Origin of the sequence: Litchfieldia alkalitelluris (assembly GCF_002153425.1) — a bacterium.
GTDB lineage: Bacteria > Bacillota > Bacilli > Bacillales > Salisediminibacteriaceae > Evansella > Evansella alkalicola.
In genome coordinates, this window is the sequence record NZ_KZ119600.1 from 1,021,057 (window position 1) to 1,136,399 (window position 115,343).

107 protein-coding genes and 1 riboswitch (2 of these 108 only partly in view) are annotated in these 115,343 nt (G+C 37.7%); of the genes, 74 read left to right on the top strand and 33 right to left on the bottom strand.

All coding sequences use genetic code 11. From position 1 onward, the window contains the following. Positions 1-593, top strand: the 3' portion of a protein-coding gene (locus tag BW724_RS04740) for an OmpA family protein (protein ID WP_088074042.1). 100 nt of this gene lie to the left of the window's left edge; only the last 593 of its 693 coding nucleotides appear in the window; the start codon falls outside the window, past its left edge; the stop codon is at positions 591-593. A 74-nt stretch (positions 594-667) separates the two neighbouring features. Here BW724_RS04740 and BW724_RS04745 read toward each other — a convergent pair whose 3' ends face one another. After that, complete coding sequence (locus BW724_RS04745; RefSeq protein ID WP_088074044.1) at positions 668-1,654, bottom strand: glycoside hydrolase family 43 protein; 987 nt, start codon at positions 1,652-1,654, stop codon at positions 668-670. Positions 1,655-2,291: 637 nt separating this feature from the next. Between BW724_RS04745 and BW724_RS04750 the strand changes: the two genes are divergently transcribed. From BW724_RS04750 to BW724_RS04810, 13 genes are all read left to right on the top strand, one after another. After that, positions 2,292-2,984 carry a response regulator transcription factor gene (locus BW724_RS04750; protein WP_088074046.1) on the top strand — a complete coding sequence of 231 codons (693 nt, stop codon included), beginning with the start codon at positions 2,292-2,294 and terminating at the stop codon, positions 2,982-2,984. After that, positions 2,981-4,342: a sensor histidine kinase gene (locus BW724_RS04755; RefSeq protein ID WP_088074048.1), complete on the top strand. Its 1,362-nt coding sequence runs from the start codon at positions 2,981-2,983 to the stop codon at positions 4,340-4,342. The genes BW724_RS04750 and BW724_RS04755 overlap by 4 nt, the downstream gene beginning before the upstream one ends. 105 nt (positions 4,343-4,447) lie before the next feature. Further along, positions 4,448-5,389: a PepSY domain-containing protein gene (locus BW724_RS04760; protein WP_088074050.1), complete on the top strand. Its 942-nt coding sequence runs from the start codon at positions 4,448-4,450 to the stop codon at positions 5,387-5,389. Between the two features lie 302 nt (positions 5,390-5,691). Continuing rightward, positions 5,692-5,892, top strand: coding sequence for a cold-shock protein (locus tag BW724_RS04765; protein ID WP_088074052.1), 201 nt, complete (start codon positions 5,692-5,694; stop codon positions 5,890-5,892). A 330-nt stretch (positions 5,893-6,222) separates the two neighbouring features. Continuing rightward, positions 6,223-6,267: riboswitch (PreQ1 riboswitch) on the top strand. 63 nt (positions 6,268-6,330) lie between these two features. Further along, complete coding sequence (queC, locus tag BW724_RS04770) at positions 6,331-6,984, top strand: 7-cyano-7-deazaguanine synthase QueC (RefSeq protein WP_088074054.1); 654 nt, start codon at positions 6,331-6,333, stop codon at positions 6,982-6,984. Between the two features lie 4 nt (positions 6,985-6,988). Further along, positions 6,989-7,471, top strand: coding sequence for a 6-carboxytetrahydropterin synthase QueD (queD, locus tag BW724_RS04775; protein WP_088074056.1), 483 nt, complete (start codon positions 6,989-6,991; stop codon positions 7,469-7,471). Continuing rightward, positions 7,464-8,189, top strand: coding sequence for a 7-carboxy-7-deazaguanine synthase QueE (queE, locus tag BW724_RS04780; RefSeq protein ID WP_088074057.1), 726 nt, complete (start codon positions 7,464-7,466; stop codon positions 8,187-8,189). The genes queD and queE overlap by 8 nt, the downstream gene beginning before the upstream one ends. Positions 8,190-8,397: 208 nt before the next feature. Next, positions 8,398-8,595, top strand: a complete 198-nt coding sequence (locus BW724_RS04785; protein WP_088074058.1) for a zinc ribbon domain-containing protein — start codon at positions 8,398-8,400, stop codon at positions 8,593-8,595. A 116-nt stretch (positions 8,596-8,711) separates the two neighbouring features. Beyond that, a complete protein-coding gene (locus tag BW724_RS04790; RefSeq protein ID WP_088074059.1) occupies positions 8,712-8,933 on the top strand; it encodes a hypothetical protein in 222 nt (73 codons plus the stop codon). A gap of 201 nt (positions 8,934-9,134) precedes the next feature. Next, a complete protein-coding gene (locus tag BW724_RS04795; RefSeq protein ID WP_088074060.1) occupies positions 9,135-9,758 on the top strand; it encodes a guanylate kinase in 624 nt (207 codons plus the stop codon). A gap of 128 nt (positions 9,759-9,886) precedes the next feature. Continuing rightward, the gene (locus BW724_RS04800) at positions 9,887-10,462 is read left to right on the top strand and encodes a sigma-70 family RNA polymerase sigma factor (protein WP_235848897.1); all 576 of its coding nucleotides are present in this window, start codon (positions 9,887-9,889) and stop codon (positions 10,460-10,462) included. Next, positions 10,455-10,775 carry a hypothetical protein gene (locus BW724_RS04805; RefSeq protein WP_088074061.1) on the top strand — a complete coding sequence of 107 codons (321 nt, stop codon included), beginning with the start codon at positions 10,455-10,457 and terminating at the stop codon, positions 10,773-10,775. Before BW724_RS04800 ends, BW724_RS04805 begins: the two co-directional genes overlap by 8 nt. Next, a complete protein-coding gene (locus tag BW724_RS04810) occupies positions 10,772-13,012 on the top strand; it encodes a carboxypeptidase-like regulatory domain-containing protein (protein WP_088074062.1) in 2,241 nt (746 codons plus the stop codon). The genes BW724_RS04805 and BW724_RS04810 overlap by 4 nt, the downstream gene beginning before the upstream one ends. Positions 13,013-13,176: 164 nt before the next feature. On the opposite strand, the gene pepV is transcribed toward BW724_RS04810, so the two are convergent. Next, the gene (gene pepV / locus BW724_RS04815) at positions 13,177-14,598 is read right to left on the bottom strand and encodes a dipeptidase PepV (RefSeq protein ID WP_088074063.1); all 1,422 of its coding nucleotides are present in this window, start codon (positions 14,596-14,598) and stop codon (positions 13,177-13,179) included. Positions 14,599-14,907: 309 nt separating this feature from the next. Here pepV and BW724_RS04820 point away from each other — a divergent pair, with 309 nt between their 5' ends. The 5 genes from BW724_RS04820 (at position 14,908) to BW724_RS04840 (ending at position 22,588) form a co-directional block, all read left to right on the top strand. After that, positions 14,908-15,933 (top strand): DctP family TRAP transporter solute-binding subunit, encoded by a 1,026-nt coding sequence (locus BW724_RS04820; RefSeq protein ID WP_088074064.1) that lies wholly within the window; start codon positions 14,908-14,910, stop codon positions 15,931-15,933. A 38-nt stretch (positions 15,934-15,971) separates the two neighbouring features. Beyond that, complete coding sequence (locus BW724_RS04825; RefSeq protein WP_235848898.1) at positions 15,972-16,457, top strand: TRAP transporter small permease; 486 nt, start codon at positions 15,972-15,974, stop codon at positions 16,455-16,457. Further along, complete coding sequence (locus tag BW724_RS04830; protein WP_088074065.1) at positions 16,457-17,728, top strand: TRAP transporter large permease; 1,272 nt, start codon at positions 16,457-16,459, stop codon at positions 17,726-17,728. The genes BW724_RS04825 and BW724_RS04830 overlap by 1 nt, the downstream gene beginning before the upstream one ends. A gap of 303 nt (positions 17,729-18,031) precedes the next feature. After that, positions 18,032-19,396: an efflux RND transporter periplasmic adaptor subunit gene (locus tag BW724_RS04835; protein ID WP_176371298.1), complete on the top strand. Its 1,365-nt coding sequence runs from the start codon at positions 18,032-18,034 to the stop codon at positions 19,394-19,396. Between the two features lie 48 nt (positions 19,397-19,444). Next, the gene (locus BW724_RS04840; RefSeq protein WP_088074067.1) at positions 19,445-22,588 is read left to right on the top strand and encodes an efflux RND transporter permease subunit; all 3,144 of its coding nucleotides are present in this window, start codon (positions 19,445-19,447) and stop codon (positions 22,586-22,588) included. Between the two features lie 1,079 nt (positions 22,589-23,667). Here the strand turns inward: BW724_RS04840 and BW724_RS04845 are convergent. Continuing rightward, entirely contained in the window at positions 23,668-23,961 is a 294-nt protein-coding gene (locus BW724_RS04845) for a hypothetical protein (RefSeq protein ID WP_088074068.1), read from the bottom strand. Positions 23,962-24,175: 214 nt separating this feature from the next. Here BW724_RS04845 and BW724_RS04850 point away from each other — a divergent pair, with 214 nt between their 5' ends. From BW724_RS04850 to BW724_RS04870, 5 genes are all read left to right on the top strand, one after another. After that, complete coding sequence (locus tag BW724_RS04850) at positions 24,176-24,499, top strand: PadR family transcriptional regulator (protein WP_088074070.1); 324 nt, start codon at positions 24,176-24,178, stop codon at positions 24,497-24,499. Beyond that, a complete protein-coding gene (locus BW724_RS04855) occupies positions 24,492-25,052 on the top strand; it encodes an HAAS signaling domain-containing protein (protein WP_088074072.1) in 561 nt (186 codons plus the stop codon). The genes BW724_RS04850 and BW724_RS04855 overlap by 8 nt, the downstream gene beginning before the upstream one ends. Continuing rightward, positions 25,045-25,890 (top strand): DUF4097 family beta strand repeat-containing protein, encoded by an 846-nt coding sequence (locus tag BW724_RS04860; RefSeq protein ID WP_088074074.1) that lies wholly within the window; start codon positions 25,045-25,047, stop codon positions 25,888-25,890. The genes BW724_RS04855 and BW724_RS04860 overlap by 8 nt, the downstream gene beginning before the upstream one ends. 158 nt (positions 25,891-26,048) lie before the next feature. Then, positions 26,049-26,795 (top strand): MerR family transcriptional regulator, encoded by a 747-nt coding sequence (locus BW724_RS04865; RefSeq protein ID WP_235848899.1) that lies wholly within the window; start codon positions 26,049-26,051, stop codon positions 26,793-26,795. Positions 26,796-26,974: 179 nt separating this feature from the next. Continuing rightward, entirely contained in the window at positions 26,975-27,988 is a 1,014-nt protein-coding gene (locus tag BW724_RS04870) for a DUF6612 family protein (RefSeq protein WP_088074078.1), read from the top strand. A 156-nt stretch (positions 27,989-28,144) separates the two neighbouring features. Here the strand turns inward: BW724_RS04870 and BW724_RS04875 are convergent, their stop codons facing one another. Further along, entirely contained in the window at positions 28,145-28,744 is a 600-nt protein-coding gene (locus BW724_RS04875; protein ID WP_088074080.1) for a TetR/AcrR family transcriptional regulator, read from the bottom strand. 158 nt (positions 28,745-28,902) lie between these two features. On the opposite strand from BW724_RS04875, the gene BW724_RS04880 reads away from it, so the two are divergent. Next, a complete protein-coding gene (locus BW724_RS04880; RefSeq protein ID WP_088074081.1) occupies positions 28,903-29,820 on the top strand; it encodes an ABC transporter ATP-binding protein in 918 nt (305 codons plus the stop codon). Beyond that, the gene (locus BW724_RS04885; protein ID WP_088074082.1) at positions 29,820-31,421 is read left to right on the top strand and encodes an ABC transporter permease; all 1,602 of its coding nucleotides are present in this window, start codon (positions 29,820-29,822) and stop codon (positions 31,419-31,421) included. The genes BW724_RS04880 and BW724_RS04885 overlap by 1 nt, the downstream gene beginning before the upstream one ends. A 127-nt stretch (positions 31,422-31,548) precedes the next feature. On the opposite strand, the gene BW724_RS04890 is transcribed toward BW724_RS04885, so the two are convergent. Next, a complete protein-coding gene (locus BW724_RS04890; RefSeq protein ID WP_088074083.1) occupies positions 31,549-32,442 on the bottom strand; it encodes an AraC family transcriptional regulator in 894 nt (297 codons plus the stop codon). A 223-nt stretch (positions 32,443-32,665) separates the two neighbouring features. Here BW724_RS04890 and BW724_RS04895 point away from each other — a divergent pair, with 223 nt between their 5' ends. Next, positions 32,666-33,907, top strand: a complete 1,242-nt coding sequence (locus tag BW724_RS04895) for a M48 family metalloprotease (RefSeq protein WP_088074084.1) — start codon at positions 32,666-32,668, stop codon at positions 33,905-33,907. A gap of 189 nt (positions 33,908-34,096) precedes the next feature. On the opposite strand, the gene BW724_RS04900 is transcribed toward BW724_RS04895, so the two are convergent. From BW724_RS04900 to BW724_RS04910, 3 genes are all read right to left on the bottom strand, one after another. Next, the gene (locus BW724_RS04900; RefSeq protein WP_088074085.1) at positions 34,097-34,909 is read right to left on the bottom strand and encodes a hypothetical protein; all 813 of its coding nucleotides are present in this window, start codon (positions 34,907-34,909) and stop codon (positions 34,097-34,099) included. A gap of 135 nt (positions 34,910-35,044) precedes the next feature. Further along, positions 35,045-35,812, bottom strand: a complete 768-nt coding sequence (locus BW724_RS04905; RefSeq protein ID WP_235848900.1) for a potassium channel family protein — start codon at positions 35,810-35,812, stop codon at positions 35,045-35,047. A 161-nt stretch (positions 35,813-35,973) separates the two neighbouring features. Beyond that, positions 35,974-37,506, bottom strand: coding sequence for a potassium/proton antiporter (locus tag BW724_RS04910; RefSeq protein WP_088074088.1), 1,533 nt, complete (start codon positions 37,504-37,506; stop codon positions 35,974-35,976). 316 nt (positions 37,507-37,822) lie between these two features. Between BW724_RS04910 and BW724_RS04915 the strand changes: the two genes are divergently transcribed. After that, complete coding sequence (locus BW724_RS04915; RefSeq protein WP_088074090.1) at positions 37,823-38,380, top strand: tyrosine-type recombinase/integrase; 558 nt, start codon at positions 37,823-37,825, stop codon at positions 38,378-38,380. A gap of 50 nt (positions 38,381-38,430) precedes the next feature. Here the strand turns inward: BW724_RS04915 and BW724_RS04920 are convergent, their stop codons facing one another. Both BW724_RS04920 and BW724_RS04925 read right to left on the bottom strand, forming a co-directional pair. Further along, the gene (locus tag BW724_RS04920; RefSeq protein WP_088074091.1) at positions 38,431-39,603 is read right to left on the bottom strand and encodes an MFS transporter; all 1,173 of its coding nucleotides are present in this window, start codon (positions 39,601-39,603) and stop codon (positions 38,431-38,433) included. A 149-nt stretch (positions 39,604-39,752) separates the two neighbouring features. After that, positions 39,753-39,863, bottom strand: a complete 111-nt coding sequence (locus tag BW724_RS04925) for a YjcZ family sporulation protein (protein ID WP_088074092.1) — start codon at positions 39,861-39,863, stop codon at positions 39,753-39,755. 302 nt (positions 39,864-40,165) lie between these two features. Here BW724_RS04925 and BW724_RS04930 point away from each other — a divergent pair, with 302 nt between their 5' ends. After that, positions 40,166-42,583, top strand: a complete 2,418-nt coding sequence (locus tag BW724_RS04930) for an amidohydrolase family protein (protein WP_088074093.1) — start codon at positions 40,166-40,168, stop codon at positions 42,581-42,583. Positions 42,584-42,673: 90 nt separating this feature from the next. Here BW724_RS04930 and BW724_RS04935 read toward each other — a convergent pair whose 3' ends face one another. The 3 genes from BW724_RS04935 to BW724_RS04945 all read right to left on the bottom strand — a co-directional run bounded on the left by BW724_RS04935 (position 42,674) and on the right by BW724_RS04945 (position 45,277). Then, positions 42,674-44,149: a DUF4153 domain-containing protein gene (locus tag BW724_RS04935; protein WP_088074094.1), complete on the bottom strand. Its 1,476-nt coding sequence runs from the start codon at positions 44,147-44,149 to the stop codon at positions 42,674-42,676. Between the two features lie 149 nt (positions 44,150-44,298). Beyond that, positions 44,299-44,949, bottom strand: coding sequence for an HAAS signaling domain-containing protein (locus BW724_RS04940; protein ID WP_235848901.1), 651 nt, complete (start codon positions 44,947-44,949; stop codon positions 44,299-44,301). After that, positions 44,930-45,277 (bottom strand): PadR family transcriptional regulator, encoded by a 348-nt coding sequence (locus tag BW724_RS04945; protein ID WP_088074095.1) that lies wholly within the window; start codon positions 45,275-45,277, stop codon positions 44,930-44,932. Before BW724_RS04945 ends, BW724_RS04940 begins: the two co-directional genes overlap by 20 nt. 512 nt (positions 45,278-45,789) lie before the next feature. Here BW724_RS04945 and BW724_RS04950 point away from each other — a divergent pair. Further along, positions 45,790-46,590 carry a DUF3889 domain-containing protein gene (locus tag BW724_RS04950; protein ID WP_088074096.1) on the top strand — a complete coding sequence of 267 codons (801 nt, stop codon included), beginning with the start codon at positions 45,790-45,792 and terminating at the stop codon, positions 46,588-46,590. A 49-nt stretch (positions 46,591-46,639) separates the two neighbouring features. Here BW724_RS04950 and BW724_RS04955 read toward each other — a convergent pair whose 3' ends face one another. Together BW724_RS04955 and BW724_RS04960 are read right to left on the bottom strand one after the other, a co-directional pair. Next, positions 46,640-47,893: an ABC transporter permease gene (locus tag BW724_RS04955; RefSeq protein ID WP_088074097.1), complete on the bottom strand. Its 1,254-nt coding sequence runs from the start codon at positions 47,891-47,893 to the stop codon at positions 46,640-46,642. Further along, a complete protein-coding gene (locus BW724_RS04960; RefSeq protein WP_088074098.1) occupies positions 47,886-48,788 on the bottom strand; it encodes an ABC transporter ATP-binding protein in 903 nt (300 codons plus the stop codon). Before BW724_RS04960 ends, BW724_RS04955 begins: the two co-directional genes overlap by 8 nt. Positions 48,789-49,310: 522 nt before the next feature. Between BW724_RS04960 and BW724_RS04965 the strand changes: the two genes are divergently transcribed. From BW724_RS04965 to plsY, 7 genes are all read left to right on the top strand, one after another. Next, positions 49,311-49,820, top strand: a complete 510-nt coding sequence (locus BW724_RS04965) for a shikimate kinase (RefSeq protein ID WP_176371546.1) — start codon at positions 49,311-49,313, stop codon at positions 49,818-49,820. Positions 49,821-49,856: 36 nt separating this feature from the next. Further along, positions 49,857-50,621 carry a type I 3-dehydroquinate dehydratase gene (aroD, locus tag BW724_RS04970; RefSeq protein WP_088074101.1) on the top strand — a complete coding sequence of 255 codons (765 nt, stop codon included), beginning with the start codon at positions 49,857-49,859 and terminating at the stop codon, positions 50,619-50,621. 165 nt (positions 50,622-50,786) lie between these two features. Beyond that, positions 50,787-51,065 (top strand): hypothetical protein, encoded by a 279-nt coding sequence (locus tag BW724_RS04975; protein ID WP_088074103.1) that lies wholly within the window; start codon positions 50,787-50,789, stop codon positions 51,063-51,065. A gap of 160 nt (positions 51,066-51,225) precedes the next feature. Continuing rightward, positions 51,226-52,179: an MBL fold metallo-hydrolase gene (locus BW724_RS04980; protein ID WP_088074105.1), complete on the top strand. Its 954-nt coding sequence runs from the start codon at positions 51,226-51,228 to the stop codon at positions 52,177-52,179. A 156-nt stretch (positions 52,180-52,335) separates the two neighbouring features. Further along, positions 52,336-52,905, top strand: coding sequence for a DUF2179 domain-containing protein (locus tag BW724_RS04985; RefSeq protein WP_235848902.1), 570 nt, complete (start codon positions 52,336-52,338; stop codon positions 52,903-52,905). 284 nt (positions 52,906-53,189) lie between these two features. Continuing rightward, positions 53,190-54,860 (top strand): glycerol-3-phosphate dehydrogenase/oxidase, encoded by a 1,671-nt coding sequence (locus BW724_RS04990; protein ID WP_088074108.1) that lies wholly within the window; start codon positions 53,190-53,192, stop codon positions 54,858-54,860. 175 nt (positions 54,861-55,035) lie between these two features. Next, positions 55,036-55,698, top strand: a complete 663-nt coding sequence (gene plsY, locus BW724_RS04995; protein ID WP_088074109.1) for a glycerol-3-phosphate 1-O-acyltransferase PlsY — start codon at positions 55,036-55,038, stop codon at positions 55,696-55,698. Between the two features lie 138 nt (positions 55,699-55,836). On the opposite strand, the gene BW724_RS05000 is transcribed toward plsY, so the two are convergent. The 3 genes from BW724_RS05000 to BW724_RS05010 are packed head-to-tail and all read right to left on the bottom strand — an operon-like array spanning position 55,837 to position 59,569. After that, the gene (locus BW724_RS05000) at positions 55,837-56,955 is read right to left on the bottom strand and encodes a Ger(x)C family spore germination protein (protein WP_088074111.1); all 1,119 of its coding nucleotides are present in this window, start codon (positions 56,953-56,955) and stop codon (positions 55,837-55,839) included. Beyond that, on the bottom strand, positions 56,952-58,064 hold the full coding sequence (locus BW724_RS05005; RefSeq protein ID WP_088074113.1) for a GerAB/ArcD/ProY family transporter: 1,113 nt from the start codon (positions 58,062-58,064) through the stop codon (positions 56,952-56,954). The genes BW724_RS05000 and BW724_RS05005 overlap by 4 nt, the downstream gene beginning before the upstream one ends. Positions 58,065-58,069: 5 nt before the next feature. Further along, positions 58,070-59,569: a spore germination protein gene (locus BW724_RS05010; protein ID WP_235848903.1), complete on the bottom strand. Its 1,500-nt coding sequence runs from the start codon at positions 59,567-59,569 to the stop codon at positions 58,070-58,072. Positions 59,570-59,801: 232 nt separating this feature from the next. Here BW724_RS05010 and BW724_RS05015 point away from each other — a divergent pair, with 232 nt between their 5' ends. From BW724_RS05015 to BW724_RS05025, 3 genes are all read left to right on the top strand, one after another. After that, positions 59,802-60,320, top strand: a complete 519-nt coding sequence (locus tag BW724_RS05015) for a hypothetical protein (RefSeq protein ID WP_088074116.1) — start codon at positions 59,802-59,804, stop codon at positions 60,318-60,320. 172 nt (positions 60,321-60,492) lie between these two features. After that, entirely contained in the window at positions 60,493-62,022 is a 1,530-nt protein-coding gene (locus tag BW724_RS05020; protein ID WP_088074118.1) for an AbgT family transporter, read from the top strand. A 215-nt stretch (positions 62,023-62,237) separates the two neighbouring features. Continuing rightward, the gene (locus tag BW724_RS05025) at positions 62,238-63,077 is read left to right on the top strand and encodes an STAS domain-containing protein (protein WP_088074119.1); all 840 of its coding nucleotides are present in this window, start codon (positions 62,238-62,240) and stop codon (positions 63,075-63,077) included. A 67-nt stretch (positions 63,078-63,144) separates the two neighbouring features. Here BW724_RS05025 and BW724_RS05030 read toward each other — a convergent pair whose 3' ends face one another. The 3 genes from BW724_RS05030 to BW724_RS05040 are packed head-to-tail and all read right to left on the bottom strand — an operon-like array spanning position 63,145 to position 64,960. Continuing rightward, positions 63,145-63,588 carry a DUF5392 family protein gene (locus tag BW724_RS05030; RefSeq protein ID WP_088074121.1) on the bottom strand — a complete coding sequence of 148 codons (444 nt, stop codon included), beginning with the start codon at positions 63,586-63,588 and terminating at the stop codon, positions 63,145-63,147. Between the two features lie 25 nt (positions 63,589-63,613). Then, a complete protein-coding gene (locus BW724_RS05035) occupies positions 63,614-64,174 on the bottom strand; it encodes a class I SAM-dependent methyltransferase (RefSeq protein WP_088074123.1) in 561 nt (186 codons plus the stop codon). A 36-nt stretch (positions 64,175-64,210) separates the two neighbouring features. After that, complete coding sequence (locus tag BW724_RS05040) at positions 64,211-64,960, bottom strand: GTP pyrophosphokinase (RefSeq protein ID WP_088074125.1); 750 nt, start codon at positions 64,958-64,960, stop codon at positions 64,211-64,213. A 342-nt stretch (positions 64,961-65,302) separates the two neighbouring features. Between BW724_RS05040 and BW724_RS05045 the strand changes: the two genes are divergently transcribed. The 4 genes from BW724_RS05045 to BW724_RS05055 all read left to right on the top strand — a co-directional run bounded on the left by BW724_RS05045 (position 65,303) and on the right by BW724_RS05055 (position 68,516). Then, a complete protein-coding gene (locus BW724_RS05045; protein WP_088074126.1) occupies positions 65,303-66,166 on the top strand; it encodes a TetR/AcrR family transcriptional regulator in 864 nt (287 codons plus the stop codon). Positions 66,167-66,275: 109 nt separating this feature from the next. After that, entirely contained in the window at positions 66,276-66,416 is a 141-nt protein-coding gene (locus BW724_RS23490) for a hypothetical protein (RefSeq protein ID WP_176371299.1), read from the top strand. After that, complete coding sequence (locus BW724_RS05050; protein WP_176371300.1) at positions 66,413-67,108, top strand: response regulator transcription factor; 696 nt, start codon at positions 66,413-66,415, stop codon at positions 67,106-67,108. Before BW724_RS23490 ends, BW724_RS05050 begins: the two co-directional genes overlap by 4 nt. Continuing rightward, on the top strand, positions 67,098-68,516 hold the full coding sequence (locus BW724_RS05055) for a sensor histidine kinase (protein ID WP_176371301.1): 1,419 nt from the start codon (positions 67,098-67,100) through the stop codon (positions 68,514-68,516). Before BW724_RS05050 ends, BW724_RS05055 begins: the two co-directional genes overlap by 11 nt. Positions 68,517-68,604: 88 nt before the next feature. Here the strand turns inward: BW724_RS05055 and BW724_RS05060 are convergent, their stop codons facing one another. Both BW724_RS05060 and BW724_RS05065 read right to left on the bottom strand, forming a co-directional pair. Continuing rightward, entirely contained in the window at positions 68,605-69,111 is a 507-nt protein-coding gene (locus BW724_RS05060; RefSeq protein ID WP_088074129.1) for a GNAT family N-acetyltransferase, read from the bottom strand. 40 nt (positions 69,112-69,151) lie between these two features. After that, entirely contained in the window at positions 69,152-70,975 is a 1,824-nt protein-coding gene (locus BW724_RS05065; protein WP_205160362.1) for a S9 family peptidase, read from the bottom strand. A gap of 163 nt (positions 70,976-71,138) precedes the next feature. Between BW724_RS05065 and BW724_RS23495 the strand changes: the two genes are divergently transcribed. After that, entirely contained in the window at positions 71,139-71,321 is a 183-nt protein-coding gene (locus BW724_RS23495; RefSeq protein ID WP_176371302.1) for a hypothetical protein, read from the top strand. Between the two features lie 1,533 nt (positions 71,322-72,854). On the opposite strand, the gene BW724_RS05075 is transcribed toward BW724_RS23495, so the two are convergent. Then, complete coding sequence (locus tag BW724_RS05075) at positions 72,855-74,402, bottom strand: glycine betaine uptake BCCT transporter (protein WP_088074134.1); 1,548 nt, start codon at positions 74,400-74,402, stop codon at positions 72,855-72,857. A gap of 147 nt (positions 74,403-74,549) precedes the next feature. Here BW724_RS05075 and BW724_RS05080 point away from each other — a divergent pair, with 147 nt between their 5' ends. Then, positions 74,550-75,494: a D-2-hydroxyacid dehydrogenase gene (locus tag BW724_RS05080; RefSeq protein WP_235848904.1), complete on the top strand. Its 945-nt coding sequence runs from the start codon at positions 74,550-74,552 to the stop codon at positions 75,492-75,494. 28 nt (positions 75,495-75,522) lie between these two features. On the opposite strand, the gene BW724_RS05085 is transcribed toward BW724_RS05080, so the two are convergent. The 5 genes from BW724_RS05085 to BW724_RS05100 all read right to left on the bottom strand — a co-directional run bounded on the left by BW724_RS05085 (position 75,523) and on the right by BW724_RS05100 (position 79,013). Next, on the bottom strand, positions 75,523-76,542 hold the full coding sequence (locus tag BW724_RS05085) for a cytochrome d ubiquinol oxidase subunit II (RefSeq protein WP_088074138.1): 1,020 nt from the start codon (positions 76,540-76,542) through the stop codon (positions 75,523-75,525). Between the two features lie 20 nt (positions 76,543-76,562). Then, on the bottom strand, positions 76,563-77,897 hold the full coding sequence (locus BW724_RS05090; RefSeq protein WP_088074140.1) for a cytochrome ubiquinol oxidase subunit I: 1,335 nt from the start codon (positions 77,895-77,897) through the stop codon (positions 76,563-76,565). Beyond that, a complete protein-coding gene (gene cydS, locus BW724_RS23500; protein WP_176371303.1) occupies positions 77,890-78,030 on the bottom strand; it encodes a cytochrome bd oxidase small subunit CydS family protein in 141 nt (46 codons plus the stop codon). The genes BW724_RS05090 and cydS overlap by 8 nt, the downstream gene beginning before the upstream one ends. Before the next feature lie 181 nt (positions 78,031-78,211). After that, the gene (locus BW724_RS05095; protein WP_088074141.1) at positions 78,212-78,751 is read right to left on the bottom strand and encodes a YkoP family protein; all 540 of its coding nucleotides are present in this window, start codon (positions 78,749-78,751) and stop codon (positions 78,212-78,214) included. 130 nt (positions 78,752-78,881) lie between these two features. Then, on the bottom strand, positions 78,882-79,013 hold the full coding sequence (locus BW724_RS05100) for a DUF4023 domain-containing protein (protein WP_088074143.1): 132 nt from the start codon (positions 79,011-79,013) through the stop codon (positions 78,882-78,884). A gap of 366 nt (positions 79,014-79,379) precedes the next feature. Between BW724_RS05100 and BW724_RS05105 the strand changes: the two genes are divergently transcribed. The 3 genes from BW724_RS05105 (at position 79,380) to BW724_RS23505 (ending at position 83,128) form a co-directional block, all read left to right on the top strand. Beyond that, entirely contained in the window at positions 79,380-80,441 is a 1,062-nt protein-coding gene (locus tag BW724_RS05105) for a hypothetical protein (RefSeq protein ID WP_088074146.1), read from the top strand. A gap of 361 nt (positions 80,442-80,802) precedes the next feature. After that, the gene (locus BW724_RS05110) at positions 80,803-82,770 is read left to right on the top strand and encodes a GTP-binding protein (protein ID WP_088074148.1); all 1,968 of its coding nucleotides are present in this window, start codon (positions 80,803-80,805) and stop codon (positions 82,768-82,770) included. Positions 82,771-82,957: 187 nt separating this feature from the next. Next, positions 82,958-83,128: a hypothetical protein gene (locus BW724_RS23505; protein WP_176371304.1), complete on the top strand. Its 171-nt coding sequence runs from the start codon at positions 82,958-82,960 to the stop codon at positions 83,126-83,128. Positions 83,129-83,224: 96 nt separating this feature from the next. Here the strand turns inward: BW724_RS23505 and BW724_RS05115 are convergent, their stop codons facing one another. Continuing rightward, positions 83,225-84,901, bottom strand: a complete 1,677-nt coding sequence (locus BW724_RS05115; RefSeq protein ID WP_176371305.1) for an LTA synthase family protein — start codon at positions 84,899-84,901, stop codon at positions 83,225-83,227. A gap of 130 nt (positions 84,902-85,031) precedes the next feature. On the opposite strand from BW724_RS05115, the gene BW724_RS23510 reads away from it, so the two are divergent. Beyond that, complete coding sequence (locus BW724_RS23510) at positions 85,032-85,202, top strand: hypothetical protein (RefSeq protein ID WP_176371306.1); 171 nt, start codon at positions 85,032-85,034, stop codon at positions 85,200-85,202. Positions 85,203-85,767: 565 nt separating this feature from the next. Here BW724_RS23510 and BW724_RS05120 read toward each other — a convergent pair. After that, positions 85,768-87,429, bottom strand: coding sequence for a CoA-disulfide reductase (locus tag BW724_RS05120; RefSeq protein WP_088074151.1), 1,662 nt, complete (start codon positions 87,427-87,429; stop codon positions 85,768-85,770). Positions 87,430-87,683: 254 nt separating this feature from the next. Here BW724_RS05120 and BW724_RS05125 point away from each other — a divergent pair, with 254 nt between their 5' ends. From BW724_RS05125 to BW724_RS05220, 19 genes are all read left to right on the top strand, one after another. Beyond that, entirely contained in the window at positions 87,684-88,397 is a 714-nt protein-coding gene (locus tag BW724_RS05125; protein WP_088074152.1) for a hypothetical protein, read from the top strand. Continuing rightward, positions 88,391-89,134: a cytochrome c biogenesis CcdA family protein gene (locus BW724_RS05130; RefSeq protein ID WP_088074153.1), complete on the top strand. Its 744-nt coding sequence runs from the start codon at positions 88,391-88,393 to the stop codon at positions 89,132-89,134. Before BW724_RS05125 ends, BW724_RS05130 begins: the two co-directional genes overlap by 7 nt. Before the next feature lie 17 nt (positions 89,135-89,151). Continuing rightward, entirely contained in the window at positions 89,152-89,754 is a 603-nt protein-coding gene (locus BW724_RS05135) for a redoxin domain-containing protein (RefSeq protein ID WP_328588697.1), read from the top strand. 43 nt (positions 89,755-89,797) lie between these two features. Further along, positions 89,798-90,478: a response regulator transcription factor gene (locus tag BW724_RS05140; RefSeq protein WP_088074154.1), complete on the top strand. Its 681-nt coding sequence runs from the start codon at positions 89,798-89,800 to the stop codon at positions 90,476-90,478. Continuing rightward, positions 90,471-91,553, top strand: coding sequence for a HAMP domain-containing sensor histidine kinase (locus BW724_RS05145; protein WP_088074155.1), 1,083 nt, complete (start codon positions 90,471-90,473; stop codon positions 91,551-91,553). Before BW724_RS05140 ends, BW724_RS05145 begins: the two co-directional genes overlap by 8 nt. Before the next feature lie 535 nt (positions 91,554-92,088). Further along, entirely contained in the window at positions 92,089-93,222 is a 1,134-nt protein-coding gene (locus BW724_RS05155; RefSeq protein WP_088074158.1) for an MBL fold metallo-hydrolase, read from the top strand. A 214-nt stretch (positions 93,223-93,436) separates the two neighbouring features. Next, positions 93,437-95,140, top strand: a complete 1,704-nt coding sequence (locus BW724_RS05160) for a SulP family inorganic anion transporter (protein WP_088074159.1) — start codon at positions 93,437-93,439, stop codon at positions 95,138-95,140. Further along, on the top strand, positions 95,109-95,660 hold the full coding sequence (locus BW724_RS05165; protein WP_088074161.1) for a carbonic anhydrase: 552 nt from the start codon (positions 95,109-95,111) through the stop codon (positions 95,658-95,660). Before BW724_RS05160 ends, BW724_RS05165 begins: the two co-directional genes overlap by 32 nt. Before the next feature lie 27 nt (positions 95,661-95,687). Then, positions 95,688-96,077 (top strand): DUF302 domain-containing protein, encoded by a 390-nt coding sequence (locus tag BW724_RS05170; RefSeq protein WP_088074163.1) that lies wholly within the window; start codon positions 95,688-95,690, stop codon positions 96,075-96,077. A gap of 91 nt (positions 96,078-96,168) precedes the next feature. Next, complete coding sequence (locus BW724_RS05175) at positions 96,169-96,555, top strand: rhodanese-like domain-containing protein (RefSeq protein ID WP_235848905.1); 387 nt, start codon at positions 96,169-96,171, stop codon at positions 96,553-96,555. A gap of 22 nt (positions 96,556-96,577) precedes the next feature. After that, positions 96,578-96,979 carry a sulfurtransferase gene (locus BW724_RS05180; protein ID WP_088074164.1) on the top strand — a complete coding sequence of 134 codons (402 nt, stop codon included), beginning with the start codon at positions 96,578-96,580 and terminating at the stop codon, positions 96,977-96,979. After that, a complete protein-coding gene (locus BW724_RS05185; RefSeq protein ID WP_088074166.1) occupies positions 96,969-97,229 on the top strand; it encodes a metal-sensitive transcriptional regulator in 261 nt (86 codons plus the stop codon). The genes BW724_RS05180 and BW724_RS05185 overlap by 11 nt, the downstream gene beginning before the upstream one ends. 280 nt (positions 97,230-97,509) lie before the next feature. Then, on the top strand, positions 97,510-97,989 hold the full coding sequence (locus BW724_RS05190) for a DsrE/DsrF/DrsH-like family protein (protein WP_088074167.1): 480 nt from the start codon (positions 97,510-97,512) through the stop codon (positions 97,987-97,989). A 54-nt stretch (positions 97,990-98,043) separates the two neighbouring features. Beyond that, positions 98,044-98,409 carry a rhodanese-like domain-containing protein gene (locus BW724_RS05195; RefSeq protein ID WP_088074168.1) on the top strand — a complete coding sequence of 122 codons (366 nt, stop codon included), beginning with the start codon at positions 98,044-98,046 and terminating at the stop codon, positions 98,407-98,409. A 22-nt stretch (positions 98,410-98,431) separates the two neighbouring features. Continuing rightward, the gene (locus BW724_RS05200; protein WP_176371307.1) at positions 98,432-98,761 is read left to right on the top strand and encodes a rhodanese-like domain-containing protein; all 330 of its coding nucleotides are present in this window, start codon (positions 98,432-98,434) and stop codon (positions 98,759-98,761) included. Beyond that, entirely contained in the window at positions 98,758-99,330 is a 573-nt protein-coding gene (locus BW724_RS05205) for a sulfurtransferase TusA family protein (RefSeq protein WP_088074169.1), read from the top strand. Before BW724_RS05200 ends, BW724_RS05205 begins: the two co-directional genes overlap by 4 nt. 66 nt (positions 99,331-99,396) lie before the next feature. Then, positions 99,397-100,524 (top strand): MBL fold metallo-hydrolase, encoded by a 1,128-nt coding sequence (locus tag BW724_RS05210; RefSeq protein WP_088074170.1) that lies wholly within the window; start codon positions 99,397-99,399, stop codon positions 100,522-100,524. A gap of 93 nt (positions 100,525-100,617) precedes the next feature. Continuing rightward, positions 100,618-100,851 carry a sulfurtransferase TusA family protein gene (locus BW724_RS05215; protein WP_088074171.1) on the top strand — a complete coding sequence of 78 codons (234 nt, stop codon included), beginning with the start codon at positions 100,618-100,620 and terminating at the stop codon, positions 100,849-100,851. Positions 100,852-101,116: 265 nt separating this feature from the next. Further along, the gene (locus tag BW724_RS05220; RefSeq protein WP_088074172.1) at positions 101,117-102,181 is read left to right on the top strand and encodes a glucuronyl esterase domain-containing protein; all 1,065 of its coding nucleotides are present in this window, start codon (positions 101,117-101,119) and stop codon (positions 102,179-102,181) included. Between the two features lie 110 nt (positions 102,182-102,291). Here the strand turns inward: BW724_RS05220 and BW724_RS05225 are convergent, their stop codons facing one another. Further along, positions 102,292-102,528 (bottom strand): hypothetical protein, encoded by a 237-nt coding sequence (locus BW724_RS05225; protein WP_088074173.1) that lies wholly within the window; start codon positions 102,526-102,528, stop codon positions 102,292-102,294. Between the two features lie 612 nt (positions 102,529-103,140). Here BW724_RS05225 and treP point away from each other — a divergent pair. Both treP and treC read left to right on the top strand, forming a co-directional pair. Further along, the gene (gene treP, locus BW724_RS05230) at positions 103,141-104,556 is read left to right on the top strand and encodes a PTS system trehalose-specific EIIBC component (protein ID WP_088074174.1); all 1,416 of its coding nucleotides are present in this window, start codon (positions 103,141-103,143) and stop codon (positions 104,554-104,556) included. Between the two features lie 166 nt (positions 104,557-104,722). Next, the gene (gene treC / locus BW724_RS05235; RefSeq protein ID WP_088074175.1) at positions 104,723-106,435 is read left to right on the top strand and encodes an alpha,alpha-phosphotrehalase; all 1,713 of its coding nucleotides are present in this window, start codon (positions 104,723-104,725) and stop codon (positions 106,433-106,435) included. Positions 106,436-106,957: 522 nt separating this feature from the next. On the opposite strand, the gene BW724_RS05240 is transcribed toward treC, so the two are convergent. Next, positions 106,958-109,165 (bottom strand): malate synthase G, encoded by a 2,208-nt coding sequence (locus BW724_RS05240; protein WP_088074176.1) that lies wholly within the window; start codon positions 109,163-109,165, stop codon positions 106,958-106,960. A gap of 125 nt (positions 109,166-109,290) precedes the next feature. Between BW724_RS05240 and BW724_RS05245 the strand changes: the two genes are divergently transcribed. The 3 genes from BW724_RS05245 to BW724_RS05255 all read left to right on the top strand — a co-directional run. After that, the gene (locus tag BW724_RS05245) at positions 109,291-110,193 is read left to right on the top strand and encodes a LysR family transcriptional regulator (protein WP_088074177.1); all 903 of its coding nucleotides are present in this window, start codon (positions 109,291-109,293) and stop codon (positions 110,191-110,193) included. 228 nt (positions 110,194-110,421) lie between these two features. Further along, positions 110,422-113,502 carry an efflux RND transporter permease subunit gene (locus BW724_RS05250; RefSeq protein ID WP_088074179.1) on the top strand — a complete coding sequence of 1,027 codons (3,081 nt, stop codon included), beginning with the start codon at positions 110,422-110,424 and terminating at the stop codon, positions 113,500-113,502. 594 nt (positions 113,503-114,096) lie between these two features. Continuing rightward, positions 114,097-115,343 carry the 5' portion of a glycoside hydrolase family 3 C-terminal domain-containing protein gene (locus tag BW724_RS05255; RefSeq protein ID WP_088074180.1) on the top strand. It continues 1,219 nt past the right edge of the window, so only the first 1,247 of its 2,466 coding nucleotides appear in the window; the start codon lies at positions 114,097-114,099; the stop codon falls past the right edge of the window.

The following is a 115,343-nucleotide window of genomic DNA, read 5'->3' on the forward strand; positions in this document are numbered from 1 at the left end:
TCTTAATCTTCATTATTATGATGGTTATTAAGTCATTTCAAATAGAAGAGATGAAACGAACGATTGATCAGATTATGGGGGTACGCGTAGATCTAGTTAATGATTTAAATGAAGAGTTTGAGGACTCTAACGGTATTATGGTAGATGAGCAGACAGGGGCCCTCATTTTTAATACGGATATTTTATTTGAATTTGATGAAGCTGAATTAATTCCTCAGGCTTACGAATTTTTAGATGAATTTGTTCCAGCATATTTGGATGTGTTGCTGGAGAGGGGCTATGAAGATTATATTTCAGAAATCATTATTGAAGGTCATGCAGATCGGACTGGGAGTTATATCTATAATATGGAACTATCACAGGAACGTGCTTTTAGTGTAGCGGAGTATGTTTTAAGTGAAGACTTCCCTTATAAGAATATCCAGGAAGCTTTAGAAGATAAGTTAACGGTGAACGGACGATCTTATACAGTTGGTAGAACTGATGAGGACGGGAATTACAGCTATGAGGATTCTCGTAGAGTTGAGTTTAAGTTTAGGTTGAAGGATGAAGAGATATTAGAGGCAACTCGTGAGCTCCTTGAAGGGAATTAATTATCTATATAGCAGTTTTTTAAAGAAAAAAGACGCACGGGAAGCTGTATAACAGCTTCTCCGTGCGCTACAAATTATTTTAACTTATCGTAATCTAACGTTTGGATTGTACCGTCTTCGTTATACTTAATTTCTGTGAACTTCACACTACGCTTGTGATCTACACCGCCTGAAAGGGAAGCATCGTGGTAGAATAAGTACCATTTACCTTCGAACTCAACGATAGAATGGTGAGTTGTCCAACCTTCTACTGGTGTAAGGATAGTTCCTTTATGAGTGAATGGTCCCATAGGATCTTTACTTACTGCGTACGCAATTAAGTGAGTAGTACCTGTTGAATATGACAGGTAGTACAAACCATTATATTTGTGTACCCAAGGTCCTTCGAAGAATCTTCTTTCTTCATCTCCTGCAAGAATTGGGTTTCCATCTTCATCTACAATTTTAATTTCTTGTGGGTCTTCTTTAAATGTAAGCATATCGTCGCTCATTTCAGCAACAATTGGACCTAAAGCAGGTTGATCTGGTGCAGGACCTTCAGCGTCCTCTTTGAAAGTACCAGTTTGCCATTTTTCCAATTGACCGCCCCATAGGCCGCCGATGTACATATACGCTCTATTGTCCTCATCCACTAATACAGCAGGATCGATCGTATAGCTTCCTGGAATATAATTTTCTTCGGCCTTGAAAGGACCAGCAGGACTTTTACTTGTTGCTACCCCAATACGGAAAATCCCATCTTTATCCTTTGCAGGGAAATACAAATAGTATGTATCGTTTTTAAATGCTGCGTCTGGCGCCCACATTTGTTTTGTTGCCCAAGGAACATCCTTAACATGTAGTACTTGTCCATGGTCAACAACAGGTGAATCTACGTCGTCCATTGATAAAACATGATAATCTTCCATTGAATAATGGTTACCATCATCATTAACTGGCTCATCATGGTCTAAGTCATGGGAAGGATAGATGTAAAGTTTTCCTTCGAATACGTGAGCAGATGGATCGGCAGTATAAATATGATTGACTAAAACTTCATTTTGTTTTGCTTTTTTTGTCATTTCTTCTACTCCTTCTTAAATCAAATTAACTTAAAGATAGCGCATTTTTCACATACATGTCAAGGAAGTATGGGAACTGTCAGTGATATGTAATATTTTTAACACCCTTTTTTTAAAAGGCTCTGTTAAACTTATATGTTGATTTTTTGTTACAGGTACTCGCTTTCACGCAAGGTACAAGTGCGACATCTGCTCATTCTTCGCAGTGTCTTCTTTGCCGCGGGCGGCTGGTAAGCCTCCTCCAAATTCCGCCTAAGAACTTGCCCACGTCCTGTGGACAACGGCGTAATGTCGGCGTCCTGCCTCCTGCATCTGCGGGGTCTTACCCCTGCCTTTAATCCCGCAGGAACGAGCATAAACATCACGAGTATGCTGCGAGTTGTCTCGACGGATACACTACGAAGCATTTGCTCGTAGAGGAAGAGACAGGTGTACCTTCCACAAAAAATCAAAAGTGTTAAATATCAACATTATTCTTTAACAGAGCTTTTTAAAAAGAAGTAGAATTTATTCCGTTTGTCCCGTTTATGTTTGATCTTTGGACTTTTTCCATCATTACTTCTGTAGTGATTTTTCCCGTTTTGTTTTATGATGAAAGATGATTATTATGTTGAATGATAAAAGGGGATGGGGCGCTATGTCTAAAGAGAAAATCCTTATTATTGAAGATGATGAAAAAATAGCGAGAGTAGTTCGCTTAGAATTAGAGTACGAAGGGTATTCAGTCGAAATGTCACATGATGGACTGAATGGGTTAAAGCTTGCGAAAGAAAAGGACTGGGATCTCATACTACTTGATATCATGATTCCAGAGCTAAATGGCATGGAGGTACTACGTCGCATACGTTCTTCAGATGAATTAACTCCAATCATACTTTTATCAGCAAGAGATTCTATCGTTGATAAGGTAGCGGGCCTTGATCTAGGAGCAAATGACTATATTACGAAGCCGTATCAAATTGAAGAACTATTGGCGCGAATTCGTTCTTGCATAAGAATTAAAAGGTCTCAAGTTCCTGTAGTTACTGCACTCCAGGTGTCCGATCTGATAGTTGATGAGGCTTTACGTACTGTAATGAGAGGAACGAAGGAAATTGAGTTAACAAAGAGGGAATATGATCTTCTCGTCTACTTGTTAAAAAATAAAAATCAAGTTTTACAAAGGGAACAAATTCTTGAATCAGTTTGGGGTTATGATTACATGGGAGAAACGAATGTGGTAGATGTATATATTCGTTATCTTCGTAAGAAAATTGACGACGGTTTTCGAGATCCATTAATACTCACCATTAGGGGAGTGGGGTATATTCTGAAGGAGCCTTCTCAATGAAAATTAGAACAAAGATACAGTTATTTTCAATAGTATGGCTGCTAGTTATTATAATTATCATTAACACTTCTATCTACTTCGCCTTTTCTAATTTGCTAATAGAAAATGAATTAGAAGAGGTTGAGTCACAAGTGGCTAATATTGCAGCCTTTATGAGTACATCAGGGGAGTCGGATACTGCACCATCACGAATGCTCCGTCCATATGTTCCTTCCAGTGGAATGATCAGGATTATTTCAGAAAATAATGAGGCGACCACGGTTGTGACACAGCGCCCGGAATTATTTGAAGTAGCTGTCACTCACTATTCAGGTCAAGAAAGAGAAATGCTAGAGCTTCCAAATGGTGAATGGATGGCGGTTGCATACTTTCCGTTAATATGGGAGGACGGATCGGTTGTTTCTTTGGAAGTGATGCGGAGCCTCCAACCTATTCAGGATACTCTTCATCTCTTGAGACTTGTCCTAGTCATTGCCTCTGTTTTGATTTTATTACCTGCTTTATTTGGTGGCGCTCTTTTAAGTAGATTAATCCTTCGTCCTATTCAGGCGATGGTAAAAACAATGATGGAAATCCAGCAAAAGGGGACACTCAAGAAAATTGATATCGATGGACAAACGAAGGACGAACTTTATCATGTAGCAGGCACGTTTAACACAATGGTTGATCTGCTACGTGAAAACATGGAGAAAAAACAGCAATTTGTTCATGATGCTTCCCACGAGTTGAAAACACCACTGACGGTTATTGAAAGCAATGCAAATATGCTGAAGCGTTGGGGTGCTAAAAATCCTGAAATTCTTGAAGAGTCCATTGATGCAATTCATTCTGAAGCTAAACGAATGAAAGAATTGACAGGGCAAATGCTTGCCCTTGCAGACGACTATTCAACGAAATCACTAGCTTTTGAAAAAGTAGATTTGATTAAGCTCATTGAGGAAACCTCTACCATGATGGAAAAAACGTATCACCGACAAATCCAAGTGAACTTAGATGTACCTTCTACTAAGCTATTTGTGTTAGGTGAGGAAAAAAAACTGCAGCAGGTGTTAGTTATTTTATTAGATAATGCAATTAAATATAGTAAAGATAACATCTTGCTACACCTTGGTATAGATGGAGAGAATGTATTTTTTACAATAAAAGATCATGGCATTGGAATTCCCGCGGAACAGCTGGATAAAGTGTTTGATCGATTCTATAGGGTGGACAGTGTAAGGAGTAGAAAGACGGGTGGAACAGGGCTAGGCTTGGCCATTGCGAAAACAATAGTCGATTCTCATCTTGGTGAGATTGATGTGGAGAGTGAAGAAGATGTTGGGACAACATTTATAGTGAGCCTTCCGAAGCATCATTAATGAAAATTCATTGTTTTCTCATCAAATTTTAATCTTCCTCTCAAAAACCTTTAATTAATGTGTTCTACACTGTTTATGAACACAATAGAAGGGAGTTAATTAAAAATGAAAAAAACTTGGCTTGCAGTACTCGTAGGTTCCATTCTCATTGCTGTTTTCGGGTTTGGATTTAATCAAATATTTGCAGATCCGGAAAATGATCCACTTTCCACTCAGGAGGTCATGGAAATAATCAGTGATAGCTACAATGGTGAGGTGGAGAATCTTGAGCTTGAGTATGTGGATGGTCGAATGGTTTATATAGGTTTTATGAAAACATCTCAAGGTGAATATGAAGTGATGGTAGATGCGAAGAGCGGTGCGATACTAGATGTGAAAGCTCTTCAAACGGAGGTAGCATCAGATAAAGAAGATGTAAATACTAATAGCGATCGAGTGGACGATGATAATGGGGGAGAGACGGCGGATCTTCGTGATATCAATGATGATTCTAACGATGATATGACCTCTGATAAGTCTACTAACAAGGTTTCTGATAAAGATGATAAAACGAATACGAGTGATGATAATACGAGATCAGCAACTGTAAACTCTTCTACTAGCAAAGATGACAAGGGATCAAATAGTAAATACATTGGAATAGCAAGAGCGAAGGAGATTGCCCTTGAACAAATTGATGGTGTAATCAAGGAAATTGAACTTGATTCAGATGATGGCATTGTCTATTACGAAATAGAGATGAAAACAGCACAAGGGGAGGCTGAATTGGAAATTCACGCAATTTCTGGTGAAGTATTATCGTTTTCAGTAGATAGTAAAAAGCGCTCAAGCAAGAGTAATGTGTTGGATCTTTCTTCCCTTATAGGCATCGTGGAAGCAAAACGAATTGCCCTAGACAAGGTTGAAGGAACTGTGAAAGAGATTGAATTGGAAAAAGATGATGGTAGAATTTACTATGATATTGAAATAAAAACTTCCAAAGGAGAAGTGGAAATTGAGATAGATGCTAGAACTGGTGAGATTATATCAATTGAATATGATGACTAAAAAATGAGGGAGTGGGTTGCTTTGCGTGATGGGAGCACCCACTTTTTTTCGATACTGTGTGACTAATCCACCTTGGAAAGAGAATGGACTGTGACGATCACCAACCCTAGATTAGTATTTTCACGGGAGACTTCGAAATAAAAGTTTGCTTTTAATTTAGATAAATGGTAAGGTTAATAAGAATTATTTTTGTTCGAGTTTGCAAGGAAGAAAATAAGTTTTAATTTTTCGCCTTTGATATCTCAGTGAGCAATTATAGTATTAAAACGTGGAAAATGATTCCACACCAGGAGGAAAAAGATATGCAACAAGGTACAGTAAAATGGTTTAACTCAGAAAAAGGTTTCGGTTTCATCGAAGTTGAAGGTGGAGATGACGTATTCGTACATTTCTCAGCTATCCAAGGCGAAGGATTCAAAACTTTAGATGAAGGTCAAGCTGTAACATTTGAAGTAGAGCAAGGTCAACGTGGACCTCAAGCTGTTAATGTTAACAAAGCATAATTGACTTTATAAAAAGGGTGTCCCAAAGGTCATTACGATGACTTTAAGGGTACACCCTTTTTTATTTTGTATTATATGATAGAAAAAAGCTGGCAATTTAAGTATGGTCAAGGAGACCAGCCCGAAATTGCCAGCACAAAATGGTACAAGTGTTAAATGGTTATTGCAAGCATACCACACTAACCATTGATTACCTAATAAAATTTTAAATTAGTTTTTTTATGTACATAATATAAGTTCAATTATTTGATCGTTATGACACTGCTTTGCTGTAGGAGTCGCCATTCCATGTTATAATAAATCATTGTGAGGAATATATATAATAAAACTAAATAAGAGGTTCTAGCTTAACCCTCTATAAAAAACTAAGGAACTATATTTTAGTGCCATATCCTTAGGGGGATGGCATTTTTTCATATAAAAAGGAGTAGATAATCTATGAAATCTGAAAAAGCAATTGTTGTTTTTAGTGGTGGCCAAGACAGTACGACATGTCTCTTCTGGGCACTCGAAAACTTTAAGGAAGTAGAAACAGTAACGTTCAATTATAACCAACGGCATAAGTTAGAAATTGATGTTGCAGAAAGCATTGCAAAGGAATTAAATGTGAAGCACACAGTACTTGATATGTCCCTCATTAATCAACTAGCACCAAGTGCATTAACTAGGGATGATATTGAAATTGAAGAGAAGGACGGAGAATTACCTTCTACGTTTGTGGAGGGACGTAACTTGCTATTTCTATCCTTCGCTGCAGTTTTAGCAAAACAAGCAGGTGCGAGGCACATTATCACTGGGGTTTGTGAAACGGACTTTAGTGGTTATCCAGATTGCAGAGATGTTTTTATTAAATCCCTAAATGTTACCCTCAATTTAGCGATGGATCATCAATTTGTGATACATACGCCATTGATGTGGCTTGATAAAGGGGAAACATGGGAAATGGCAGATGAGCTTGGTGCCCTTACATTTATACGGGAGAAAACGCTGACTTGCTACAACGGCGTAATTGCTAATGGGTGTGGAGAATGTCCTGCTTGTGTTTTAAGAAAAAAAGGGTTGGAAACATACCTACAAAGAAAGGGAGACTGACAACATGTTTGGCTTTAGGGTTGTAGAAAAGCTCCAGAAGTTAGGTACTGACATAAAAAAGGAACAATTGAAATATCACTCAAAAAGGGTGTTAGTCAGCAAGGAATTTACGTTTGACGCTGCACATCATCTCCATAGTTACGAGGGAAAATGTAAGAACTTGCATGGCCATACCTATAAGGTGGTATTCGGTATCAGTGGCTTTGTAGATGAAATAGGATTAATGATAGATTTTGGTGAGATAAAAGACATATGGAAGAATGACATTGAGGTTTTCCTCGATCACCGCTATATCAATGAAATGCTCCCGCCAATGAATACGACTGCAGAAAATATGGTTGTTTGGATCTATGAAAAAATGGAAGAGTCCCTGAACAATCGCAAGCAGCTTTCTATTGAACAAGGGGCAAGGGTGGAGTTTGTGAGATTATATGAGACCCCGACAAGCTTTGCAGAAGTGAGACGGGAGTGGATGAACGGTGAGTAAACCAATACCAGTGTTAGAAATTTTCGGACCGACCATTCAAGGAGAAGGAATGGTGATCGGCCGGAAAACAATGTTTGTACGGACAGCAGGGTGCGATTATTCCTGTGATTGGTGTGATTCTGCCTTTACTTGGGACGGGACGGGAAAACCTGATTTAATGTCTGCGGAAAAAATATGGTCCGTTCTCAGTGACATTGGAGAAGATCACTTCTCTCATGTGACAATTTCAGGGGGGAATCCAGCCCTTTTACCACAGCTCTCAAATCTCATTCAAATTTTAAAAGATAATAGAATCAGAATCGGAGTGGAAACACAAGGGAGCAGGTGGCAGGATTGGCTTCTTCATGTAGATGATTTAACTATTTCCCCAAAACCTCCTAGTTCTAAAATGAATACGGATTTAGACGTTCTCGATCAGATCATAGGAAATTTAGTTGATGGGGGACGTTTGAAAAACATAAGTTTAAAGATTGTAATATTTGATGAAGAAGATTTGGAATATGCGAAACAAGTTCATCAAAGATACTCAAAGGTGAATTTATATTTGCAAGTGGGTAATGATGATGTGACGACTGTGGAAGATGATGTTTTAACTCGTCATCTACTCCAACGATATGAGTGGTTGATCAATCAAGTAACAGCAAACTGTGATTGGAATGATGTGAGGGTATTACCACAACTACATACTTTAGTTTGGGGTAACAAGAGGGGAGTATAGGATAGGAGTGAATTCTAAGCTTCTCATCCTCAAATGGTTTGAAATAGTCGAATAAGGGTCAATCATCGCCTACCATTATTATCTCAAATAATATGATTCACAGTTAGCCCATTTAACGTTTATAATAAAACTAGTTATATAAAGTAAAATCTAAATAACATCATAGATTATTTGCATTTATAGAAGTAGAAGAAATGGGGGGATTTTCATGGCATTGAGGCCGTGTCCAGAATGTGGACATAGCGTTTCGAACAAAGCAGAAAGCTGTCCCAATTGTGGTTATCCATTCATTGTAAAGCAAGATTTCTCTGAACCAATATCAGAATATGAAGAAGGGTCAGGGCTTACATTTTGGGGAGTCGTGGGCGCAGTGATTGTCGCAGTGATCATACTATCTATCTTTTAAATTTGATACTTATTGGCGTTTCGGTATTTTTTTATGGGTTTAACAATATAATACTTAAAGACTTGTTCTCACACTTTTTCTTTCATTGGTATTTTAATGATATCTTTGGAGGTGTGATGATAGTCGCGATCACGAATATATGTATATTAATGGGAAAACAATATAAGTTATATTTATATAATTTGAAGCGAATTTTATTATTCACTTTAATCGTTGGGGTATTTTGGGAATATATCACCCCTCTATATTATTCCAGCAGTGTCTCTGATCCATGGGATGTTGTGGCCTATATGTTTGGTGGCGTTTTATATTGGATCGCATCGACAGTGAAAAAATAATACGATTGGATTTTGAGCAAAGAAATCTTTTTTAGGGATAACAATATAAGTTATCCCTATTGTTATCGTTACAATAAGCTGAATATTGAGAATTTTCTTATTTAATATATCTTTTTTGCAGGAATGTGACCTCGATATAGAGAAATAAATAAAAAGGGGTATGAAATAAGCGATCTTTTATTTTATGAGGGAGGGGTATATATGTATAACTTGAAGGAAAAGGAATTAATTTTTGTTTTCACAGGTCCAGACGGTTCAGGTAGGAAAACGGTTTCTAAGTTGGTTGGTAAAAGCACATTGCATATGAAGGGAGTCATTTCTTATACCACTCGTAAACAGCGCCCATATGAAAAAGAAGGGGAAGACTATCATTATGTGAGCCGCGAAGAATTTCAGGAGGCTAAAGCAAGGGGAGAGTTTTTAGAGGACGTTGAAATTCACGGGAACTTATATGGTATTAAGGAGCAGGACGTAAAGGATACTTTTGAGGAAAGTGGCTGTATATACCTTGTTTTAAATCCAGAAGGTGCTGAAATATTAAAGAGATTATATGGCGATAAAGTGATTCGTTTCTTTGTTTATGCTGATCGTGATACTGTCATTGCAAGACAAGAGGAACGTGGTGATGCTTCTGAAGTGATAGATATGCATTTAGCTCACTATGATGAGGATATGGCGTATAGAGATGAATGTGAGCATGTATTTGAAAACTACAAGCTTGACCACATTGCTTTTGAGGTGACGAATACGATTGAGCATTATTTCAGATTAAAGCTTGCAGAAAAAGCAGAAGCTGCAGAAGCTGCTGAAAAGGAAAAACTTTAAAAATTTGCTAGGATAGCCCCGTACAGTTAAACTGTGCGGGGCTTTTTACTGTTACAATAATAAACATTAGGGATAAATGAAACTTATTTTGTGTTGCGAACATCTCCATTATAGGAAGGGGGGAGCCTGTGGGTGCAATAAATAAAGAAAATAGTATTAGCATTGTAGAGCGCCTTAGAAGTAATGAAGAGGACGCGTTGAGAGAATTGATGGACTTATACGGGAATGAACTGGTCCGCACGGCTTTCCTTTTAGTGAAGGACCGGTTTTTAGCAGAAGAGGTTGTTCAAGATACGTTTATCAAAGCATTCCATAAAATTCATCAACTAGAGGAATCTGAAAAACTAAGAAACTGGTTATATATTATGACAGTAAACGGTTGTCGGGAAAAAATGCGTAGTTGGAATTGGAAAAATATATTTTTATCAAAAAGGGAAGATGAATTCCAAAAAATAGAAGGCCAAGAACAATTGCCAGAGGAGGTTCTCCTACAGGCGATGAGGGATGAGGTTTTATATGAAAAAATTCAGGCATTACCTTATAACTACAGAGAAGTGATCGTATTGTATTATTTTCAGGAGCTATCTATAAAGGATATTGCCAATTGGTTAAGCACGAAAGAAAATACAGTCAAAACTCGGTTGGCCCGTGGGCGAAGGCTATTAAAACAGTTTTTCCAGGAAGGAGTGGAGGATCGTGAATAGTAAAGATAGACAAAAAGAGTTGAAAGGGAAACTCGATAAGGAATTAGTGCCAGTTGTATTTAGTGAAAAAAGTAAAGTTGAAGTTCTTTCACTGACACATCCGCAGACACTCCAGGAAAAGTTAAAGGGGTGGTGGAATAAAGACGTAACTATACCATTAATACCAATCGGTGCAGTACTTGTGCTTTTTATTACCGTTGGATCTGTGATGGCCGTGATGGAAAACGATGTAGAAGTTCAACGTTATCTCATAGAAAAAGGTGGTAATTTATATTGGAGTGACATGCTTGAGAGTGGGGGGGACGATCAATGAAAGTAACGATTAAAATGAAGCATCTCGTTCTGGGCATCGGTTTGTTTGCGATCCTGACCCTTGTGTTCTTCGTATATATAACTCCAAAGTTAGATAGTTGGCAGATTGGAAGACAGTTGGCAGCAGGAGAAGTGGAAGAGGGAAAACAAAAAATTGTGGATAGAATCGAAGGCGATGCTCGCAACAAATTAGAGTTAATTGAAGAATATATGATTGCATCTCATTCAGAAGGCTTTGATGTCTATGTTTCTGCGGCGTTTATGAGTAGTTCAGGTGATGCATCTAGACACTTCTTTACACGTGACGAAATGGAACCATATTTATTAATGTATCTGGAAGAAAGTAGACCCACCTTGGAAGGGCATTATATGCGAGCTGCCAGGACACTAATTAACCATTACCGAGGGAAAAGGGATTTAGAGCAAATAATTACTGTCATTGATTTGGCAACACAAAAGTTTGATCAACATGATTGGGATTATCATGAGCTCAAGCTCGAGGAAATAGAAGCTGCAATTGATTTTAGGGAATTCGAAAAAGCTGAGCAACTGATTAGTAAGTATGAAGGGGAAATGGTTGACATATTCTCAGATACTGACCTGCAATTGGCACATTTAAAGGGAGAGCAACTTTTTCGAAAAGGGGATAGGGAAGAAGCGATTGCTTATTTAGAAAAGGTAATTGAGGAACACCAAGATTGGCATGATGACCTATTGGAGGAGATGGAGAGTCACCACGCTGGTGAGGGGGAATACGTCGAGCCAGGCTTAACAGGAAGCCCATATTTTAATGACCTTGTTGATTTGTTAGATCAATTATTAACGTCGAGCCCTGATGACGATTACAGTCAGTCTACAGTGACAGGCAAGGTGAAAAAATCAAATGGGGAACCATTATCTAATGTGCGAGTGGTTCTTCGAGATGCAAGAAAGACGGCAGTTAGTACTATGATAGATGAGCGTTATGATACGGTTACTGATATGGATGGAAGCTTTACGTTTGAAGGAGTGAGTCCTGGCGATTATCACCTGATGCTAGGTCTCTTGTTTGAGCAAGTGGACGGTTGGGCTTGGCCAGTGGAACCGATGGATACGATTATAGTAGAGAATGGTGAGAAAAAGGAAGTTCATGCAGAGCTTACGCCATTAATTGAAACGTATCACCCACGAGATTATGATGTAATAAAAGACGAAGAAATCACATTTTCTTGGGAGGATTACCCAGGTGCTGAGAGCTACACACTTTTTTTAACAAGGGAGCTAAGTGAAGGCGGTAGCGCGTCTAATGTTGTTAAGGGAAATATAGAAGATAGTGAGGTTACCATTCAAGTAGATGATATATATTCACTTGGGGGTGCTTTATTTAGTGAAGAGGAATGGAAGAATAATCTTTACCCAGCTAATTTACTTGGTTTTGCAAACCCAGAAGGATCTTATTCATGGTATGTTCAGGCATATGATGGTGATGGAAAAATAATTGGGCAAAGTAACGGATATCGGCTTCGAGAAGAAACGATGGGCTCCTTACCATTTTTCTACTTGAAGGAGCGGGAATTAACGGAAGCTGATCGTTTATTAATAGATGGAGAGATCGAGAAGGCGTATGACAAATATAAAGAGGCTGCTTTTGGTGGTGATGAGGATATTCACAGCTTGCGGATGCTGACACGTCTGAAGCATATTGAAGGTGAGTGGGGACAGGAAGCAGTTGACAACTTTTTTGCACTCGCTGAAGCCGATCCCAATCCTGAAAACTATCGAACGATTCTTAGATACTATTATGGACTTGGAAATTGGATAGAGGTAATGAATTGGTACGACAAAATACGAGAATTGGAGCCAATCAGAGTGGGCGATTCGAATTATGAAAAAGGAATGTATAGTGTCGCTTTAATAAAGAAAGGGCAATACGATGAGGCTTTGACCTTACTGTACGAAGTAATGGAAAATGATTCATATAACAATTTTGTTGGATATATGTTAGCTTTAGAGCTTTATAATGGAAAAGGCATTGATGAGGTGAAGGAGTTGGCGAAAACTTATCCTGAGCCGCATTATTATGATAATACTGATTGGCGTCCCTATCTTGAAAGATTAGAAAACAGTGATGTAGATCTAGAAACGATTAAGGAAGCTTTGGGCTATTACTTTACTGGTGAGGAAGAGCGTCTTGGAAAAATCGTAGAAGGTAAATCTTCCTTGAGTGAATTTATTAGTAGGTTGGAAGAGATAAGGTAATAGAGGGGGAGAGCTGAAGTCTACCTACGCTATGTTACTTCCTCTTTCATGACGGAAAGAAGACTGAAACCCTTACGAACCAGGATTTCAGTCTTCACTTCCCCAAATACTAGCCAAATCACTTAGCTCATTTAAGTCTCAATGATACGTACATTAGGAAACCGTTAGGAAGCCAAGTAATAAAGGGCTCTGGCATAGATAGCCGTCGCTTTCAAGAGGTCGTCTATCTCCATGTACTCATCCTTTTGATGCGCAGTCATCACTTTACCAGGGAATACAGCTCCGTAAGCGACGCAGTTAGGAAGAAGGCTAGCATAGGTGTTACCTCCACTAGATAGTAACGTGGCTTCTTGCCCAGTTTCCTCCTCATATGCTTGTTGAAGGGCTTTAATCATCGGAGCGTCCCCATCTACGTGGTGGGGGTTCTTGTTTCGAACTTCACCAATGACATATTCATATTCATTAAGGAACTTTCCAATACCATTCTCAATATTTTCAGCCTTGGCACTGACTGGATAACGCAAATTCAATTGGACAAAACCTTTGCCACCTTTTTCATAATGGAAGATAGCAGGATTTACAGTGAGTGGACCCGTAATATCATCTTCATGGTCTATTCCTATATTTTTCCCAAAATGATCTTCATGAAAGCCTTGGTCGATTAAGGCTAAATATTTCTCTGCCCGCTTGTCCAACGATAAGCCCAGGAGAAAATTCGCTAGCTTACAACCTGCGTTGACCCCCTTGAACGGCTCCATACTATGGGAGGAGATTCCGTTTAATGTCAATGTGTGAGAGTCATTACTTGATGTGATATCGCCAGTTAAGCCGTTCTCTTTAACATAGCCTTCGAATTTTTCCCCAACATCACCTAAATCTCCAAGAATAATTGCTTTAGCAGTTTCAGGAACCATATTTGGTCTTGTCCCACCATGGAACGAAAGTAATGTAAATTCTGCAGGAGCTTGTCCAGCTTCAATATGATCTGTTGTCAATTCACATTTCACATGCATTTGTCCTTTTTCAGCATGAATGATTGGGAACATGGCATCTGGTGCAAATCCACCGACTGGCCCACGTTCTATTTCGCGGTATGTCTTCAAGCAACTCATGCCACTTTCTTCATCTGTTCCAAATATGATACGGACATTCCTCTTTAGTGGTAGGTTCAATTCCTTCAACAATTTTACTGCATAAAAGGCCGCCATCGTTGGTCCTTTATCATCAATTGCGCCTCTTGCGTATAATTTTCCGTCCCGAATTTCTGGTTCGAAGGGTGGGGAAGTCCATTTGCCAGTGGCAGGTACTACATCGATGTGAGTGAGTACTGCAATGTGTTCGTCTTCGTTAGAAGGTGTCGCACCTTCTAGCTCTGCGTATCCATAATAACCTTTATAATTCTTGGTGGAAAAACCTTGTTGTGTAGAAAGGTCAAGCATATGCGCAAGTGCCTTTGCAACATTTACCCCCATTGGATTTTCCTCGGACTTCGTATCAGGGTCCTTCGTACTCTCTATTTTTAATAGATCGGTGAGATCAGACAGTAAGTCATCCTTTCGTTTTAGAACTTCTTGATAAAAGTTCATCGGTGCCAACTCCTCACATTAATTATTTTTTCATTATTCATAGTCATTCCCATATTATAACAAAGTGATGATGAATTTAAATCATGATAACAACCTGAAATGTTTAATTGACCCAGGAATATGTGAAAACTTTATTAAAGTTATTGAAAAAAAAAGGTGATGCCAACAAAATAGAAGAAAATATATTCAGAGGCATTTTGTCACGGGAAAACATGTGAAAATATTCACAATTCTAACACCTTTTCTGATTAATTCAATCATATTATGTATTGATGAACACAAACCCTTAAAAGAAAAGAGGTTGTGACAATGAATAAAAAAGTGAAGTTTCTAATGTTTGCAGGTTTACTTGTTTTGTTAATGGCTTGTAGTAGCCAAGGCTCGGCATTAGGTGGTGGAACATCAGCAGATGAACAAATTACGATACGCTTTTCATTTGTGAACGCACCTATGAGTATTAAAGCGTTAGCTGCTAATAAATTCGCAGAATTGGCCTACGAGAAAACGGAAGGACGTGTCAAGGTCGAAGTGTATCCAGGTGCCCAACTTTATGACGATGATGAATCCATCGATGCTATCGTTGGTGGAAATCTTGAAATGATCGCCCCATCTGTCACAAAAATGGTAAGGTTTGATCCACGTTGGCAATATGTTGACATGCCTTTTCTATTTGAAGATGAAGAGCATGTACTAAAATTTTTTGAAAGTGATATCGCGAGAGATCTTTTTCAATCAGAAATTCTAGAAAACAATCATTTAATGGGAATGGTCTTCTGGCAAAATGGTTTTAAGCAATTTACAAGCACGAACAAGCCATTGAGAGCACCTGATGATTTCAAAGGGATGAATTTCAGGGTGCAAGCAGGAAGTGTGCTAGAAGCGACTTATCAGGCGATAGGTGCAGGTACAGCAACACTCTCCTTAGGTGAAACCTATGCCGCTCTCCAGCAAGGTACTGTGGATGGGACAGAAAATACATTTAATAATATTGATACGCAAAATTATGAAGAAGTGCAAGATTACCTCACCGTTAGTAACCATGGAAGAATTGATTGGGCCGTATTCGTCAATAAGCCTTTCTGGGAGTCTATGCCGTCGGAAGTGCGTGAACAAGTAGAGGAGGCCCTATTTGAAGCTACCGATTATATGAACGCAATTGCGCAAGAAGAGAACGATAAAAGTTTTCAAAAAATCAAGGAAGGGGGAAATATTGAAATATTCCAATTAACAGAAAGTCAACGACAAGAATTCCACCAAGCGTTCGATGCTGTTTATGATGAATTTGAATCGATAATAACACGTGAATTGATAGAAGGTATACGTGGCTTAAAATAGACTCTTAGACTTCAGTGGTTAGTAGGGGGGCGGTGGGCATGAAATGGAGCTGGATGAAGAAATGCTGGGCCTTCATTGAAGAAGTGTTGGCAGGTACTTTTATTACAGCAGGAAGCTTCGTCATTTTGTACGGTGTTGTTATGCGATATTTCTTTAATGACCCGAAGGCGTGGGTTGTTGAGGTGTCAACGTATATGATTGTGTGGGGAGTGTTGCTAGGAGCTCCTATTGCATTAAGGAACAACCAACATATCCGAATTGATATTTTGTATGATCGGTTATCTAAATCATCAAAGTATGTAATGGATATTTTTGCAAATGCAGTAGGAGTAATTTTCTGCCTATTTTTCACATACTATGGCCTTTTAATTGTATTAGAAAGATACCCATCAGGCATGGTTTCCATGGATGTAGGTATACCCATGTGGATCGTTTACCTTGTCCTTCCATTTTCAGGACTCTTGTTTCTCCTTCGATATATTGAGAAGCTTGCACTTGCCGTGAATGGAAAGGGGGAGAACTAATGGAGCTTGTTTTGTTATTTTTCCTTTTCTTCTTCCTTGTATTTATGCGAGTACCAGTGGCCATTAGCCTTGCTATAGCGACCAGTCTGTTTTTGTTCCACGACGGATTTAATATGACGATGGTTCCTGTACGAATTTTTTCCTCTTTAACGAGTTTTCCTTTAATGGCCATTCCTGGTTTTATATTAACAGGTGTTATTATGGCTAGGGGTGGTATGTCTAAACAACTTATTGATGCTCTAAAAACATGGGTAGGACATCTTCCAGGTGGCCTTGCTGTTGTTACCATTTTAGCCTGCATGCTATTCAGTGCCATTTCAGGGTCAAGTCCTGCTACAGCTGCTGCCATTGGCTCCATTATGATACCGGCTATGGTTTACGCAGGGTATGAAAAGAAGTACGCCATGGGACTCATTGCGACGGCAGGTACTTTGGGAATTCTCCTACCTCCGAGCATACCTTTAATTATATACGGAATAACGGTTGAAGAATCCATTGGTGAGCTATTTATGGCTGGAATTATTCCTGGGATTCTGCTTGGAGGGGTTTTAATAGTTTCAGCCATTTTTTATGCGAAAAAAAATGGTTTTGGAACCTCTAAAAAGGCTTCGTGGCAAGAAAGAAAGACTGCAACTTACAGAGCAATCTGGGCAGGGTTTTTACCTGTTATTATATTGGGAAGTATATACTCAGGTATGGTTACTCCTACTGAGTCTTCTGTCATTGCAGTAGCCTATGCTGCCCTAGTATCCACGCTAATTAATAGGGGAGCAAGCTTGCATGACATTCGCTACATTCTGATGGAAACAGTCAATATTACATCCATGATTTTTCTTATTATTGGGGCAGCAAAGCTCTTTGGTTTATATCTTGTCCAAGGTCAAATTCCACATATGATTGGAGCTTGGATTGCCCAAAGCGATATGAACAAATGGCTGTTTATTATTATTATCAATATTCTATTTTTCATCATGGGGACCTTTCTTGAATCCTTGTCAATCATTTTAATAACACTACCAATCATATTCCCTATCCTGCTCCATTTTGGGATAGATCCTATTCATTTTGCTATCATTATGATCATTAACATGGAGTTGGCCATGATCACGCCACCTGTTGGTTTGAATTTGTTTGTGGTGAGTGGGATCGCAAAGGATAAGTTAGAAAACGTAATAAGGGGAGTATTACCATTTTTTATACTATTTTTTATTGTGCTAGTAATCATTATTCTTTTTCCACAATTATCACTATGGTTGCCGAGCAAAATGTAATAGGAGGAGAGAGGTCTAGTGTTACTGGGCCCTCCTTTTTTTTGCAAATGTAAACCTCTACCAAAGATTAACTTGAAATATTTTTACAATCCTAGGTTAAAACGAACAGTTCTCCCCACAAGATGTGATAAAATAAATAGTTGGTAAACGGTGATACTGTAAGAAATGATTATTTTAGATACATATTTGTTCATATTTTGTTCATTTATAAATGCTAAGATAAACAACGTTAAATTTTTCAAATGCTTGGTGATAATAATTTCAAATAAAAAATATATTCAAGTAGTAAGTGGGGGGAAAAGAATGAAGATTAACGGAAAGAAATCAATGTTGGGTTTAGTGATGCTACTATTAACCGTTCTTATAATTGGTTGTAATAATGAAACGGACGCATCAGGCGAAGAAAGTAACGCAAATGAGAACGAAGATCCTACTTTTCCAGTAGAGGTGAATGAAGTTCATACAGGTGTATTAACAAGTGAACTTAACGTATCAGGGAATATTATGGCAGCAAAGCATATGCCCGTTATAGCATTTATGAACGCGGAAGTAGTTGCTGTACATGTGGAAAACGGTGATACGGTAGAAAAAGGCGATGTATTAATTGAATTGGATGCAACAGATATGGAATTAAACCTTGCCCAAGCCCAAGCGGGGTTAGACGCAGCTAAAGCGAATTTACAAAGTGCAGAATCTATGAGAGACCAGGGCATTAAGCAGGCAGAAATGCAGTTGAATCAAGCTAGAGATATGTACGATATGGTCAAAGAAGCAAGGGAAAAGGCAGAAAGTATTTCCACCAATAACAGTCAATCATCAGCGGATAGGGAAAAGGGAGAGGAGGGTCTTGATTTTGATATAAGTGCTATAACAGAAGAGATGGAGGCCCTCATGGAAAATCTTCTTGTTAGTAGTACCGCTCCTTCTGAGGCAGATGAAAGACAAGCAAGGACAGCGGTTCGACAAGCTGAAATGGGACTAGAACAGGCCAAAGGTAGTGACCAAATTAAAGCAGCTGAGGCATCTGTTAGACAGGCTGAGATCTCCGTTGAGATGGCCAAGAACCAGCAGTCGAATGCAGTAGTTACGGCACCAATGTCAGGACAGATTACTAATTTTAATGTGGTTGAAGGGGAATTAGTATCTCCTCAAGCACCTATCATGCAGTTAGTACAAATGGATGAGCCAGTTGTGAACATTAGCGTAAATGAATCCTTATTACCTAATATTGAAGTGGGTCAAGAGGTTACGGTTGAAGTACCAACATTCAATCAAAGGTATGAAGGAGTGATCAAGCATATTGGCATTATGCCTGGAGAGCAATCTCGTGCTTATCCAGTAGAGGTTAGTATTTCAGAACCAGAAGATAATTTAAGAGTTGGTATGCATGCTAAAGTAATGATTCATACAGGGAAATCAGCGGAAGAAGTACTTGTACCGATTCGGGCTGTTCTAGAAGAGAATGGTGAACGAGTTGTTTATGTGACAACAGATGGGGAGAGTGCAGAACGCCGAGTTATTTCTATTGGGAATGAATCCTCGGAATGGTATGCAGTGGAACGTGGCTTGGAAGAAGGAGAACTCATTATTGTTAACGGTAATCATCAACTATTTGACGGAGCACTGATCAATGTTAGAAACGGAGATCAATTTAACTTGGGCGAGTAAAAATTGAAGTAGTTCAAGCAACTGAAGCATTAATACGGAGGTACAAAAATGAAACTCATTAAAGAATCAGTGATGCGGCCAGTTGGCGTGATCATTATTGCTCTCGTCATGATAATTTTAGGTGGCGTATCTTTATCTGGATTAAAGGTGGACTTAATGCCTGATTTAGAATTACCTATAGCCGCTGTATCAACACCATATCCTGGAGCTGCACCACAGGAGGTTGAGAATCTCGTTACAAGGCCTTTAGAAGGTGTTTTAACTGCTACAGAAGGACTTTCTACTATTCAGTCCATTTCAACTCAAAATCAATCAGTAATTATATTGATGTATGATTTTAATACGGATTTGGACTCAGTGATGCTGGATTTGCGCGATAGGATTGATATGGTACGACCTACTCTTCCAGACGGGGCGGATGCGCCAAGTGTGATGAGATTTGATCCTAACCAAATGCCAATTATGCAGGTTGGTATTTCAGCAGAAATGGACTTATCTAGGTTAACATACATTGCTGAAGAAAACATCGTTCCACAGATTGAACGGATACCAGGTGTTGCTTCAGTAGGATTAACAGGTGGACAAGAACGTGAAATTTTAGTTGAACCTAACTTATCTGAGTTACAGAGATATGGACTTTCTATTTCCCAGCTAGCTCAAATGATTGGTGGAGAAAATAGAAGTATACCTGCTGGTGAAATCAAACGTGCTGGCCAGGAGATGTCCCTTCGTATTTTGGGTGAATTTCAGTCTGTTGCGGAAATTGAAAATATAAATATTCCACTACAAACAGGGGAAATATTAAAGCTTTCTGATGTAGCAGAAGTGAAGGACACGTTTGTAGAGATGAATTCCTTTGCCTATGTGAACGGGGAGCCTACATTAAGTATGGACATCTCTAAACAGGCAGATGCAAATACGGTAGAGGTATCTGCAGCGGTCTCAGATGAATTAGATAAGATTCAAAGTGAAATATCTCAAAATGTTACACTCACTAAAATTATGGATTCAGCTGAGTTTATTAATGATTCCATCAAAAGTGTTGCATTGAACATGCTTCTTGGGGGAGCGATGGCGATATTTGTTCTCCTACTTTTCTTACGTAGTTTTAGAAGTACATTAATTATTGGATTAGCAATACCTATTGCTGTTATATCAGCATTTACACTCCTTTATTTTGCAGGAGAGACTGTGAATATTATTACACTTGGAGGACTAGCGTTAGGAATTGGTCTCTTGGTGGATAGCTCCATCGTTATTTTAGAAAACATCTATAAATTCCGAGAACAGGGCTATAGTCGAATAGATTCAGCGATTAAAGGGGCATCGGAAGTATCGTCTGCCGTTATTGCGGCTACTCTAACTAGTTTAGTTGTATTCGTTCCGATTGTATTTACTTCTGGTATTGCTGCAGAGTTATTTATTCCTCTTGCATTAACGGTAGGTTTTACGCTTGTTGCTGCCCTAGTTGTGGCATTAACTTTAGTACCTATGCTAGCAAGACTTTTACTACCTGAGCTGAAAGATAAGGAAGAATCTAGAGGCTTACGAAAAATCGGCGACAAAATTGGAAATGGTCTTGATAGCTTAAATCGTGGCTATCGACGAGTTCTAAAATGGTCCATTAATCATAAGAAGACCATTGTTTTCGGAACGCTGCTTTTATTAGTTGCCAGCCTTGGAACGGTGCGCTTTGTTGGAGTAGAATTCATCCCTTCCTTTGATCAGGGAGAAATTGCAGCCAGCTTTGAAGCGCCTTCAGGAACAAGTTTTGAAGAAACAAGGGAATCATTAAGCAAAGTGGAAGAGTTTCTCCTTGAAACAGGAGCTACGGAAGTGGTAAATACTTCTATTGGTGGCGGCGGTATGATGGGTATGGGTGGTCCTGCTGATACGAATTCAGGGGATATTTATGTACGCATGCTCCCATCAAATGAAAGGGACATTACATCAAATCAGCTTATAAATGACTTAACAGAATTCGGGGAAACATTACCAGATTTTGATATAGATGTATGGGCATTTGAAAGTGACGGAATGGGTGGTAATCCCATCGATATTGAGGTAAGAGGGGACGATTTTGAAACCTTAAACCTTATTGCTGATGATATTAGAGATATTATTAGTGAAGTACCTGGTACGGCAAATGTAACCCATTCTATGGGCGAAACAAGACCCGAAATGCAGCTTCATATAGACCGTGACTTAGCATTGCAGTATGGATTAACTTATGCAGGAATCATGGACACGGTAAGAAGTAGTGTGAGTGGGCAAGTTGCCTCACTTATGCGTACAGAAGGACAGGAAGTGAGCATTACTGTTATTTTGCCTAGGGAATATCGGGAAAATTATAACCAATTACAGAATCTCCCACTAATGACCCAAACTGGTGATACTGTACTATTATCTTCAGTAGCGGAGTTTGTTCAAGCGGAAGGACCGAATACGATTAACCGCCAGGATCAAAGCCGAGGGGTTTCTATAACTGGGGATATTATGGAACGAGATTTAGGTAGTGTGATAGCTGATATTGAAGCTGAACTTGATCAATATGTCTTCCCAGAAGGATATGATTTCAACACTGGTGGAGAATATGAGCAGATGATGGATACCTTTAGTGATCTAGCTCTTGCCTTAGGTTTAGCTATTTTCCTTGTATATGCAGTCATGGCCTTCCAGTTTGAAAAAGTCCTTTATCCATTTATCGTGATGTTTAGTTTACCAGCTACATTTATTGGTATTATGGCAGGATTCCTCATTACAGGGAGACCATTAAGCGCACCAGCTTTCATTGGTATAATCATGCTTGCTGGTATAGTTGTTAACAACGCCATCGTATTGGTGGACTATATTAATAAATTGCGAGATCGTGGCTTATCCCGTGACGAGGCGATTTTAGAAGCAGGACCAGTGAGGTTACGTCCTATTTTAATGACGATGCTTACGACCGTATTGGCTATGACACCTCTTGCGATTGGTATAGGAGAGGGAGCAGAGCTACAAGCACCAATGGCTACAGTTGTGGTATTTGGTCTAGCCTTCTCAACTGTCATAACACTTGTACTGGTTCCAGTTGTTTATATTTACACGGATCAATTTACAGAGTGGTGGAAAGGTTTATTCAATCGCGATGGTCGTGGAAAAAATAAAGAAGATGATAATAAATTGATCGAGGATCCAGAAGAAAGTTAATGAAGTGAATACTGAATAAATGATGAAAAGGAAGAGGCTGTCCCTAAAGGTCATAGATAATGACTTTAGAGGGAAAGCCTCTTTTTTTTGATTTTTCGCAATGGTTTCGGGTAATTGAACACGATTTATTTTACCTTTACCGTGGTCCGTCATCGACTTCGAGTAATTAAAACTTAGTTTATCTTACCTTTACGGTGTTCCGTTATCGGCTTCGGGGAAATAAATGCGATTTATTTTACCTTTACAAGGATCGCTCAATCGCTTCGGGGTTCTAATTCTTATTAATACTTCCCGAAGCCACTCGCACTTGAGCGTCTTGGGTTCTATATAAATCAAAGTATCTTCAAAGAAAAAAGAGTGCCTTAATTTTTATTTAAGTAGTTCCGTTCGTGAGGAGAAAAATACAAATATAACCTTAATTCCTAGTCCAAATAGATAGCTAATTATACTAGGAGTTTTTATTGATATAACAAGGTATTCCCTTAATTTAGTCTCTAATTGAACTCCAAATATCGCACTAAAAAACAACAGACTATTACTCATTATTCAATAATTATTTTGTATGTTAAAGTAACTACTATTTGCCTATCTAAAATAGAGTTGAATTAGGTTGAACTTGAGTAACCAGAAATGAGTTGCGTAAATAAGTGGAGAAATTCCGCTTATTTATAAATTAGCAACAAAAATCACTGGAATAGAAGGAGAAATTCCGGCTATTTATTAAAAAGTGGTGAAAATAAGCCATTTTACTTTGCTTAAAGGGAAAAACTCCGTTTATTTAACAAGAACCAAACGCAATCCTGGAGCATAAGCGGAAATACTCCGCTTATTTCAAAATTTCACTACCACCCCTCAATAAATCATCCTCCCACCACCGCAATATTAAAATGAGGGAGTTTAAGAACATTTTTCATAGTATTAATCTATAATAAAAACCGAGACAATTTCACATAGTGAAAAGGTCTCGGTTTTGCTGTACCATTTTTAGTTTTCTCCATCTAAACGGAACTACTTAAATTTTTTATTAGGGCACTCTCTTTCTCCTCGAATATGAGCGTTTATCTCTTGGTCCTTCATACTTAAATGGAAAGGCTGATTTCTCCATCCTCACTTATTTCAACTGTACTGTAGCTTTCAAATGTTTCTGGATTTGTAATTTCATGCTCCCCTAGCCTACCAAAGCTGTCCATATACTGTTGATACGCCTCAACGTCCTTAATAATGTGATAATAATACACTTTTTTCCCACCAGTTTCATCGGTACTTTTTAAGGAAAAACAATCATGGAATTGCTCTTTAAACCACTCTCTTGCCTGATCGTGATTTTCAAAATCAGGCATATCAGTACTGATTTCTGTAAGGTTAAACTTCATTGTAACCACTCCTCAGTCAATACTATTTTCTAAACCTATGATGTCCTGAAATATGTCTGTCAATCCATAAAATGTAACAAATATGTAAATTATAAAACAGTACCTTGTAATGAACAATAGTATATGGTAAACTTTTACTGTAGAAATAAACATAACTAGGTACTGTTCATTATATAGTAGTGGGTGTTAGGGTATTTTGGGAGGTGTTAACAAGGTGAATATTCAATTTAAAAAAGGAGTTTTAGAGCTTTGTGTACTCGTATTATTAAATAAAAAGGACCACTATGGCTACGAGTTAGTACAAAAAATATCAGAAAAATTTGCTATTTCAGAAGGGTCTGTCTATCCATTGTTACGCAGATTAACAAAGGAGGGTTACTTTACAACTTATTTAAAGGAGTCGATTGAAGGACCGTCACGTAAATATTATCACTTAACACCTGAGGGGAAAGTCTATCTTGAAAAGTTGTATCAGGAGTGGAAAGATTTTTCTATTGGGGTAAATCAATTGATTAAAGAAGGTGTTGAAAATGACTAGACAACAGTTTTTAGAAGAATTAAGGGAAGTTTTGTCTATGCTTCCCAACAAAGAACGTGAAGAAATCATGGCTGACTTTGAGGAGCATTTTGAAAATGGACTAGAAGCTGGGAAAAGGGAAGATGAAATATGTGAAGCACTTGGAAAGCCTCAGCAGATTGGGAAGGAACTTGCTGCGAGTTATCATCTTGAAAGGGCGGAAACAACCGTTTCGCCAGGAAACATTTTCCGAGCTGTTTGGGCAATTATAGGACTTGGATTTTTCAATTTAGTCATAGTTCTTGGACCTTTTATTGCTGTATTAGGAATCATTTTTGCTGGTTGGGTGACAGGATTAGCCTTCACAGTATCGCCAGTGTTACTAATTTTTAACTATATTATATCACCTGATGCATTTCTTCTATTTGAGTTTTTCTTTTCGTTGATTCTGAGCGGAGTTGGTATTTTCCTTTCTATTGCGATGTATTTCGTAACACGTTTTATAATTAATGGATTTATCAAATATTTATCTTACAATATGCGTCTAGTAAAAGGAGGTTTCAAGAATGCATAGATTCAGAATGTTGTTTATTGTAGGTGGAGTTTTGCTGGCTATTGGCCTTGTTGGTAGCTTAATGACATCTGGTTCGATGGCGACTTCTCATTCTGTTATAGAAGAGATTGTTGAACAGGAGGTAGATGACATTTATGTTTATTCCAATAATACACGGATAAACATATATCCTACTGACGAATCTACTATTAAAGTAGAATTTCAAGGAGACGTATCCAGACATCAATTAACTACGGAAGTTGAGGGAGCTTCTTTAAGTGTTCGATTAGAAGGTAAGAACCGATTGAAGTTTATTGACCTTAATTTGTTCTCTAAGCCTCAAGAATTATCGGTATTTGTTCCTGAAAGAATCTATAAGTCAGTGGAACTAGATACAAGGAATGGTAGAATTCAAGTATCAAATGTAGAAGCAGAGAACTTTCAAGTGAAGACAAATAACGGTCGCATTGAAATGAATGATATTACTAGTACGAGCATAAAGGGTTCCTCAGATAATGGAAGAATTGACCTTAGGAATGTTTCAGCTTCTAGCTTGGAAGTTCATACTCATAATGGAAGAATTGAATTGGATGGCGTACTTGGAGATATAAAGGCATCTTCAAATAATGGTAGATTAACTTTATATACGGAGAAACTGGATAGAAACATAGAATTAGAAACACATAATGGACGAATCACAATTGAAACGGAAGAGGAACCAACCAATGTTATATATGATGTGAAAACGAATAATGGATCAATTAGTATTATGGGAAGTAGTAATTGGGACACGTTGGTTGGGGACGGAGACCATATCGTTAAATTAACTTCAAGAAATGGAAGTATAACTGTAGAGTAATATGGCGAAGTATATTTCAGAAGTAAAAAATTTGAGTTACTAAGATGTTAAAAACACTTTGTGTCCAACCTCCTTTCTTTTTTTGGGAAAATCTATTTATTCTATTGACTCTCACGTTACGTGATACTTTAAAGTAATGAATGAGGAGGGGAAACAAGGTGTTAAAGGTAAAAGAGGTATCAGAACTAATTGGAATTAGTGTGCGCACACTACATCATTATGATGAGATAGGACTCCTCAGTCCCGAAAAGATGTCGGGTTCTGGGTATCGACTATATACAGATACTGACCTGGAAATGCTGCAGCAAATATTATTTTTCAAAGAGCTAGGTTTCCCTCTTAAAAGAATCAAGGATATTATCAATCAGCCAAGTTTTAATCGAAAAGAAGCTTTGGAAACACAACGGAAAATGCTATTAGAAAAGAAAAAAAGACTAAATCAAATGCTAACTCTGATTGATAAAACCTTGAAACATGAGAAAGGAGAATTAGAATTGTCTAATAAAGAACGCTTTGAGGGCTTTGACTTTAGTAAAAACCCATATGAAGAAGAGGCGCGAGAACGGTGGGGGAATGAGGCAGTTGATAAATCTAAGAAGAAGGTTTCCAGTATGTCTACTAGTGAACAAAAGGAAATGGAAGGAAAAATGAACGCGATTTATCGTAGGCTCGCTGAACTGCGTGATTCTTCCCCAACCTCCGAAGAATCACAGGAAGCGATTAAGGAATGGTATGATTTCTTGAATAGTAATTTCGGACATCAATATTCCTACGAGGCTTTTAAAGGCTTAGGGCAAATGTATGTAGCAGACGAGAGATTCACTAAAAATATTGACCAATTTGGTGAAGGACTTGCAAAATTTATGTCAGAAGCTATGACCGCTTTTGCTGATAAAAATAAATAATGAGTGCTAAGCATCCCTTACATTGAGGGGTGCTTTTTTGTTTCAATAATCAGCTTTGAGAACGAAAAGATGCAAAAAAAATTATACTTTTGGATACCTTACATCGATGCTGTTGTGTGGTATGTTTTATGTTGACTTCGAAGAATAATTTCCTGGATAACGAAAAGGATGGTGGCAGCATGAGTAAGATAATGACATTTTTGGCCAGTATATTGTTGTTAATGACGGTAGCATGTAGTAATGAGAATAATGTGCAAGAAGATTTGTCGCAAGAAGATTCAAACCAAGGTGAGGAAATAAATGATGAAGCAGATGAGTCTGTGGAGGACGAGGGTGAAAAGGAAGAGGAATTGGAGGAAACGGCGTCCACAGATAATATGGAAGAAGATACAGAGAGTGAAGAAGAAGTAGGGGAGTCCGAAGATGGATCTCGAGATGTAAATGAAGATACATCTGTCTTCAGTGATGATCTTGATGCAGAAAATCTACTACGCCAGTCAGCATTTGCAATGGAAGAGATTGATAGTTTGCTCACTGAAGGGGAATTTACAGTAACCACGACAATTGATGGGATAGAGGAAAGGGAAGAAATAGCTATTAAGATGATTTTAATACTGTCTAGTGAATTGCCAATGCTACATGTGGAGACGAGTCAAATAGCCAATGGTGATGACCTCGGAAATATAGATATGTATGCATTAGAAGATGTTGTTTATATAGTGGATCATTATACGGACGAGTGGTATAAAATGCCTTTTGATAATGATATGGCAGAGATCCACAATATGTTTAATACGATAGAAACGGACGAACTTGATCATTACGCGAATATTGGGGAGACATTTCAAGTGCTCGATCAAGGAGACCACTACGCTTTAATATTTGAAGAAGAAGGGAATGCTTTTCAATCATTTCTAACTGGCTCAACAGCTGTGGATATAGAGAGCGATTGGATATTTGATGTTTACGGTGAGTTAGAAGGTTGGGGGAAATATGAAATCTTGATTCAAAAGGAAACATTCTACTTTTTAGGTTATAACCTAGAATTTGAACTTGCTTCTTCAGATGGTGGAATGGGCAATATGGAGACATATTATAAAGCAGGATATACCTATTCTAATTTTGATGAGTATGATGAGATTGTTGTTCCAGAGGAAGTACTGGAAAAAGCAGAATCTATATTTGAATTTTAAAAAGCTTTTCTGAGGGGATTGAGGTTGGTAACTTAGAAAAGTGTTCGCGCGCTGATTATTATCTTATGTAACAGAGGCTTGGACAAAAGTGTTTTAACATTTGAGAAATGTTTGTTTTTCTTTTTAAACACTTGTTATGTCCCAGCCTCTTCTAACTCAGACGTCATATTTATCTGTAATTTTTCCAGCGATACCGTAAAACAACAGCTTCATAATATCCTCAGTTAAGGGTAATATCTGTGAATAAACTTCTTCCTTCTGTGAGTATTCTTTAATCATGTGGATATAAAATAAAATGGCTTCATTGGATACTTCAGGGTCAACGTACCCATCCTCTTTCCCTTGGTTAAATAACTCCATAAGCTTTGGCATCGATTTTTTCTTGTAAAAATCCTCGATATAACTCATTCCATTGGCATATTCTTTCATAAAGTAGAGATAAAAATCCTCATGTATGTTTTCGGCTGCTTGCTTTTTATTAAAAATTAATTTCTTAATTTTTTCAGGAAAAGGAATATCACTATCAAGTACTTTTTCACCCTCTTCCCATGCTTTATCAATGTAATAAATAATTGATTCATGCACTAAATTATCTTTGCTTTCGAAATAATTGTATATCGTAACTTGTGATACTTTTGCTTTATCAGCAATTTCAGTTATAGAAACCTTCTGTACCCCAAAGTTCATGAATAAATCTAATGCAGCTTCTAAAATCTCCTTTTTTTTCAGCTCCCGTCGGCGTTGAAATCCGTCCATTTTGCGTTCACCTCTTCTTTAGTTTAATAAAAAATATGAAATAAAACAAATCATATATTTCAAAAAAACTATTGCCAAAGGTTGGGGCTTTGTATAATATGAAATATATAAGTTAAAATATTTCATAATTTAAAGTTTTCCTTATGAGGAGGATGAACATGAGTGTACTAACAGTAAAGAATCTTACGAAAAAGTTTGGAAAATTCACCGCGCTAGATGGTGTGAATTTAGAAGTGAATAGTGGAGAAATATTTGGGTTTATTGGTCCTAATGGTGCAGGGAAATCCACTACAATACGGGTCCTCCTTGGGATCTTAAAGGCGACAGAAGGAGATATAAAGGTTTTTGGAAAAGATGCATGGGCTGATGCTGTGGAAATTCATAAACGTGTAGCTTACGTTCCTGGAGATGTAAATTTATGGCCAAACTTAACAGGCGGTGAAGTCATTGATCTTTTTGTAAAACTAAGAGGATCAAATAACCAGAGCCGACGAGAAGAGCTTATAAAAAAGTTCGATCTTGATCCAACGAAAAAATGTCGGACATATTCAAAAGGGAATCGACAAAAGGTAGCCCTAATTGCTGCTTTTTCATCGGATGCAGATCTTTATATTCTTGATGAGCCAACATCAGGCCTTGATCCATTAATGGAAAATGTTTTTCAGGAGTGTGTAATGGATGTGAAAAAACAAGGCAAAAGTGTCCTGTTATCTAGCCACATATTATCTGAAGTGGAAAAGCTTTGTGATAAGGTCGGGATTATTCGTCAAGGAAAGATCATTGAGACTGGTTCATTATCTGAGCTTCGTCACTTAACTAGAACACAAATACTAGTGGATACGAAACAGCCTATCACTGGATTAAGTGAGTTAAAAGGGATACATGAGGTTATTGAATCAGAGCAAGGATTATCATTCCAAGTGGATACAGAAGAAATGGACGAAGTGATGAAGTATATTAGTCAATTCAGTATTATAAAAATTGAAAGTGCCCCACCTACGTTAGAGGATTTATTTATGCGTCACTATGAAGGTACAGAAACAGCTTCAGATACGGGAGTGGGAGGTGGAAAGTAATGTCTCTTAAAAACTTAGTTGCTAAAACTGGACAGCTTTCCCGATTTATTCTCAGGCTAGATCGTATTAGAATTCCGTTATGGCTAGTAGGTATTTCGTTTTTCACATTAATTGTACCACCAGCTTTTAAAGAACTATATGCTTCCCAGCAGGAGCGAGATGTCATGGCGGAAACGATGCAAAATCCAGCCATGATAGCGATGGTAGGCCCTGGTGATTTGGCAAACTATACTGTGGGGGCAATGACAGCACACCAGATGTTACTCATGACTGCAGTGGTCGCTGGATTAATGAGTATATTATTAGTGACTCGTCATACAAGGGCAGATGAAGAAGATGGTCGAATTGAGATGATACGCTCCCTTCCAGCAGGTAGACTGTCTTATTTAAATGCAACATTAATAGTATCACTGATTACTTGTATTGTTTTAGCACTCATCAATGGTGTTGGTTTATATGGATTAGGTATAGAGAGTATGGATCTAGAAGGCTCCATGCTTTATGGAACTGCTTTAGGAGCAACGGCTTTATTTTTTGCTGGAGTTACGGCCATTTTTGCGCAACTCACAGAAAGCTCTAGAGGTACAATCGGCTACTCTTTGGCGGTTCTTCTTGGAGCATATCTCTTTAGGGGAATTACGGATGTCAGTAATGAATCATTATCGTGGATTTCACCTTTGGGATGGGTAACAAAGGCTGAAGTGTATTCTGCAAACAACTGGTGGCCGATCGTATTAATGGTAGGGGCATCATTCGTATTGTTTGTTGTTGCAAACTATTTAAATGCCATTCGTGACTTGGAGAGGGGCTTTATGCCGTCAAAACCTGGGCGGAAATACGCCTCAAGGTTTTTACAAAGTCCAATGGGTCTGGCATTAAGATTACAAAAAACAGGATTGATCGCCTGGGCAGTAGGGATGTATATCCTCGGTGCATCTTACGGATCAGTGTTTGGGGACATGGAAGGTTTCTTTCAGTCAAATGAAATGATGGCACAATTACTGCAAGAGGCAGAAGGAGCGTCATTAACGGAACAATTCCTTCCTATGTTAATGGTTGTTATCACTTTGTTAGCTACTGTACCTCCAATCATGGCAATTAATAAATTGCGTGGTGAAGAGAAGAAAGGGCGCTTAGATCATCTCTTGGGAAGAGCTGTATCACGTGTAGAGCTAATGGGAGGATACTTAATCATTTCGATCTTGAATGGGTTTGTGATGGTGTCTTTGGCTGCTATTGGTCTATGGTCAGCAGCTGCTGCTGTCATGGATGATCCATTGTCATTTAGCACAGTTTATGGTGCTGCAATGGGATATTATCCAGCGATACTTGTCATGATTGGTGTTGCTTCGTTTATAATTGGATTTGTACCGAAGTGGACAAATTTCATTTGGATGTATGTATTATTTTCTTTCTTTGTTTTATATCTAGGGGGATTATTTGATTTTCCAGAATGGGTAGGCAAGTTAACCCCTTATGGATTTGTCCCTCAGGCGCCAATTGAAGAAGTAACTTTTATGCCACTTTTCCTTTTAAGTGTACTTGGCGTTGCATTAATTTTTGCTGGTTTGGCTGGCTTTAGAAGACGAGACTTGGAGTAATCCTTTTTAAGAATATGATGTACGTTTCCATTTGCTAAAAAGAAAGGTGCTGAAACACAATATGATCGAGAGTTATCGATCGAGTGTTTCAGCACTATTTTTTTTGGCTTTTAAACTCCAAAGGCATCTACACTTTTTTTATTGGTACATGAATCTCCATACACCATTTATCAAATTCCCATGGGTGGCAGCGTTCATCATAAAACTCAAAATCAAGTTTAGAGTCATCTATTTCATATCCAGATTGAGGGAACCATTCTTCTAAAATATATTTCCAAGTACCTTGTATGGAAGGGACGAACTCGTCTTCCGACACGATTGGAGTTGTAAATACAGCGTAGGTAGCTTCTGGAACCACCAGCGTGTACATGTCATCTAATGCACGATCAAAATCTGCTACTTCCACGCCTAACACATAAGAAAACTCATCTGTCTCCATATTAGTGTGTACGCAAATTCCATATTCACCGTGTTTCATTGTAGTTTGTGTATCATAAAGTTTTGCCTCTTTCCCCTCTATATTACATTTATCCCAAAAAGCAGGAATGTCTCTAGAATGGGCATTATTTCGTAATGTTGTTTTGAATTCATATCCCACAACTTTAAAGGACTCTCTTTTTATGATTTTCGGTTGCATAATAATTCCCCCTGTTTTAATTTCTTTTAATTTTCCTAAATCAACTTTTGTTGGCTTTCCCATAGGTGCATGGAGCCTGTAATAGTTAGGAGGATACCCAAATGTCTTTTTGAAAGCTTTAGTAAAACCAGCGTGGGTCTCATAACCATATCGTAAAGCCGTATCTAACACTTTTTTTCCCTGGCTGATGTCATGAAGTGCAAATTGGAGCTTTCGTCTAGTCACATACTCCATCACAGGCATTCCTACGAAACTATTAAAGATTCGATAGTAATGGTAGGTTGAAAAACCAGCTAGTTGTGCTAATTCATTCACAGTAATTGTTTCGAGTATGCGCTCATCAATATAATCGAGTGTACTTTGAACATGATACATGTAGTTCATTGCGTCCTCCTTTCTAACAACATCTTAACAAGTATGTAAGTTGAATTCTTATCCTTCCTTGCTGTGTTTTAACAATTTATCATTCATATCAAATAAATAGTTATAGGAAAAATATGTTATATTTAATAGTATATGAATCTGTGAAAGTAGGTGTTGGATGGCATATCAACACCCCTTGTCTCTGATTCCGTTAGTATCTAATTAATGAAGGAGGCGAAAGTGATTGTTTGAATGGATAGAAAGACTAACTTTGTTTGAGACAGTTCTGTTCATTACTGGCATCGTCATTTTAAATCTATTATATATGTATGTTGTAAAAGCTTATATGGAAAAATATTATGCTAGAACTATGTCACCTGAGCTAGCCCTAAATCGGTTAAGGATTTTGAGTCAGTATATATACTTAATTGTTGTTTGTATTTCTAGTTTCTTTACAGCAATATTATTTATGATCAGGCTGGTGCCATATTTACATCATTTAGCAGACCCACTACATACATTAATCGCACTCATAAGTACTTTTACGTTTATTGGGATTTTGTTAACGATTAACCAATTAATTTTAATGGGGATTACGAAAAAAATTCGCCAAACGGAAGAAACAATCAAAGAAGAAATAGTTTCCTCTGTGAAAGGTCTAGCTTTTGTTTTTGTCCCAATCATGGTTTTTTTCACGTTAATTGAGTTATTACCAGAAGGATTTGTTGGGGAGATGGCATTTGTACCAATAGCTACTCTCCTACTAGTTTTCATCCCTTTAGTGAGTTCCTTGTTTATTGGAAAATTATTAAAAGCCCATATCATGCCTGAATCAGAAATTAAGGATCAGTTGCGAAATTTTATTAAGGAAAAAACGGATTTACCTGATGTGAAATTGTATATATGGCCAACGAAGAAAACAAAGGTGGCAAATGCACTAGTTAGTGGATTTGGTAATGTTAAGGAAATATATTTAACTGACTATATGCTTGAAAATATGAAAATAAAAGAAATAGAAGCAATTTTGGCACATGAAATTGGTCATATAAAGAAGCATCATTTATGGAAAAGGATTGCATATATCGCCATTCTTCCATTAGGGGGTTATTTATTAGGTAATGGATTTGATTGGTTCGAAGAAAATGTTATGACTATTCCTGTCTGGCTTGGCTTAACTGTTATGATCGGATTAATCATTATCTATTTGGTACTCGTATTAAACCTCATTTATCGAAAACATGAAAGGGAAGCTGACGAGTATGTTCTTAAGCTTGGCGTAGATTATCGGGATTTTGCAGCAGGCCTGCTAAAACTCTCAGAACTAAATCAAATGGTTACAAAAATGAATAAAGTAGATGAATCGTTTCAAACACACCCGTCTACTGCTCGGCGAGTACAATGGATCATCGAAAAAGCTGGTGGTACGATGGAGGACTTTGCAGAGTATAGAAAAGAAAGGGTAGAGGAATTAAAGGAGTCTAATTAAGTTGAATGAAATAGTAAAGATATCGTGTTAAAAGTGCTTTACTTTAGCTCAAGGACAAAATGTGCTAAAGTAAGGCATTTTTTATGTTTTATTACAGAATAAAAGGAAGTGACAAAATAAACAAAACTTCGCAGAATTGACTGCGAAGTTTAGGAGAAGTGAAGACTAGTATATATCTAATTGAGGATATTACGTTTGCATTAAGTCTGTTTTCTCAGTACTTGAATGTAAATTTGAGATGAATTTCTCATATTGTTCATCATAAAATGTATCAATCATTTTCTGAAAATGATGAAGCAAGTATTTCTTGTATTCCATAGCAAAAGCGAGAAGATAGATTTGCTGTCCTTGAGGCAATGCTCTAAAACCATCTGTTTCATTGATCATCCATTTAACTACTTCAAGCTTCTCCTCGGTTAAGCGAGAGGGAAAGGGTTCCACTGCAAAATAAGTTAACTGATCCCTAACTACCTTTGATATACCAAATTCCTCTAGTTCTTGAACCTTGTTTAGTAAATCCAGATGCAGTATATTTTCTCCTGTCTTTAAATGATCAGGGATATCGGGGTGAAATAAATATGTGTTCAATATAATGGGGTGGATTCCAGTATGGTTTTCAACATATTTGTATACATAATCTTTCCTATCCTGGTTCTCCTGAAAGACTTTTAAGGCGCATTTATGTATGTCCATTGCATGGGGGGAATCCATATTTAATAAGTAGCATAAAAAAGTTAACCATTGATCACCAGTAGTCATGTTTTGATGGACGATACAAGGTACGGCTTGATTGTTATTGATTTCTTTATATGCGAGATATTCTTCCAGTCCTCTAATAACCCATAGATCACCGATTGTTGGGTCCATGGCTAAGTGGATATTAACATTTAAGGATTTATCGTGAAGCAATTCTGTTTTTCTTAAGGATAATGCTTGTTCTTGAATTTTAATAGGCATTAATTCCTTCATTTCATGTAGGTCAACATATTTAATTTGTTTCATCATGTCCACCCCCTTATGCAATATATGAAATAGATGCTTGTATTATCACTACATTTGATGGGGGAGGAATGTCACAAAAAAATTGCGGGACCTGGTCCCGCAATTTTTTGTGACATTCTTTATATATGATTTAGTTTATCTGTTATCTGAGAAGTCTTTTTTGTAAGTGTCTAATAACAATTTTAATCGTTCTATCTCAACCTCAGTGAGTTCTTCTATCCTATCCACTTCCCCTTTAATATAAGCTATCGTTGGGCTTTCAGAATCGCTTTCCTTTTTCTTAAGAAAATAAGAAGCAACAGAGCTTGTTACCATTCCTAGTAAACCAATTCCAAAAATCATCAAGACGATAGCAATTAATCGTCCAATCATAGTCTCTGGTGAGATATCACCATATCCGACTGTGGTCGATGTTACAATTGCCCACCATACAGCGTCAGTATAGGAGTTAATACTTGGTTCTACAAAACGAATCGGTATAGATGATATGAAAATCAAAATAACAGTACCAAGTACAACTTTATCTAAATTATTGGTTCTTATGATTGCATAAACTGGTCCTAAAATATGTTTCATGATTGCAATCGCCCGAAATAGGCGAATGATCCTTGCAAGCCGAGCTAACCTAAAAATACTGTCGAAAGGTATAATCGCTATGATATCGAGTGGATTTTTCTTGAGATATTCTATTTTATTTTTACTTAAGATCAGTCGTGTTAAAACATCAACAACAAATATGATCCAAATTACAAAATCCAGATTTCTAATAAATGAATTTTCAGCATGATTAAAAATAAATATAACGGATGTTAGAGCTAAAATGGCCATGAATACTTCATAAATTAACAAAAGCTTCGATTTCTTTGGAGGAGTTAAACCGTTCTCCTTATTTAGATGATTCACTTCCATACACCCCTTCTATTTAGTTTTTTATTATATTATCTATCTAATGCTCATTAAATTAAATACTAAATTGAACGTAACTTGATTTTGGAGGAATATTGTAGCATTAAATAACAATAAAAAGAGGTGCATCGCAGCACCTCAGTAGAAAAATGAAGAAATTAACTTACTGTTTCTTCCTCTTTTTCGTGTTCATTCACTTCTATGTCTTTAGTTTCTTCTACTTTTCTTTTTTCTATCAATTCTTTAATGGATTTTTTACTTTCACGTGAGGTAAGAACATAAAGAATATCATTTGCCAGAATTTTTGTTTTACCAGAAGGGGTAACGAGATTATTATCTCGTATAATTGCATTAACAAGTACTTTATCTGGGAAATCGATATCATTTATTCTCTTACCACTAATACAAGAATCTTCGTCAACGATGAACTCTATTATTTCGGCATTACTTTTTCCTATGGAAACAAGTTCTAAAGAGTGAGACGATTCAACTTTTTTATTACCTGTTAGACCTAGCCATTTAGCAAAGTGAGCGATAGTTGAACCTTGAATTAATGTTGATGTTAAAACAACGAAAAACACCACATTAAAAAACATTTGACTATTGGGAAGCCCAGCTAACATTGGGAAAGTAGCTAAAACTATCGGAACAGCACCTCTTAATCCAGCCCAAGAAAGGAATACCTTTTCTTTAAAGGTATATTTCATTCCAATAATAGAAAGAAACACGGCTAAGGGTCTAGCAATTAAAATGAGGATAACAGAAAGTAATATACCACTTATCATTACATTTAGTGTAAACAATTGAGTTGGGAAAACTAATAATCCAAGGATAATAAACATTAATATTTGCATCATCCAGGCGAAACCTTCATTGAAACGGAAGATAGATTGTCTGTAAGTTAAGTCTTCAGCATTACCGATAATTAATGCTGCTACATAAACTGCAAGCAGACCACTGGCACCAATTAGTGCTGTCACACTGTATGTTAATAACGCAAATGCTAATGCAAAAACAGGATAAAGTCCACTTGAATCTAGATTAATTCGATTGATGGCACCCGAAGCAAGTTTACCTAGTAGTAAACCAATTAATAATCCAATTCCCATTTGCCAAATGAAAGATCCTGCCAATAGTACATAGCTTGGTTGATCAGCTTGTATAAGCTGAATAAAAGATAAGGTAAGAAACACCGCCATCGGATCGTTTGTACCTGATTCAGCTTCTAATGTTGCTCCTAATCTTTGTTTAATGTTTTGCCCCTTTAATACAGCAAATACTGCAGCAGCATCAGTAGAGCCTACGATAGCTCCGAATAAAAATCCCTCTAACCAGGAAACATCAAGTATAAGTTTTGCGGCAACAGCAACTACAACAGTGGTTGTTATGACCCCTAAAGTTGCTAGAGCTAGCGAGGGAAATGCAACAGGTCTAACAGTAGACCATTTTGTCTGCAAACCACCTTCAAACAAGATAATAACAAGGGCAATAATTCCAATTAATTGCGCGTAATAGGCACTATCAAAATAAATTAGCCCAAGCCCATCGCTACCGAACAACATTCCGATTGCTATAAATAGTACGAGGGCTGGCACACCTAAACGGCTTGAAAACTTAGTTGTCATTACTCCTACGATTAGTAATAGAGCACCAAGAAGTACAACGTAATCTGGATTAAAACTGACTTCCATTAATAATAATCCCCCTCTCTCTGTAAGTATTCATGATGTAACTATTTATATATAGGTAAGAACTTTACAATTGATTGAATATTGATTATTATAACATAAAAACAACCATGACGTTACATAGATGCATTTGAATGTTGTGTTATGTAACATTAGTTACACTAGAAACGTAACAGGTACTTTAAGGAGTAATGATGATAAACACATCAGGCTTATAGATAGTCGTAATTATCATTGACAAAAGAGAAATCAGGTTGCCAAAATAGACAAGTCTAGGTTTTGCCAATTATCACCTGTATATAAAGGAAGGATATTAAAGATGGAATTTGTGGAAGCCATAAAAGACCGTGAAAAAATTAAAGTAATTAAAGAAATCTTATTTCATCGTTCTAAACGTGATTATTTATTATTTACTTTTGGAATAAATACAGGGCTTAAAATTAGTGAAATCCTAAATATTAAAATTCATGAGATAATGGATCATAATAAAATAAAACAATTTTATGTGTTGGAAGGAAAAGAAGAAAGAGCTATTTATTTGAATGACCAAGTAAAAGTAGCGTTAAATGCCTATTTCAATGAATTACCAACAATAAAAGAAGACGAATATCTATTCCGTTCAAAAAAAAGTGAATTACCAATCACTAGACAGCAAGCATATCGAATTATTAATGCAGTAGCTAGAGAAGCAGGGATAGAATCAAAAATAGGTACACATACATTAAGAAAAACATTTGGATACCATGCTTACCGGAGTGGTGTAGCGATCTCCTTATTACAGAAAATCTTTCATCACTCTTCTAGAAGAGAAACCTTGAAGTATATAGGCGTTGACAATATGGAAATTATGCATCCAAAAATTGATGTGAATTTATAAGTGAAAGCGGGACCTAATATGGAAAGGTCCCGCACGTTTTGTGACTATCTTTATGTTGCTTCTAGCTGCAAGTTTTTTGAACGGTTATAATATACCCGGTATAAGAGAAAAGCAATAATGGAAAGTGCGATTCCTGAGATATATGGTAAACCAATCGTAATGGAAAAGAGGAGTCCACCTAATGGAGGGCCAATGATTCTACCTAGAGAGTCAAAGGACGAAAGCAATCCAGTCGTACTCCCATGTCCTGTTGTAGATTTCTTAGTAAGTAGGGAAGATACGCTAGGACGGATGAATCCATTCCCGACTCCAAATACAGTAAGGAAGATGGCTGCTGTTGCAAAGCTATCCACAAATAAGATTAACCCGAAACCAATAGCTGAGATTAATACACCTAATTGTATGACGAAACCTTCCCCTAGTTTTTTAGTTAGTCTTCCCACTAGCCCACCTTGTACTAGAGCACCTGCAAATCCCATGATCATGAATATGTAACCAAGTTGTACAGTAGTTAAGCCAGCAGTTTCTGCGGCGAAGTAAGCGAACGTAGCTTCAAGACCTGCTAGTGATACAGAAACAAAAAACTGCAAAAAATATAAAATAGATACAGGCCCCTTGAGCGCTCTTCTCAAAGGTGTTCTTCCTCTCTCCATTTGTCCCCTATCAGCAGCTGATAATGATTCCTTTAATACAAACATGACTACAAAAAAGGTTAAGAGAGAAGAAATTCCTGAGATATAAAAAGGCATGTGCAAGCTTATATCAGAAAAAATGCCGCCTATAGCTGGACCAAACACAAAACCAAGTCCGACAGAGGCGCCGATAATCCCCATTCCCTTTCCACGCTCGTCTTCTCTAGTAATATCGGCTACATAAGCCATTACTGTAGGCATATTGGCAGAAGAAAGAAACCCACCGATGGTACGTGCTGCAAATAACATCCAAAGTTGTGTAGATAATGCCATTAAGAAAAAAGATAGGGACAGTCCTGCAATCCCAATCATCATAACTGGTTTCCGACCAATTCGGTCTGAAACTCGTCCCCACATTGGAGCAAAAATAAACTGCATTAAAGAATATACAGCCATTAAGAGACCAAGATGTGTTGGGGAGGCGCCCATTTCTTCAGCGTAGAATGGTAAAACAGGTATAATGATCCCAAAGCCGACCATGACGAGGAACATGACTGCAAATAATATAGGTAGTGCTTTCTTCTTTTCCAATTCCTTCACTCCAATTTACAACTAGAACCATGATTAATACGTAAATTATAAGTTTATCCCTAAAAGGTAGTCAAATATTGTGTTTTTGAAACAAAAAATAAGAAAAGGTCACCAAGAATAGGTAACCTTTTCAGTGTAGGTCTGGAGAATTAATATCCGTACCCGCTATATACTGCTGCACCGATAATTGCTAATAGGATGAACATGACAAGGATAAATGCAAAACCTGCATATCCTGTATAACCAGTGTGACCGCTCATTACTATGACACCCCCTTGGAGCCGATAGAAAATACAATATATAATATGGGGAAGTTGGCAACTCGTATAGTGAGATACCCAATTTCACGAGTATTTTTTCTCTTTAGTTGACGATAATTTTGTGTAGACTTTTTTTATAGGTTTAACCGACTTGATTAAGATAGCAATCTAAGGTCAAAAAATATATAATATTGTTGAATTCCAATGTTCCACTTATGTTTTTTTGTCATTATACCGAAACTTCATACTGTAGAATTTTGGTGAAAAATATACTTATAGCAAGTATGAAAGGGAATGATCGTATGTCATTTAAAAATTTCCAATTAAAACATGTTGTTCTTTTAATAATTCCACTGGTTTTACTTTTTGTTATCATTAGTACGGTTTTTATGAATGATTCTGCAACGGAGGAGGTTCCTTCAGAACAAGGAGTTGGTGAGAAAGAATCTGTAGTTGATGAACAGGATTATAATCCATTGATTGATTCAGGTTTTGAGGAAAAACTTACGTACTCAACAAATGAAGTTGTTCAACTAGCAGTCAATAGTGATTTAATAGCATTATTATTTTTAAACGAAAATAATGAGCAATTAGAGTTGGCTGTTGGGAGTATCACTTATGGAATGGAAGACGTCTTACTTTTAGATGGATTTCCAGTTGAAGAAAGGGATACATTTTCACTTGCATGGGTCCCTGACTCCACGAGTTTAATGGTAAGCTACAAGGACGGAGATGCGTGGCAGTTAGTTACTTATGATGTGACAACAGAAGAGGAAGAAGTAATACATACATTTGATGAACCAATTAGTAACATTGCATTTTCTCATGTACAAGACCATATATACTACTCACAGCCATTACCAAGTAATCCAGAAATCTCAACTATTCGAATAAATAATTGGTCATTTGATGCGCCATTAGATATTTTTCAAATAGATTCTGGAAATAAAGTAGAAGAATTTTCTGTTGCTCCTGATCAAAATAAGCTTGCTTATATTTTGTCAGTAGGAAATAATGAGCAAGAGTTATGGATTTACGATACAACTGTCAATGAACACAGTTTAACAGCATCCGAGTCCAAAGTAGCTCAACCAAGTTGGTCAAAAGATGGCAATCTTTTAGCTTTTTCAATAGGAAGTCATGAAGGTCAAGTTATAAATGTTATGAATGTTCATAATGAAGATCAGTGGACAATAACAAATGATAGAGGTTATAGTACAAGCCCTTCTTGGACAAAAGATGATAATTTGATATTTTCAACTAAGGTTCAAGAAGAATTTCAAATATTTGAATTAGATATGGAAAAAACTTATGGCTCAAAACTTGCTAATGAAGAATCACCAAACTCAGAGAATATTTATGAAGAGTTTGATGCTGTAATTTTAAATGGTATTGTTGTTGATCCTGAAACTGAGACATTTAAATTTGGATATAACGTAGGTATCAAGGATAAGAAAATTGCAGCTATCACACGAGACGCAATCGAAGGGATAGATACTATTGATGCTACAGGTAAGTTGGTGACACCTGGATTCATTGATATTCTTTCCTTTAACCCTAATGGACAAGGGGAGCATTTCAAGGTAATGGATGGTGTTACAACCCACTTAGGAATGCATGGTGCGGGAATTGAGTTTCGAACAATGTTTAATAACCTAGAAGGAGCCATGATCAATCATTTTGGAGGTGCCATACAGCACTCACATATGAGGACGCGTTTAGGTATTGGTAGTTACGAACCTGCTACAGATGCACAAATAGAACAAATGAGAGAGATGACACACCGTGCTGCACAAGAAGGGGCGATAGGAATCTCCCTTAGTCCAGAGTATTACCCAGGAATGACTCCAGAAGAAATTAAAGCTGTCATGGAAGTCGGAAAGGAATACGATTTAGTATCTTTCTTCCACGTTCGTTATTCAACCATGTATGGTGAGGGTGGGAATAACTTTGATGCATTAGAAGAAGTAATTGGCTACGCTAGGGAACTGGATGTTCCGGTACAAGTACAGCACATTAATAGTACTGGTGGAACTTTTTCTATGGAAGAATCACTAGCTATGATTGATGAAGCAAGGGCAGAAGGATTAGATATTACGATAGACATGTACCCATATAATTACTGGGCAACATGGGCGAATACAGCACGATTTTCAGAAGGATTTAGAGAAAGGTTCCAATTAGATTACTCTGATTTGCAAGTAGCAAACTCTGAGGAACGTCTTACGGCTGATACTTTCGCACAATATCGGAGACAGAGAATTTTATTAATTGCATACGGTATTCCAGAAGAAGATGTTCGCTTAGCGATGATGCCAGACTATGCAATGGTGGGAAGTGATACGATTATGGTCCCGCCTGATTTTAATAACCACCCAAGGGGCTCAGGTACTTTTTCTCGAATGTACCGTAAGTATGTGAAAGAAACAGAAACAATACCTTTCATGAAAGCATTACGTATGATGACTAATTTACCTGTCGAGCGCTTGGAAAACGTTGCTGAGTCTTTGCAGACAAAAGGACGTTTCCAAGTGGGAATGGATGCAGATATTAATATTATTAATTATGAGGAGATAAGAGATACTGCAGGACCAGAGAATGTAGCTAGCTTTTCTGAAGGAATTGACTATGTTTTTGTTGATGGGACTATTGTTAAAGATTTGAATGGTATCCGTAAAAATATATTCCCAGGACAAGTCATCCGTAGTCATTTTGAATAGAAGGACTGACTTATACTGAAATGAAGCCCTCGATCAAGAACGATTGAGGGCTTTTCTCATTTTCAATCCTATTATATAAATCACGTCTTGTTAATTATTGTCTTCTAGGTTAACTTCTCGTAGAGCTACTTTTGCACGTTCCCGAGATAAATTATAGGAATACCAATTCAATTCTCCTAATTCCCGTTCTTTCTCCATCAGAATTGTCCTTAAGTGATCCATGTCAGGGTCATCTTTGTATTTCTGATATAAGTCAGTAAGTTTAGGGACTGCAGAGGAGGACAATCTCTCTAAATAATAATAATCTATTTTACCTGTTTGTTCGTACCTTTCTATGTTTTTCGAGACGATTATTTCGTCAATCCCAATTAGATTTATTCCAACATAAAACAAGAGGGAGAAAATAATATAGAAACGGGCAAGTGATAATCGTTGTATCCAAACTTTCAATAAGCTAAAGGCGAAGATTACGATTAAGTAGATCATGGCTGCATGTGCAAAAATTCTCGCATACGTATAGCCATAAGCTTCTTCATACATTAGTAATCGCATGAAAGCTGAAGTAAGCATAATTCCACTGAAAAGAATAAGTAATGTCCATTGAATCTTTATGAAGACATTTGGCATTTTCATAAATCGAAGGGTAGTCGCAAGTGTTCCGAAGTTAATGAGCGTTACAACTAAAAGCTCAAAGAATCCTCGGCGAGCATATTCCGCATAAGTTAGTCCTGTATTTGTTAAATCGCCTCCACTAAAAAAGTATTGAAATTGGACGATTGTAAACAGAAGATATATCAAATTCATACAAATTAGAACGGTTGCTACGATAGTGGAATCCCACTGTCCCTTAGCTATCACTGAATGACTCAATCCATTAGGGGGAGCGTGATGCCTCTGTTTCCTTTTTTTTCTGAGTATTAAAAGATAGGATAAAAACACTAGCGTAAGTAGAGTAATTCGTATCAAATCCCAGAAAACACTTAAGTTAATACTTAATAGAAAATTTGGAATGGATAAAAATAAATTAGCAAATTCTGCATCTGCCATTAAAAGTAAATTGACGACGATAAAAAGTAATGGGAATGCAATGATTAATCCGATTGTAATTTTTTTACCTGTATTATAGGTCCCTGCACCAATGTTTCTTTTACTAGATCGAGTTGTCATCTTGATAATTGTTCCAGCCCCAGATAAGGTTTGTGCTAGTTTAAGTTTTGTGTAATGAAGAAACTTAGGCGTGTGCCATGATAGGTTACTCGGACTTGTTAAAACGATGGTATGAGCGAGAATTAGGATAGGAATAAGAATGTAATTGAGCACATTAAAGATTGGGTTTGAGTAGATGAAATAGCAGATACTTAATGCGCCTATAATAAAAATTAGTAGCCCACTTATACGTTTATGGGTAAAGGGCTCTTTTTTTTGCTGCCAGAAAAAAATGGTGTAAAACACTAGTATAAACATACTGTAAAAAATACCAATTGGACTCTTAAATAGAGCGATATTTGCGATGACAGCTAACAAAATACAGGCTAATAGGAACAGTAAATTTTTTTCAATCTTCATGTGATAAACTCCTCTTCATTAAAGTTTTATACATAGAATTTCTATGTATATATTTATATTAAATTAACCTTTTCAGGTTTTGGCAGAAATAACATCCTGTTCTAATTTATATACATAGTTTTTCTATGTAGGTTATCAAAAAAACAACCCTATAGTGATCGGAGTATTCCCCAACGAAAACCTGTATAACTTATAGGGTATAAGATGATTGTACATAGAATACATGCAATGATAAATGGCTGAGATAATAATGGGTCAAACCACCCAAGCGGTATAACTCGAAAAACTACCAGAGCCATTAAGATTAAATTGGGTAATAAGGTAATATAGAATGTTCTATATAAAAGTTTTCTTCCACCGAAACCAAACTCTTTACCAATTTCGTATCCGAGTAGACCCCAAAAAACCATGTAAAGCACCATAATCACGGTTGGAATACTTGTGAGAAACCCCCATAATTCATTCGTTATTGTTAAGGGCACAAGGTGATAAACAATGGTTAGGCCAATGCCAATAATAAAGAAAATTAAATTAGTGGATATAAATGTCCACTGCGTTTTCGCCGGAGTTACCTCGAATTCCTGACGATACATTGCAGCGAGTTCCTTTGGAGAACCAACTCTTTCAAGCAATTTTTCCATTGCTTCTGTTTCAGTAACATTCTGGTTACACAAGATGTCTTCTAAAACATCGTCTAGATGTAGATCAATTTCATCTAATATTTCGTCAGCATGGGGGACAGTTTTTAATTCTTCTTTTAATGTATCGATATAATCCTGTTTAGATTGAATCATAACCATTTCCATTTCTCCCAATTACCTTATCAATTGCAGTAACAAAATTTTTCCATTCCTTCGTTTTTTGTTCAAGAATCGCTGTACCGTTTTCGGTAATCTTGTAATATTTTCTGGATGGCCCTTTCGGCTGTTTACTCCAATAAGACTCAATTAATTCTTGCTTTTCGAGCTTATGGAGAGCAGGATATAGCGTTCCCTCCTTTACTTGAAGGGCGTTCTCGCTCCTTTTTTCCATTACCTTTACGATCTCATAACCGTACATATCCTTTTCAGTAAGAAGTTGTAGTAGAAGGAGGGAGGTACTTCCTTTTACAAGCTCTCGATTAAACATGTTATCACCTACCTAGAAATAAAAGGTATACTCTGTTATTGCCAATTATAACTAATTCATAAAAAATTTCAACTAGTATTTTTTGCTATAGTGAAAATAATTATTTTGTGTTGGTGTTCATTACAGTCCATTCGCTTTCCGTGGGCGGCTGGTGAGCCTCCTCGATGCTTCGCATCTGCGGGGTCTCACCCCTGCCTTTGATCCCACAGGAGTCTCATGGACTTACACTCACACCAACTTAGTTCTAAAAATTTTTATCTTACATGATGCAATTTTTTTATTACATGTTAGGCTACTGTGAAAATATTAATGTTGTGTTGGTGTTCATTACAGTCCCTTCCCTTTCACGCAAGGTGCAAGCGCGACATCTGCTCAGTCTTCGCAGTGTCTTCTTTGCCGTGGGCGGCTGGTGAGCCTCCTCATATTTATTATTCCACGGTTGTCACGGGTCAACCATTAAATAGCATAATTTAACAAGAATAAATATTTGTTTGAAACAGGAGGAATGCAGCATGTATTATCCGTATCATCAACCAAATTCACAAATACGAGGACCACAACAAGCACAACCAGGTCAACATTTATATCAAGATTCGGGTTACTCTTATTATTGGGGGAGTCACCCATCACACTATTATGAGAGAGGTCCAATGCCACCAACAGCACCTTGGCCATCAATTGATGAGAGACAGCAGCCATTGCGAGGGCAAGCAACATGGACTGAGGGTGGTGATGTAACGAGGTGTGGTATACCTTGGTCACATAATCAATATATGACGGCAGCAGTAGGGACAAATACGCCCTACCGATGTGGGCAAACGTTAAGAATTAGAAATCTTACATCATCTGATCAAAGGGAAATTGACGTCATAGTAGTTGATCAAGTGGCTGAATATCCACAAACAAAAGTAAATTTACACCGTCGTGCCTTTGAGGCTTTGGGAGCAGACCCAAGAGAAGGAATTATTGATGTTCAAATTATACCTGGATCTGATTCAGGGCAAGGAATACCTATAGGTGTAGGCCAAACACCAAGTCCAGGAGAGGCAGGATTACCGGGGCAACTAACAAATGGCATGGGGCAAGTAAATGTCTGGGGGCAATATTTTATAGGAGTAGTACAGTCTGCGTTTCCAGGAATGCAAGTTGCAAATTTCAGATCAGTAGAAAGGGTGGAGAAGTCTCCTGAACTAATTGAGGAAACATTTGAGATACAATTGCAGTCTCAGCAAGAACAAATAACTGTCAGGGGAACAATTAATTATAATCCAGTATCAAATAAAGTGAAATCCGTGGAGTTTAATGAAATATAAAGAAATGTGGCTGCTTGAATTAACGACCAAGCAGCCACATGTATAGTTCTTAATTTTCTTTTTTAGACAAGGTAAAGGCTTGTTTTAGACTATCTTTAAAGGAGAATTTACCGTACATAAGTACGCCACCTTTATAAATACGGGCTGCAATAAACATGATTATGATGCAACTTATAGTTAGGATTGCTAAGATTAAGATGATCTCCCATGTTGGTACAGTTCCCATTCCTATGCGTAGGAATAATAGCTGTGGTGTAAAGAAAGGAACATAGGATAATACTTGGATGAATGCTACATCTGGCGTATTAAGACCAAATATGGAGATGAATAAGGCAATGATAGCAAGGAAGATTAACGGCTGTAGAGCTTGATTAACTTCTTCAGCACGGCTTACAAGGGCTCCAAGCATAGCTGCAACGCCACCATAAACAAAATATCCTAATATGATTAGCAGTAAAGCGTAAAAAACTAAGGTCGGATCAAGTACTTCCGTAAAGATCATATCGAAGAAGTCATCTCCACTAACACTCACACCAATAATCCCAGCCACGACTATAGCACCAAGGTTTACAAGACCTGCAATACCAATTCCAATAATCTTACCAAGCATTTGTGTAACAGGATTCACACTAGATACAATTAATTCCATAACACGGGAAGACTTTTCCGTTGCCACCTCTGTAGCAATCATCGTTCCAAATGTTAGTACAATCATATAAATGGCAAAAACAAGGAAGTAGACCATCCAGTAGGCTTGCATGTGTGTTTCAACGGTTTGAACTTCTCCCCCTTCGTGAAGTGGTAACTCATTGAATAAAACTGGATAATAAATAAGTGCTAACTCTTGTTCATTTAATCCAAGTTCATTTGTCATGACTGCTTCCTTAATCCGCTGTACATCGTGATTAACATCTTGAGCAATCATAAAATCATTACCATTACTATAAAATTCGGCCACAATATTCTCATTATTTCCTGAAAGATGAAGGACATAATCATGTTCATCATCTCTTGCCGCATCGAGGGCACTGTCTAAATTTTCAGTAGTCTCAACATATTGAAATCTACCATCTTCATATGATGAAAGCATATCAGTAAATAATCCACCATACTCCGTCTCATCTATCACTGCTACTCGAGGGAGGTCACGGTCTGCATCGTCACTTGAAAAAGCATCGATAATATTGTTTATATTAGTTAATGCAAATACAAGTATTGCCATGGAGAGGGTTGAAAAAATAAACGCTTTTGATTTTAACCTTCTACCTGCTGTATGCGCTACTGTAGTCCAGAAATTATTCATTTTTTTCACCTCCTGCTTTGTCTATAAAGATATCATGTAGTGAAGGCTCTTCAACTTCAAATTTTCTTGCAAAACCTGTTTCGGCTACGTTATAGAAGATATCCTCTGCGATTTTCTCGTTTTCTACTTTGACTTTAGCCCCGTCTTTTGTTTTATCTAGTGAAATGATTCCAGGGACGGAACGGAGAAATTCTAGATCAAAATCTGCATGAATGTTAATTGTTTTCATGCCATAGGACCTTTTGATTTTTCTAAGATTTCCTTGAAGAACTGCTTTCCCTTGCTTGAGCATAATCAATTCTTCGCATAATTCTTCCACATTTTGCATTTGATGACTAGAGAATAGGATCGTTGTGCCAGCCTTCTGCATATCTAGTACAGCAGATTTGAGCATATCTGAATTCACAGGATCTAGACCACTAAATGGCTCATCTAATATAAGGAGCTCAGGTTTATGTAAGACAGCAGCCATAAATTGAATTTTTTGCTGATTCCCTTTAGATAGTTCTTCAATCTTTTTATTCTCGTATTCTGGTACTTGGAATCGGTCGAGCCAATGACGCATCTCCGTAATAATATCGCCTTTAGACATGCCCTTTAATTTCATTAAGTAAATCAGTTGTTCTTTTACTGTAAGTTTCGGAAATAATCCCCGTTCTTCAGGTAGGTAACCAACTAGTTTCGTTCGCTTATATGATAGTGGTTTTCCCTCCCATGCAATGGACCCTTCTGAAGGATCGAGTAGTCCGAGGATCATACGGAATGATGTTGTTTTTCCTGCTCCATTCGCACCGAGCATCCCGAACATTTCTCCTCTATCAACAGTTAAGGATATGCCGTCTACAGCATAATCATTGTTGAACTTTTTCCTAATGCCGTTCATCACTAAAGTCATAAGCTTTCTCTCCCTTTTTTTCTTAACATCTCGTTCATTCCAGTTTTTGTGGTCGATGACCAAGACGCTGCGGTTTTCTTAAACCCTCCATTGCATTTACGTTTCGTTGTTAGCAAAAGTTGCAAATTACGAAAAAATATTTTGACGTTACTAAACTATTAATATGGTCATTGCTCCATTTACATTATCATTGACAATTTACAAAATCAACTAGGCATTGTGAGAAAATTATGAAAATGCGAGTTGTTCTGTCAATAATCTACACGTTTTCGCATGGTTTTCAATCATATTGGCAAGGTATGGAATATTTATTGATGCTTTCTATTAATGTATAGTTTATAATAAGAAGAAAATTATTTCTGATAATTCGAAAATTAAACATGCATATTTAGAGACTTTTTGAACAGGTTTTACATATCTTAATTAGGGTTAAGCTAACATAGATTTAAGACAAGCATTATTGCAATTAGGAGGACTGTTGTTTTGGAAACGAGAGATATACCAATAAGAGAAAAAAATATCATGTTCATTGGATTTATGGGTGTTGGGAAAACAACGATAGGAAATCTTGTAGCGAAAAAGCTTTATCGAGATTTTATTGATATTGACCATGAAATCGAACAGGAATATGGAATGTCTATTCCAGAGATATTTAGTGAAATAGGGGAAGAAGCTTTTAGAAAAAAAGAAAAGGAAGTCATATCGACTATTTGTCAAAAAAAATTGAAAGTCATTTCCGTTGGAGGTGGCGCATTTTTACAAGAAGAAGTAAAACAATTGTGTCTTGATTCCTGCATTGTATTTTATTTAGATTTGTCATGGGGTTCCTGGAAAGAAAGGGTAAATTTAATTATTGATAGCCGACCTGTGTTAAAAGGGAAATCCATGGAGGATATGGAAAAGTTGTTTTATGAACGACAGGAGATTTATGCTAACCATCATTCAAAAGTTAATGTTGATAAGAAGGAAGCAGAGGAAATTGCAGAGCATGTTGTAGATTCAATCAAATTGTCATGGGAGTTATATGAATAAAGTCTGTTATAAATGATCTACTGGGAGATGAGTTGAGTGAGTGGAACATTGCATGTGAAGGGACTTACGATTGGCGAAGGGACACCGAAGATATGTGTACCGATGGTAGGGACCACAGAAAGACAGTTAGAAGAAGAAGCGCAACATTTATGTTCATTACACTTTGATATGGTGGAATGGCGAGTAGATTTTTTTGGGGAATCAATTGATCTAGAACATATAATAACGATGCTAAAGAAGATTCGTAGGATTTTAGAGGATAGACCAATCTTGTTTACTTTTCGTACAAAAAAAGAAGGTGGGGAAAAGGAGATAAGCTCATCACAGTACTTTTTCATGTATCAGGAAGTAGTGAAGTCAAGATTAGTTGAGTTCATTGATTTGGAATTATTTCAAAATGGAGAAGGAATGAAAGAAACAATAGATTTAGCTCATCAGTATGGTGTCTTAGTGGTTCTCTCTAATCACGATTTTGAAAAGACACCATCGAAAGAGGAAATCATTAGTCGATTACGACAAGCTCAAGAGCTCGGTGGTGACATACCAAAAGTTGCTGTCATGCCGAATGATCCGTCAGATGTACTACGATTGTTAGATGCAACCTATGAGATGAAAAGAGATTATGCAGACCGCCCCATTATAACAATGTCAATGGGTGGTGAAGGAACGGTTTCTCGTTTGGCTGGAGAGATATTTGGTTCAGCAATAACTTTTGGAGCTGCAAGTAAAACTTCTGCTCCTGGTCAATTGAATGTTAGTGAATTAAGACAAGTATTATCACTAATACATAAAAATATTTAACCATCTTTTTACTCAACACCAGAGTGAACGGGATGTAAGGACATAGATCATACTGCTTAGGAACTATGACAAATCTTATTGAAAATAATACTTTCGTATAATTGGTGTACATGTACTCCCTATTTTAAAATGGTAAGGAAAGTTTTACAGAAGGAGGTGAGATAAATGAGTGAGGCGGCTGTTGAGCAACAAAGGGTACAAGGGCTGAGTGAGCAGGAAGAAGTAGTACCTGTTACAGGGTGGCTTATTTACCTGTTAGTTATGTTGATTCCTCTTGTAAATATCGTCATGCTATTTGTTTGGGCATTTGGCGGTAACGTTAACAAGAATAAGTCGAACTTAGCTAAAGCATCCTTGGTTATGGCATTAATTAGTATTATTCTTTCTATCGTTTTCTCCATATTTATGGGAGCCTTTATCTCCAGTATTCTAAGTGGATTATAAGGAAAAGGCAGCTTGAGGAAATCATTCCTCAAGCTCTTTTTTTGTATTCCACTCCATGTATGAAGGCAGAAATGTTCATTATTCATTCATATTCATATATTATGATAGATAAAAATCGATTTTTTCAAAGAGTGGTAAGGCTGAATGGAGGGAACGGAAGTTGAGGAAGCGGTATGAAAATCTGGACGGTGTTAAGAATAGCCATACGATAGGGGATATGTTTCGATGGATGAAGGAGAGGCGAAGGAAAGAGAAGGAGAAAGATCTAACTACTACAATTTCACATACAGAAAAAACATATGCAAAGGAAATTTGTGAAAATCGTAGTGTGTCAACTTATACATGGATCGGGCATGCTAGTTTCCTTTTACAAATGAATGGCTTGAATATATTGATGGACCCTGTCTATGGAAAACGAATGGGTTTTTCCAAAAGAATGACAGAACCTGGACTAACTATAGAACAGTTGCCAGAAATAGATATTGTCGTTATTTCACATGGACACTATGATCATCTTGAATTTCCCACATTGAAAAAATTGAAGGGCACTCCTACCTTTTACGTCCCGGCAGGAATGGGAAAACTCTTTAAGCGAAAAGGTTTTAAAAACTTTATTGAGGCAAATTGGTGGGATACATTGAAGCATGAGGATATTGAAATACATTTTGTTCCAGCACAACATTGGACAAAGAGAGGGATATTTGATACGAATACATCTCATTGGGGTGGGTGGATTTTTCAGTCATCTGACGAATCGTATTATTTCGTGGGTGATACTGGCTACTTCCGAGGGTTTAAGGAAATTGGGGAGAGATACAATATAGAAACGGTATTTATGCCTATTGGTGCATATGAACCAGAGTGGTTTATGAAAACCTCCCACATTAATCCAGAAGATGCGATTCAAGCTTTTAAAGAATTGGGTAGTAATACTTTTGTTCCTATGCATTACGGTGCCTATCGTTTGGCTGATGATACTGGTCCAGAGGCTTTGGAGCGTTTAATTAATGCCTGGAATGGACAAGGTATGTCAAATCAAAAATTAGATGTTTTGAATCTAGGAGAAACTCGTTTTGGTGTGAAAAGTGTAAGGGAAAAACAACAATTGAAATAATTCCTGAATCCGTCCGCCAGTAAAGTATTCGGGTAATTATTAGAAAAAAATGTAACTATGTCATGCAAGGTAATTTCTTCAAATATGAATAGAAACTATTTCTTTTTTCTTTATCCCTGTTACAATGAAACAGTTAGAGAATGAAAAGAGGTGGTTTTGTTGATCTTAGAAGCGATTATCATATTTATAGCACAGTTGCTGTATGTTCCTATCCTTACTTTAAGAACGATTATGATGGTAAAGGGGCTAAAAGGAAAAGCAGCAGGTATTGGTATTTTAGAAGGTGTTATTTATGTCGTAGCTATCGGTCTTGTATTAACTGATTTAACAAATTATTATAATATGGCTGCTTACGCCATTGGTTTTGGAGTAGGTTTATATATAGGAGCATTAATAGAGGAGAAACTCGCTATCGGTTATGTGACGATTGAAGCAAATATCCCAGAAAAAAACCAAGCGTTAATTGATCGTTTGAGAGAAGTTGGATTCAGTGTATCCACATCATCGGTGGATGGAATCTCAACGACACGTTATTTACTTTACTGCACAGCAAGAAGGGATAGAGAAAAAGAGTTTTATAGAATTGTGGATCAATTTGAAGAGAATGCTTTCGTTGCATCATTCGAACCACGTAATTTTAAAGGTGGATACATTACGAAAGCAATGAAACAACGACGAGAACTTTTCTTAAAAAAGAAGAAGAGTAAAGCAGAACAATCTAGTTAATAAAATGTGTTACCAGCCTGTTTTAGGAGTGATGTCCCTCTCCTATAGCAGGCTTTATTTATTTTGGTAATCGGTTTTACTTGTTTTTTCTGATAAAATGATACATAACAGATACTACCTTTAAATGATGATAAATACATCACAACCCACATATCCCGAATATCTAAACTGTCCAAATCATATATGTATCTTCAGACTATATAAAACTAGGAAAATGATGAAATTTTCAATGGCGTCAAATGAAAGAAAGTGGACCATCATCTAAAAAGAGAGAGGGTGGCAATATGTCAAAATCATTTTCTGCAATGGAGAGAACTAATTACCTTAAAAAGATGAGTCAGAAAAAACTTGATGTGCTCATTATTGGCGGTGGAGTTACTGGAGCGGGAATAGCTTTAGATGCGACATCAAGGGGATTATCAACAGGCTTAGTGGAAATGCAAGATTTCGCTGCAGGGACTTCCAGTAGATCAACCAAATTAGTACATGGTGGCCTACGTTATTTAAAACAGCTAGAAGTGAATTTAGTACGGGAAGTAGGGAAAGAACGGGCAATTGTCTATGAAAATGCTCCTCACGTCACTACTCCTGAGTGGATGCTTCTCCCAATTAGAAAAGGTGGGACCTTCGGAAAGCTTTCAACTTCACTTGGATTAAGGGCATATGATTTTTTAGCAGGAGTAAAGAAGTCTGAACGGAGGAAGATGTTAGATAGGGAAGAGACACTTAAACGCGAGCCCCTTTTAAGGAAGGAAGGGCTGAAAGGCGGCGGATTATATGTGGAATATAGAACGGACGATGCCCGATTAACGATAGAAATTCTGAAAGAGGCTGTAAGTAGAGGAGCCCTTGCTGTCAATTATGCCAAGGCAGAACGATTAATGTATGACGGGAAAAAAGTAGTGGGGGTCGTCGTTCGAGATATTATAAAAGATAAGACATACTCAATATTTGCTAAAAAAGTGGTGAATGCAGCTGGCCCATGGGTAGATACGTTTCGGGAGCAGGACCGTTCAAAAGAAGGTAAACGCCTTTATTTAACAAAAGGTGTTCATCTCGTGGTCGATCAAACTAAATTCCCACTAAAACAGGCAGTGTATTTTGATACTGAAAAGGATGGACGAATGGTCTTTGCCATTCCTCGTAATGGAAAAACCTATGTCGGTACAACCGATACTTTCTATGATGATGACCTTGTAAATCCTAGGATGACGCAAGAGGACTTAGACTACGTGCTTTCTGCAACGAACTATATGTTTCCAAATGTGCAATTAGGTGAAACTGATGTGGAATCTAGCTGGGCTGGACTTAGGGCTCTTATCTATGAAAAAGGAAAAAAAGCTTCGGAAATATCTAGGAAAGATGAAGTGTTTGTCTCAGAATCTGGCTTAATTTCCATAGCAGGAGGCAAATTAACAGGGTATCGGAAGATGGGGGAAAAGATTGTAGACCTCCTTTGTAAAGAGTTGGGGTTAAATGCTAAATGTGTAACGGAGCATTTACGCTTATCAGGCGGAGATGTGGGAGGTTCAAAGAGCTATAATTCTTTTAAAAATGCTAAACTACAACGTGCTCAGGAGTTATATATCGATGAAAATGAAGCAATAAAACTAATAGATCTATATGGGTCGAATGTGGACTGTGTGTTTGAGCTGATAGAAAAATATGGGGACGTGACTATGCGCTCTGGTCTTCCAAAGGAAATATATGGTTCCCTTGTATATGGAATAGAGAAGGAAATGGTAGTAACTCCACTAGATTTTTTCCATAGACGAACGAGTACTTTAATATTTGATATTACTTGGGTGGAAAAGTGGAAAGAACTAGTTTCTGGATTTATGGGAGATTATTTTCAATGGACGGTGAATGAGGAAAAAAAGCATTTACAAGATCTAAAAAGAGAAATTGATTTTGCAAAGAAAACGATGGAACGTGTCAGGAACACTAGACCATAGTATTTCTAATAACGCTCACCTCTCTTAGGAAAAGATTACTAAGTTTTCCATAAAAATAATTAAATTTAAATAAACTTTATCAATAATAGCTATAAAAAATAGTATTAACAATATATAATGGAATCTATAAGTCTATTTATTGTTCGTGATGTCGAAACATAGAGGTGTGAGGAACATGGAAAACTACATTTTAATATTGTTGGCTTATTTAATTGGCTCCATTCCTTTTGCACTGATTGTTGGAAAGCTTAAAAGTGGAGCCGATGTCCGAAATTATGGAAGCGGGAATCTTGGAGCAACGAATAGTATTCTCGTATTAGGGAAGAAAGCAGGGGTCATCGTATTATTAGGTGATGTTGGTAAAGGAGTTCTTGCTACGACATTACCAGCTCTTTTCCAAAGTAATGTTAATCCTATATACATTGGAGTTGCTGTAGTATTGGGGCATTGTTTCCCTGTTTTTGCAGGCTTCCGAGGTGGGAAGGCAGTTGCTACAACAGCTGGAGTTCTCATCAGTTATAATCCATTGATGTTTCTAGTTGGTTATGGTGTATTTTTTATCGTTATGTACCTAACAAAATATGTATTTATGGGTTCCTTATCAATAGGTGTTGCCCTTAGTATGTTTTCTTTATATATAGGTGATCAAGGCTTAGTCCTTTTATTTATACTATTTTCATTTTTCATGGTGTACTTACACCGTGTGAATATAACGAACTACCTTGCTAATAAAGAGGTAAAAATTACAGAGAAAAAGAGAATTAGAAAATATCAGGAAGATATGCAAAGAGAATTTGCAGGAGATATTGAAATTGTCAATCAAGATTCAGGAGCATAAAACATACAGAGACTGGGACAGTTTGAATGTTTAATTGAAAATACGAATTATGTAATATTTTAGGGGAGCTCCCTTTTAATGTGCATTATTCGTATTTACATTGGTAAAACATTCATGTCCCAGTCCTTTTTGTTGTCCTTAATGGATAGTACCTGTTGATGTGATTCTTGGCTCTACATGAACTGTAATGTTTGCCCTCTGGAAAATATCATTCCAGTACTCTTTACTCCAGTTACTACGATCTTTTTTACGGAAGTTATCTCCAATTGCAATTGGGTCAATCCTCAACTCCTGAAACTTATTTAAGGAACCTAACAAGGATTCTTCGATGGCATTACTTAATTTTTCCTCCACTTCTCCCCTTTGACCGTGAACAGATAAATCTGATTTCCCTGTATAGTCAACGACGGCACCTGTTATATATAAATAAATATAGATCTCAGGATTGTTTGGATCCCCGTTCGTTTTTATATTTCGTGAAGAACGGATGAAGTTGAGGACAATGACAGAATCTTCACCTTCATTTTCACCGTCATTAGGAAGGTTATAGGAAATGTCTGATGTCTTTCTATTTCTTTTAATACTCTCCACTATTTTAGCTTCTTCCCTCTCAATGGTAGAAATGAATTTATCTTCTTTAAAAAGGGCAACCTTTGTTAGCTTGATGGAGTCTCCAGATTTTTCAATATATGGTGCTAGTGAGTCTGAAACTTGACTCGTTACATGGCGTATAAAGTGATGAATTGTTGTAAATGGACTAAATGCAGTGATGGTAGAAGGCTTCAACAACTGGTTTAAGTACCTGTTAATATCAGGCTTATCATGGTAATCACTATTAAGCAAATCTTCTACTGTTCCTCCACCAACAACTGCCAAATAGGAATTGGTCCCAACTCTAGGGTCGCGGTAAAGATTTTCTAATACCTCCCAAACACCTACTTCTCTAGCAAATTCTTCACTAAATAAAATGACACGTAGCTGCGCGGTAGATAATAACTTTTCAGACTTTGTTGAACCTTCCATGATTGCACGGTGTGGAGACTCTACCTCTACAGTGAATTTCTGAACCTTTGTTTCCGCGTCTTTTTCTGGTTGAGGTAAAGTTAAGGTCACCTTCATATGCCCTTCTTCCTCTCCCATATCAAAGCCCATCACACCAACCATTCCATAATTTTCTATTGTTGGCTGTTCAAAATCATTAATGCACCCAGTAAGCAATAACACTAGCATAATATACAATGAAAAAAGTCTCTTCATGACGCTGAGGCTTCCTTTCCTTTATTTCTCTTTTCCCTGTTTTTTACCTTATAAAGCATTAGTAGGAAGATAGGCAATAGGATTAATACGTATCCTGCTATGATGATCCATTTATCGTATATTAAAGCTTGGACATATATAGGTATTGGACCTAGTACGATGAAAAGGGCAACACTGGCTATGAAGTACAAATGCCACGTTTTGTTTTTGTGCTTACTAAATAACGCATCTACCCCTTTTTTTGCTGTCCAAAGGTATATAGAAGCTTTGGATAAGACTAGGAGGACATATAAACTTATTCCTAGCGTCTCTATGCGTTCCACATTTGATAAGACTACTGCCTGATATAAATTAAGTAAGGGGTAGAGAAGGTTCTCAAGCTGCCATCTTGAAAAATAGACAATACTAGCTACACAAATGAGCCCAATGAAAATGATAGCTAGCCAAATGCCAATAGCAGCATGTTTATATGCCTTTTTTTGATTAATGATATATGGGTAAAAAAACATAATTAATGCAAAGCCAAGCATGATTTGTGATCCTTCAAAGAAAGCATGTCCCCAATCTTTTAAGCTATGTTCGAACCTTGGATACAGATGATGAAAGTTTGAATCAGCAAATGCCCAGTTACTGTAATACCCCATCCATACTGTTAAGAAAAAGGAAAGAATAGAGAACCTGGCAATGGATTTAATACCACCATTTATGATTGCGATCATGACGATAAAAAAGGTGATAGCAATCATCGTGATAGTATAATCTGGCATTGTAACAGATTGAACTAGACGGATGTATAATTTACTCGTGTTGGCAACTTGGATAGTCGAATAAATAAGGATGAGTAGATTTAAAAGTTTTCCCACTGCTTTACCAGTTAGTTTCTCGTTAATGACATAAAGGGTATCATCTGGAAATTTACTACCAAGAGAAGTCATTGGCTTTAAAAAAATCATGGCTACAATGCCAAATAAAATAACTACCATCCACATGTTATACCCAACATGACTGAGGTTATGAGGGATAGTAAAAAGAGCAATCCCCCCCAGACTACAATGGAGGAGAAAAATGACATGATATTTATTTAACTTTTTAAAATTCCCTTTGTCCATATAGGCTACTCCTCATCCAATGGCCTGGATAACTGTTTTTTCGAACGTGATAGTCCAGACCTTGTTACTAAAAACTGTATAGGTGCACGTAATATACTGTTTAATGTATCTGTCCAATGTCTAGGAATAACGGGAGTCATATATGGTGACCCGAGTGATGTTAAGTTTAAGAGGTGATTAAGAAGCCAAGCTAAAAAGATCATTTGCCCATACATTCCTAGTAAACCAGCAGCAAAGATGAAACCATATCGCACTAAACGAATGGCGTTACTCATTAAGAAGTTTGGTGGTAGGAAGGATAGCAGGGCTGATACAGCTACTAGAACGATTAATACATTACTTGCTAGACCTGCTTCCACTGCCGCGGTCCCAATAACAATACCTCCAACAATACCAATCGTTTGACCGATCTTGGTAGGCATGCGTGCCCCTGCTTCCCGGAGTACTTCAATTACTAGTTCAATGATGAGTACTTCAAGTACAGGAGGAAAGGGTACTTGAGTTCTAGACTCAGAGAGCATGATTAACAAATGTGGTGGAAGCATTTCAGGATGGAAAGTAAGAACAGAGACATAAGTGGACGTTAACAAGATGGATATAATAAATCCAAATAACCGAATCGTTCGTAACATCGTTGCAGTTGTCCAGCGGTTATAGAAATCTTCCGGGCTTGTGAACATTTCAAAAAAAGAGGCTGGTAGTATAGCAGCCTCAGGACTACCATTTAACATGATGATTATCCTTCCATCAAGCAGAGCTTCCGTAGCATTATCTGATCGAACAGTTATACCGTGTTGAGGGAAGGGGGATAAAGGTTTGTCCTCCAGCATTTGTTTAAAAATCGGCAAGCCAACAAATCCCTGATATTCAACATTCCTAACCCTATCCATGACCCGTTTTACATTCTCTTTGTTTGCAATATTCTCCATGTACAGAACAGCAACAGTATTTTGTGTTTCTGTACCCAGTGTGAAAAATTTTGTTTTTAGATTAGGTGAAATTATTCTCCTTTTAATTAAAGAAAGACTTGAGTTTAATGTTTCAGTCAATGAGTCTTGTGGCCCCATGACCGTTGTTTCGTTTTCTGCAGAGGTGATTGAACGCTCTGGGACACTGTACGTATCAATCTTAATCACGAGCTCCCGTTGAAGAAAGAATAGGATAGTTTGGCCGCTCATAATATCATGAATCAAAGTTTCAAGGTCTTCTAAATCTGCTTTACTACTGTTTTTCAAAACTTCTTCAGGTCCATAATTCTCAGAAACTTGATTTAAAGGGGTGAGAACTAGATCTTGTAAAACGCTACCTTGAACAAGGGTATCTATATAGATTAATAACGCTTTTTCTCCATTAATATCTATCTCATTCTTTTTTAAATCATCAATATTTACGAGTTGTTCATTTAGATTAGTGAGTGTTACCCTGTGCTTACTTGTCTTAGGTTTCGTGCTGTGCTTTGATTCAGTTGTAGTTTCTATTTGTTTCTTAAACCAGTTCCAAAACAAGGGTATCACCTCTTTTACTTATCTAGCAGTAAGCAGTTAGTTTAACAATTAACTAACAGGTTATAAGGGATAGTATTCTTCAGTGGAAAATCTTTTATGCACCCCCGACTATTGTGCTTATCTACGTTATAATGAAAGGGTAGTAAGAAAAGAGCGGAGCGAGTAGCCTGCAGTGAGTTCAAATACACCATGACTATTTTCAGGGTAGCTATTATTGAAGGGGGAGGATTTTATGGTGGGCGAACACTTAGTAGTCATGCATGGTATGAACGGAACAAGAGTAGAGGTGTTTATGAAAGCGTTGGAACTACTGGATTCAAGATTTGAGAGAATCGTTGTGGAAGAGTTAGTAAATCTTGATAGGGATATTGTGTTGGAGAGAACACGCGAAGGATCCATACCAATTGTACATATAAAGTCATTGGAAAAAATGCAAGACATAAATGATAAACTACATACTATCTCCGTCATGAAGGTTTATATATGGGAAACATTATCTGCTGTTGAAGAAAGGTTGCGCAAACAACACGTCAATTCAGAACTGATAGCACAGATTATTTCAGAAGCACACAGTGAATTAAATGATTTACGTAAGAAAAATAAGTTCAGCCTATATGACCAAATTGTTGATCTCAGCCTTTCCCCCGTAGATGCAGGTCTTCAATTCATTTACGATTTATCAGAGGAAAACTACAACAGAGAAAATAATTTAGATATATTAGAACAATACATAGAAAAATTAAGTGAGTAAGCGCAGATTAAATATCTGGCGCTTTTTTTTTATGACGACAAGCGAATGGACTGTAACGAACCCCAACACAAGAATAGTATTTTCGCGGTAGATAATTAATAAGACAGGCAAATTAAGTAAATGATAAAAAATATTCTTATAATCGGATTGAAATGTAGAAAGGAGATTTCTAATGGCAAAAGTAGCAGAACAAAGAAGAGGCTTATTCCAACGTTTCCTTGATTTCGTGGAAAAGTTAGGAAACAAGCTCCCCCACCCAGTAACACTATTTGCCTTTTTAGCGTTACTTGTCATAGTTTTATCTGCATTATTTTCATGGATGGGGATTCATGTAGAACACCCCGGAGAAGAGGATACGCTAGTTTATATTCAGAACCTCCTAAGTGCTGAAGGTTTAGAATACATATTTACAAGTATGGTTGCAAACTTCATTGGCTTTGCTCCTTTAGGGGTTGTGTTAACAACTATGCTTGGTATAGGGTTGGCAGAACGGACAGGCTTAATTAGTGCATGTCTCCGTGGTTTTGTATTGGCAGTTCCTAAGCGGTTAATTACAGCAGGTTTAGTTTTCGCAGGGATCATGTCGAGTGTGGCTTCAGATGCAGGATATGTTGTTCTTCCACCTTTAGGTGCAGTTATATTTGCCGCATTGGGGCGTCATCCCCTTGGAGGTCTAGCAGCAGCATTTGCAGGGGTTTCGGCTGGTTTTAGTGCAAACTTATTTTTATCGGCAACAGATGCAATGCTTGGAGAACTAACTATTCAGGCCACAGAAATTATTGATCCTGTATACGCACAAGGTATGAATATTGCGATGAACTATTACTTCATCATAGTTTCAGTCTTCTTATTAACATTCATCGGGGCTTGGGTAACAGAAAAAATCGTGGAGCCTAGGCTAGGAGAGTATAAAGGAGCATTTAGGGAAGATATTGAGGGGTTGAGTAGACAGGAAAAGGTAGGTTTAATTTGGGCAGGCATTGCATTATTCGTATCGATTATTCTGACTGCACTCTTAATACTTCCTGAAAATGCACCATTAAGAGGGGCGGAAGGAGAGATTATTAGGTCACCCTTTATGTCGTCCTTAGTACCAATTATTGCCCTTTTATTTTTTATTCCAGGTTTTGTTTATGGAAAGGTGACCAAGAACATTCAGGATGATAAAGATGTAGCAAATCAACTTTCAGATACAATGGCTTCGATGGGAATGTTTATCGTACTTGCCTTTACTGCAGGTCAGTTTGTGTCCTTCTTTGCTGAAACAAATATGGGGCTCGTTATTGGTGTATATGGAGCTGAGTTTTTACAATCGATTAATTTATCAGGTGTACCGCTTATTATTGGATTTATAATAGTAGCAGCATTTATTAACTTATTTATCGGAAGTGCATCAGCAAAATGGGCAATGATTGCTCCTATATTTGTGCCAATAATGATGAGGCTAGGATATTCTCCTGAAATGACCCAGATGGCTTATCGTATCGCCGATTCAACAACAAATATAATCTCACCTTTGATGACTTATTTTGCGATTATCATTGCATTCGCACAAAAGTATGACAAGAACATGGGGATAGGCACTTTAATTTCTGTCATGTTTCCATATTCCATTGTATTTACGATAGCTTGGTCATTGATGTTAATTATTTGGATGTTCCTTGGGATAGATCTTGGACCAGGCTCTCCAATCTTATATTAATTTGTAACGCTTGGCTACCTTATAAAAGGTTAAGTCAAGCGTTTTTCCGTTATTAAGCTAGCTACAATTAATAATTGCAGTAGAAAATCCTTTCTTTTTTCTCTGAGTTTAGTAAAATAAGAATTGTTAGATAACAATACCGTCATGTTGTTAAACCATATATACTCCTTTCAGCATCTAGGGAAGGTTAAAAAAATAATAAAGGGGTGGAGAACTTGTCTATTAGATTTTTTGAATCATTGAGGGAATTTTTTATTAATAATAAAGAACAGTTTGAACAACATTTATTAGAGGAAGCAGTAAATGTAAAAGATAAGATAGAAGAGATTCACCAAATTGGGAAAATTAACCTTGTAAAGAATGCACATACATTAACTTTGGCAGTAATAGATGAACGTAATGAGGATCTCGATGTTTTAGCAAAAAAAGAAGGAGAATTGTGGGCAAGGGCGTCACTGACAATTGAATTTAAATTAGAATGGATTCAATCTGTAAGAAGGACACTTTGGGAGTTTCTATACCAATACAATGTACTTAAACAATCAGAAAGTAGTAGTCTCGAAGCATTCTTTAGGATGGAAAAAAAATACAATGATTTAATCGATAAATTCTTAAATGGCTTCTTTATTAGTTATTCTAAATCGAAGGATGACATGCTGGCTGAACAACGTAGGTTAGTGGAAAGTTTGTCTGTTCCTATCATCCCAGTTACAGCTACAACGGGAGTACTACCTCTAATTGGTAACATTGATGAATTTCGCATCAAAATAATGGAGGAAAAAGTTTTTCAACAAATTAGTAAATCAAAAATTGAAACCATTGTTTTAGACCTTTCAGGTGTTGCTTATGTGGAAAATGATATTATAGATCATCTAGTTCGGATCATTGATGGTTTTGGTATGATGGGGTGTAAAACAGTTATAACTGGTATTCGTCCAGAAGTGGCAAAAAGTATGGTGATAAATGGAATGAGTTTCGAAGATAAGGCGGAATCGAAGGGTACTCTACAATCGGCACTATTGGAGTTTTTTTCAGAAACACAGATCTCTAATTAATCAAATGATTTAAGGCTGTACTGAATTGTCAACTTGACGTTTCAGTACAGCCTTTTTAAGGGGGGAATTATCTATTCAAATATAAGAGTTTTTCTTCTTGTTTTAAAAAATCATGAAATATTTTGAATGCGCGGTATGGCTTTTCGTGAAGTGCATCGAGATACTGTTCTTTAGCTGGATCAGGTAGTATCTCACTGTTAGAAATGCGAGATTGGATATAGTCGAGACTTGTTTCCTGCATTTTTTTACTGTAATGTTTAGATTCTTTGAAGAATGCGAACCCTAATGCACCAGCAACAGCCAAAATTAAAATAAAGAAGGTTATTTCACTAGTCATTGGAAAATAAATAATTACGGTATATAGATTAATGATAGAAAAAAAGATTAGTGGTATGGAAACAAGGCCAAATAGGAGGTTTTTTTTCATATATGGAGATACCTTTCCTTCCACAACAGCCAGTTCTTTTTTTACAAATGGTGATTCTTCATCAGCTTTAAAGAATTTCATCATGCACCACGCTCCTCGGTGTGAACTATTATTTGATTGCCTCGTATATCCTCATAGGTGGAATGTTTCGGAATAAATAATTATCATTTACTTCAGGAAATTGATGATACAAATAGTGAAGCAAGTGCTCATCTCTTTGGAAGAAAGTCTGGTAAGGTAAAAACTTTCCACCTTTTTTTAAAAGTTTGTGTGTCTTTTGGACAACGGATAGTCTACCATTATGTGTCATTAGGGAGAATGGAATACCTGATAAAACATAATCAACCTCTTCATCGTAATCTTCCATGATTTTATCAATGAATTCTGCGTTCCCCTGGTGTACTTTCAATCTATGATCTTGTATATTTCCCCCTAAATAATTTGCGAAATTAGGATTTAGTTCAACTGCAATAATTAAAGAGTCGTCTGTAAGGTGATTCAGTAAGTATTCTGTGAAAACTCCTGTTGCAGGTCCGTATTCGATGATGACAAGACGCTTCTCAAAGTCTATCCTTTTGCAAATTTCTGCTACGCAACTTTGTGAAGTCGGGGTAATGGAAGCGATTTTCGGATCTTTAAAAATATTTTTAATGTACTCCTTCGTACTCATGAATATATCCTCACCCTTTTGTAAAATGAATTCTAATCATCTATGTGCAGTCAAATATGTTTTTAATAAATCATAGGGAATGGAGACTCTCTCATTGTTAATATCCAAAAGATTACTATTATCATCTTCATTCCAGTGAGCTTCTTCCCTCAAAGTGTTAATTTCCCTATGGATAGACTCCATTCTTTTATCAAGCATCGCAGCAGAAATAGCAGCATCACGAAGTTCTTCCACTAACCTCTCTGGAATTTCGCTATTATATTTGTAATAAATTTTGTGTTCTAAACTAGCCCAAAAATCCATGGCGATCGTCCTAATCTGAACTTCAACATAAACTTGTTCCTCGCGGTCGGACATGAAAATTGGAATTTGAACGATTAAATGAAGACTTTGATATCCATTTGGCTTAGGGTTTTTTATATAATCTTTGACCTCCACTACAGTGAGATCTTTCTGATTTTGAAGCATATTGCTCAATTCATAAATATCAGAGATAAATGAACAAGTAATTCGTATACCAGCAATATCACGAATCTTCTCCTTAATGAGTGGGAGGGACATATCATACTGTTTTTTACGGACCTTTTTGACAATACTTTCAGGGGATTTTACCCGCGATTTTATATGTTCAATAGGATTATAATCGTGAATGTATTGAAACTCTTGCTTTAATATATCAATTTTTGTATTCATTTCATCGAGTGCGAATTTATAAGACATCATAAACCTTGTTATTTCATTTTTTATGGTTTTCAGGTGATTCATGTCAATCGTCTGTTGAACCATGGTTGACAACTCCTTTGAGTTTACTAATGTTTAATAGTCATTTTTTAAATCCATTTCGTATTTACCCTCTTATAGAAAAAAATAAGCTCTGTTTCATTACTTTTTTTAAAGTCTAAATGACTGACCGTACGTTCAATAAAAGAATTAACAATATAGATTGTTAGTCATTGGATTGAGACATACCCTTTGATGCAATATATAATATAACAAAGCAATATGAACAGAAAATGAACAAAGTAAAAAAAATAATCAACAACGTTTAGTTCTATGAAGTGGTTTTGACCAATTGGTCAACGTAGGGGTATAATAAATGATGTAATGGATAGTGAGGGGTGAAGACCAATGTTAGAAAAAGAAAAACTTATTATAGAAGCAGCCATCAAGCTTTTTTCCATAAAAGGATTTGATGCAACATCCATTCAAGATATTGCAAATGAATGTGGGATTGCTAAAGGTTCTTTTTATTCCTATTTTAAATCGAAAGACACCTTATTATTAGAGACACTAAAGTATTATTTCAACAAAATACAAAGCCGTGTTGAATCTGTTGAAGAATTAGACTTAGAGCCTAAGGAAAAGTTTATTAGAAGGCTGACTTATTATTTTGAAGGTGTCTTTGAGCATAAGGAATTCATTATTACACAGGCATACGAACAGGCTATTCCATTAAACAAAACAATAAAAAGAGAGCTCTATCGAAGACAGCAACGTACGAGAGAGCTATACAGGATAGGATTATTATCATTATATGGGAACAAAATTGAACCATATATCTGGGACCTTTCCATTATGATGGAAGGAATGTTTCATGCCTATATCCGAATTTATCTTTTAGATGAAAAAGGATTAGAAGTGGGAAAGTTGTCCAAGTATATAGTTAACCGAATAGATAGTGTTGTGGAGGGGCTCCTACAAAGTGGAGAAGAACCAATTTTGTCTATTGATGATGTTAATTATATTAATCGATTATTAGGTAATGCCCCAGAAGATGAACGGAACAAAGTATTTAAGCTAATAAGTGAGATGAAAAATGTGCTATCTGTTCGAGAAGACAGGGAGGATTATCTTGTTTCGTTAGAAGTGTTAGAAGAAGAGCTGAATAGGGAAAAACCTAGGCAGCCTGTTATTCAAGGAATGATTTCTAATTTTAAAGGCGTTAAAGAAGTGGACAAGTATTTAAATGAAATCAAACCCTTATTAAAATAAAGTTTTTTCCATTCATTTTTTGTTCATATTTCCATGGTATTGTAGTGAATATATTTATGAACTCTTTAATAAACACCTATATAAGATAGAACGGGTGAGAAGGAGATTAATGAACAAAATGATTAAGGATATAGAATTAAAAAAGCAAAAACTAGAAAAACTTGTTTCAAAGCTGCAGAAGCAAGGGGTTCATGCAGAGCTGTGTATGAGAAAGTATCCGTCTCAAAAGCAGAGGAGAGACAATATATGAAACAACAAATAAAGATACTAGTTATAGAAGATGATCCAAATATTAGTGATCTAACTGAATTATATTTGATGAAGGAGGGCTACCAAGTCATAAAAGCCTTAGATGGTGAGGCTGGACTAGCTCTTTATTATGATGAAAATCCTGATTTTATCATATTAGATATTATGCTACCTAAAATGGACGGGTGGGATGTATGTCAGGAGATTAGGAGAGACCGCCCGATTCCAATCATCATGATTACTGGAAAAGGGGAAAGCTATGATAAAGTGAAAGGCTTGGAATTAGGGGCTGATGACTATATTGTAAAACCCTTTGATCCTAAAGAAGTGCTGGCTAGAATAAAAGCAGTATTACGTAGAACGAATCCACAGTTTTCATCACAAGAAAATGTGGAACTACCAGATTTGAGTATTAATATGCAGGAACATAAAATCATTGTAAACCAAAAGGAAATCACCTTGCCACCTAAGGAGTTGGAGCTATTATTTTTCTTAGCGTCCAATCCAAACCAGGTTTTTACACGGCAGCAGTTGTTGGACCGCGTTTGGGGATATGATTATGATGGGGACTACAGGACAATTGATGTGCATATAAAGCGGCTTCGGGAAAAAATGCATCTAGGATCTGAGAGTTGGAACTTGAAAACAATTCGTGGTGTTGGTTATAAATTTGAGGTGTATGATGTTATCTAAATTAAGGAAGAAACGCAAAGGAATGTTCATCAAGCTATTCACAACTTATATAGTCATTCTTTGTATTTCGTTTATTATGATTGGTTTAGTAGTTAATACAATGGCTCACAATGAAATAATTAAACGTTATCATAATGCCTTTGACCATCAGAAAGAAAAGGTGATCCAATACTTTGAAACTGCCGAATCTGAGGGGTGGGAGCAAAGTATACTCACTTCTTCTTTAGAACTTGCACTAAATCAAGAAGACAGGGTTGCAGTTTTTCTAATTGATGAGTATGGTGGAGTGGATTACAATCCGAAGCTATTTGAAGAATATGATATGGAAATGTCACTCCGAGAACTCGCCATGAGTGAAGAAGAGACATCCATGCGCCTTCACACAGAGGATCGGGTTGTTTATTTTATGTCAGGGCCGATTGAAATTTTGACAGAAGATAATCCTAAACATACGATTACGATGGTATTTCATGAATTTGATCAAGAATTAAAGCAAATAAGCAGTATTATTCATATTACAGTTCTCGTGGCGATCATTATTGCTGGCATCATTATTTTTTATACTTCAAGAAAAATGACGTCTCCATTAAGGGAGATGAATCATAGTGCTTTGCAATTTGCAAAGGGAGATTTTTCTCACAGGGTAAATATCAAGTCGAAAGACGAAATTGGCCAGCTTGCTGAAACCTTCAATTATATGGCTAAAGAATTGGCCAGTATAGATCAGATGAGAAAAGACTTTGTTGCAAATGTTTCCCATGACTTACGCTCCCCTTTAACTTCTATAAAAGGATTTTTAGGTGCGATGATGGACGGGACGATTCCGCAAGAACAGCAATACAAATATTTCTCTATCATGAAAAATGAAACAGAGCGTCTTATGAAACTCGTAAATGATTTATTAGATATGGCTAGGTTGGAAGCGGGACAGATGGAGGTGGAACCAATATCCTACAATTTTTCTGAACAGCTCCGTTTAACAATAGCTAAAATGGAACCAACTTTGTCTGAAAACCAGCTTGATATTGAGCTATTAGGTGAGGAAGAAGATGTTTTTGTTCACGCAGATCCGAACCGTATGGAGCAAGTCTTAGTAAATCTTCTTCAAAATGCTGTGCAGTTCTCTAAAGAGAAGGGAAGCATCGATGTAGCGATTATGAAGGAAGGGGATAATGCTACCATCAGGATACGTGATTACGGGCACGGTATGAGTGAATCAGATGTGAGATATATTTGGGAAAGGTTTTATAAAAAGGATAAAGCAAGATCTAGTAAGAGTGGCACAGGAATTGGATTATCGATTGTAAAACATATTATTGATTTACACGATACAACTATTAAGGTGGAGAGTGATTTGGATAAAGGAACAACCTTTACCTTTACCTTACCCCTTGCAAAGCTTAAATAAATAGAAACCTTAGGGGCCGACTACACGGAGTTGACGGTTCCTAAGGTTTAATATATTTATCTTATTTAATGAGTGCTCTCACGTTTGTTTAATAGGATTTTAGTTTTCTTGAATACCGCAACGACACCTGTTGTTCTCCAGTTTCCGTTTCAGTAAATCTTTTTTCTTTAAGTGAAAATCCTCGTGCTTCATAGAAAGGGAGTCCCCTATCATTATTTTCTTGGACGGAAACCCATTGTTCCGAAATCCCTTCTTGAATTTGCTGATGGGTTAACTCTTTAAGTAGCTTTCTCCCAACCCCTTTATATCTAAAATTTTCGTCAACATAAAGTACAAATATTTCTCCTGTTTCTTCTTTCGTTTTTCCACCACCAATTACTCCGACAACTTCTGAATGAAGTAATGCGACGTAAGAGTAAGATCCTGCTTCTATGTCTTTCTTAACTCGTTCGTAGTTGTACCAGTATTCTATATTTTTGGCTTGATATTCTTCGCTTAATATCCCTTCAACTGTTTGTCTCCAACCTCTTGAACAAATATCAGCAATAGCTTCTGCATGGGTTATTTCAGGATTTTTAATTAGAATATAGTTCATTTAGTAAGCACCTCTGTTTTTTCATGTAGAGATGAAACCCCTATGCTTGCTTCCCTTTTAAGTGTTTATTCAGAAACTCTAGTATTGCTTTGAAGCCAGTTATGCGATTAATCTTTTTCGAAAAACCATGTCCCTCATCTTCAAAAACCAGGTATTCTATTGGTACTCCATTGTTCCTAACTATATCTACAATCTCATCAGACTCCACCTTTAAAACCCTAGGGTCATTGGAGCCTTGAAGGACGATTAAAGGCTTGCGAATTTTATCAGCATGAAACAGGGGAGAAATACTTTTTAAATATTCTTCAGAAGTAAAAGGGTCACCTATTTTTTTATAAAGGGCTTCACGCATTGTCTCCCACCATGACGGGATACTCTTCAGCGTACGAACCCAGTTTGAGACACCGAAAATATCAACGCCTACTTGAAATTCTTCTGGCTGGAACGCTAAGGCAGCCAATGTCATGTAACCACCGTAGCTTCCTCCAATAATACCAATTCGGTTTTCATCGATATATCCAGTAGAAGCAAGGAAGGATTTCGATTCAATACAATCGGCCAGATCCACTTCGCCATGTTTTAAGTCAGCCATTTTGAAAAATGTTTTCCCGTACCCTGAACTTCCACGGTTGTTCACAGCAATTACTGCATATCCATGATTAGCCAAGTATTGCAGTAATGGATTATAATCCACCCTTGACTGTCCTCCTGGCCCACCATGAACCCAAACGAGGGCTGGGATCTTATCTCCTGGTTTTATATCCTTGGGCTTGTAGTAGATCGAAGGTATTTCCAGGCCATCAAATGACGGATATCGAACTACTTCTGCCTTTACTAAATCTGCAGGATCAATCTCAGGGTTCAATGTATTTGTTAATTTGTCGAGTTTATTTTTTTCTAGATTATACACATATAAATTACTAGGTGAGTTCGATCCATTAAGAAGGAAAGTCATGATTTTTTCATCTAGGGAAAAATTGACGCTAGTTATTTGTCCATCTGGTAGTTCTGGCAGAGTTACTTCATTATTTGTACCAGTATGAAAGATTTTTACGTCAGTGTGTGCATCCCTATTAATACTAAGCTTTATGTATGTATGATTATGGGTAAAAGATAGGTCTTCTACATGCCAGTCTGTTTTGTAGACTACTTCAACTTCCCCCGTTTCTAAGTGCATTTTAGATGCATACAAGAATTCGTGATCCTTATCTGTAATGTAGTAGAGATACTTTCCATCTTCACTAAAGGCCTGTGGCGCATATTGTATGTCCGTATCTTTATGTGAAGTTAGAGCTTCCAATTTTCCAGTGTTTATATGGAAAATGTACATGTGAGAGGAATTCGCGTTGTCGAATTTAGTCAATGCCAATGTTTCATAGTCTTTTGATATAGCAGAGAACTCCACACCCAGTTCGTTTTTGAAGATAAGTCTTTTCTCAAACGTATCAATATCCATTGAATAGACATCTGCAAATTTTGGATCCCTTTTATTTGAACCATATAAAAAGCTTTTTCCGTCAGGGGCCCATTGGAAGAATGTTGCCCTTTCCTCTTTATCAGGTGTCAAATCTCGTGTTGTTCCATCTTCCTTCTGTAGGTAGATGTGTAAAATTTCATTCCCACCTTGATCGCTCAAATAGAGGAAACGATTATCACCAGGTTGCGGAACAAAGGAAATGGCGTAGCAAGCATCTTCTTTCGAGTTGGTTAACTGTTTAGCTTCTCCTCCATTGGAAGGTATGGAGTAAACATTAAAGACCCCAGATCGATCGCTTGTAAAAATAATTTTTTCCCTATTTGCTGAAGGTGCGTTGTTAACTACTGTCTCCGTATTAATAAACTGCTCAATGGTATACTTTTTCAAAATCTTTCCCCTCCTTGTCCTTTATTAATAGGTTCGCTGTTTAAGACTATAATCCTTTTTTTTACATAATTAGTCTTGGGCGTCTTGGAAGTAGGAGTAATGTAATGTGAAGGGGGTTGGCTGGTTTGAGAGGATGCGGGGTGGGGTTTTTGAGGAGAGGGGGTTGGGGGGCAGGGATGGCGGATTAGGGGAGAGGGGGGAGACGGGATGCGGAGGACGGGGACGGGAGAAAATTTATGTAGAGGTGCTTGATGTGAGGTTATGGAGTGGAGTTAAGGTACTATTCGATGATGGAAGTGCCCGAAGTGTCTGGGAGTTCGGAGCTTCGGGCAGTAAAATGAGTTGATAGTGCCCGAAGCGTTTAGGAGTTCGGAGCTTCGGGCAGTAAAATGAATTGATAGTGCCCGAAGTGGTAGAGAGTCGCTTGCTCCGGGCAGTATTATGAGTTGATAGTTCCCGAAGTGTCTGGGAGTTCGGAGCTTCGGGCAGTAAAATGAATTGATAGTGCCCGAAGTGGTAGAGAGTCGCTTGCTCCGGGCAGTATTATGAGTTGATAGTTCCCGAAGTGTCTGGGAGTTCGGAGCTTCGGGCAGTAAAATGAATTGATAGTGCCCGAAGCGTTTAGGAGTTCGGAGCTTCGGGCAGTAAAATGAGTTGATAGTGCCCGAAGCGTTTAGGAGTTGAGTGCTTCAGGCACCAATATGAGTTGATAGTGCCCGAAGTGGTAGAGAGTCGCTTGCTCCGGGCAGTATTATGAGTTGATAGTTCCCGAAGTGTCTGGGAGTTCGGAGCTTCGGGCAGTAAAATGAGTTGATAGTGCCCGAAGCGTTTAGGAGTTCGGAGCTTCGGGCAGTAAAATGAATTGATAGTGCCCGAAGTGGTAGAGAGTTCGGAGTTCTGGGCAGTAATATGATTAGATAGTGCCCGAAGCCATCAGGATTTCTGTGCTTCGGGCACTAATACGAGTTGATAGTGCCCGAAGCGTTTAGGAGTTCGGAGCTTCGGGCAGTAAAATGAATTGATAGTGCCCGAAGTGGTAGAGAGTTCGGAGTTCTGGGCAGTAATATGATTAGATAGTGCCCGAAGCCATCAGGATTTCTGTGCTTCGGGCAGTAAAATGAGTTGATAGTGCCCGAAGCGTTAGAGAGTCGCGTGCTCCGGGCAGTATTATGAGTTGATAGTTCCCGAAGCGTCTGGGAGTCGCGTGCTTCGGGCATTATTATGATTTTATAGTTCCCGAAGCGTTTGGGAGTTCAGTGCTCCGGGCACTAATATGAATTGATAGTGCCCGAAGTGTCTGGGAGTTCGGAGCTTCGGGCAGTAAAATGAGTTGATAGTGCCCGAAGCGTTTAGGAGTTCGGAGCTTCGGGCACTATTAAGAGTTGGTGGATCCTGAATCAATAAAAGCAACAAAGAATCAATATGAATTAATTGCCCGAACCAGAAGAGCCGACCTTGTAAAGGTAAAATAAATTGGTTTTAATTGCCCGAAAGAGATGAGCCAACCTTGTAAAGGTAAAATAAATTGGTTTTAATTGCCCGAAGGCGAAGAGTCGACCTAGTAAAGGTAAAATAAACTGGATTTAATTGCCCGAACCAGAAGAGCCAACCTAGTAAAGGTAAAATAAACTGGATTTAATTGCCCGAACTTGAAGAGCAACCTAGTAAAGGTAAAATAAAACAGATTTAATTGCCTGATCCAGTAGAGCCAACCTAGTAAAGGTAAAAAACTAGATTTAATTGCCCAAAGGCCAAAAGCCAACCTAGTAAAGGTAAAAATAATGACAACAGAAGTCTAAAATACGTGACTTCTAGTTGCCATTCCACCACTGACCTACGTTTAGAGCAATAGGTGCTTGTGCTTTTCTTATCCTGAGCTTCATGAACTTGGATTTGTATTTTCTCTATACCTTCGTTTTCTAAAACGTCTGCTTTCCGTAGTTGGATCTGGTTGTGGTTTCGTTTCTTCCTTGAAGGCTTTTAGCATTGCAAAAGTCATCATAATTAGTACAAAGGTTAGGGGGAAGGCACTAACGATGATTGTAGTCTGGATTGCTTCTAATCCTCCTGATGCCATTAACACTACTGCAGAAGCAGCTAATATGATCCCCCAGCTGAACTTCACTACGTTCGGTGGCTCTGTACTCCCATTTGTGGTTTGCATACCTAAAACGAAGGTTGCAGAGTCAGCAGATGTAATGAAGAAAGTACTGATTAAAAAGATGGTGATAAACGCTAATATACTGCTAAATGGTAGCTGTTCATACACATAAAATAAAGCAGTTTCTAGGGGCTGTGCTGATATATCAAGTCCTAGGTTATATTCCATGAAAATGCCTGTTCCACCGAAAACACAGAACCATAAGGCACAAACAATGGTTGGAATAACTAACACGGCAATGACAAATTCACGTACTGTTCTTCCTCTTGAAACACGCGCAATGAATGTACCTACAAACGGTGCCCATGCAATCCACCATGCCCAGTAAAATATGGTCCAACCTTGTAACCAAGCTGCACTATCAAGGTCAAATGGTGCAAGACGTAATCCCATGGCGGGGAGATTTTGAATATAGCTTCCGAATGTGGTGGTAAATAGGTCCATAAGGAAGATTGTTGGACCTAGTGTAATAACGGCAATGAATAGCAAGACTGCTAAAACTAAGTTTGTATTACTTAAGTACTTGATACCTCTTTTAATTCCTGTTCCTGCGCTAATCATGAATAAGACTGTTACAATAGCGATGATCAGAAATTGAATCGAAAAATTATTAGGGATTCCAGTTAAGTAACTCAATCCACCATTAATCTGTGCAGCACCTAAACCTAAAGAAGCACAAACACCGAAAATCGTCGCAAAAACTGCGACAACATCAATTACTATTCCAGTACGTCCCTTTACTTTTTCCCCAAGCAAAGGGTAGAGAGCGGCACTCATTAATCCAGGATAGCCTTTTCGGAATTTAAAATAGGCTATCCCAAGAGCGATTGTTGCATAGATAGCCCAAGCGTGAAAACCCCAATGTAGATAGGTATAACGTAAGCTGAGGATAGCTGCTTCATCTGTACCACCGCTTATGAAAGGTGGGCTTGCAAAGTGTGAGATAGGTTCAGATACACCGAAGAACAATAAACCAATCCCCATTCCAGCACTAAAGAGCATGGCGAACCAAGTAGGGCGACTAAATTCTGGTTTATCTCCATCTTGTCCTAATTTAATTTTCCCGTATTTACTAAAGATAAGGTATAAAGCGAAGACTAGGAAAAATGTAGCTGCAAGCTGATAAAACCAGCCAAAGTTTTCTAAAAAGAAACCAAGTGTGACGTCCATTACATTTCCTAAAATAGCTGGAAAAAATGCACCCCAAAGGACGAATATAATAGACAATACGATAGAAACCCAAAAAACAGTTGTTACTTTTTTCATAAAAGTTCCCCCTCCTTTGCAATAGCTTTTGATGTCTAACCATTTTTTATGTAACTTATCTGAAGACGAACGCTTTATAAAAAGTTGGTAAGCGTGTTAATCTAGAAGTACTATTTGCAGTGAATACATATACAAAGAAAAGGTGAAATGACAGTGAAAATAAATAATATACTAATTGCAAGTCCTATGTATAAAGAACTTCAACTAATCTTAGAAACTGAAGATATTTATAAGGAGAAGAGTTTTCGTTTTCGCTCCATGGAAGTAGAGAAAGAAGATTTTTTATGGGCGGATGCCTTTGTTGCTTTCAGTCGACCTAATAATTTTTCTTTTGACAACTTAAAATGGGTTCACTCACTAGGGGCAGGTGTAGATAAAATCTTAAGAGGATCAGAATGGAAGAGGGATATTCCACTGACGAGGACGATTTGCTCTTTTGGTCAGAAAATAAGTGAGTATGGTTTAAGTTACATATTGAGAGATCTTCAACACCAAGACGAGTTTTCTAACCTGGCCAGGAATAAAGATTGGAAACCAATTACACCTATTCCATTGTCTGAAAAAAAAGTTTTGATATACGGGACAGGGGTGATCGGACAAGAGGTTGCTGCTACCCTAACCTTTTTTGGTACAAAGGTGTACGGTGTGTCATTAAGTGGAAAGGAGAAGAAACCATTCATAGAAGTTTTTGCATCAGATTCTAATTATCAAGAGGTGCTTGCGGAAGCTGATGTTATTATCAATACGATGCCTCTTACAGAAAAAACAAGGGATCTCTTTAATGAATCATTGTTTAAATTGATGCAAGATGTCCTTTTTATTAACGTAGGACGTGGGGAATCAGTGAATAATGATGCTTTAATAAAAGCTATAGATAAGGGACAAGTGAAGCGAGCTGTTTTAGATGTTTTTCAAGAGGAGCCCCTTCCAAAAGATGATCCATTCTGGTCCCACCCACAAGTAGTCGTTACCCCTCATATATCAGCTGTTACAACACCAGAAGAAGGGGTAGCTTGCTTTGTTGACACATTAAAAAAAATTGAAGCAGGGGAGTCCCTGCCGAATTTAGTAGATTTAGATAAAGGCTTTTAGGATCAGGGAACTGGCACTCCCCTGATCCTTAAGAAAGCTGGTTACTTCCTCGTACATAATCAGCATTAAAGATAAACAAACGCATTAACAGGAATAACGAAGGAACTAATAAAAGTAAGCCAGCGATAAAGGCAATGATTAACGTGATCCCCATTTCAGCATTTGTCACATTCGCTGTAATCGTAATGTGAGGGTACAAAATATATGGGAGATGAGTAGCACCATAGCCAAAGAAAGCAAAAGCATATTGTAAAGCGACTAAACAAAAAGCTAATCCAAGATTCTTCCCTATATATATGAGCCATACAGCAGCTAAAAACGTTACGAGTGATAGGAGGAAAATCCAACTTTCTTCTACCATTCGTTGAAAATGCTCAGGATTATGGGTGCTCAACGTTAGGAATACAAGGAAACTCATTAATATTGTTGGTCCACTCCAAATTAAACTAAAGTTACGCATGAGAGAGTAAGCCCCATGATCATCTGCACGAGCAGCGTAATATGTTAAGAATGAAGCACTTATGAACAGTACGCTCACGATAGCTAACAGAACTACGATCCATGAGTAAGGATTTACAAATAGCTCCCCAAGTAATAAACGGACCGTTCCCCCTTCTTCTGCAATAAAACCCCCTTCAGATATGGTCAATACAGTGGTTAACGAGGCTGGGATTAGTAAGCCTGTAATGCCATATAGAAATAAGTAAATGTTACTTTCCCTAGCTCCATAATTTGCAAATGCATAAAAGGACCCTCTTATTGCTAGGAGCACTAATGCTACACTTCCTGGAACAAGCAGGGCAGTTCCATAATAATATGCCGTTGCTGGGAAAAAACCAATTAAGCCTACCATAAAGAAGATGAGAAAGACGTTTGTAACCTCCCACACAGGAGAGAGGTATCGATCAATTACTTTACGTATCGTGTGCTCCTTTTTCGTGATTTTTGCATAAAAGGAGTAGAACCCAGCTCCAAAATCTATAGATCCAACGATTAAATACCCATATAGGAAAATCCATAATACAGTAATGCCAATTGTTTCAATCATAGCTCAACTGTCCCTTCCGTCTACAGAATAACGTGTTGCTTTTCCAATTCTGTCTCTGCATTCCGTTTTGAAAATAATCTTATTAGAATGGCAGGAACTAGTAACCCTAAAGCGATATATAGTAGTGAAAATAAAATCAACATTTCAAGTACATGCCCTGAAGTTGTAGCAGCTTCAGCAACTGTGAGGAACCCTCTCATAATCCATGGCTGTCTCCCAACCTCTGCCATAATCCAACCTGCTTCAATAGAGAGCATGGCCAGTGGGGCACCTAAAATAATGGCCCTTAGTAACCAAGGGTGTAAAGAGTTAAAGCGATTAAAATAATAAAAGACGAGATAAACAAAGGCTACACCTGCCAAATACATGCCGATAACTACCATTAAATTAAAGAAATAGTGAATAAATAAAGGAGGCCACTGCTCTTCTGGAAATTCATTTAGCCCAATAACCTCAGCTGTAGGTCTGTTAAAAGCAAGTATACTAAGGGCATACGGGAGTCTAATTCCAAACTTCACTTCTTGCTCGTCAGGATCAAGAATCCCTCCTAACAGTAAGGTAGCTCGATCTTCTGTTTCAAAATGCCACTCTGCAGCTGCAAGTTTTTCAGGTTGATAGGCAGCTAGAAACTTTCCACTGATATCACCATTTACTACAGTCGCTATGGAAAAAATGAAGCAACCGATCATTGTCAGATGCAACGCTTTTTTATAATACACGTGAGTTTTGCCCCTAAGGATATGGAATGCAGCAATAGCCGCCAAAATAAAGGCACCTGTTAAATAGGCTGTTGTGATTACATGGGACACCTTAGAAGGCATCGCTGGATTAAACATGGCCACTAATGGTTGGATATTTGTAAAAGCCCCTTCTGAGTAGATAAACCCTCGTGGAGTATTCATAAACCCATTCACTGATGTGATGAAAAAAGCTGACGCAGTAGAACCTAGCACGATTGGAAGGGACAGTAACCAATGATAGATTGGACGCTTAAATCGATCCCATGTATATAAATAGATTCCAAGAAAAATTGCTTCAAAAAAGAATGCGAAAGTTTCCATGAACAAAGGTAAAGCAATTAATTGACCTGCGTTTTCCATGAAGGTTGGCCAAAGCAATGAAAGTTGAAAAGCAATAATTGTTCCTGTTACTACCCCCACTGCAACTAAGATGGTATACCCCCTTGCCCACCTTTTCGCTAAAAGTATGTAATGTGAATCCTTTCTTTTTATCCCTATGTATTCAGATAAACAAATGTAGACTGGGATTCCTACGCCAACCGTTGCAAAAATAGCATGAAATCCTAAGGTAGCGTAAGTGAGTATTCTGCTTAAAATTACTGGATCGTCAATCATTGTGTGTATGCTCCTTTGAATCATTTGTACTTGCGTAAGGTTCTTTTGACTTACTTACCCAAATAAAAAACACACCTAGTGAGAGGAAGATTACTAAAATAGGTAAGATCATAATCATAAAATCATTGATCATTTGAATATATCTCCATTTCTCGATGAATTTTCTTCCATAGTATTACTAGGAGTGGAAAAAATATGTACATGTTAGTGGGACAAGTAGTAAAAATCTCTTGAAAGGGAGGAGAGAAAGGCAGAAGAATTGTAAATGGGCTGGGTCATCTGGTGATTGGTAATGGCCCAGCCTGTTAAGTAAGTTAAGAAAACTCGAATAGCTTATTTTTTGACATAAATAAGTAATTGACTCTTTTTTCCAATAAACCTCGAAAGGTTCCTGTTGATAAATAGTGGATTGGAAATTGGGAGAAGCATTTAGAAAGACGATAAATCTTATTGGAAATTGGACGGACTTCAAAACCTAGTCGTTCAACGAGTTTGGTTAACATCGTTACACCACAAATTGCTTTAATTTGTTTTGATAATGGATGATTTTTAATGAAAAGTGCGAGTTGAGGCAAAGCTTTTTTTACAATTTGATAGAGCTTTATTGTTTTCCTTGTGTGATGAAATGCTTGCAAGTACTTTAATAATTTGACGTTATGCAGGTGGATTTTAACTAAATAATCCCCTTTTTCAATGAGGTTGCCGTCGGAAAGGAGTTGGTTTTCGCCTCTGTACCGGATTAACTGTACACGGAAAACAGAGACATTATCTTCTGTTTCTATGGTAGAAAAATTCCTGATCTTATCATAGATAGGATCAACGAATGACCACGCATGTATAATATAGTTTCTCATAATGATCTGGTCCCCTTTACGTAAAAATATTTTTCGTATTGGACGACCTTTTTATTCACAATAGGAAGGAGAATGGGGGGAGAGATTAGGCTGGATTGCCTAATTTCACTCCCGTACTTGTGTTAGCCTCTTATTTATTTGTGCTATGCTGCTTATTTGGTAACTTTTTATTTGCATGACGATGTCCTTGTCGTTCTTTATTTTTTTCATCCATCGCTTGTTTTTCCTTTATTCTTTCTACAAAATCATGAGTGCTATCCATGATTACACCCCCTTTAGCAATCTTCTCGTGATGTAACTTTTCCTGTTTACTTTAACCTTTTCAAATTCCAAACATGTAAAAAAATCATTGGCAAATAATGATTTATCCGAAACTAAAACGGAGTAAATGAAGCTGATAAACACTCGAAATATATACTGAAAATTAAAAATATTATACGAAGGTATAATATACACCTTTCATTGATTTCAATATAATGAATTCCAAAGGATGTTTTTCAGGAACAGAACAACTTATTCCAAAGCCCAAGTCAATGTAAATTTCGCGTTGAAAGGGGGCGGTGAATGACTTTGTAAGGAGTGTTCACTTAAAAAAGAAATTAAACTAGGGGAGAGGTGTTTAATTGTAATGTCGGTTGTCCAGTTAATAACTCGTACGATGCCGTTTTTTATTTCCCGAATTGTTGTATATGCAATATTTGGAGTCATTTCTTTATTATTTTTAGGTCTAATGATAGGTTTAGGAGTCCTATTTGCAAGGTGGTTTGAATTTGCATCAATGGGCTTCGTATTAATGATTATCGCATCATTTTTTGCAGTGTTAGCCATATTGCGGTTTATTGAAAGATATTTCCTCTATATGGTTAAAGTTGGCCATATAGCCGTTGTAACGGAGCTTCTTAGGAAAGGAAATGTTCCAGAAGGAAAAGGCCAAATTGAATACGGTAAAGATCAAGTTATAGCGAATTTTGGTTCAGCAAATGTGGCGTTTGTACTGGATAAAATCATTTATGCGGCAGTGAGACAAATTCAACGCTGGATGATGAGGATTGGAAACTTTCTAAACTTCATACCAGGTGCAAAAAATATTATTGGTATCCTAAGTAAAGTAATGGAAGTAAGTTTACGTTATGTGGATGAAGCAATTTTAAGTTATATTATGTTAAAAAAGAGTGAGGCTGCAGAGTCAGAAGTAGCCGCTGGGGAAGAAGCAGAAAAAGGTGAAGAAGGTGCCTCGGAAAAAGGTGAAATTAATGTCTGGAAGGCAGCTTGTGATGGTGTCGTTTTATATGCACAGAGCTGGAAAAAAGTAATTATGACAGCTGGGGGAATAGTAGCCTTTATCTACATTTTAAACTTTGTTTTATTCATTGGTTCTGTTATTCCATTAATGGGTATAGCAAGAATGATGGCTCCAAACGCTGGAGTAGAAGCAGTTTTTGGTTATTTTGCCCTTGTTGGTGCATATATCATTACTGCAATGGTGAAACGGGCAATTGTCGACCCAATAGCCATGATTGCTATGGTAAGGACCTATCAGTTAAATATTCAAGATATGGAACCGAAAATGGATCTACAACAAAAGCTATTGAAAGTTTCGTCTAAATTCAGACAGCTATTTAATAAAAGTAAAACAGAGACTACTAATACTGAAGCTGCACAGGCAGATCCAGGAGTCTCAACGACTTAAAACAATTGTCTTTAATAAATAATAAATGATGTTTATGTGCTAGTATTTTATTAATACTGTTCCAATAGGCCAATAAATAAGGGAAAGTTGATGAGACTGTAGCAAGCGAGACTCCTGCGGGATCAAAGGAAGGGGTGAGACCCCACAGACGCTATGCGTCGAGGAGGCTCACCAGCCGCCCGCGGAAAGCGAGCTTGCGCAAGTCTCATCAACCTTTATATTAGATTAACTTTTATTTTAGAGTGCCTTAATAAAGGGAAGTACTTTTAATAATCAACGAGTCACGCTGTGATAGGAAACAGCGTGGCTTTTCTTTTTGCTGATATAATAGAGTAATAGAAATGAAAATAGAGGTGTCATCATGAAGAAGACAATCGGTATTTTTGCACACGTAGACGCAGGTAAGACAACGTTCACAGAACAATTACTCTATCATACAGACAGTATTCAAACACGAGGGCGAGTCGATCATAAAGATTCCTTTCTAGATAATCACGATATTGAGAAGGAGAGGGGAATCACTGTTTTTGCCGATCAGGCGATCATGAACTACCAAGGGTCTACTTACTATATTGTAGATACCCCAGGACATGTTGATTTTTCCCCTGAAATGGAGCGGGCTATACAAACGTTAGATTATGCGATCATAATTGTAAGTGCAGTGGAAGGAATTCAAGGGCATACAGAAACAGTTTGGAAGCTACTAAGAGAATACAGTGTTCCAACCTTTTTTTTCATAAACAAGATTGATCGTGAAGGTGCGGATGCAGACCGAGTTTTCCAAGAAATAAGAAGCGAATTAACAGTTGATGTTTGTAAACTTACTCCTAATATTGGAATAAAGGATATGAATGACGATCTAATAGAATTTCTGGCAGAACGGGATGAAGCTCTATTCGATCACTATTTAGAAAGTGGGTATGATCAAGCTCTTTGGTTAAAAGAGTTGAAGAATTTTATTAAGGAAAATAAAGTTTTTCCATGTGCAGCTGGATCAGCACTGAAAGACGAGGGGATTGTCCAGTTCCTTGAAAACTTGAGTGTTCTTACAGAAACGGAATACGCCGAACGGGAAAATGAAAGTTTTGCAGGACGAGTTTATAAAATTAGGCATGATGGTGTTACAAGGTTAACTTTCATTAAGGCGATCCAAGGAAGCTTAAAGGTAAGAGATATGCTGCGTTATGGAAATGGTCGCGATGATGTAGATGAAAAGTCCGAAAAAATTACGGAAATTAGAAAGTATAATGGACCCAAATATAAAGTTGTAGATGAAGTGACAGCAGGAGACTTGTTTGCAGTGACAGGCTTATCGGAAGCTGTGGATGGTGATGGTGTAGGAGAGTTAATGGAACGATCGACATATTTCATGGTTCCAACGATGATGGCTAAAGTCATCTTTCAAAATCAATCAATAAATGAAAAAGAAGCGTTGCGTCATTTTCAAATACTTGATGTAGAAGATTCTTCGTTGCAGGTAACATGGAGAGAGTCATCACAGAGTATTTACCTCCAAGTAATGGGGACGATTCAGCTTGAAGTTCTCGTGCAAGTGGTGAAGGAACGGTTTGGTTATGATATTGCTTTTGGTGATCCTGAGATTCTTTACAGAGAAACAATTGAATTACCTACAAATGGATATGGCCATTTTGAGCCATTGGGGCATTATGCAGAAGTCCATTTGCAGCTAGAACCAGGTGAACGTAACAGTGGTATTATTTTTTATAATCATTGCCACGCAAATGACTTATCCATCGGCAACCAAAATCTGATTCGACACCACCTATTCGAGCGTGACCATCATGGCCTCTTGACAGGGGCGCCTCTTACAGATTTAAAGATTACTTTATTGACAGGCCGCGCCCATAACAAACACACTTCTGGCGGAGACTTTCGAGAGGCAACCTATAGGGCATTGCGTCAGGGACTGGAAAAAACAAAGTCTGTTCTTCTCGAACCTTATTATGACTTTAAACTGAAGGTGGATATGGATCATATAGGAAGAGTACTGTCCGATTTACAACTGGCACATGGATATTTTTCTCCACCAGAGAATGTAGGAGGTAAAGTCATCGTAACTGGCAGAGTCCCTGTTTCAACATTTATGCATTATAGCTCTGAGTTTGCAGCAATCACACAAGGGAAGGGTTCCCTGCAACTAGTATATGGAGGGTATGACCGTTGTCATAATCAGGAGGAAGTGATCGAGAGGATAGGCTACAACAAAAATGCAGATCCGGAATATACTTCTTCATCCATTTTTTGTGCCAAAGGAAAGGGGTATACAGTTCCATGGGATAAAGCCGAAGATGAGATGCATTGTTTGTAAATGTCAATGTTGCATGCTTGAAGAATGTGTTGGTCCACTACACTTTATTAATGAATTAGTACACTAAAATATTTTATAAAAAACTGAAATATGAATGAATTTAAAAAATGTGGATAATTTTGTGCATTTTTTTTTGAAAAGTGGTGAATATATAAATAATTTCAAATAAGGAAAGGAGGCATGTATCATGGAAGTAGATATGAGTATCGATGAGGTACTTGATGAACTGATGCAACTTAAGACTGAAATGGGAGTTCTGAATAAGAAGAAGCTGAAGAAATCTCATCCACGGTTAATGAGAAATGCCCTTTACCATTTCCCAAATTGGGAATCAGCAGTAGAGAAGACGATTTCTTAGGAATCTACATATGGTAGGTTGTCTCGAGTGAAATAGGCCCTCTGACATATTAATAGTCAGGGGCCTATTTTTTTACTAGTTAACAGTTGTCTTTAACTACTCTTTCTCAGTTATAATGCGATAATAATCATTATCGAGTATTTGCCTAGAATAATAAAACTTACTGTCTATGATCGCAGATATCCAATCGATATAGTCACTATCAACGTCAATATCGGAATCATTAGGAATAAATTCTTGTGTAATGGCATTATATTTACCTTTATCTGTTATAAAACTCTTATCTTGAAAGATTACTAATGGATCTTCATTTGAAAATATATCTCTACCCATTAGGAGACGTGAATCATATTCAAGTCCAAAGAGGTTCAAAAGTGTTGGTAAAATATCAAGACTAGAACTCGGCTTATCAATCGTTATTGAATCGATTCCTTTATGATATAAAATGAAAGGGGCTTGATGTAATTCGAATGTTTCATCCACAGGGTGTCCAATAAATTCACTAATGACATCATTATCTAAGCCATAAGGATAGTGATCTGCACTAATTGCAATAACGGTTTTTTCTGCAACACCAGCCCCCTCTAATTTTTCCAAAAGATGTTCTAGGGCGAGATCTAGTTCAATTTGAGTTGCTAAATATGCTTTCCCTTGTGTTGAAATGGGTAGGTCTTCTACATACTTTCGGTTTTTCATTGCCATTTGATTTCCGCCAAAGTTGTACTGTAGGTGTCCACTCACCGTCATGTAATAGGCATGGAAAGGTTCATCTTCCATGTACTCAGGGATTGTAACCTCGAACATTTCCAAATCTGACCGTGGCCACGCTTCTTCGATGACGAGTCCATTTCCAATTCCTTTGTAATGATAGCCTAAGTTTGGGTGGGAAATGTCACGATAATAATAGTCATAAGTGTGATTATGATAGGCCATTGTCTTATACTCTATATCATTTAATTGATTTCCCATCACGAAAGGGAGGTCTATATTGCTTGACTGTTGAAAACTCCAAGTTCCACTCTTTGGAATAAGTCCTGTCATAGCCACATATTCCCCATCAGACGTACTGACTTCCCAAAGGGGGGTATAAAAATTAGTAAACTGATAACCTTCGTTTGCAAGTTTATGTAATGTTGGTGTCACTTCTTCATGTATAGCATATGGGGCTAAAGCTTCAGCTGTAATTAATATGAGATTAAAACCTTCAAATATTCCAGTGAAATCATTATGAGCAGTTGGAGGGACACTATCGAAATACTGATGCATTTCAATGATTTCTTCCCTGTCCTCACCATCTATAAGTGATTCAAAATTTGTATCTATCGCGTGATACTGAATCTCTTCTTCCATAAGTGGTTGTATATCTGAAATAGTTTCTTCTTCCCTGTGCCTGACAATCTTCCTATCTAAAATAGGTTCTTCTTGAGTAGCTACGGGCATTGAGACAAATACGTCCGTTACCTCTAAAGATGGGGACCAACCAGTAAGTTGCCTTTGAAGGTCTATTCTCATTGAGGTCACAAGTCCAAGTCTTTCCATGGAAAGAACAGAATTACTGTTATTAAAGTAAAGATCGTGGGCCGACTGACGTTCCTGTCCAGAAGCGAGTATTGCCCCAATTCCTAGTAAGTGAAAGGCGATTGCTGCTCCTATTAATAGGCTGCGAAAGCGCCATGATTTTTTTTCGAATGAAATGTTTTTCTGAAAAATTAGTAGGATAATCACAGGTATAAAAACAGCAATGATCCAAGACATATTTTGATAAATTAGCATCCATATATCCTGGGAAAAATCTAAAATTTGTGTCGCGTTTCCTGCTGAATATACACTATAGAAGTTTGTGAATGTGGAGTGATAAATAAGCTGAGAAGTAAAAAAAAAGCTAGAAAGAGACAGCAGGAATATGGAAATAATTACATTTATCATCTTGTTGAAGCAAGTGGAAAGAATGAAAAATATAACAGCAAGAGAGAGTGAGAATATGATTGAAATAACTATACCCATGGATATGAGGTTTTCAGTAGTTCCTATCCTCAAAAGAACTTCCATAAATGTAATTGCTAGAAAAAAATAAAATAATAGATAGTTAGACTTTAAAAACCGCATCATACAAAATCCCCCCCTTCTCCTCCAATTCTATTATATTTTTACAACTATTTCGACCATATTCGGAAATATATTAATGACATAATGTTTACAATATAAGACAAAACATTCATATATCCTTTGTGTTACTATTATGATATTATTATACATATACCTGTAAGGGTATTTAGGGAAGTATTCCTTGTTAGAAATAATATTGTGATGAAAGTAGGTGCAGGAAATGACAGAGAAGAAAAAAATTGATGATTCTTGTGGCACTGGTGGTTGAGGAATAACATCAAATTCTAGGGACGAGGTAAGAAAACAGAAAAAGATGCCATCTGTTTGACCTGGTACCTGGGTTTGGCTCCTGGTAGGAGTCTATCTGTTGATATCGAAAGTGTTCTTCTAAGGCTACCGTGAAAAAATAGGTTTTGTTTGTTGGAACAACCTAAGATTAACTCGCTTCCATCCCCTTGCTATCACGCAATGTATAAAAAAGGATAAGGTAGAGAATTTCTCTACTTTATCCTTTTTTTTATTCGAAACAATCATTATTTATTTGATACTAATCCTTTAGCCACTGAATATGTCTTCCAGCCACCATCTAAATTAATAGCATCATAACCGTTTTCTAATAAAATTCGAGTAGCTAGATATCCACGAAGACCGACTTGACAATTGATGTAAATGGACTCACCTTTTGGTAGTTCGTCTAAGCGGCCTCTTAGATCACCTAATGGAATGTTGATTGAACCTTCAATATAACCACCTTTTAATTCTGAAGGCTCTCTTACATCGATTAAAACTCCCCCGTCCGCAACAACGGAATCAATTTCATCCCATTGCACAGTTTTGATACTGTCTTCTAACATATTAGAAGCGACATAACCTGCCATGTTGACAGGATCTTTTGCCGATGAAAATGGAGGTGCATAAGATAACTCCAAATCAGTTAAGTCATAAACGTCTAACTCACCTTTAATCGCCGTTGCGATGACGTCAATCCTTTTTTCAACGCCTGTAACACCTACTGCCTGTGCACCAAAAACCTTTCCATTCTCAGGAGAGAATAAGAGCTTAAAGTGTATCGGATTTGCCCCTGGATAATATCCAGCATGTGATCCAGGATGGATATGAACAACACGATAGTCAATACCTTGCTGCTTAAGTGTTTTTTCATTGTTTCCAGTGGCTGCAATAGTATATTCGAACACTTTTACTACTGCAGTTCCGAGAGTACCGTGATATTTTTTCCCACGTCCGTAAATGTTATCTGCCACAATTCTTGCTTGACGATTGGCAGGACCAGCAAGGGGAATCATTGCAGGTGCCTGGCTCACGTAATCTACCACTTCAATGGCATCACCAACAGCAAAGATACTAGGGTCATCTGTTTGTAAAAACTCGTTAACTAGTATTCCACCGCGATTTCCAAGTGGTAAACCAGCATCTCTTGCCAATTCATTTTCTGGTCTGACACCGATGGAAAGGATGATCATATCAGTAATAACCTCTGTGCCACTGTTCAAAATAACTTTTTTACCACGATCCTCAAAAGCCTTAACCCCATCTTCTAAAATGAGGTTGACCCCATGAGCTTTTAACTTATCATGAACGATAGCAGCCATTTCAAAGTCAATTGGAGCAAGAACTTGATTTGCCATCTCAACAAGGGTTACCTCTATTCCTAGTTCTACTAAATTTTCAACCATTTCTAAACCAATAAATCCTCCACCTACAACGACTGCGGATTGAGGCTTCTCTTCTGTCACGTATTTCTTTATGCGATCAGTGTCTGGGACATTTCTCAATGTAAATAAATGTTCCGCATCATTGATTCCAGGGATTGGTGGAACAATTGGCTTCGCACCAGGTGATAATAATAATACATCATACGATTCTTCATATTGTTCACCTGTACTTAAATTGCGAACTTCTACTGTTTTATTGTCTCTATTAATTTTTACAACTTCTGTTAAGTTGCGGATGTCGAGGTTATATTTCTTACTCATGCCTTCCACAGTTTGGACGAGGAGCTTTTCACGCTTGTTAATGGTTCCGCCAATATAATATGGTAGACCACAGTTGGCAAAGGATACATACTCTCCTCTTTCAAACATAATGATTTCTGATTTTTCATCTAGTCGTCTTAAACGTGCAGCAGCTGTAGCCCCTCCAGCGACTCCCCCAACAATAATAATTTTCTTTGTCATGTTTATTTCCCCTTTCTATATTTAAACAAATGAAATGAGTATATGACTTCACAATAAATTCTACACTTACACTTATTTTTACATATACCCCTATAGGTATATAAAGAGTATATTACATAAACTAGAAAAAATCTAGAGTGAGTTATTTGACACTTTTGTGACGGAAATAAAATTAACTTTATGAATGCCTTTCATCAAACTTTCACATTACTTGTTTATCATGGTCCATGGAACTTATGGATGAAGGTGATGACATGAATGCAATACAGGTTGGCCCTGCGATTATTCAGCAATCGTGGATTGTAATAGGGAGCGGGCTGGTGGTTGGATACTTATTATTAACATTCAGTTCTCCATTTAAAGGAGAAGGGGGAAAGGAGATTCGAGAGACTATTGGCAATAGCGTAATCACTTTTATTCTGACCTTCTTATTTGGAACTTTTATATTTCAAATAGACATGGTTATTCGAGACCCTATTGCAGTAATGAGTTATCCAAGCGGTGAGCAAGAACTTTACCTAGCAACGATATTTACAATCACTTACTTAATGTATTCTAGTATAAAAAATAAGGTGGGACCGTTTGAATATGTACATGGACTTTTGTACTACCTCTTACCAACTAGCTTTATATTTGAATTTTGGGTGCAAAGGAATGGAAGGGAAATGTGGGACGGCATTTCGGTGATCCTTCCTTGGGATAATCATCCAATATCATTATATATGTTGGTTTTTTCAGCAATTCTATTAATTATTTTATTAAAAATAGAGTCAGTGAAAGTTGAACAAAAAGTGATCAATATATTATTAATATGGACCATTACATTGAATTTGACTGCTCTCCTAGATGACTATCCTGTTTATTTTGGAATACCAGTCACGCAATGGTTCTACCTGTTTCTCTTATCTATTGTATTAGGTTTAGTAGTTATAAATCAGATAAAAAAGAAGGGGTTTTATAAATGGTAGAGATAGGGAGTATTACGATTTGGGCGGCATTAAGTGCGGGTATCATTTCATTTTTTTCACCGTGTACGCTGCCATTATTTCCAGCGTATTTATCTTATATTACGGGGATGAGTGTGAAGGAACTGGAGGCGAACAAAAATATAAAAGTTAGATCAAAATTACTTCTTCACTCCGTATTTTTCCTTTTAGGTGTATCGATGATTTTCATGAGCTTAGGGTTTGGAATGACTTACTTTGGCCAATGGATACAAGGTTTGTTTACTGGTGATTCTGGCCACCTTATTCAACGATTTGGCGGAATTTTTATTGTATTTATGGGGCTGTTTGTTGCTGGTTGGATTAAATTGGATTGGTTAATGAAAGAACGCAGACTACATATGGCAAAAAAACCTGTTGGATATATAGGCTCGACCTTTGTTGGAATGGGTTTTGCGGCTGGTTGGACACCGTGTATCGGCCCCATTTTTGCAGCAATCTTAATGCTTGCAGCAACAAATCCATCACAAGGAGTTTTATATACAGGATTATATATCATTGGATTTGCTATTCCTTTTCTAGTGTTAACTTTCTTTCTTGGTTCAACGAGGCTGATTACAAAATATAGCGGTATTATCATGAAATTAGGCGGAACATTAATGATCATTATGGGGGTGTTGTTGTTTACAGGACAGCTTGCGAAAATCTCTATCTTTATTTTGAGATTAATAGAAGGGACATGGCTTGAAAATCTAGGGTAATCTAAAGGAGGAATATGATGATGAAAAGAACGATGATAATAGCTGTAATTTTAGTAGGTATGATTGGTTGGACACTATATGAATCACTCGGTTCAAATGATGGAGTATTACAGGATCAACTAGATGAGAATATTGAAAGTGAAACTGGAGAAGGTACACCTGAGAAAGTTGAATCAGATATACCGGAAGAGGATATTGGGATTACTCAGGGTATGTATGCGCCTGATTTTGAACTTGCCACTCTAGATGGAGAGACCGCAAAGCTTTCAGACTATAGGGGGCAAAAAATCATGTTAAACTTCTGGGCAACGTGGTGCCCGCCATGTAGGGCAGAAATGCCTGATATGCAACGGGTTTATGAAGAACATGATGATGCCATGATTCTTGCCGTGAATCTAACAGAAACAGAGACGGGCGTAGCACAGGTAGAGAGCTTTGCAGAGGATTTTGGATTAACTTTTCCAATTTTACTAGATGAACATGTGGAGGTAGCAGGAACTTTTGGAATTCAACCAGTACCTACTTCATTTATGATTAATACAAAAGGAAGAATAGATAGTATTGCAATAGGACCGATGAATGAAGACATGATTATACAAAGATTTAATGAAATGGATTAAGATAGTAGGAAGAAGTGCGGAAAGAAAGAAGTGGTGAAGTGTAATGAAGCAACTAGTTTTAGTTGTAGAAGATGATGAGATGATACGTAATTTAGTTGAAATTTACTTAGAAAAAGAAGGTTATGATGTGATCACTGCAGGTGATGGGGAGGAAGCAAAGGAGATGTTTCTCCAGCATTCTCCATGCCTAGTTCTTCTAGACTTAATGCTTCCTAAGGTTAGTGGAGAAGAAGTATGTCAGTGGATTAGGGAACAGGAAAAAAATGAAGTATCGATCATCATGCTTACAGCAAAAATAAGCTCAGAAGATAAAATTAATGGGTTGAAAATAGGTGCTGATGATTACGTCATTAAACCATTTAGCCCTGAGGAATTAATGGCAAGGGTCGAAGCAGTGTTGAGGCGAGGGGGACAGTTCTGCCAAAAAATTAGTCATCAAGGTTTGACGATTAAACCTCGTAAAGGAGAGGTACTGCTAAATGGGGAACCACTACACTTAACAAAATATGAGTTTAATCTATTATTTTACTTTATGGAAAACCCCAATATAGTTCTGTCCAGAGAACAATTGATCAATCAAATTCACCCTTATGCAGATACGGCAATTATGGATCGGACAATTGATGCACATATAAAAAAACTTCGTGAAAAAATTGAAGAGACACCATCTGACCCAAAAAGAATTATGACAGTGCGTGGAATGGGGTATCGCTTTGTTGTTTAAAGATCGTGGCATCCTGTGGCGTTTGACGGGAATAAATATATTATTAATCACGCTCCTTGTATTGTTAAGCAGTTTGGTGATTTATAATACGGCTTGTTTTTTAGTTGAACAAATGCCAAATGTGGATGAAGTAAAGCAGACAACATTTAATGAAAGTCTAGCTACTTATCTACTATGGATTAGCCCGCTGTTTATATTAGCTGGAAGCCTCCTTCATTTTTCCATAACTAAACGATTACTAAAGCCTGTTCAACAACTAGTGCGGTCGACCAAAGTATTACAGCATGGAAATTATCCAGCTCCAATGAAGGTTGACGGGAAGGATGAAATAGCTGAACTTACTTATAATTTTAACAAGTTAACTGAGTTATTGAAAAAAAATGAACATGCTCGAAATAAGATGATTACAGATATGGCCCATGAATTAAGAACCCCCCTTTCTACAATCAATGGCTATTTGGAAGGCTTAAAAAATGGTGTGCTTCATGGGACCCCTAAGTTATTTGAATCATTACACGGTGAATCTGAACGTCTCATTCAGATGATCAACCAATTGAACGAATTAAATGAATGGAATTACGGTTTAAAAAACCAGGCTTATGCTCATGAGCGAATTGAAATTCATCACTTATTAACTAATGCCATTAATTTGTTTAAATTCGAGTTAGACAAAAAACATATTCTTTATGAGCTTCAGTTGGACGAAGCGGTGCTCTTGGCGGAAGAGAAAGGGATTCAACAGGCTGTAATCAACTTGATCCAAAATGCAATTCAATATTATAAGAGTGATACTGAAGAAGTAATTTTGATAAAGGGAAAATTAAAGGGTGATCAGTACGTTGTATCAATTACAGGCCCTGGGGAAGTGATTCCGGATGAACAGAGAGAATGGCTTTTTGAAAGGTTCTATAAAGTAGATCATGCAAGGACGAGACAGGCAGGTGGGACTGGGCTTGGACTTGCAATAGTGAAAGAAATCATTACCAAATTACATGGTGGAGAGGTTGGTGTCGAAACAAAGGGAAATCTCCATACTTTTTGGTTTTCAATTCCAATGAACGATATGAACAGATAAAACAGTCAAGTTGGTATGGCTTCATACCTTGACTGTTTTTAGTTTTTTATGGAGTTTATAAATGGCTCCGAAATCAAAATGAAGACTGAAATGGAGTAGCGAAGCGATTTGAGTCTTCATTTTCTCAAAATGGAGACTGAAACGAGGAAGCGAAGCGATTTGAGTCTTCATTTTCTCAAAATGGAGACTGAACTGGAGTGGCGAAGCAATTTCAGTCTTCATTTTCTCAAAATGAAGACTGAACTGAGGAAGCAAAGCGATTTGAGTCTTCATTCTGGTTATTTGAAAGAATACGGTATAGGTTTCAATAGCCAGGAATCATTATCGCATTCCAGAATACGCATTCCAAAGAATATGATCAGGACCCAGAACAACAGTGCGACATCTGCTCATTCTTCGCAGTGTCTTCTTTGGCGTGGGCAAGACGAACTATCACCAACCCTAGTTTATATTTTCAAGTGAGCATACTTTTAAATAGGGGAGATAGCAATACGACGTCAGTATATAGGGCAGGTTATGAGTTGAGGTGATGGACATGGAACAAAAAAATGATGTCACAGAAATACCTGTAGACGTATTAGCACAGAAAGTCCTAGACGGAGAGCAGTTATTTATTTTAGATGTTAGAACTACAGATGCGTTTGACGATTGGAAAATTGAAGGAGAGAACGTTGAGATCATCAATAAACCCTATTTTGAACTGATAGACAGTATTGACTCTATCATGCACCAGCTTCCCAAAAATAATCCTATCTATGTGATCTGTAACAAAGGAGGTTCGTCACAGATGGTAGGACAGAATATAAAAGAAGCAGGGTATGAAAATGTATTGTCTATTAAAGGTGGAATGAATGCATGGAGTGAGTTACTAGTTCCAATAAAGATTGGTGATATATCAGGTGGAGAAATCACCCAATTTGTTCGTATTGGAAAGGGGTGCCTATCCTATCTCATTGAATCTAATGGGGAATGCGCCATTGTTGATACAAATCGTATGATCGATCAGTACGAAGATTTTATTAAGAAAAATAAATTACAGCTTAAGCATTTAATTGATACACATCTTCATGCAGACCATATTTCGGGTGGAAGAATATTAGCTGAGAAAACTGGAGCAACATATCATCTTCCTCCAAAGGACGCAGAGGAAGTAACTTTTAGTTATAGTTCATTGGAGGAAGGTGAAGAGATAAAGATAGGAGACGTCATTATTCAAGTGCTATACTCCCCTGGGCATACGATTGGTAGCACGTCACTCATTGTGGACGAGAAATACTTATTGACTGGAGATATACTATTTGTTGATTCTATCGGAAGACCTGATTTAGCAGGGAAAGCGGAAGACTGGGTAAATGACCTTAGGCAAACATTGTATAAAACGTATAGGAATCTTGCAGATAACTTGTATGTCTTACCTGCTCATTATATGGGAATAAATGAAATGAGTAAGAACGGAAGTATAGTGGAAAAATTAAGTGTTTTATTTGAAAGAAATCATGGGTTAAACATTGAGTCAGAAGAAGAGTTTAGAAAAACAGTTTCAGAAAATCTCCCACCGCAGCCCAATTCATATCAACAGATACGTGATACAAATATGGGGAGATTGAACCCTGATTTTGATAAGCAAAGGGAAATGGAGATTGGACCGAATCGCTGTGCTGTAAGATAAGGGAAGGGGAGGGGGTACCAATGGTACAACCTCCTTTTCACTGTTTGAAATGATATTTGTGTCAATTTGTTGACAGTTTATGAAATTATAATTATTATAGATATACGGGTAGGGGTATATGGAGAAGGCTCACTACGGTGGGCATATATATTTTTTGTTATTTTTTTCAATAAACCTATATTCGAGATAAAGATAATAAGAGGGGGAGATATAATTGCTAAAAAAATATATAACTGCATTAGAATGGATCCCACAATATGATAAATCTCATTTAAGAGGTGACTTTTCAGCAGGATTAATCGTAGCCATCATGCTAATTCCACAGGGGATGGCATATGCAATGCTTGCTGGATTACCCCCTGTTATTGGGTTGTATGCAGCAACAGTACCACTTCTTATTTATGCATTATTTGGTACATCAAGGCACCTAGCAGTTGGGCCAGTAGCAGTCGTCTCCCTTCTAGTTCTGTCAGGTGTATCAACAATTGCAGAGCCAGGGACATCAGAATATATAGCCTATGTATTATTGCTAATGTTGATGGTTGGTGTCATTCAGTTTTTAATGGGAGTGTTAAGGTTAGGGTTCCTAGTGAACTTCTTGTCACATGCTGTCATTAGTGCCTTTACCTCTGCTGCAGCAATTATCATTGGGCTAAGTCAGTTGAAACATTTAATAGGGGTAAAACTTGAGGCTGATAAAAATGTCTTCATGATACTTTATGAGTCTGTAGCTAGAATACAAGAAATAAACCCGATTACATTTGGCATCGGTATCAGTGGAATTTTAATATTAATTGTAATGAAAAAATACTTACCCAAGATACCTGCACCGCTTGTTGTTGTTGGTTTGAGTATTATGATCGTTCAGTTTTTGCAATTAAACCAATCTGGTGTCAGTATTGTAGGTCATGTACCAGAAGGACTACCGGGTTTGTCAATTCCTGCAGTCACTATTGATGGATTAATAAAATTGCTTCCTGTTGCACTGACAATTTCATTCATAGGTTTTATGGAATCCATTGCGATGGCAAAAGCAATTGCTGCGAAGGAAAAGTACAAAGTGGATCCGAATAAGGAATTGATTGGATTAGGTCTTGCCAATGTTGGTGGATCATTCTTCTCTGGTTATCCAGTAACAGGTGGGTTTTCTAGGTCTGCCGTGAATTATCAGTCTGGAGCTAAAACACCATTAGCTTCTCTTATAACTGCAGTCTTAATACTATTAACCTTACTTTTTTTCACAGGATTCTTTTATTATTTACCAAATGCTGTTTTAGCAGCGATCATCATGGTAGCTGTATACAACTTGATCGATGTAAAAGAGGCAAAGCATTTATTCCAAATACGTTCCCTTGATGGGTGGACTTGGGTAATAACGTTTATTGGCACATTAGCGATAGGTGTTGAGCAAGGAATACTCATTGGTGTTATTTTCTCTTTACTTGTTTACCTTTGGAAAAGTGCCTATCCACATATGGCAGAACTCGGGTTTTTAGAAGAAGAGAAAGTCTATAGGAATATCAAACGTTTTCCAGAAGCGAAGGTAAATCCAAAAGTAATGATCTATCGGATTGACTCAGATCTTTTCTTTGCGAATATGACTTTTCTAGAAGATAAGCTATGCGACAAAATTCAAGATAAGCCTGATACAAAGTGGATTGTACTAGATTTTTCAGGAGTTAATGGCATTGATGCAGTGTCGATTCACGCATTAGAAGAAATGATGGAGTCTTGCGGTAGAGGGGAAATAGGATTTCTCTTTGCTGGTGTGAAGGGACCAGTGCGAGACTTATTGAATAGGGCTCATTGGGAAGAAAAATACGGTGACAACTATAAATACTTGACGATTGAACATGCATTAAGGGTTATTGAAGAAGGTGATGATCATGGAAGACATGATGTTAAAGGAAAAAAATGAAGCATTTATTCAAAATATAAAAAAGGTAGAGCCTGCCTATTTTGATGAACTAAAAAAAGGACAGCATCCTGAATACTTTGTACTTGCTTGTAGCGATTCCAGAGTCAGTCCGTCTGTTATTACTCAGATGCCTCTAGGAAAGTTATTTGTCCATAGAAATATAGCAAATCAGGTAGCGGAACAGGATGAAAGTTTTTCAGCTAGTCTCTATTATGCATTAAAACATTTAAAGGTTAAAAAAATAGTCATTCAAGGACATACTGATTGTGGTGGGGTCAAAGCAGCAAGGAACGATAATGATGAGTCTGAACTGAGGGGATGGCTTGGCAATATTAAAAGGAGTCTGCCTGAAAAAGGAAATAGTGAGACATGTTCCTTAGAAGATTTGACCAAAATAAACGTATTAGAGCAAGTCAAACACTTAAAGGAACACCCTATATATCAGGAGTATGGAGAAGGCATTGAAATAATTGGCTGTCTATTCCATGTAGAAACAGGATTAATTGAGTGGATTAATTAATACTAAAATAAAGGAGCTTGATAAAAGATGTTTCATTATACGGTAGAAACAACAATGGATATGCCAAAGGCGATTGAGAATTTAGAAGCTTCACTCAAAGAAGAAGGTTTTGGAGTATTATGGGATTTTGATTTGAAAGGTAAGCTTGAGGAAAAAGGGCTAGAGTATGATTCAGAAACGAGAATACTAGAAGTGTGTAATCCTCATGAAGCCAAAAGAGTATTAGAGATGAATAAATTAGCAGGTTACTTTCTGCCTTGTAAAATAGTAGTATTTTCTGATGATGAAGGAAGAACGAAAATAGGCATGCCAAAACCTACTGCTTTAATAGAAGCAGTTAAGGACGATAAACTAATGGAAATCGCTGAAGATATTGAAAAAAGATTAATCCATTGTATTGATAAGATTGTTAAATAATTCTACTCTCTTAGGAAGGAGTTAAGGTGTTGACTTTTATACCTGTAGGGGTATATAATGATTCTTGTAACTTCATAAAGGAGTGGATGTAATGATTAAGAAAAACATCATTTATGTTATACCATTATTATTTTTACTAGCGATTTTTGGATTTCAATCCATCTCTGCACTAGGAACAGAAGAGATTACAACTTCAGAACTAGGGGACTTACTGGATCAACCCAATGATTACTTTTTTGTGGACGTAAGGGAAGTTCACGAGTATAATGAGGCGCATATCAATGGAATGGTCAATGTTCCATTAAGTACTTTAAATAGTGATTATCACAACATACCAAAGGATAGAACAGCAGTTATTTTTTGCCGTAGCGGTAATCGAAGCCTACAGGCAATAAAGATTCTTGAGGATCTCGGATATGAGAATCTGATTAATGTCAAAGGTGGAATGCTTGCCTGGGAAGGGGAAGTAGTAAACTAAAAGATATAGAAAAGGGTGTGTCATGAATACGATACTGGGTATTTTGATTTTAATCAGCTTTATGATACTTTCTGCACAATTATATCAACGGTATTTTCCAGTGTATGGTGTGAAGTGTATACACCCAGAGAAAGTTTCTAAGGATACGATTTTATTAGATATTAGGGACTACAACGTAGCCTATAAACTGGAAGCCGCAAGTAAAGAAAACATCCCATTGCCATATTTAAAGCGATTCTCTGATGAGATTAAGGGAAAGAAAATTGTCGTAATTTCATCAGACTTGGCAGGGAAAAATTTATGTGTACGTTATTTAAGGAAAAAAGGCTTTGATGTCAGGGGATATTATATTTTAGGTGAATCAGATAAATCGAAGGTTCTACATTTTTTGAATCCAAGGAGGAGGGAATGTCGTGAAATATAATGATCAAATGAAAAACAGAGTAAAGAGAATTGAGGGTCAAGTGAAGGCGATTCTCCGTATGATGGAAGAGGAAAAGGATTGTAAAGATATTGTCATTCAAATGTCTGCAGCGAGAAATGCCCTTGACCGAACGTTAGGCTTAGTTGTTAGCTCTAATTTAGAGCAGTGTGTAAGGGATCAAATTGAAAAAGGGGAAGATACAGAACCTCTTATTCAAGAAGCGGTAAATTTATTAGTGAAAAGTAGATAAGGTAAATTCAATGCAGGTCGATGTTGCAAAGGTTTATAAAAGTATCTGCATTGAATTCTCGTACTTGTTTAACACTGTTATCATGATGCTTATATAAAAATTCAGTTTAAAAGTATTGACACCACCTCATTGCGGGTGTTAATATACCCCTATAGGTATTTGTGGTGTCAACGAAAGGTTTTTACTTTCATAAGTCAAACAGTAATAATTTTTTTACCAAAAAATATACCTGTACTGGTATATGTAAAATAAATATTAATTAATTGAGGAGTGACAAGGCATGTCAGAAAAGAAGAAAACAACAATCGTATTATTCAGTGGGGATTATGATAAGGCCATGGCGGCATACATCATCGCAAACGGTGCGGCTGCTTATGATCATGAGGTCACCATTTTCCATACTTTCTGGGGACTAAATGCTTTAAGAAAAGAGAATGCAGAGCCGATTAAGAAGGGCTTCTTGGAAAACATGTTTGGGAAGATGATGCCTAAGGGTGCTGACAAGATGGGCCTTTCTAAGATGAATTTTGCTGGCATGGGGCCAAAGATGATCAAAAAGGTCATTAAGAAGCACAATGCTATGACGCTTCCACAGTTAATTGAGATGGCTCAGGAGCAAGATGTGAAGCTCGTAAGTTGTACGATGACAATGGATTTGCTTGGTTTAGATGAAAAGGAGTTATTAGATGGTATTGAATATGCAGGTGTTGCCGCATATTTAGGGGACGCTTCAGAGGGTAACGTAAACTTATTTATATAAGATGCACTAGACTAAGACTTATTCCATTATTCCAACATGAAAGGTGATAGCTAAATGGACTGGATTTTAAATATATTAATTTTTGCAGTAGCTGGTTGGTTTCTTTACTCAAGGATCATGCCAGCTAAAGGGATTAAACAAGTGACGACAGCAGATTTGAAGCAAATGGTAAAGGAAAAGAAGAAGTATCAGTTTGTCGATGTGCGTACTGCGATGGAGTTTCGTGGTGATAGTATTAAAGGCTTTAAGAATATTCCTGTGCACGAGTTGAAGCAGCGTGTGCAAGAGCTAGAAAAGGATAAAGAGGTAGTTGTTATTTGCCAAAGTGGAATGAGAAGTAATAAGGCTAGTAAGTTACTTAAAAAATTAGGTTTCACAAAGATTTATAACGTGAAGGGCGGCATGTCTGCCTGGAGTTGATAAAGATGGAGGAGGAAATGGAATGAACATTCATGAGATGTCACCACTAGAGGTGCAAGCAGCAATTGAAAACAAGGAAGGCTATAAAGTTATTGATGTCCGTGAGCCGATGGAAGTAGAGGCTGGAAGAATTCCTGAATCTATCAATATTCCTTTGGGGGAGATTCCAGAGAGCATAGCTAAGCTTGATAAAGACGGGAAATATATCCTTGTTTGCAGGTCAGGTGCTCGAAGTTTTAATGCAACTTTATTCCTTGCATCAAAAGGCTTTCATGTAACAAACATGGCTGGCGGGATGATGGATTGGAATGGACCTGTCTCATCAGATTTGGAAGGGGTGTACGAAGGATGATTAAAACAGATCAAGTTTTAGACGCAAAAGGGCTTGCTTGTCCAATGCCGATTGTAAAAACAAAGAAGACAATAACTAATATGGAACCTGGTCAAGTACTAGAGGTTCAAGCAACAGATAAAGGTTCTACTGCAGACTTAAAAGCATGGACGGAGCGAGTTGGTCATCAATATTTGGGAACGGTGGAAGAGTCGGGGACGCTACACCATTATGTTCGTAAAACTACGGATTCAGAAGAAAAGCAGGAAACAACGTATGAGGTAGTTGTAAACAATGATGAACTTCAACGGAAGCTTGAGTCGTCGGAAGATCTGACGGTAGTTGATGTCCGGGAAGAAGCAGAGTATTCCTTCAATCATATTCCAGGTGCGATATCGATTCCAATGGGAGAATTGGACAACCGCCTTGATGAGCTAGGGAAAGATGATGAAATTTATGTAATCTGTCGTACTGGTACACGTAGTGATCTAGCTGCACAAAAGCTTGCTGATCGAGGATTCAACAAGGTAACGAATGTTGTGCCAGGTATGAGTGACTGGAATGGTCCAACAGAAAAAAGTATTGGGTAATGATTTTGCAAATTATTTCAGGGTGAAAAAAATTTTAACTAGAATATACTGTAGGGGGTATATATGATGGCGATTAGGGAAATGGACGCTAAAGAAGTTACGAGGAAAGTAATGAACAAAAAGGAATTATTTATTTTAGATGTTCGGAATGAAGATGCGTTTAGTGATTGGAAAATTGAAGGGGAAAACTTAACACACTTAAACGTACCGTACTTTGATTTACTTGACGGACTTGATGAAATAAAAGATCAGCTACCTTCTGACAAAGAGATTTTAGTTGTTTGTGCGAAAGAGGGCTCGTCTATTATGGTCGCAGAAATGCTCTCTGATGAAGGCTATGAAGCTGCTTATTTAAAAGGTGGCATGAAAGCATGGAGTGAGCATTTAGAGCCAGTTAAGGTTGGGGACCTTGCAGATGGGGGCGAAATGTACCAGTTTGTAAGAATCGGGAAAGGTTGTTTATCTTATATGGTTGTTTCGAACGGTGAAGCTGCCATCATCGATGCAACAAGAATGACAGATGTATTTATTGATTTTGCAGATAGTCTAGGGGTTCAGATTAAGCATGTATTTGATACGCATTTACACGCAGACCACATTTCAGGTGGAAGAATGATTGCAGAAAAAACTGGTGCAGTTTACTGGCTACCACCAAAAGATGCGGAGGAAGTTCAATTCTCTTATGAACCATTAGTAGATGGAAATGATGTGAAAATAGGGAACACAACGATTAATATCCACCCCCTATACTCACCAGGGCACACCATTGGTTCCACATCATTTGTCGTTGATGAGAAATATTTGTTATCAGGGGATATCTTGTTTGTAGATTCTATCGGGCGGCCTGATTTAGCTGGTTTAGCAGAGGATTGGGTTGGTGACTTACGAGAAACTTTATACGAAAGATATAAGGAATTGTCGGATGAACTAATGGTTCTTCCTGCACACTTTATGATTATAGATGAGTTAAATGATGATGGTAGTGTTGGGGAAAAATTAGGTGTCCTGTTTGCAGAGAATCATGGATTGAATATTGAGAATGAAGCCGAGTTCCGTAGTTTAGTCACGGATAATTTACCACCTCAACCAAATGCGTATCAAGAAATTCGTAAGACAAATATGGGTAAGATTACACCAGATGAAGAAGAGCAGCGTGAAATGGAAATTGGTCCTAACCGCTGTGCAGTGAGATAAAAAAGTTCCGGGACCTGGTCCCCGAACAAAAATTCGGGGACCAGGTCCCGCACAATTTTGTGAAATTTTATTCTAAAACAGGAGTGATTATTAATGAGTTTCAATACAGATATTTTATTAGACGCAAAAGGGTTAGCATGTCCTATGCCAATCGTAAAGACAAAAAAAGAAATGGATAAAATAGAGTCAGGGCAGGTGATTGAAATCCATGCTACAGATAAGGGGGCAAAGGCTGACCTTACTGCGTGGGCAAAGTCTGGTGGGCATGAACTATTAGGACATGAGGAAGAAAATGGTGTCTATATATTCTGGATTAAAAAAGGATAACTAAAAAACACTAGGGGCAAACTCAATGAAACCCTATTATCAAAATACTAGAAAACACTGTGCTAGTACGGAGTGTATTCCACATTCCACTGGCACAGTGCTTTTTTAATCTACAATTTATGTTGTTCATCGATATAGTACCTCTATTCAGCAACTTCGATTTTCTTTCATATAGATCGTTTTTTTACTACCTTTTCTACCCCGAATGAAGTGTATGATAATAGTATAAGAAAATAGATTAATTTTAGAGAGGTGTTCCGTTCACATGACAACAAGACTATTAAATCCATCAGAATTACCCATTCTAGATCACTTACACAATCCCTTTGAATTTTTAGAAGGGAGCAAGGTGAAGGATCACCATGACTGGAGTAAACGTAAAGAGGAGTTAAAATCCCTCATTCAACATTATCAATACGGTTTTTTTCCTGAATCTCCTATAGTAGCTGCAGTGCGCAGTGGGAATACATTGACGATTAATCTAGAGTTGGGAGAAAGGAAAGCTGCTTTTGACGCAACCATCTCATTTCCTGAGAATCAAGACGGACCATTTCCCGTTGTTATACATACAGGACAATTGGACGAGTCGGTCTTTCATCCCCGTGGTTATGCACTTATTTATTTCACCCCAAAAGATGTTGCATTAGATGATAAGTCTAAAAGAGAGGGTGCTTTTTACCAACTGTACCCGAACACAAAAGCAGGCAATTTAGTTGCATGGGGCTGGGGGTATCAACGAGTCATCGATGCTCTGGAAGCTATACCTGAAATTGATAAGGATCAAATCGTGATCACTGGGCATTCTCGTTTTGGAAAGTCAGCCCTCGTAGGTGGAATTTTTGATGAGCGAGTAGCTATTACGGTTCCAGCTTCCTCAGGACTAGTAGGAGCCGGGAATTATCGCTACTTTTATGAAAACGAGGGTGCGAATGAGAAGATAGAGAATATCGTAGGTTTTGCTCCGCATTGGTTTACGGAGTTGTTTGGAGAATTTGTTTCAGAACCTAGAAGATTACCATTCGACCAACATGAGGTACTGAGCCTAATAGCCCCAAGAGGTTTATTGTTAGTAGAGGGAACAGAAGATTATTGGTGTAATCCAAGAGGAACAGCATTATCCTTTACAGCAGCTAAAAAGGTGTTTGATTTTCTAGGTGTATCGAAAAATGTGGCCATTAATTATAGGCCAGGTGATCATCCAATGAAGCAGGAAGACTTTATTGCTATTTTGGATTTTGCAGACTTTTATTTTCAACGAAAAGAAGTAGACAGACAATTTCATTCTCACCCGTACAAAATTGAAACGAAAGCAATTCCTTGGATAAAATAGATAGTCGTATTATGTTCAATCGAAAAATAGAAAAGGATTGGTTGGGGAAATGAAGGGAGTCTCACCTTCATTCCCTCTCCCAAATTCCCTTCCCTTCTGAAATTACTCCTTTAACTGTGGGCTGTGTCGGTGTAATTGTTGAGTGCTTCTAGTAACTCATGATATTGAGCAGGATCTTCAAATCGATTCTCCAGCCAATTGGACTGCACCCAATTCTTTAAATCCTCTGGGTTATTGAAAAACTCTCCGGTAGTATCTGCGTTCCGCAGCATATATCGTCCATTATCCTCATCAATGATAACCTCACATGGCCAAGCACCATCTTTTGCTTTAATCTCAAATTCCATTTTCATATCCCACCTAACTTTTACATGATTAAAATACATTAATAAAAACGATTCATATTTCGGTTGAAGGAAGCCGTAGACTTGCAGACTGCAAAAACGTCCATCTGAAGTTAAAAAATAATCATTAAACGTAGTTTGTATGTTTGCCAAAGAAATTACACAATATTTCAGAAAATAGTAACGCAATAGTTTTATTGTGATAATTGAAATGATGCCGTGGAACTGGAATAATTACGATTAAGATTAATAAAAAAAATTTTGTCACGGTCCTCAGTGGGAAGAATGATTTCCTGCTGAGGTTTTTTCTTATGTTTATGATTAATCCAATAATGGTTATAGGAGCATATAACTGCTTTAGATTGTCCAGAAACATTTAAATATTTCCAACCTGTGAAAACTCTCATATAAAAGTTTTTTTTACAAAACATAACTTGAAAGACAAACAGTTCATATTCCTTGACTAACTTGTATATACAAATTATTATATTTGATGAATAATTAAACTTGTATATACAAGATACCAGGTGCGCCATATTAATATCAAAAATGAATGCACCATGTAATTATTTATTTTTTAATTCTATTGAAAACGGTAACAGGGGGAGATAAAGAATGAGTCAGTATAGAGATGCTGCAGAAAACATTATTGCTGCCTTAGGTGGGAAAGACAATATTGACGCTGCTACACATTGTGTAACGAGGCTGCGACTCGTATTGAAAGATGAAGGACAAGTAGATCAAGATGCTCTAAGTGCCATTGACCTTGTTAAAGGGAATTTCTCAACAAACGGTCAATATCAAGTGGTGATCGGACAAGGGACAGTAGACAAAGTCTATAAAGAAATGGTCGCTATTACGGGAATTGGTGAACTTTCAAAAGAAGAAGTGAAGGAAGTTGCTGGGAAAAAGTTGAATCCACTTCAACGTGCCATTAAAACATTGGCAGATATCTTTATCCCGATCTTACCAGCCATTGTTACTGCTGGTTTATTGATGGGGATTAACAATATCCTAACAGCACCAGATATATTTTTCGATGGACAATCCATCATTGATGTCTATCCGCAATGGGCTGATATCGCAGGAATTATTAACTTAATTGCAAACACCGCCTTCGTGTTCCTGCCAGGTTTGATTGGTTGGTCGGCAGTTAACCGTTTTGGCGGAAGTCCATTGTTGGGTATCGTGTTAGGTCTTATGCTTGTTCACCCAGACTTATTGAATGCTTGGGGCTATGCGGAAGCAAGTACTTCAGGAGATGTACCACATTGGAATATCTTCGGAATGGACGTAGCCCAACTTGGTTACCAAGGACAAGTACTTCCAATTTTGATCGCATCGTATGTGTTAGCTGTGATTGAGAAGTTCTTAAGAAAACGCATTCCAGACGCATTCCAGCTATTAACTGTAGCACCAATAGCGTTGTTAGTAACTGGTTTCCTAGCATTTATGTTCATTGGACCAGTAACTTTCACTATCGGTAACGGAATTACGGCTCTATTCACAGGTATATTCGACAACTTCGCAGTACTAGGTGGTTTATTATACGGAGCAATTTACGCACCATTAGTTATTACAGGTATGCACCATACATTCCTTGCAGTTGACTTGCAACTTATCGGTACGATTGGTGGAACATTCCTATGGCCAATCTTAGCACTGTCAAACATTGCGCAAGGATCTGCAGCAATGGGAGTATTGCTTGCATCAAAAGATGAAAAATTAAAAGGTTTATCCATGACTTCTGGTATCTCAGCTTATTTAGGAATTACTGAACCAGCTATGTTTGGTGTTAACCTACGCTATCGTTTCCCATTCATCTGCGCGATAATCGGTTCAGCGATTGGAGCTATGTTTATTACGTGGAATGGCGTAATGGCATCGTCCGTAGGTGTCGGAGGACTTCCAGCTATCTTCTCCATTATGAGTGAATTTTGGATCTCCTTCTTGATCGGGATGGCAATCGCTTTTGTAGTACCTTTAGTACTAACTTACCTTTATGCAAAAACAAGGCGTGTCGATTTTTAATTAGTTTTCAAATGACCATATGGACGAGAACCGGCGGCAAGCACCATTAGCTTGCCGGACGGTCTCGTTTTACTATATTGCTCGGGAAATAATTAAACAAAATACGACACATTGAGACTTTTTCAACATAATGAAACAAAAACTTTACATCGGTGGTGTTTGCAAAATGAAAATGAACGAATGGTGGAGGAAGTCAGTCGTCTATCAAATCTATCCAAAAAGTTTTAACGACACAACAGGAAATGGTGTTGGGGATATTGAAGGGATTATTCAAAAATTAGATTACTTAAAAGAACTAGGTGTCGATGTCGTCTGGCTAACACCTATATACGCCTCTCCACAAAAGGACAATGGCTACGATATCAGTGATTACTTCTCTATTCATCATGAATATGGAACGATGGAAGACTTCGATCGATTATTGGAGGAAGCTCACAAACGTGGATTGAAGATCATTATGGATATTGTTGTTAACCACACGTCCACGGAGCATGAATGGTTTGTAAAGTCAAAACAAAGTAAGGACAATCCTTACCGCGATTTTTACATATGGAAAGATCCAGTGGACGGAGCTGAACCAACTAACTGGATATCAAAGTTCGGTGGTAGTGCCTGGGAATACGATGAGAAAACAGGCCAATATTATCTTCACTTATTTGATGTTACCCAAGGGGATCTAAATTGGGAAAACGAAACAGTTCGTAAAGAAATTTATGATATGATGCATTTCTGGTTTAAAAAAGGTGTCGATGGCTTCCGCCTTGATGTAATCAATTTAATCTCCAAGGACCAAAGTTTTCCGAACGACGATGGTTCAGTACCTCCAGGAGATGGCCGAAAATTCTATACAGACGGCCCGAGGGTTCATGAGTTTATGCAGGAGATGAACAAAGAGGTTTTCTCCAAATACGACATCATGACTGTCGGGGAAATGTCTTCTACAACAATTGATAATTGTATTAAATACACCAACCCTGATCGTAACGAGCTTAGTATGACATTCAATTTCCATCATCTGAAAGTAGATTATCCTAACGGAGAGAAATGGGCTATAGGTGATGTGGATTTCCAAGCACTGAAGGATATCCTTTCTACATGGCAAGTGGAAATGCACAAAGGAGGAGGATGGAATGCACTGTTTTGGTGTAACCATGACCAACCTCGCGTTGTCACTCGATATGGAGATGATGGTAAATACCACAAGGAATCGGGGAAAATGCTTGCGACTCTGATCCATATGATGCAAGGAACTCCTTATATCTATCAGGGGGAAGAGTTTGGAATGACGAACCCTAAGTTCGACAAAATTGAAGACTATCGTGATGTGGAAACGAAGAACTATTACCGAATTATGAAGGAACAAGGGAAATCTGAGGAAGAAATCATGGCTATTATTAAAGAAAAATCACGTGATAATTCTCGTACTCCAGTCCAGTGGAATCGAGAAGAGCACGGTGGCTTCACAACAGGGACTCCTTGGATTCCAGTTGCAGACAACTACACAGAAGTGAATGCAGAAGCAGGGCTAGCTGATAAGGATTCCATTTTCTATCACTATCAAAAGCTCATTCAACTTCGTAAGGAATATGACATTATCACCTATGGGGATTATGAATTAATCGCTCCTAACGATCCATCTGTCTTTGCCTATGTGCGAAATGGGGACGGAGAAAAACTTGTAGTCCTAAATAACTTCTACGGGGAAGAAACATCATTTGATGTCTTGAAGGAAATGGGAGGAACGTCAGCGACTACATCTGACGGAAAGTTTTCATGGAGCATCCTGTTATCTAATTACGATGACTCAGATGTGCCAGACGAGAATAATCCCGTTACGTTACGACCATATGAATCCGTTGTGTATTATTTAAAGAAATAGCTCTGTTAAAGGATAATGTTGATATCCAATACTTTTGATTTTTTGTGGAAGGTATACCTGTCTCTTCCTCTACGAGCAAATGCTTCGTAGCGTATCCGTCGAGACAACTCGAAGCTTACTCGTGATGTTTATGCTCGTTCCTGCGGGATTAAAGGCAGGGGTAAGACCCCGCAGATGCAGAGCATTGAGGAGGCTTACCAGCCGCCCGCGGAAAGCGAGTACCTGTAACAAAAAATCAACATCTAAGTTTAACAGAGCCAAAGAAATAACAAGAGTTAGTTTAAATAAGATGATGAGATGAGTAACGGAACCAATGCAATGGGCCAGGTTAATTGGTCCTTGTATTGGTTTTTGTTGGAGATAGGTCATAAAAGAGCAAACATTAAGGAAACTCAAGCCCGATCGAATCATGATCTGGCTCGAATTCCACTAATTCCACCAACAATTCTTGAAGTTCCATCTACCCGAGAAAGCTGTAAATTGCTACAACCTTCATGCGAGCGGAAGAAAAAGAAAACTCCTTTACACACGAGCACCTTTCACTTGTCTTTCTTTCAATTCTAATCTCCGACGATGTAAAATCGGCTCAGTATATCCACTTGGTTGATTAGTGCCTTCAAACACTAAATCGCATGCAGCTTGGAAAGCAATGGATGCCATATAATCACTAGACATTGGATCATAATCTGGATCGCTAGCATTCTGATTATCGACGACCTTTGCCATACGCTCCATCGTTTCAACTACTTGATCCCGAGTACATATTCCATGGCGGAGCCAGTTGGCAATATGCTGACTGGAAATTCGTAAAGTTGCACGATCTTCCATTAGGGCAACATTATTAATATCTGGTACCTTAGAACAGCCTACACCATGATTGATCCAGCGAACAACATAACCAAGAATACCTTGAGCGTTATTATCAAGCTCATTCTGGATTTCAGCTTCTGTCCAATTTATTTCTGCAGCTAGAGGAACTTCCAGCATATGATTCACTAATTCTTCTTGGCGTGTAGAAGAGAGAGCCTCTTCTATGTCATTTTGAACCTTTGTTACCTCTAACTTGTGATAATGAAGGGCATGTAACGTAGCTGCAGTTGGTGATGGAACCCATGCAGTGTTGGCGCCAGCTGTTAAATGACCTATTTTTTGCTCTAGCATGGAGGCCATTAAATCTGGCATAGCCCACATCCCTTTTCCGATTTGAGCGCTACCTTTAAAACCACTCTGTAGGCCAACAGCAACATTAGCCTCTTCATAAGCTAGGAGCCAGCTTGAAGATTTCATTTCATTTTTGCGTATCATAGGCCCTGCGTCCATGGACGTATGGATTTCATCTCCTGTTCGGTCTAAAAATCCAGTGTTGATGAATACCACCCGTTTTTTTACTTCGTTAATACAAGCCTTCAAGTTCATGGACGTTCGTCTTTCTTCGTCCATTACACCGATTTTTATCGTATGACGATCAAGTCCAAGCATATCTTCCACACGGTTAAATAGCTCATTTGAAAAAGCAACTTCTTCGGATCCGTGCATTTTAGGTTTTACTAAATAAATAGATCCTTTACGTGAGTTTTTCAACGGAGAGTTTCCAAGTAAATCATGTTTTGCAATAAGAGATGTAACAACGGCATCCATGATTCCTTCTGGCGTTTCTTCACCTTCCGCTGTTAAAACCGCATTTGTTGTCATTAAGTGTCCCACATTCCGAATGAACTGGAGCGAACGGCCAGGTAAGGTGAAGCTGTAGTTACCGTTTCCTGGAGCTTTGTACTCCCTGTCTTCCGTCAACGTTCTTGTGACAGTGCTCTTCCCTTTTGAAAAAGTTTCCGTTAAATTTCCCTTCATCAGCCCGAGTAGGTTGGAGTAGACAATTGTTTTGTCCTCCGCATCTACTGCAGCCACTGAATCCTCGCAATCCATGATGGTAGTTAGTGCGGACTCCAAAACAATATCCTTCACGCCAGCCTTATCAGTTTTTCCTACAGGGTGACTTGGATCGAACTGCACTTCGATATGAAGTCCATTATTGACGAATAGAATTGATTCAATCTGATCATGGTTGCCTGTGAAACCTCTTAATTGATCAGGGTCCATGATCGTAGTTGTATTACCATTCTCCAACTCTACAGAAATCTCTTTCCCCTTCAACTTATATGCAATTGCGCTCTTATGGGAAGCATTCAGTAAAGGTACAGCTTCATCAAGGAATTCCCGGCCAAACTGAATGACTTTGTCTCCGCGAATAGGATTATAATCGCCTTCCTTAGTTGCCCCATCCTCTTCACTTATAACATCAGTTCCATATAATGCGTCGTAAAGGCTACCCCAGCGTGCATTTGCAGCATTCAAGGCATACCGAGCGTTGTTTACTGGTACAACGAGCTGAGGTCCTGCTTGAGCAGTGATTTCATCATCTACATTATTTGTTGTGATTTTGAAATCACCCACGGTTGTTTCTAAATACCCGATATTTTGCAAAAACTGTTTGTAGTTATCTGAATCAAATGATCCTTGGTTTTCCTGATGCCACTCTTTAATCTCCTGTTGTAAAGTTTCACGTTTTCCTAACAGTGCTTTATTTTTTGGCATAAAATCATGCAATAATTTCTCATAATCCTTCCAAAATGATGTTTCGGAGACTCCGGATTCAGGAAGAGCCTCCTTATTAATAAAGTTATACAACACTTCAGCGACTTGTATCTTACCAATTGATACGTAATTGCTCACCTTTTATTTCCCCCTAGCGCATTTGCTTTTCTAATTGTAGTTTTATTCTATAATAGAAAGGGAAATGAAAAAAATACATATTATTCATAGGCGTTATGCAATTTAGTTATGAGGAGGAAGTGGCCATGGATATCCGCCAATTAGAATATTTTCGGGAAGTAGCAGTACACTTAAGTTTTACAAAGGCAGCAGCTAAATTGCATGTCTCCCAGCCATCCCTGAGTAAGTCAATCAAAAATTTAGAATCGGAACTAGGAGTACCATTGTTTTATCGATCAAGTAAAACGTTAGACCTAACAGATGCAGGAAAAGCAGTCTTGGCTCATGCTAAACATGTTCTCGGAGCCTTTGAAAATATGGCATCAGAACTCTCGGACATTACGGAATATAAAAAGGGGGAGATGAAGATTGGTATTCCACCGATTGTGGGGGCGGCCTTTTTTTCTAAGTTGATTAGTTCATTTAAAGAGGCTTTCCCTCAAGTAGATATTACCTTAACAGAAGTGGGGTCAAAGGCTATTAAGGAAGGAATTCAAGCAGGTGATCTAGACGTTGGACTAGTCTGTAATATACCTTTAGAGAATGATAGCTTTGAAGCAATAGAACTGACAAAGGAACCGTTACTTCTTGTGGTTCATGAGGAACACCATTTGGTGGGAAAAAATAAAGTGGTGCTCAATGATCTCAAAGAAGAATCGTTTATTTTATATCGTAAGGACTTCACCTTGCATGACAGGATGATGGAACAGTTTGTGAAACGAGATTTTCAACCAAATGTGGTCTGTGAAAGCTCGCAGCGAGATTTCATGCTTGAGATGGTTGGGGCAAAACTTGGAGTGGCCCTTTTACCTAAAACGATTGCAGAAAATCCAGGGGAACTTCCATTGAAGGCTATACCTATATCTGATATTGAAATTAATTTAGAGCTAGGTGTCATCTGGAAGAAAAACAAGTATCTTTCCTATGTCGTTCGCCAGTTCATCGAGATGACTAGAGAATTGGATAGTGATGAGAAGCAGGGCACATAGAAGAGAGGCTCCGTCAGGAAACCTAAAAAAATATACGCCTTAAGACTTAGTTAAAATACTTCTGCAGGCAAATGATCCTTCTCTTAAACAGGATTACAATGGTATTGGAAAATCAATCCAACGATAGGAACACATTACAATCCCCATGACATACATTCACGACATTCCTATAAAAAATATCGTCGGTTGGATAAATCTAATACCTATGTTAAGAGAGAAGGAGAACTTATGAATTTATTAAAATTTATTGTCCGCAGAAAAGTTTTAGTCGGGTTAATGGCAGTATTAGTTGTTTTAACTGGAAGCTATGCCATGATGAAGTTAGATAAAGAATTAATGCCATCCATTGATTTTGATGGGGGGTATGTGGAGATCAGCGCTGGTGACCTGTCAGCAACAGAAGTGGAAAGGACGATAACTAGTTTACTAGAGAGACAGCTTCAGACAATTGATGGTGTGGATCGTATCCAATCCACCTCTTCGATTGGGAGAAGTTCCATTCATATGACATTTGAAAGTGGACTTGGAGAGGAACTGATTAAAGAAGTTGAATCGGTGGTTAATAGTACAACATCTGATATAGCAAATATCAATTACATGGAAACTGGTCGATATGGAACGAATCAAAGCTATGAGTTTTTCATGGATCTAGCCGATGGGCATATGGAGGAATTGACTGAGTTTGCAGAAACAGTGTTGCAACCACGTTTGGAGGCACTCCCAGAGGTGAGAGATGTTTTCCTTGGTGGAGTTGTGGAAAACGAGATTTCCATTGCCTTTCACCGTGACAAGTTAACGGATAAAGGCCTGGATATAACGCAAGTAATTGGATTAATCCAAGAAAATAATCGGGAGGCGACACTTGGAGAGCTCTCTGGAGAAACAGATTCCCCATTACTCCGTTGGACAACTGGCTTGGAAAGTCTAGATTCGGTTAAAAATATGACGATCCCTACTCCAGAAGGGTTTATCCAACTAGATGAAATTGCAACTGTGTCTCTAGAGCCACTTGCCAGTACATCACATGTTTGGAAAAACGGATCAAAGGACTTTATTTTTGTGCAAATCGGAAGAGTATCCGATGTAACGCAGATTGACATGGCTGAAGCTATTCGTGCTGAGCTTCATGCAATAGAAGAGGAAGGACTAGTCAAGGATTTCACAATGAATGAAATTGTGGCGCAAGCAGACTATGTTCAAGAAGCTATAGATGGCGTGAGCTCAAATATATTAATTGGAGCTATCCTTGCATTAGTCATTTTACTGTTGTTTTTACGAAATGTTCGAGCCACATTCATCATCGGGACCGCCATTCCTACATCGGTTTTATTAACGTTCCTTGCAATGTGGTTATTCGATTATAGTTTTAACATGCTGACCCTCATTGCCCTTGGGCTGGGAATTGGTATGATGGTAGACGCAGCGATTGTGATATTAGAGTCCATTTATAGGAAAAAGGAAGAGGGATTAGTAAACTTTGAAGCAGTGATTGAAGGGGTAAAGGAGGTTGCTACTCCAGTTTTTGCCTCCATGTTAACGACAATTGTGGTATTTGTTCCGATTGGTCTCGTTGGAGGAGAAATGGGAGAGTTCGTCCTTATCTTGTCAGCAGTTGTGGCAATTACACTTATTAGCTCCGTTGTTATCGCCTTTACGTTGATCCCTACTCTTGCCGAGAAATTCCTAAAGCTAAAGCAACCGAGGGATCATGCAAAGAATAATGCTGGAGATTATACAAGAAAAGAAGGTATGATTCTTAGGTCATACAGCCGTCTTGTCGCTTGGATTGTTAGGAAAAAACGATGGAGCATTGCTATCATAGCGATTTTCTTTTCCATCTTTGTTGGGTCCCTATTCCTTGTTAGTAAGGTCCCGATGACCATTATGCCTGATGTTTTAAATAGATATGCTGAGGTTGGAATCGATGTAGATAATGGAATGACAGTGGAGGAAAAGGACGCCCTGATTCATGATATCCATGCCTCCTTATCGGATATTGAAGATGTGGAGACAAACTATATTTTGGATAATGGTGGATTATTATATGCCATTATTAATATGACAAAAGATGATGATATTACGCAAGACCAGAAGTCAGTTAATGAAGAAATTATGCGCTCCTTACGAGATTTGGAGGAAGAGCATCCTGTAAATGCTGTGTTTAATGCCATGGACGGCGGCGGTGGATACCCTGTACAAGTAAATGTAAAGGGCGACGATTTTGATGAGCTTCAAACCATTACAGCTAATTTGATGGAAAAATTAAATGATGTTGATGGAATGGTGGGGCTTACGAACTCTATTGAGCGAACGTCAATTGAAGAATTAGTGCAAATGAAAGAGGATGAAATAGAGGACGCAGGCTTAACGGTTATGCAAATTAGACAGGTAATCGAAGAAGCCTTTATAGAAATGCCAGTTGCAGAAATGAATGTAGAAGGATCTACTGTCCCCCTTATTGTGAAATGGGCAGAAACAATGGACTTAAAGGAGCAGCTTCTTGATCTTACTGTTTCAACAATTGATGGGGAAAGGAAGTTATCAGACTTTATCACGTTGACAAGTACGAACACACCAAATGAAATAAGGCGTGTGGATGGGGAGCGATTTGCTTCTATATCAGCGGATATTGAGGACCGTGACCTAGGATCTGTCAACCGTGACATCCAAAATATCATTGATGATTTTACCGTACCGACAGGATATAGTGTTGCAGTAGCAGGGGACTTGGAGCAGCAGCAGGAACTCATCATGGAGATGCTTCTCGTTTTTGCCATCGCGCTCTTCCTAGTTTATTTCGTGATGGCTGTCCAATTTAACCATTTTCTGCACCCAATCATCGTGATGTCAGTAATTCCGATGACACTGGTGGGAGCGATTGCTGGACTCTTTATCACGCAACGGGAACTTAGTATCATGTCAGCAATGGGGTTAGTGATGCTTGTAGGTATTGTATTGAATAATGCCATATTATTAATCGACAGGACCAATAAGCTAAGGTTAGAAGGATATGGTGTGGAGGACGCATTAATTATTGCGGGGAAAAATCGAATCCGGCCAATATTCATGACGACACTAACAACAGCAGGTGGAATGCTTCCATTGGCGATTGCATCCGGGGCATCAGGAAATTATCAAGCACCAATGGCCACAGTGATTATCTCAGGCTTACTCTTTGCAACATTAATTACATTAGTACTTATTCCAGCCGTGTACCGTTTATTTAATGCAACAGGTAAAGGAATAAGCAAAGTCTTCCGTTTTAAAAAACAAGAGGAAACAAATAAAGAATCAAGAGCAGCAAGCTAAAAGACTCGATGTCGCTTTGCTCTTATAGAAAGTGACTACTAAAAAGATAATTAAATCAAATCATGTCCACGTTAACAATGGGAAGAGCATCTGAAATTTCAGCTGCTTTTTTCTATTAGTGTGTCTTGTATTAGTGAGCAATGAGGAATCCGGAATCCGAAACATGGGTTGATATATTAGATAAGGGGAGAAATTACCCTTATATAAGAATTTGGACTGAAAATAGTGAAAATAGATGGAGAAATTCCCGTTATTTACTTGATAACCATGATAATTTGAGTTCTTTGTAGGCTTAAAGGGAAAAACTCCCCTTATTTATACCTAACTAAGCTAGATTTTCTAGTTTAGAGGGAAAAATTCCACTTATTCAAAGTATCTTTGGTCAAAAAAATAAGGAGAGGAGAATTCTTCGTATGATCTTATGTAAATAGAAATGAAACCAACTATTTGAAACCTATCCATGGTACTAATCGTCTACTATATAAAGGATTTTTTGTTAAATACGAGATAGTAAGTAAACGCATACACAACCTCAGAATTTTTTAAAACCTAGTGCGCATGATTAGATATCACTCTTTTTTAAGGATGATTAATATGGATAAAATCAAAGAATTACTTAAAGAGCTCACATTAAAAGAAAAGGCCAGTCTTTGTTCAGGTGCTGACATGTGGCATACAAAGGCGATTGAGAGACTTGATATTCCATCTATAATGGTATCTGATGGTCCACATGGATTACGGAGGCAACCTGAAGGAGCGGATCAGTTTGGGTTGCACAAAAGTGTGCCTGCAACGTGCTTCCCTACAGCTAGTGCATTAGCCTGTAGCTGGAACCCTAAGCTCATTTATGAAGTTGGAGAGACGATTGCTGAGGAGTGTAAAGCAGAGGGAGTTTCTGTACTTTTAGGTCCAGGTATTAACATTAAACGCAATCCACTATGTGGGCGGAATTTTGAATATTATTCAGAAGACCCTTATCTGTCTGGAAAAATGGGAACAGCATTTATCCAAGGTGTACAATCTAAGGGGATTGGAACGTCCTTAAAACATTTTGCTGTGAATAATCAGGAAAACAACCGTATGACAATTAATGCAGTGGTAGATGAGCGAGCATTAAGGGAAATCTATTTATCTGGTTTCGAGATGGCTGTAAAGGAAACGCAACCATGGACAGTCATGTGTGCCTATAACAAGGTTAATGGAACGTATGCAAGTGAAAATAGGAAACTATTAACGGACATATTAGTAGATGAGTGGAACTTTGATGGCGTTGTTGTTTCTGACTGGGGTGCAGTGAACGATAGAGTGCAAGGGCTTCAGGCAGGGTTACAACTGGAAATGCCTGGCGGTGGCAAAGATAATGATAGAAAAATTGTAGAGGCAGTAAAAAATGGTTCACTCTCCATGGAAGAGTTGGATGCTGCGGTTGAAAAACTCTTAACACTTATTTTTAACAGTGAAAAAAATAAGGAAGTAAGCAGTTATGATGTGGAGGAACACCATCAAAAAGCAGTAAAGGCAGCAGAAGAATCGGCTGTTCTATTAAAAAATGAAGAGGCCATTCTACCACTTCAGGATCATGAAAAGGGTGCTAAAAAAATTGCTGTTCTAGGGGATTTAGCTGTTAACCCAAGGTATCAAGGCAGTGGTAGCTCCTTGATAAATCCAACTAGGTTAAAAAGTATCCATCAAGTTTTTTCAGAAAAAGGCATTGAATTCGACTATGCTAAGGGTTACGACAGATTAGTGGATAAAACGGACATTGATTTAGTCTATGAAGCAGCAGAAATAGTGAAAGATACTGATGTAGTTATCATTGTAGCTGGTCTCTCGGCCTTAGC

What these genes read in the sequence shown, in the direction of transcription:
- BW724_RS05190 (WP_088074167.1), top strand. Translation starts at nt 97,510, where the DNA reads ATGTCAGAAAAGAAGAAAACAACAATCGTATTATTCAGTGGGGATTAT.
- queD (WP_088074056.1), top strand. Translation starts at nt 6,989, where the DNA reads ATGTTTGGCTTTAGGGTTGTAGAAAAGCTCCAGAAGTTAGGTACTGAC.
- BW724_RS04975 (WP_088074103.1), top strand. Translation starts at nt 50,787, where the DNA reads ATGAGTGAGGCGGCTGTTGAGCAACAAAGGGTACAAGGGCTGAGTGAG.
- BW724_RS05225 (WP_088074173.1), bottom strand. Translation starts at nt 102,528, where the DNA reads ATGGAATTTGAGATTAAAGCAAAAGATGGTGCTTGGCCATGTGAGGTT.
- BW724_RS04955 (WP_088074097.1), bottom strand. Translation starts at nt 47,893, where the DNA reads ATGAATAATTTCTGGACTACAGTAGCGCATACAGCAGGTAGAAGGTTA.
- BW724_RS05090 (WP_088074140.1), bottom strand. Translation starts at nt 77,897, where the DNA reads ATGATTGACGATCCAGTAATTTTAAGCAGAATACTCACTTACGCTACC.
- BW724_RS04990 (WP_088074108.1), top strand. Translation starts at nt 53,190, where the DNA reads ATGTCAAAATCATTTTCTGCAATGGAGAGAACTAATTACCTTAAAAAG.
- BW724_RS23490 (WP_176371299.1), top strand. Translation starts at nt 66,276, where the DNA reads ATGAACAAAATGATTAAGGATATAGAATTAAAAAAGCAAAAACTAGAA.
- BW724_RS23510 (WP_176371306.1), top strand. Translation starts at nt 85,032, where the DNA reads ATGGAAATAATTACATTTATCATCTTGTTGAAGCAAGTGGAAAGAATG.
- BW724_RS04785 (WP_088074058.1), top strand. Translation starts at nt 8,398, where the DNA reads ATGGCATTGAGGCCGTGTCCAGAATGTGGACATAGCGTTTCGAACAAA.
- BW724_RS04810 (WP_088074062.1), top strand. Translation starts at nt 10,772, where the DNA reads ATGAAAGTAACGATTAAAATGAAGCATCTCGTTCTGGGCATCGGTTTG.
- BW724_RS05035 (WP_088074123.1), bottom strand. Translation starts at nt 64,174, where the DNA reads ATGAGTACGAAGGAGTACATTAAAAATATTTTTAAAGATCCGAAAATC.
- BW724_RS05200 (WP_176371307.1), top strand. Translation starts at nt 98,432, where the DNA reads ATGAACATTCATGAGATGTCACCACTAGAGGTGCAAGCAGCAATTGAA.
- BW724_RS05000 (WP_088074111.1), bottom strand. Translation starts at nt 56,955, where the DNA reads ATGAAGAGACTTTTTTCATTGTATATTATGCTAGTGTTATTGCTTACT.
- BW724_RS04760 (WP_088074050.1), top strand. Translation starts at nt 4,448, where the DNA reads ATGAAAAAAACTTGGCTTGCAGTACTCGTAGGTTCCATTCTCATTGCT.
- BW724_RS05005 (WP_088074113.1), bottom strand. Translation starts at nt 58,064, where the DNA reads ATGGACAAAGGGAATTTTAAAAAGTTAAATAAATATCATGTCATTTTT.
- BW724_RS05130 (WP_088074153.1), top strand. Translation starts at nt 88,391, where the DNA reads ATGGTAGAGATAGGGAGTATTACGATTTGGGCGGCATTAAGTGCGGGT.
- BW724_RS05195 (WP_088074168.1), top strand. Translation starts at nt 98,044, where the DNA reads ATGGACTGGATTTTAAATATATTAATTTTTGCAGTAGCTGGTTGGTTT.
- BW724_RS04930 (WP_088074093.1), top strand. Translation starts at nt 40,166, where the DNA reads ATGTCATTTAAAAATTTCCAATTAAAACATGTTGTTCTTTTAATAATT.
- BW724_RS04910 (WP_088074088.1), bottom strand. Translation starts at nt 37,506, where the DNA reads ATGGAAGTCAGTTTTAATCCAGATTACGTTGTACTTCTTGGTGCTCTA.
- BW724_RS05170 (WP_088074163.1), top strand. Translation starts at nt 95,688, where the DNA reads ATGTTTCATTATACGGTAGAAACAACAATGGATATGCCAAAGGCGATT.
- BW724_RS05125 (WP_088074152.1), top strand. Translation starts at nt 87,684, where the DNA reads ATGAATGCAATACAGGTTGGCCCTGCGATTATTCAGCAATCGTGGATT.
- BW724_RS05120 (WP_088074151.1), bottom strand. Translation starts at nt 87,429, where the DNA reads ATGACAAAGAAAATTATTATTGTTGGGGGAGTCGCTGGAGGGGCTACA.
- BW724_RS05085 (WP_088074138.1), bottom strand. Translation starts at nt 76,542, where the DNA reads ATGATTGAAACAATTGGCATTACTGTATTATGGATTTTCCTATATGGG.
- plsY (WP_088074109.1), top strand. Translation starts at nt 55,036, where the DNA reads ATGGAAAACTACATTTTAATATTGTTGGCTTATTTAATTGGCTCCATT.
- BW724_RS04890 (WP_088074083.1), bottom strand. Translation starts at nt 32,442, where the DNA reads ATGAACTACATGTATCATGTTCAAAGTACACTCGATTATATTGATGAG.
- BW724_RS04855 (WP_088074072.1), top strand. Translation starts at nt 24,492, where the DNA reads ATGACTAGACAACAGTTTTTAGAAGAATTAAGGGAAGTTTTGTCTATG.
- BW724_RS04950 (WP_088074096.1), top strand. Translation starts at nt 45,790, where the DNA reads ATGTATTATCCGTATCATCAACCAAATTCACAAATACGAGGACCACAA.
- BW724_RS05245 (WP_088074177.1), top strand. Translation starts at nt 109,291, where the DNA reads ATGGATATCCGCCAATTAGAATATTTTCGGGAAGTAGCAGTACACTTA.
- BW724_RS05100 (WP_088074143.1), bottom strand. Translation starts at nt 79,013, where the DNA reads ATGGATAGCACTCATGATTTTGTAGAAAGAATAAAGGAAAAACAAGCG.
- BW724_RS05055 (WP_176371301.1), top strand. Translation starts at nt 67,098, where the DNA reads ATGTTATCTAAATTAAGGAAGAAACGCAAAGGAATGTTCATCAAGCTA.
- BW724_RS05140 (WP_088074154.1), top strand. Translation starts at nt 89,798, where the DNA reads ATGAAGCAACTAGTTTTAGTTGTAGAAGATGATGAGATGATACGTAAT.
- BW724_RS04820 (WP_088074064.1), top strand. Translation starts at nt 14,908, where the DNA reads ATGAATAAAAAAGTGAAGTTTCTAATGTTTGCAGGTTTACTTGTTTTG.
- BW724_RS05250 (WP_088074179.1), top strand. Translation starts at nt 110,422, where the DNA reads ATGAATTTATTAAAATTTATTGTCCGCAGAAAAGTTTTAGTCGGGTTA.
- BW724_RS05220 (WP_088074172.1), top strand. Translation starts at nt 101,117, where the DNA reads ATGACAACAAGACTATTAAATCCATCAGAATTACCCATTCTAGATCAC.
- BW724_RS05015 (WP_088074116.1), top strand. Translation starts at nt 59,802, where the DNA reads ATGGTGGGCGAACACTTAGTAGTCATGCATGGTATGAACGGAACAAGA.
- BW724_RS04915 (WP_088074090.1), top strand. Translation starts at nt 37,823, where the DNA reads ATGGAATTTGTGGAAGCCATAAAAGACCGTGAAAAAATTAAAGTAATT.
- BW724_RS04745 (WP_088074044.1), bottom strand. Translation starts at nt 1,654, where the DNA reads ATGACAAAAAAAGCAAAACAAAATGAAGTTTTAGTCAATCATATTTAT.
- BW724_RS04945 (WP_088074095.1), bottom strand. Translation starts at nt 45,277, where the DNA reads ATGTTTAATCGAGAGCTTGTAAAAGGAAGTACCTCCCTCCTTCTACTA.
- BW724_RS05105 (WP_088074146.1), top strand. Translation starts at nt 79,380, where the DNA reads ATGTCGGTTGTCCAGTTAATAACTCGTACGATGCCGTTTTTTATTTCC.
- BW724_RS05210 (WP_088074170.1), top strand. Translation starts at nt 99,397, where the DNA reads ATGGCGATTAGGGAAATGGACGCTAAAGAAGTTACGAGGAAAGTAATG.
- BW724_RS05060 (WP_088074129.1), bottom strand. Translation starts at nt 69,111, where the DNA reads ATGAACTATATTCTAATTAAAAATCCTGAAATAACCCATGCAGAAGCT.
- BW724_RS04935 (WP_088074094.1), bottom strand. Translation starts at nt 44,149, where the DNA reads ATGAAGATTGAAAAAAATTTACTGTTCCTATTAGCCTGTATTTTGTTA.
- BW724_RS04860 (WP_088074074.1), top strand. Translation starts at nt 25,045, where the DNA reads ATGCATAGATTCAGAATGTTGTTTATTGTAGGTGGAGTTTTGCTGGCT.
- queC (WP_088074054.1), top strand. Translation starts at nt 6,331, where the DNA reads ATGAAATCTGAAAAAGCAATTGTTGTTTTTAGTGGTGGCCAAGACAGT.
- BW724_RS04755 (WP_088074048.1), top strand. Translation starts at nt 2,981, where the DNA reads ATGAAAATTAGAACAAAGATACAGTTATTTTCAATAGTATGGCTGCTA.
- BW724_RS04885 (WP_088074082.1), top strand. Translation starts at nt 29,820, where the DNA reads ATGTCTCTTAAAAACTTAGTTGCTAAAACTGGACAGCTTTCCCGATTT.
- BW724_RS05020 (WP_088074118.1), top strand. Translation starts at nt 60,493, where the DNA reads ATGGCAAAAGTAGCAGAACAAAGAAGAGGCTTATTCCAACGTTTCCTT.
- BW724_RS05175 (WP_235848905.1), top strand. Translation starts at nt 96,169, where the DNA reads ATGATTAAGAAAAACATCATTTATGTTATACCATTATTATTTTTACTA.
- BW724_RS04750 (WP_088074046.1), top strand. Translation starts at nt 2,292, where the DNA reads ATGTCTAAAGAGAAAATCCTTATTATTGAAGATGATGAAAAAATAGCG.
- BW724_RS05040 (WP_088074125.1), bottom strand. Translation starts at nt 64,960, where the DNA reads ATGGTTCAACAGACGATTGACATGAATCACCTGAAAACCATAAAAAAT.
- BW724_RS05215 (WP_088074171.1), top strand. Translation starts at nt 100,618, where the DNA reads ATGAGTTTCAATACAGATATTTTATTAGACGCAAAAGGGTTAGCATGT.
- BW724_RS05110 (WP_088074148.1), top strand. Translation starts at nt 80,803, where the DNA reads ATGAAGAAGACAATCGGTATTTTTGCACACGTAGACGCAGGTAAGACA.
- BW724_RS04925 (WP_088074092.1), bottom strand. Translation starts at nt 39,863, where the DNA reads ATGAGCGGTCACACTGGTTATACAGGATATGCAGGTTTTGCATTTATC.
- BW724_RS05165 (WP_088074161.1), top strand. Translation starts at nt 95,109, where the DNA reads ATGGAAGACATGATGTTAAAGGAAAAAAATGAAGCATTTATTCAAAAT.
- BW724_RS23505 (WP_176371304.1), top strand. Translation starts at nt 82,958, where the DNA reads ATGGAAGTAGATATGAGTATCGATGAGGTACTTGATGAACTGATGCAA.
- BW724_RS04870 (WP_088074078.1), top strand. Translation starts at nt 26,975, where the DNA reads ATGAGTAAGATAATGACATTTTTGGCCAGTATATTGTTGTTAATGACG.
- BW724_RS05045 (WP_088074126.1), top strand. Translation starts at nt 65,303, where the DNA reads ATGTTAGAAAAAGAAAAACTTATTATAGAAGCAGCCATCAAGCTTTTT.
- BW724_RS05080 (WP_235848904.1), top strand. Translation starts at nt 74,550, where the DNA reads ATGACAGTGAAAATAAATAATATACTAATTGCAAGTCCTATGTATAAA.
- BW724_RS05135 (WP_328588697.1), top strand. Translation starts at nt 89,152, where the DNA reads ATGATGAAAAGAACGATGATAATAGCTGTAATTTTAGTAGGTATGATT.
- pepV (WP_088074063.1), bottom strand. Translation starts at nt 14,598, where the DNA reads ATGAACTTTTATCAAGAAGTTCTAAAACGAAAGGATGACTTACTGTCT.
- BW724_RS04940 (WP_235848901.1), bottom strand. Translation starts at nt 44,949, where the DNA reads ATGGTTATGATTCAATCTAAACAGGATTATATCGATACATTAAAAGAA.
- BW724_RS05180 (WP_088074164.1), top strand. Translation starts at nt 96,578, where the DNA reads ATGAATACGATACTGGGTATTTTGATTTTAATCAGCTTTATGATACTT.
- BW724_RS05075 (WP_088074134.1), bottom strand. Translation starts at nt 74,402, where the DNA reads ATGAAAAAAGTAACAACTGTTTTTTGGGTTTCTATCGTATTGTCTATT.
- BW724_RS05115 (WP_176371305.1), bottom strand. Translation starts at nt 84,901, where the DNA reads ATGCTAATTTATCAAAATATGTCTTGGATCATTGCTGTTTTTATACCT.
- BW724_RS04960 (WP_088074098.1), bottom strand. Translation starts at nt 48,788, where the DNA reads ATGACTTTAGTGATGAACGGCATTAGGAAAAAGTTCAACAATGATTAT.
- BW724_RS04845 (WP_088074068.1), bottom strand. Translation starts at nt 23,961, where the DNA reads ATGAAGTTTAACCTTACAGAAATCAGTACTGATATGCCTGATTTTGAA.
- BW724_RS04830 (WP_088074065.1), top strand. Translation starts at nt 16,457, where the DNA reads ATGGAGCTTGTTTTGTTATTTTTCCTTTTCTTCTTCCTTGTATTTATG.
- BW724_RS05095 (WP_088074141.1), bottom strand. Translation starts at nt 78,751, where the DNA reads ATGAGAAACTATATTATACATGCGTGGTCATTCGTTGATCCTATCTAT.
- BW724_RS04965 (WP_176371546.1), top strand. Translation starts at nt 49,311, where the DNA reads ATGTTCATTGGATTTATGGGTGTTGGGAAAACAACGATAGGAAATCTT.
- BW724_RS04880 (WP_088074081.1), top strand. Translation starts at nt 28,903, where the DNA reads ATGAGTGTACTAACAGTAAAGAATCTTACGAAAAAGTTTGGAAAATTC.
- BW724_RS05030 (WP_088074121.1), bottom strand. Translation starts at nt 63,588, where the DNA reads ATGATGAAATTCTTTAAAGCTGATGAAGAATCACCATTTGTAAAAAAA.
- BW724_RS05155 (WP_088074158.1), top strand. Translation starts at nt 92,089, where the DNA reads ATGGAACAAAAAAATGATGTCACAGAAATACCTGTAGACGTATTAGCA.
- BW724_RS04795 (WP_088074060.1), top strand. Translation starts at nt 9,135, where the DNA reads ATGTATAACTTGAAGGAAAAGGAATTAATTTTTGTTTTCACAGGTCCA.
- BW724_RS04765 (WP_088074052.1), top strand. Translation starts at nt 5,692, where the DNA reads ATGCAACAAGGTACAGTAAAATGGTTTAACTCAGAAAAAGGTTTCGGT.
- treP (WP_088074174.1), top strand. Translation starts at nt 103,141, where the DNA reads ATGAGTCAGTATAGAGATGCTGCAGAAAACATTATTGCTGCCTTAGGT.
- BW724_RS04835 (WP_176371298.1), top strand. Translation starts at nt 18,032, where the DNA reads ATGAAGATTAACGGAAAGAAATCAATGTTGGGTTTAGTGATGCTACTA.
- BW724_RS04840 (WP_088074067.1), top strand. Translation starts at nt 19,445, where the DNA reads ATGAAACTCATTAAAGAATCAGTGATGCGGCCAGTTGGCGTGATCATT.
- BW724_RS05205 (WP_088074169.1), top strand. Translation starts at nt 98,758, where the DNA reads ATGATTAAAACAGATCAAGTTTTAGACGCAAAAGGGCTTGCTTGTCCA.
- BW724_RS05050 (WP_176371300.1), top strand. Translation starts at nt 66,413, where the DNA reads ATGAAACAACAAATAAAGATACTAGTTATAGAAGATGATCCAAATATT.
- BW724_RS04900 (WP_088074085.1), bottom strand. Translation starts at nt 34,909, where the DNA reads ATGAAACAAATTAAATATGTTGACCTACATGAAATGAAGGAATTAATG.
- BW724_RS04825 (WP_235848898.1), top strand. Translation starts at nt 15,972, where the DNA reads ATGAAATGGAGCTGGATGAAGAAATGCTGGGCCTTCATTGAAGAAGTG.
- BW724_RS04790 (WP_088074059.1), top strand. Translation starts at nt 8,712, where the DNA reads ATGATAGTCGCGATCACGAATATATGTATATTAATGGGAAAACAATAT.
- BW724_RS04875 (WP_088074080.1), bottom strand. Translation starts at nt 28,744, where the DNA reads ATGGACGGATTTCAACGCCGACGGGAGCTGAAAAAAAAGGAGATTTTA.
- treC (WP_088074175.1), top strand. Translation starts at nt 104,723, where the DNA reads ATGAAAATGAACGAATGGTGGAGGAAGTCAGTCGTCTATCAAATCTAT.
- cydS (WP_176371303.1), bottom strand. Translation starts at nt 78,030, where the DNA reads ATGATCAATGATTTTATGATTATGATCTTACCTATTTTAGTAATCTTC.